Here is a 111,946-nt window from a genome sequence, read left to right as displayed (position 1 = left end):
GACCCGTTCGCCGTCCACCACCCGCGCGGCCGCCGCCGTGACGCGGGGCAACACCGACTTCGACGTGGCCGAACTGCACGCACCGTTCAGCCATCAGCAGCTGATCCTGGCCGAGGCGATCGGCCTGTCCCCCGACACCACGATCAATCCGTCCGGCGGTGCGCTCGCGGCCAACCCGATGTTCGCGGCGGGTCTCGAGCGGATCGGCAATGCCGCCACGGCCATCATGTCCGGCACCGCGAACCGGACCCTCGCCCATGCGACCAGCGGCCCAGCGCTGCAGCAGAACCTGGTCGCCGTCCTGGAATCCGAGGCATCATGAGCTTCCCCGCAGCGGTGCTCGGCACCGGTCAAACGCATCACGTGACAAAACGTGCGGACGTGTCCATGGCGGGCATGTGCCGTGAGGCGATCGATCGCGCGCTCGACGACGCGGGCCTGACCATCGACGAGATCGATGCGGTCGTGGTCGGCAAGGCGCCCGACTTCTTCGAGGGCGTCATGATGCCCGAGCTGTACCTGGCCGAAGCACTCGGCGCGATCGGCAAACCGCTGCTGCGCGTGCATACGGCGGGGTCGGTCGGCGGGTCGACCGGCATCGTCGCCACCAACCTGGTGCAGGCCGGTGTGCACGGCAAGGTGCTCGCGATCGCGTGGGAGAAGCAGTCGGAGTCGAATGCCATGTGGGCGTTGTCGATTCCGGTGCCGTTCACCATGCCGGTCGGCGCGGGCGCGGGCGGATACTTCGCCCCGCACGTGCGCTCCTACATCCGCCGCTCCAACGCGCCCATGCACATCGGCGCCCAGGTGGCGGTGAAGGACCGGCGCAACGGTGCCAAGAATCCCCTCGCGCACCTGCACCAGCCCGACATCACCCTCGAATCGGTGCTGGCCTCCCAGATGCTCTGGGACCCCATCCGATTCGACGAGACCTGCCCGTCTTCGGACGGCGCCTGCGCGGTGGTGCTCGGCAACGCCGAGGCCGCGGCCGCCGTCGAGGCACAGGGCAAGACGGTCGCCTGGGTGCACGGCACCGCGATGCGCACCGAACCGACCACCTTCTCCGGGCGCGATCAGGTGAATCCGCGGGCCGGTCGGGACGCGGCCGCCGCCCTGTGGGCCGCCGCGGGCATCACCGATCCGCTCGAGGAGATCGACGTCGCCGAGATCTACGTGCCGTTCTCCTGGTTCGAGCCGATGTGGCTGGAGAACCTCGGCTTCGCCGCCGAGGGCGACGGCTGGAAGCTCACCGACAAGGGCGAGACCGAGATCGGCGGCCGGTTGCCGGTGAACCCGTCGGGCGGAGTGCTCTCGTCCAACCCGATCGGCGCGTCGGGCCTCATCCGTTTCGCCGAGGCGGCCAAGCAGGTGATGGGCCGGGCGGGCGACTACCAGGTGGCGGGCGCGCGTAAGGCCCTCGGCCATGCCTACGGTGGCGGGTCGCAGTACTTCGCGATGTGGGTCGTGGGAAGCGAGCGCCCCGAATGAAATTCACCCTCGGTGTCGCACTGAGCCCGCTCGACCAGCTCACCGAGCTGGCCAAGACGGCCGAGGAGTGCGGGTTCACCTCGATCGGCCTGCCCGACTCGCTGTTCTACATGAAGTCCCAGAGCGCCGACTACCCGTACACCCCGGACGGGAGCCGGTTCTGGGGCCCGGAGACACCGTGGGTGGATCCGCTCATCGCCGCCGCGTCCATGTCGGCCGTGACGACGAACCTGCGGTTCTACACCAACGTGCTCAAGCTGGGCTCCCGCAATCCGCTGCTGCTGGCCCGCCAGGTCGGCTCGATCGCCAACATGTCGGGCAACCGCTTCGGCTTCGGCGTCGGAATCGGCTGGGCACCCGAGGAATTCGAGTGGTGCGGCGTGCCTTACGCCAAGCGTGGCGCCCGGGTGGACGAGATGATCGAGGTCATCAAACTCGTCCTCGACGGCGGCATGGTCGAGTACCACGGCGAGTTCTTCGACTTCGACCCGTTGCAGATGAGCCCCGCTCCCACCGAGCGGGTGCCGTTCTACATCGGCGGCCACACCGGTCCGGCCCTGCGCCGCGCGGCCCGTGTGGGCGACGGCTGGACCTCGGCGATGATGAAGTTCGACGAGCTCACCGGGACCATCGCGACCCTGCGCACGCTGCGGGCGGAATACGGCAGGGACACCGAACCCTTCGAGATCCAGGCGGTCTGCATCGATCGCCACGGCCGCAGCGGCTATCAGGACCTGGCCGACGCCGGTGTCACCGACATCATCGTGGTGCCGTGGCTCTTCGACGGCATCGGCTTCGACGGCGAACTCGCCGCCAAGCAGGACTCGCTGCGCCGCTTCGCCGAGAAGTACATCGCCGATCCGATCGTGGCGGCGTCGTGAACGCGCGCGATGCGGGATTGGCCTCGCAGGCCGCGGTCCGGGCCAAGGACCGCGCGGCCTGGATCGCGTTGTTCGCCGAGGACGGGATCGTCGAAGATCCCGTCGGCCCGTCGGGTTTCGACCCCGAGGGCGTGGGTCATCGTGGCCACGAGGCGATCGGCGCCTTCTGGGACAAGGCCATCGCCAACACCGACTCGATCGAGTTCCTGTTCGAGGACTCCTTCGCGTGCGGCAACGAGATCGCCTTCACCGGCCTGATCCGCACAACCATGGCCGGCTACCTCATCGACGCCGAGGGCGTGTTCACCTACAAGGTCGACGCCGACGGCAAGATCGCGGCCCTACGTGCCTTCTGGGAGGTCGACCGGGCGATGGCGACCAGCCGCAAGGCCTCCTGAACGCCGAAAACACAACAGCCCCGGTCCTTTCGGTCCGGGGCTGTTCTGTCTGGTGGCCTCAGTGCGAGACCGGGCATCCCTTGGTCTTGTAGTCGACCGGGAGCTCCTTGATGCCGTTGAGCCAACCCGAGCGCAGACGCTTGGGGTCGCCGATCTTGGTGATGTCGGGCAGGTGGTCGGCGATGGCGTTGAAGATCAGCTCGATCTCCAGGCGGGCCAGGTTCGCGCCGACACAGAAGTGGGCGCCGGTGCCGCCGAAGGACAGGTGCGGGTTCTCCTTGCGCATGATGTCGAACTTCTCGGGGTTCTCGAAGACGTCCTCGTCGAAGTTCGCCGAGCGGTACAGCATCACCAGGCGCTGGCCCTTCTTGATCTGCACGCCGCCGAGTTCGGTGTCCTCGAGCGCGGTGCGCTGGAAGGAGGTGACCGGGGTGGCCCAGCGGATGATCTCGTCGACCGCGCTGGCAGGGCGTTCCTTCTTGAAGAGCTCCCACTGATCGGGGTTCTCCATGAACGCGATCATGCCGTGGCTGATCGCGTTGCGGGTGGTCTCGTTGCCGGCGACCGCGAGCACGATGACGAAGAAGCCGAACTCCTCCGCGCTCAGCGACTCACCGTCGACGTCCGCCTCGATCAGGGTGGTGACCAGGTCGTCGGCCGGACAGGCCTTGCGCGCCTCGGCCATCTGGTACGAGTAGCCGAGCAGCTCCATCGACGCCGCGACGGGGTCGACATCGACATTGTCGGGGTCGTCGTAGCCGGTCATGTCGTTGGACCATTCGAAGACCTTCATCCGGTCTTCCTGCGGCACACCGATGAGTTCGGCGATCGCCTGCAGCGGCAGCTCACAGGCCACCTGGGTGACGAAGTCGCCGCCGCCCGATTCCGCCGCGGCCTTCACGATCTTCTCCGCGCGCGAGGACAGCTCGGCGCGCAGGCTGTTCACCGCGCGCGGGGTGAAGCCCTTGGCGATCAGCTTGCGCAGCTTGGTGTGTTCCGGGGCGTCCTTGTTCAGGATGACGAAGCGCTGCAGCTCGATCTGCTCGCGCTTGATGTCGTCGTTGAAGCGCGGGATCGCGGTGTTCTCGTAGGTCGAGAAGACATCGCTGCGGCGCGAGACCTCCTTGACGTCGGCGTGCTTGCTGACCACCCAGAACCCGTCGTCGTGGAAACCACCCACCTCGGGCGGCTGCGGGTTCCACCAGATCGGCGCCGACCGGCGCAGCTCAGCGAACTCCTCCGCCGGGACACGCTCGGCGTAGATGGCCGGGTCGGTGACGTCGAACCCCTCGGGCAGGTTCGGCAGGGTACCCGTGGCTTCGTTGCGCGGATCTACCACCAGATGTCTCCTTCGACAAACTGAAACACGTTCTACAATCATTCAAGCACAGGGTATGCCACGACGGAAGAACCTCGCGGTTTTGCCCCGCTTACATAAACAGAACACGTTGCAGTTCAGAGGGAGATGCAGATGGGCACACCGGTAATCGTCGAGGCAGTGCGAACCCCGATCGGCAAGCGGCGCGGGCGGCTTTCCGGCCTGCACGCGGCCGAACTGCTCGGCCTGGCCCAGCGTGGACTGCTCGACCGGGCAGATCTCGATCCACTCGAGGTGGAGCAGGTGATCGGCGGTTGCGTCACCCAGGCCGGCGAGCAGTCCAACAACGTCACCCGCGTCGCGTGGTTGCACGCGGGCCTGCCGTGGCAGACCGGCGCGACGACCATCGACGCCCAGTGCGGTTCGGCACAGCAGGCCAACCACCTCGTCGCGGGGCTGATCGCCACCGGGGCCATCGACATCGGTATGGCGTGTGGCGTGGAGGCGATGAGCCGGGTGCCGCTCGGCGCCAATGTGGGCACAGAGGCGGGACCGCGCAGGCCCGAGTCGTGGTCGATCGATCTGCCCGATCAGTTCGGCGCGGCCGAGCGAATCGCGCGGCGGCGCGGGCTCACTCGCGAAGACCTCGACCGATTCGGCCTGCGCTCACAGCAATTGGCCGCCGCCGCCTGGGCCGAAGGCCGTTTCGATCGCGAGGTGCTGCCCGTGGTCGCGCCCGTGCTCGACAGCGAGGGCGCGCCGACCGGCGAGAAGGCCGAGGTGACCCGCGACGAGGGCTTGCGCGCCAGCACGATCGAGGGCCTGGCCAAGCTCAAGCCGGTGGTCACCGACGGCCTGCACACCGCGGGTACGTCGTCGCAGATTTCCGACGGCGCGGCCGCGGTGCTTCTGATGGACGAAACCGTCGCCCGCCGAAAGGGTTTGCGACCGCGCGCACGGATCCGCACCCAGGTACTCGTCGGCGCCGAACCGGAGTTCCATCTGGACGGACCCGTGCAGGCATGCACGCGACTGCTGGAACGCTCGGGAATGGCGATCGGCGATATCGATCTTTTCGAGATCAACGAAGCATTCGCGGCGGTTGCCCTTTCGTGGGCTTCTGTACATCAGCCGGACATGGAACGGGTAAATGTCAACGGCGGTGCGATCGCAATCGGGCATCCTGTCGGTTCCACCGGTTCTCGTCTGATCACGACCGCATTACACGAGCTCGAACGCACCGGCAAGGGAACCGCGATGGTTCTCATGTGCGCCGGTGGAGCCCTCGCGACCGGCACGATCATCGAACGGCTGTAGACTGGACGTACCGAAACCGGGCGCCCAGGTTGAACATTCATCTCCAGGCGCCCGGAACGTGTCGTACGCCACACGATCCGAGGGGCGAGGGGGATGATGAGACATCAGCAATCTTTGGGCTATCATGGGTCCGAGGTGGAAGACCCCCGCGACGGGCACGAACTCCGGCACCCATCGACTCCACAAGAGTCGTTGACGTGACCCCGCAAACGCGGCCGTCGCGGGCCCTGTACGCAGGTGAGCGTCGGAATCCGCAGAGAAATCCTGAATCAGGCGTAGGTTTTCAGTTACTGAGCCGCTAATATCAATGATACGTATCCGAGATAACGACTGTTAGTACAGTGAAGGGAATTGGGCGGCTCACAATGGCTGATTTCGCGGCGCGGCTGAACAAGCTGTTCGAAACCGTGCATCCCCCGGGGCGCAAGCCGCACACCAACGCAGAGGTTGCGGCTGCGCTGACTGCCTCCGGGCATCCGATCTCCAAGCCGTATCTCTCGCAGCTGCGGTCGGGACAACGAACCAACCCGTCCGACGAGACGGTGGCCGCCCTGGCGAAGTTCTTCAAGGTCAAGCCTGACTACTTCTTCAACGACATCTACGCGGCCAAGATCGATCACGACCTGGAACTGCTTGCGCAGCTGCAGGGTTACGGGCTGCGTCGTCTGTCCAGCAGGGCATTCGACCTCTCGGAAGAATCACAGAATCTGCTCACCTCCATGGCGGAGAAGTTGCGGGCCAGCGAAGGCTTGCCCGAAATTCCTCCGGACGGAACGGAATAGGAACAACCAGGCGGATACGCGAAGAACGGGCCTGAGCCGGTGGAAACACCAGCTCAGGCCCGTTCTTGTTGTCGGTGTCAGCTCGACGCGGCGGCGTTCTGCGGTGCGCCCGCCGTCGCCACCGCCACCTCGTATCGCTTCGCCAGCGCCAGCACCCAGCCGCGTGGGCTCACGCCGGGCGGCGGTGCGATCCAGCGCGCGTCTACGAACAAGTCCCCCAACGGGTTTCGCGCCCACTCGGCCACCACGGCCGCGCGCTCGGGGACGGAGTTCGGCGGCTCACCCGCCGCCGGGATGACGATTCCGCTGCCCGAGAGCAGATACAGCGCGTCCATCACCTGGGCCACGTGATCGGAGGCCTTCAGCTGCGCCGAGGTGGCGTTCTGCTCCGGTGCGACGACCTCCGGGAACCGGCCGACCATCAGCTTGTGCAGCGGGCGGATGCGCCGCAACAGGATTCGGGCCCGCCACCACAGCTCGATGACGATCGACACCGCGCCGAGCGAGATCAGCAGGCTCGCGATCTCCCACGCCTGCCAGCCCCACGTCGGCTGACCGGGCGGGGTCGGCTCGGCACCCTGGAAGGCGCGGCCGGCGTTGGCGAAGGCCAGCACGGCCACCAATGCCGTTCCCGCCGTGTAGATCGCGATGCCGCGCCCCAGCGTGGTCCAGTCCAGATTGCGCAGACCGGTGGTGACGATGAAGACCGCGCCGAGCGCTACGACGATCCAGCCGAAGGTGAACGACCAGGCCAGCGTCAGCGCGATGGCGAGCGCGCCGATGCCGTAGACGATCATCGCGACCTGGCGCAGGTTGCGTCGCGACACGACCGGCCAGGCGGCGGACGCGACCACCGACGTGGCGGTGGTGAACAGGATCCACGCCGAATCGACGATGCCCGTGGACAGCCAGCCGCTGTGCAGGCCGCCCGGGAGCAGGTTGTCGACGGCGACGGCGATATCGGGGATGGCGACGGTCGAGGCGAGTGCGACGGCGGCGACCGCGACGACGATGGCCACGCGGGCCGTTGTCGCGGGCTTGACGAGCACGCGTCCCACTCGCGCACCCGCGGCAACCCAGACCAGCAGGGCTGTCAACCAGAGTGTCATCCGAGTGCCTCATCGAATCGAAGGACCGAGACGCCTGCGCCCCGGTTGTTGAAGACGCGCAGTCGTGTCATGAGCATGGCCGCGAAGGTCTCGGCCTCCCACTCGGCCAGGTCGTCGGCTCCGTCCTCGACGATCTGGGCGTGGGCGCGCTGACTGAGCATGTAGGCGATGAGGTCGTCGCTGACCTCGAGTGTCGTCTCGACCGCGGGCGCGCCCTCGTGGTCGAACACGATGTGGCCGAGTTCGTGGGCGAGGGTGTGGTCGCGGCTGGGCAGGGCGTCGGCGAGCACGATGATGTCGCGCTCGGGGTAGAAGCGCCGTTGGCCGCAGATGCCGGGGCCCAATTGCGCACTGGTGATCTCGATTTCGCGCTGCCGCTCGAGCGAGACCGCCGCGACCACCTCATCGAGGGTGGTCGCGTCGAAGTCGGCGGCGACCGCGCACACCGCGTCGACGGCGGCGGCGACGCGACGATAGGACCGCGAGGTGGACTGGGTCTTGCTCTTGCTCATCGAAGATCCCCTCACGACCTCGGTCCGAAGAACTCGGCACGCGCCGCGTTCACCCGCGCCTGGGCGGCGGCGGCACCTTGGAAACTCACTGCGCCCGAGCCGGTTCCGGCCAGGGCGAGCGCTATCAGACCGCCGATCACCGACAGCAGTTCGGGTTCGGGCAGGCCGTTGTTGTCGCTGGTGGGCCGGACCTCGTGGTTGGGCTTGGCGGCCTGAGCGGGCGCGGCGGCGGCAGGCGGCGCGGGTGCGGCGGCCGGGGGCGGCGGCGCATCGGCCGGGGCCGGTGCTGCCACAGCCACATTCGGCGCGGCGACACCTGGAATCGACGGCATGCCGGGTGCGGGCGGGATCGCGATCGCGGGCAGCGCGGGCGACGGCGTCGGCGGGGTCTGCAGCAGGAGCAACAGCAGCAGCGGCGAGGCCGAACCGACAGCCGCCGAACCGACGGCGGCCGAGCCGGTCGCCGCCGAACCAGCGCCCGCGGAACCGACCGCGGCGGAGCCGACGGCAGCCGAGCCGACGGCAGCCGAGCCGGTACCGGCCAGCGCCGAGCCCGTCCCCGCCGCGGCCGAACCGACGGCGGCCGAACCGGTGCCGAGCACCGCGGCCGCACCGGCCGAACCGGTGCCGAGTACGGCGGCGGCACCGGCGGAACCGGTGCCGAGGATCGCGAAGGCGCCTGCCGAGCCCGTGCCGAGCACGGCGCCAAGGCCCGCAGAGCCGGTGCCGAGGAGCACGCCGAGGCCCGCCGAACCGGTGCCGAGCACCAGCCCGGCGGCGGCCGAGCCCGCGCCGAGGACGGCGGAGCCGGAGGCCGGACCGGCCACTTCCTTGGTCGGGAGTTCGGTGGTGTCCTGGCCGGGGATGCTCAGCGGGGTCCACTCGGTCTCTTCGGCCACTTCGGCACCGGTCTGTGGTGGATCGCCCTGATTCGCCGGTGCCGGGTCGTTGCCGCTGCCCGTACCCGGCAGGGTGAGTTCGATCGGCTTGCCGTTGCCCTGGGCGGGGTCCTCGGCCGGTTCACCGCCGCTACCCCCGATGCCGGTGCTCCCGCTGCCGGACGGTTGCGCGGCGGGCGTCGGCGGCTTTTCCGGCGCGGCGAATGCGGCGACGGGGCCCAATAGGGCACAGCCGGCCAAGACACTCGCAGCGGCAAGAACGCGCAACATGCGACCAACGGCCATGCGCCTGTCATCCCCTTTAAGTAATTCCGCGCAGCATTACCCCCGGTCGCGACACATTCCGGGATCGACGAACAGTAGCCCATAGTAAACCCACGCGCAGAACCCCGCAGGAGAGCGCAAGAGCCGTCCAGCCCCCTGGACGCCTATGACAAGGCAAAACCGCAGGCCCGGCGGCTTTGCTCAGAGTCCTCTTGCGAAGTTAGCTATGCACCGTAAACCGGCTCCGGTTCGGCACCCTTCTCGATCAGCTGAGCCACCACCGGACCGAGCTCGGCCGGATCCCAGCGCGCACCGCGATCGACCGCGATGCCGTGCCGCCAGCCCTCGGCCAGCGCGACCTTGCCGCCCTCCACCTCGAACATCCGCCCGGTCACCCCGGCGGACTCGCTGCTGCCGAGCCATACCACCAGCGGCGAGATGTTCGCCGGGTCCATGGCGTCGAAGCCGGCATCGGGGGCGGCCATGGTGTCGGCGAAGACCGTTTCGGTCATCCGGGTGCGGGCCGCGGGGGCGATGGCGTTGACGGTGACGCCGTAGCGCCCGAACTCCGCCGCGGCGGTGAGCGTGAGGCCCGCGATGCCCGCCTTGGCCGCGCCGTAGTTGCCCTGGCCGACGCTGCCCTGCAGGCCGGCGCCGGAGCTGGTGTTGATGACGCGGGCGTCGACCGCGCGCCCGGCCTTGGCCTCACCGCGCCAGTACTCGGCGGCATGACGCATGGTGGCGAAATGGCCCTTGAGGTGCACGCGGATCACCGCGTCCCACTCGTCCTCGCTCAGGTTCACCAGCATGCGGTCGCGCACGAAACCGGCGTTGTTGACCAGCACGTCGAGCCCACCGAAGGTATCGACAGCCTGGCGGACGAGCCGGCGCGCGCCTTCCCAGTCGGCCACGTCGTCGTAGTTGGCGACCGCCTGCCCACCCGCGGCGACGATCTCGTCGACGACCTGCTGCGCGGGCGTCTCCGAGGTGGGTGCGCCGTCGAGCGCGGTGCCCACGTCGTTGACGACGACGCGCGCACCTGCCGCGGCGAAGGCGAGCGCGTGCGCGCGCCCGATCCCGCGACCCGCACCCGTGACGATCACCGTGCGGTCGGCGCAGATCAACTGCTGGTCCATCGAAACTCCTAGTTATCCGTGGTTCGTATTCGCGGCATCGAGAAAGGCGGGCCGCTCCCCCGCGCCGTGCACCAGCAGGCCCGCGCCGCTGACGTAGGCGGCCAGCGGGGAGGCGAGGAAGAGGGCGGCATTGCCGACGTCGGCGGGGGCGGCGAGGCGGCCGAGCGGGATGGTCGCGCCGACGGCGGCGACACCGTCGGCGTCGCCGTAGTGCAGGTGGCTCAGTTCGGTTTCCACCGGTCCGACCACCACGGAATTGAGACGGACCTTCGGCGCCCATTCCACGGCGAGGGAGGTGGTGAGGTTGTCCAGTCCGGCCTTGGCCGCACCGTAGGCGGCGGTACCGGGCGAGGGCCGGTGCCCGCTGACGCTCGAGACCATCACGATCGAACCGCCCGAATCCTGTTTCTGCATCACGGCATTCGCCTGCTGCGCGATGACGAGGGGGGCGAGCAGATTCAGCTCGATGATCTTGGTGTGGAAGCGCGGGCTCGCCGCGTCGGCCAGGGCGAAGGGCGCCCCGCCCGCGTTGTTGACGACGTGGTCGAGCCGACCGTGCGCGGCGAGGATCTCGTCGAACATGGCAGCGACCGCGCTGTCGTCGCGGACATCGCAGGAGTAGTGCTCGGTGCCGTCGATCGGGGTGTCGGCGGGCCTGCGCGCGCAGGTGAGCACTGTCGCGCCCGCCGCGAGGAAGGCGCGGGTGATGCCCGCGCCCACGCCGCGCACTCCGCCGGTCACCAGAACGATCTGGCCGGAAAGGTCGATTTCTATCGCCACCGTGTTAACCTACCAAGCAATTGCTTGCTTTGTCTCGGGTTCGCCCGGGCACGCACCGATAGGACAGTTGCCATGGGAATCGACCGGCATACCGAAACCGAGGGGGTGGAGGTCGTCACGGTCGACTATCCGCCGGTCAACGCGCTGCCGTCGGACGGCTGGTTCGCGCTCGCCGACGCCGTGCGCGCCGCCGGACGCGACCCCGGCACCCGCGTGGTCGTACTGCGCGCGGAGGGTCGCGGCTTCAACGCGGGCGTCGACATCAAGGAGATGAACGCCGACGCCGGCCACACCGCCCTGATCCGCGCGAATCACGGATGTTTCGACGCCTTCGCCGCCGTGTACGACTGCGAGGTTCCGGTGGTCACCGCCGTCAACGGGTTCTGCCTCGGCGGCGGGATCGGCCTGGTCGGCAACTCCGACGTCATCGTGGCCTCCGACGACGCCACCTTCGGCCTGCCCGAGGTGGACCGAGGTGCGCTCGGCGCCGCGACCCACCTGTCGCGACTGGTCCCCCAGCACTTGATGCGGACCATGTTCTACACCGCGGGCAAGCTCACCGCCCAGCAGCTGCACCACTACGGGTCGGTGTACAAGGTGGTGCCGCGCGCCGAACTCGACGCCGCGGCCATGGAGGTCGCGAAGAACATCGCGAACAAGGACGGCCGGGTGATCCGCGCCGCGAAGCGGGCGCTCAACGGCATCGACGTGCAGGACGTGCACCGCTCCTATCGCTACGAGCAGGGCTTCACGATGGAGCTCAACCTGGCCGGGGTGGCCGACGAGATCAGAGCGCGTTTCGACGACGACCTCGCCGCGCAGAAAAAGGGGAAGTAGGAAAAGCTATGCGCGACAAGAGAATGACCCTCGACGAGGTGGTCGGCGAGCTGCGCAGCGGCATGACGATCGGCCTCGGCGGTTGGGGATCCCGGCGTAAGCCGATGGCGCTGGTGCGTGCGCTGCTTCGCTCGGATGTCACCGACCTGACCGTGGTGACCTACGGCGGGCCGGACCTCGGCCTGCTGTGTTCGGCGGGCAAGGTGCGCAAGGCCTACTACGGCTTCGTCTCCCTCGACTCGGCACCGTTCTACGACCCGTGGTTCGCCAAGGCGCGCACCGAGGGCGCGATCACGGTGCGCGAGATGGACGAGGGCATGGTGAAGTGCGGGTTGCAGGCCGCCGCCGCCCGGTTGCCGTTCCTGCCGATCCGGGCCGGGCTCGGTTCGGCGGTGCCGGAGTTCTGGGAGGGCGAGCTGAAGACCGTCGTCTCGCCGTATCCGCACGCCGACGGCCGGACCGAAACGTTGATCGCCATGCCCGCACTGAATCTCGATGCGGCGTTCGTGCATCTGGACCTGGGCGACAAGCACGGCAATGCCGCCTACACCGGTGTCGATCCGTACTTCGACGACCTCTACTGCCTGGCGGCCGAGCGACGCTACGTCTCGGTGGACCGCCTCGTCGACACCGACGAACTGGTGAAAGCCGTTCCGTCGCAGGCGCTGATCCTCAACCGGATGATGGTCGACGGCGTCGTCGAGTCACCCGGTGGCGCGCACTTCACCTTCTCGGGCAGCTACGGACGCGACGAGAAGTTCCAGAAGCACTATGTGGCGGCCGCGCAGTCGCCGGAGTCGTGGGCCGAGTTCAGGGCGCGCTATCTCGACGTGAACGAAGACGAATACCAGTCCGCCGTCAAGGCTTTCGCGGAGGAGCAGCGATGAACGCAGTACCGGCGACCGCCCAGATCACGCGCGCGGAGGTGTGCGTCGTCGCGGCGGCGGAGATCTTCCGTGGCGCGGGCGAGATCATGGCCAGCCCGATGTCGACGATCACCACCATCGGCGCGCGACTGGCCAGGCTCACCTTCGAACCCGACCTGCTGCTGTCCGACGGTGAGGCACTGTTCTTCGCCGAGGTGCCGGCGATCGGCGCGAAAGCACCGGTGGAGGGTTGGATTCCGTTCTCCAAGGTGTTCGACGTGGTGGCCTCGGGCAGGCGGCACGTGGTGATGGGCGCCAATCAGCTCGACCGCTTCGGCAACCAGAACCTCTCGGCGTTCGGGCCGTTGCAGCAGCCGCGCAGGCAGATGTTCGGTGTGCGCGGGGCGCCCGGCAATACGATCAACCACGCCACCAGCTACTTCGTGCCCAAGCACAACACGCGGGTGTTCTGCGAGCAGGTCGATATCGTGAGCGGCGTCGGCTACGACAAGATCGATCCGGCCAACCCCGCCTTCCGCTTCCATCACCTGCACCGTGTTGTCTCCAACCTGGGCGTCTTCGATTTCGGCGGCCCCGAGCACACGATGCGCGCGCTGTCGCTGCATCCGGGTGTGACGGCCGAGGAGGTCGCCGAGAACACCTCCTTCGAGATCGCCGGGCTGGCCGACGCGGGCGAAACCCGGCTGCCCACCGAGGAGGAGCTGCGACTCATCCGGACCGTGCTCGACCCCAAGGGATTCCGCGAGAAGGAAGTGGCCGCATGAGCGCCCGCCTGCGTACCCCGCTGACCGAGCTGGTCGGCATCGAGCATCCCGTCGTGCAGACGGGGATGGGCTGGGTGGCCGGGCCGCGGCTGGTCGCCGCGACCGCGAACGCGGGCGGGCTCGGCATCCTCGCTTCGGCGACGATGACCTTCGAGGAGCTGGAAGCGGCTGTCGCCAAGACGAAGTCGCTCACCGACAAGCCGTTCGGTGTGAACATCCGCGCCGACGCCACCGACGCGCCCGAGCGCATCGAACTGCTCATCCGTGAGCAGGTGCGGGTCGCCTCGTTCGCGCTGGCTCCGAAGAAGGAACTGATCGCCCGGCTCAAAGACGCGGGCGTGGTGGTGGTTCCGTCGATCGGTGCCGCCAAGCACGCGGTGAAGGTGGCCTCCTGGGGTGCGGACGCGGTGATCGTGCAGGGCGGTGAGGGCGGCGGGCACACCGGACCGGTGGCCACCACGCTGCTGCTGCCCTCGGTGCTCGACGCCGTCGACATCCCGGTCGTCGCGGCGGGCGGCTTCTTCGACGGGCGCGGCCTCGCGGCGGCACTGTCCTACGGTGCCGCCGGAGTGGCCATGGGGACCCGGTTCCTGCTCACCCAGGAGAGCACCGTCCCCGACGCCGTGAAGCAGGAGTACCTGGCGCGCGGACTGGGCGACACCGTGGTTTCGGTGAAGGTCGACGGCATGCCGCACCGCATGCTCAACACCGAACTCGTGGAGCGCCTGGAACATTCGGGCGGCTGGCGCGGACTGTCGGCCGCCGTCGGCAACGCCGCCAAGTTCAAGAGCATGACCGGGATGAAGTGGTCGACGCTGATGCGCGACGGTCTCGCCATGCGGAAGACCAAGGACCTCAGCTGGTCGCAGGTCGTGATGGCCGCGAACTCGGCGATGCTGACCAAGGCCGGTCTCGTCGAGGGCCGTACCGATGCGGGTGTGCTGCCCGCCGGCCAGGTCACCGGAATCATCGACAGCCTGCCGACGGTGGCCGAGCTGATCGACGGCATCGTCACCGACGCGCTCACGCGCATCGCGGCCGTCGGCACGCTGGTCGACACACCGGTCACCGAGCAGAGCTGACCAAGACCCATCCCAGCGAGCCCCCCACAGCGGTGCGCCGGGATGCCGCCCGACGGGTCTGAGCCTCCCGTCGAAAGGGCGAACAGGACACCGAACCGGATGCGGTACTCACAAGGCGCGCATCCGGTTCGGTGTTCTCCCACTCAGAATTCGGAGACCGCGAACTCCCCGGTGCTCGGCAGATGCGCCAGTGGTGTGGTGCGGATGGTCGCCTCGATCCGCCCGGCGCCCGTCGCGAGTGTGAGGCCGACCTCGGGGCCCGGCTGCCCGCTCGGACCGCCTGCCACGACAGTCGCCGCCGAACCGCCCGCACCGGTGTCGAGATTGCGCCACTCGACCGTCGTCGTCACCGTGCAGCCGCTCTGATGTGAACCGGGTGTCGCGCTCCAGAACGTGCCGCGCAGCCGCATTTCCGCCTCACCGGACCTGGTGATGCCCTGGCCGGACAGTGCCGTCGCGTCGATCTGACCAGCGCAGGTCCAGCCGGTGGCGAGGGTGTAGGTGGGTTTGAACGGGGTCATTGCCGAGGCGGGGGTCGTCGCGCCGAGGAGGAGTCCTGCGGTTGCCGCCGCGACGAGCGTCGCGCGGCCGGTGTACTTCCACATCACTGCGTGCCTTTCGTCGGTGATCGCGTGCGGTTCGTATCAGCGGGGTACCACCTCCACCCGGTTGTCGTGGAAGACCGCGCCGCCACCGAAGTCGGCGTCGCGTTCGGCGATCGTGGCGTTGACGGTCGCGCCGCCGGAATCCTTGGCCCAGCGTCCCTTCGTGGTACCCGCTACGCCGGGTCTGACACGGTCGGATACCTCGGCGATCGCCTCGAAGGAACCGCGAGCGTTGACGACCGACACCGGGGCGCCGTCGGCGATTCCGCGCGCGGCGGCATCATCGGGATGGAGCGTGATGCGGGTTTCGCCTGCGCGGCGGCGCAATTCGGGGTTGGCGCCGAAGGTGGTGTTCAGGAAGTAGTGCGAGGCGGCGGAAATCAGCACGAGTCCGTCGCCGGGGTCGGCGGGTGGGGTGTAGGTCGGTAGCGGGTCGTGACCTGCGAATTGCGCTCGTGGAGAGACGAACTGGAGTTTTCCCGCGGGGACGGGTCCCGGCTGCACCTTCAAGAAGCCGTCGGCGCGCAACCGGTCCAGATCGTGGCCCTTCAGCAGCTGACGGGCCAGTTCCTCGTCCGATTCGTACAGCGCCGGTTCGGTGAGTCCGAGGCGACGGGACAGTCGGCGGAAAGTCTCTGTGGTGGAAAGGCATTCGCCCGGCGGCTCGACGGCGGGCTCGTTCCACACCAGGTACAGGTGGCCGTAGCCCGCGATCACGTCGAGGTGCTCGGGTTGCATGGTCGCGGGGAGCACGATGTCGGCGTAATCGACCGTGTCGGTGGCGAAATGCTCCAGCACCACGGTGAACAGGTCTTCGCGTGACAGGCCTTCGATCACCCGGCGCTGATCCGGATTGGAACCGACCGGATTCGCGCCGATCACGAACAGCGCCTGCACCGGCGGGTCGTCGACGTCGAGCAAGGCCTCACCGAGCCTGGTCATCGACAGGGTGCGCACCGGGTGCGGGAGCAGATCGTCGCGGACCAGGGCTGGCAGGTCGAGTTCGAAGTGCCCGCTCGTCGAATAGTGCAGGCCGCCTCCGGGAATCGCCCAGTCACCGGTGACGCCGGGCAGGCAGCCGAGCACCCGCAGCGCCATCCCGCCACCGGCGTGGCGCTGCATGCCCTGGGAGGCGCGGATCGCGGTCGGCCTGGTACCCGCGATCCGTTCACCGAGCGCGACGATCTGTTCGCACTCGAGGCCGGTGATCGCGGCCACCCGCTCCGGGGTGAACTCCATGATGCGCTCACGGAATTCGGGCCAGCCCTCGGTGTGCTCGGCGATGAACTCCGTGTCCTCGGCACCCAGCGAGACCACCACGTGCAGCAGGCCGAGCGCCAGGGCGGCATCGGTGCCGGGCAGGGGTGCGAGGTGTTCGTCGCAGCGTTCGGCGGTCTTGGTGCGCACCGGGTCGATCGCGACCAGGTAGGCGCCGCTGTCCTGCACGAACTTCCACAGGTGATGACCGGAGGTGAGCGGGTTGGTGCCCCACAGCAGGATCAGCTTCGATTTCGCGAAGTCCTCCGGGTCCATGCCGCCGGAGGTGCCGAGGGTGTAGCTCAGCCCCGCGCTGCCCGCGACCGAGCAGATGGTCGCCGCATGGTGGGAGGCGCCGAGCACGTTGAACATGCGGCGGCCGGGATACCCCTCGAGGCCCTGAAGGTAGCCGAGGCTGCCGGTGCCGTGGAACGGCCAGATCGCCTCGGCTCCGTATTCGTCGATGATGCCGGTGAGCCGGGTGGCGATCTCGTCGAGCGCCTCGTCCCAGCTGATCCGCTCGAACCGCCCGGAACCCTTGGGACCCGTCCGGCGCAACGGATACCTGAGCCGGTTCGGCGCGCCGACCTGCTCCAGGTAACGGTTCACCTTCACGCACAGCGCACCGCGCGTGACCGGGTGTTCCTTGTTGCCGCGCAGGCCGGTCGCGACGCCGTCCTCGACCGTCACCACCCACGAGCAGGCATCAGGACAGTCGAGTGGGCACGCGCCGAGCACCTTCACCGCTCCCATCGTAGGCCCGGTGCCCGACGCCCTCGGAGCAGGAGAGGCGGCGACCGGGTCGGTCCGATGGGACCGACCCGCCGCATTCACTCCGTTTCGATGGTCGGGTTGAGGATTCCGCACACCCGCCAGCCGCCGTCCTCCTCGACCAGCTTGTAGGTCGCGGTCGAAGTCGTGCTCTGGCCGAGAATGGTCATGCTCATCGCCGTGGTGAACGTCCCGGACTTGCTGCCGGAGGCGACATCCACGCTCTTCAGCGTCGTCGTGACGCTCGGTGCACCGCCGCCCGACGGTGCCTTGGTCGGCGTGGCCTGGTTCTCGTACTTAGCGATCTCGTCACGATCGGAGGCGCACACCAGGTCTTCGAGTTCGCCCTCCTTGTCGACCCAGGCCTGCGCCGCCGCGCGCGGGGTGTCGTAACCGCCACCGCCGAGAGGACCGCCACCACCGGCGAACATGTAGATCGCGCCGACCGCGATCGCGACCAGTACGACCAGACCGCCGAGGATGAGAACGATCTTGCCGCCGCCGCCCGACCGGCGCGGCGGCTGCCCGTAACCACCGGGCGCGCCGTACGGCTGTCCCTGCGGGTACGGCTGCCCCTGCGAGTAGGGCTGTCCCTGCGGGTAAGGCTGACTCTGTGGGTAGGGCTGTCCCTGCATCGGCTGACCTTGCGGGTAGGGCTGACCCGGCATCGGCTGGCCCGGATACGGCTGACCAGGCTGCATCGGCTGACCTGGCCGACCTTGATACGGGTTGGGCGGTTGTGGGTAACCCATTCGAAATTCCTGTTCCCTGTTTCCACGAGCAGTACCTGACCGGCACCGCTTCAGCACATGGCTTACCCACTGCGCCAACGTGTTATCGCGGTGGCGCCGGGAGAGCAACCGTTCAGTCTCGACGACCGGCCCATCACCCGCAAGTCCGCCGACGCACGACGGCCCGGTACCGGAGTGTCCGGTACCGGGCCGTCGTCGGCGTCGCGGCGAATTACTCGCCCGCGCCGAGCCGTTCGATGATGGTGACGTTCGCGGTGCCGCCGCCCTCACAGATGGTGAGCAGACCGTAGCGGCCGTTCACCCGCTCGAGCTCGTGCAGCAGGGTGGCGAACAGCTTCGCGCCGGTCGCGCCGAGCGGATGACCGAGGGCGATGGCACCGCCGTTGACATTGACCTTCGCCGGATCGGCGCCGATCTCCTTGATCCAGGCCAGCACCACCGGCGCGAACGCCTCGTTGATCTCGATGACATCGATGTCGTCGATGGTGAGCCCGGTCTTCGCCAGCGCCCACTGAGTGGCCGGAATGGGCGCGCTGAGCATGAAGATCGGGTCGGCGCCGCGCGCGCTGACGTGATGGATGCGCGCCCGCGGGGTGAGCCCGTACTCCTCGACGGCCCACTCCGAGGCGAGCAACGTCGCGCTCGCACCGTCGGAGATCTGGCTGGCCACGGCGGCGGTGAGCGGGCTGCCCTCGCTCAGCGGTTGCAGCGTGGCCATCTTCTCGAGGCTGGTCTCGCGCGGGCCCTGGTCGACGGCGAAGTCACCGACCGGCACGATCTCGGCCTCGAAGCGGCCCTCGGCGATGGCCGCCCGCGCCCGCTGATGGCTGCGCAGCGCCCACTGCTCCATGTCCTCGCGGCTGATGCCCCACTTCTCGGCGATCAGCTCGGCGCCACGGAACTGCGAGACCTCGCCGGTGCCGTAGCGCTGATCCCAGCCGGTGGCGCCGACGAAGGGCGAGTCGAATCCGTACTCCTTGCCCGCGAGCATGGCCGCCGAGATCGGGATCGCGCTCATGTTCTGCACACCGCCCGCGACGATCACCTCGGCGGTGCCGCTCATGATCGCCTGGGCGCCGAAATTGATGGCCTGCTGACTGGAACCGCACTGCCGGTCGACGGTGACACCGGGAACCTCCTCCGGGAAACCCGCGGTCAGCCACATCGTGCGACCGATATTGCCTGCCTGCGGGCCGATGTTGTCGACACAGCCGACGATCACGTCGTCGACGACAGCCGGGTCGATACCGGTGCGCTCGACGAGTCCGCGCAGTGCGGCGGCGCCGAGGTCGGCCGGGTGCACACCGGCCAGCGCGCCGCCACGCTTGCCGACAGCGGTCCGCACCGCATCGATCACATAGGCCTCCCGCAACGGGGTGTAGGGGCGGCGCTCGGCGGGTGCGGTCATGGGGTACTCCTAAGGCGCGTCGCTCGCGGGCACGGTGAGCCCGTCGAGCACGATGGTCAGATATTGCGAGGCAAGGTTTTTCACGGTGATGGGGCCGCCGGGGGTGTACCAGCGGACCGCGACCCACACGGTGTCGCGCAGGAAGCGGAAGGCCAGTTCCACATCGAGTTCGGGCCGGAAGCTGCCGTCGGCGACACCGGCGGCGAGCACCCGGTGCCACAGGTCGCGGAACTCGGTGTTGAAGTCACGGATGTAGCCGAAACGCTCCACGTCACGCAGGTTCTTGGCCTCGGCCTGGTAGATCGCGACGGCGGCGTGATGACGGTCGAACGCCTGGTAGGAGGCGAGGACCAGGGCCTCGAGGGTCGCCCGCGAGCTGAGCCCGGCGGCCGCGATCTCGCGATAGCGGCCGAACAGGTCGTCGAGGAAGCCGCGCAGGATCTCGTCGACCATCGATTCCTTGGAATCGAAATGGTGGTAGAGACTGCCCGAGAGAATGCCTGCCGAATCGGCGATATCGCGCACCGTGGTGGCGCGCAGGCCGCGCTCGGCGAACAGGTCGGCGGCGAGGGCGAGCAGTTCGTCGCGGCGGGTGCGTTTCGCGGTGTCGGGTGCGGTCACCCTAGACATCGTACAACCAAGCACTTGCTTGGCACGCTGCTGCCGTCATGCGCGCTGACTACTCACGGAAACCACCTCACCGGTCAGGTACGAGGTGTAGTCGCTGGCCAGCATGGCGATCGTCGCCGCGACCTCCCAGGGCTCGGCCGCGCGCCCGAAAGCCTCACGCTCACTGAGGTTGTCGAGCAGTTCGGATGAGCTGACCTTGTCCAGGAACGGATGCCGCGCGATGCTCGGCGCGACGGCATTGATGCGCACCCCGAACTCGGCGGCCTCGATCGCGCTGCACCTGGTCAGCGCCATCACCCCCGCCTTGGCCGCGGCGTAGTGCGCCTGGCCGTGCTGGGCTCGCCAGCCGAGCACGCTGGCGTTGTTGACGATCACCCCGCCGTGACCCGCGTCGCGGAAGTAGCCGAGCGCCGCGCGCGTGCAGCGGAAGGTGCCGGTGAGGGTGATGTCGAGGACCTGGTCCCACTGCTCGTCGGTCATGTCGACCACGGGGGTCTCGCCGCCGAGGCCGGCATTGTTGATCATGATGTCGATGCGACCGAGTTCGGCGGCAGCGTGGGTGAGCAGCTGATTCACCTGGGCGGTGTCGCGCACATCGCACACCACGGCACCGACGGTGCGCTCCGGGAATTCCTTGGCGAGCAGTTCGGCGGTTTCACCCAATCTCCGCTCGTGCCAATCGGATACCACCACATCGGCACCCTCGGACAGGAGCCTGCGGGCGGTGGCCGAGCCGATGCCGGTACCGGCGGCGGCGGTGACGACGCCCTTGCGGCCGGTGAGCAGACCGTGGCCGGGGATGGGCGCGGGCGGGGTGGCGAGCGGGCCGGTCACGGTCGGGCCTCGCGCGGCAGACCGAGCACCCGCTCGGCGATGATGTTGCGCTGCACTTCGTTCGAACCTCCGTAGATGGTGTCGGCGCGGCTGAACAGGTACAGCCGCTGCCAGGCGGTCATGTCGTCGTCGGGGATCACCAGACCGGCGGCACCCTGCACCGCCATGGCGAGCTCGCCGAGATCGCGATGCCAGTTGGCCCACAACAACTTCGACACCGACGCCCCGCCCGCGTCGTTCTCGTCGCTCATGGTGCGCAGCGCGTGGGCGCGCAGCACCCGCAGGCCCACCCAGGCGCGGTCGAAACGCGCGGCGATCAGCGGGTCGTCGGCGGCGCCGGTGCGGCGGGCGAGGTCTTCGATGTCGGTGAGTTCGCGGGCGAAGCGGATCTGCTGGCCGAGAGTGGAGATGCCACGCTCGAAGGTCAAGGTGCCCATGGCGATTCGCCAGCCGTCCCCGGGCGCACCGACGACCAGGTCCGCGTCGGTGCGGGCGTCGTCGAAGTACACCTCGTTGAATTCCGAAGTGCCGGTGAGCTGCTGGATCGGGCGAACGGTTATGCCCGGCTGGTTCATCGGGACGAGCAGGTAGGACAGGCCGTGATGACGGGTGGACCCGCGTTCGGTGCGGGCGATCACGAAGCACCAGTCGGCCACATGGGCCAGCGAGGTCCAGATCTTCTGGCCGTTGATCACCCACTGGTCGCCGTCGAGGCGGGCGGTCGTCGACACGGCCGCCAGGTCGGAACCCGCGCCCGGCTCGGAGTAGCCCTGACACCACAGCTCGCCGACCGAACGGACGCCGGGCAGGAAGCGCTTCTTCTGCTCCTCGGTGCCGAAGGCGAGCACGGTCGGCCCGAGCAGTTCCTCACCCACGTGCGAGACCCGCGCGGGCGCGTCGGCCTTGGCGTACTCCTCGTGGAAGATCACCTGTCTGGCGACGCTCTCGTCGCGGCCGCCGTACTCCACCGGCCAGCCGAGGCACGTCCAGCCGGCGGCGGCGAGATGACGATCCCAGGCCAGCCGTCGCTCGAAGTGCTCGTGTTCTCGGCCCGGCCCGCCGGTACCGCGCAGGTCGGCGAACTCGCCCGCGAGGTTTTCGGCAAGCCACTCCCGGATCTCCGCGCGGAACTCCGCGTCGGAGGTAACTGAATCTGCGGTCTGGATCACGCCCACCACGGTAGAGTAACCTACCAAGCACTTGCTTTGTTAGCTGCTTCGTAAAGATCAGCGAACCGCACAACGGTGAGGACCCCGTGACACCCGCTGCACAGACCATCCCGCAGGCGCTGCGCCAGACCGCCGCGGCGTATCCGCACGAGCCTGCCATCGTCGACGGCGAAACCCGCCTGACGTGGGCAGAGCTGCTCGACCAGGTGCGGATCGCGGCGCGCGCGCTCATCGCCCGCGGCATCGAACCCGGCGACCGGGTCGCCATGTGGGCACCCAATACCCATCACTGGGTAGTTGCCGCACTCGCCGCGCATTCGGCCGGTGCCGCGCTCGTGCCGCTGAACACCCGGTACGTGGCGGCCGAGGCGGCCGACGTGCTGAACCGGGTCGATGCGAAGGCGCTGTTCGTCGCCGGGCCGTTCCTCGGTCGCGACCGGGTGGCCGAACTGCTCGCCGAAGCACCGGAATCGACCATCGCGACGGTTGTCGTCATCCCGGTCGAGCCGGGCGCGGCCATCGGGACCGGCTCGCTCACCTGGGACGATTTCCTCGCCGAGGCCGAGCGGGTCACCGAGGCCGACGGCGAAGCGCGGGCGGCGCAGGTCTCCCCCGACGACATCTCCGACATCCTCTTCACCTCGGGCACCACCGGCCGCAGCAAAGGCACCCTGGTCGCCCACCGGCAGGCCCTGGATGTGGTGCGTGCCTGGTGCGCCTGCTCGACCGTGCGCGCGGGCGACCGATACCTGGTGATCCCGCCCTTCTTCCACAACTTCGGTTACAAGGCGGGCATCCTCGCGTGCCTGGTCACCGGGGCCACGATCGTGCCGCAGGCGACATTCGACGTCCCGGCCGCGCTGCGCCTCGTCGAGTCCGAGCGGATCACGGTGCTCACCGGCCCGCCGACGATCTACCAGACCATCCTCGACCACCCCGAGCGCGGCGAGCGTGACCTCTCTTCGCTGCGCGTCGCGGTGACCGGCGCGGCGACCGTGCCGGTGGTGCTGATCGAGCGGATGCGCGACGACCTCGACTTCGAGGTGGTCATTACCGCCTACGGACTGTCGGAGACCGCCGGCTTCGGCACCATGTGCGACCCCGACGACGACGCCGAGACCATCGCCAACACCTGCGGCAAGCCCATCGCCGGCTTCGAACTGCGCCTGGCCGACAACGGTGAAGTTCTGCTGCGTGGCCCCAATGTGATGCTCGGTTACCTCGACGATCCCGAGGCCACCGCCGAGGCGATCGACGCCGACGGCTGGCTGCACACCGGTGACATCGGCGTGGTGGACGACCGCGGCTACCTCAAGATCACCGACCGGCTCAAGGACATGTACATCACCGGCGGATTCAACGTCTACCCCGCCGAGATCGAGCAGACCCTCGCCCGTCTCGACGGTGTCGCCGAGTCCGCGGTGATCGGGGTGCCCGACGAGCGGATGGGCGAGGTCGGCATGGCGTTCGTCGTCCGCAAGCCGGACACGAACCTGACCGCCGACGACGTGATCGCCCATGCGAGCGCCCATCTGGCGAATTTCAAGGTGCCCCGGTTCGTCGAGTTCCGCGACCGGCTGCCCTACAGCGCGGCGGGCAAGGTGCTCAAGCGCGAGCTACGTGAGGAGAAGTCGTGAGTTCCGAAACCGAGGTCGTCACCTACGAGGTGCGCGGACCGGTGGCTGTGATCACCATGAACCGGCCCGATTTCCGCAACGCGCAGAACTCGAAGATGACCTACGCCCTCGACGCCGCGTTCGTGCGCGCGGTCGAGGATGCCGCGGTGAAGGTGATCGTGCTCGCCGGCAACGGAAAGCACTTCAGCGCCGGGCACGATATCGGCACACCGGGCCGCGACCACGACGCGCACTACGAGAACAAGGCCGCGCTGTGGTGGGACCACGTCGACCGCACCGGTGGCGACCAGCGGTTCGCCCGCGAGACCGAGGTGTATCTCGGCATGTGCAGGCGCTGGCGCGAGATCCCCAAGCCGACGATCGCGATGGTGCAGGGCGCGTGCATCGCCGGTGGGCTGATGCTGGCCTGGGTGTGCGATCTGATCGTCTGCTCCGACGACGCCTTCTTCTCCGATCCCGTTGTGCGCATGGGAATTCCGGGTGTGGAGTACTTCGCGCATCCGTGGGTGATGGGCCCGCGCGCGGCCAAGGAGTTCCTGTTCACCGGTGACCGGTTCGGGGCCGCGCAGGCCAAGGAGTGGGGCATGGTGAACCGGGTCGTGCCGCGCGCGGAGCTGGAAGCCGAGACCATCGCGCTCGCCGAGAAGATCGCCACCATGCCGCAGTTCGGGCTCGCGCTCACCAAGAAGGCGGTGAACCAGGCCGAGGATCTGATGGGGATGCGCTCGGGCATGGACTCGGTCTTCGGACTGCACCATTTCGCGCACGCGCACAATGCCGAGGTCGGCGCCGATTCGCTGGGCGGGATGAACGCCAAGACGATGAAGACCGCCGCGGCCGAACAGAACGGGTCGAAGTAGATGGATCTCGAGATCGACGAGGCAGCCACACAGTTCCAGCTCGAGGTGCGCGAATTCCTCGCCACCCATGTGCCACGCGAACCGCTGCCCTCCATGGATACCGCGGAAGGCTTCGCGGCCCATCGTGCATGGGAGGCGACGCTGGCCGAGGCGCGGCTCTCGGCGGTGTCGTGGCCGCGCGAGTACGGCGGGCGTGACGCCTCCATTCTCGAATGGGTGTTGTTCGAGCAGGAGTACTACGCGGCGGGCGCACCCGGCCGGGTGGCCCAGAACGGCATCTTCCTGCTGGCACCGACGCTGTTCGAGCACGGCACCGAGGAGCAACTGGCCCGGATCCTGCCGAGAATGGCTCGCGGCGAGGACATCTGGGCGCAGGCCTGGTCGGAGCCCGAGGCTGGTAGCGACCTCGCGGGCCTGCGCTCGACGGCCAGGCGCACCGAGGGCGGCTGGGTGCTCAACGGCCAGAAGACGTGGAGTTCCCGTGCGTCCTACGCGGATTGGGCCTTCGGCCTGTTCCGCAGCGACCCCGAGGCGCAGCGTCATCACGGGCTGACCTACGTGATGTTCCCGCTGACGGCCGAGGGCGTGAGCGTGCGGCCCATCCCCCAGCTCGACGGCGAACCCGGCTTCGCCGAGATCTTCCTCGACGACGTCTTCGTCCCCGATCACGACGTGATCGGCGCACCGAACGAGGGTTGGCGGGTGGCGATGGCCACCTCGAGCAACGAGCGTGGCCTCTCGCTGCGCAGCCCCGGCCGGTTCAGCGCCACCGCGCAACGCCTGATCGACCTGTGGCAGCAGACCTGCGACCCCGCCGATACCGCCGCCCGCAACGCCGTGGTCGACGCCTGGCTCGGAGCCGAGGCCTACCGGCTGCACACATTCGGCACGGTCACCCGCCTGCAGGACGGCGGCCAGCTCGGCGCCGAATCCTCCATCACCAAGGTCTTCTGGTCCGACCTCGACATCGCCATGCACGAAACAGGCCTCGACCTGCTCGGAGCGGCCGCCGAGCAGCGCAGCTCGTGGACCGACGGCTACCTGTTCTCCCTCGCGGGCCCGATCTACGCGGGCACCAACGAGATCCAGCGCAACATCATCGCCGAACGCCTCCTCGGCCTGCCACGGGAGAGCAAGCGATGAACGCCCGCTTCTTACTCAGGCTCGAGCAGCGCGCGGGCGAGGTACGCACGGCCAGGTCGGCGCGGCCGGGTGATGCGCGCGCCGCCCGCGCGACGACGACCGGCGAGACAGAGCGCATCGACCGCACGAAGACAGGAGATGTGCGATGAGATTCGCGCTCAGTACCGAACAGCTCGACTTCGCGGCCGAGCTGCGCAAGATCTTCGACGCGGGCCAGGTGCCCGCCGCCGTGCGCGCATGGTCGTCGGGTGACACCGCTCCCGGCCGCGCGATCCTGCGGCAGGTGGCGGACATGGGCGTGTTCGGCTTGATCGTGGACGAGGAACACGGCGGCGCCGATGCGACCGCGGTCGATCTCGTCGTGGCCCTGGTCGAGCTGGGTCGCGCGGCCGTACCCGGTCCGGTGATCGAATCGGCCGCCGTGATTCCGGCGCTGCTGCGACAGCTCCCTGATGCGGCCGAGCGCTGGCTGCCGACCGTGGCGAGTGGTGAACTGCTCGGCACGATCGCCTTCGAGCACGGCGGCCGCACCGTCGCGCTCGACGCGGATACCGCCGACCTCGTGTTGGTCGCCGGTAATGCACACGTCTCCACAGGTCGACCCGCACGTCCCGACGAGGCGCCTACGCAGGCCGCCGCAGCTGAGCGCTCCGGCGAACACGGCGCGCGCCGGTTCGAGAGTGCGGCGGTGATCGCGTCGATCGATCCCGCGCGCAAGCTGTTCGCAGCGTTGCGCGACGAGGTGCTGGCGGAGGCGGCAGAGGACGCCGTCGACTTCGCCTTCGACCTGGGTGTGCTGGCCTGCGCCGCGCAACTGCTCGGTGCCGGCCGGGCAATCCTCGATCAGACCACCGCTTATGCCAAGCAGCGCAAGCAGTTCGGCCGCGTCATCGGCGAATTCCAGGCCGTGAAGCAGCAGCTCGCGGATGTGCGGATCGCGCTGGACCTGGCGGAGCCGCTGCTGTACCGCGCCGCACTCACCCTCGACTCCGCCGACCGCGCCCGCGATGTCTCGGCAGCGCTGGTGGCCTGCGGCGATGCCGCCCACCGTGCCTCGCGGGCGGGTCTGCAGGTACACGGCGCCATCGGCTACACCGCCGAATGCGACCTGTCGCTGTGGCTCACCAGGGTCGCGGCCCTGCGCACCGCCTGGGGCACGGCCGAATTCCACCGCGCCAGGATTGCCGCCGCACTCCGCGCGACGGCAGCGAGCTGAGATGTTGTGCCCGACATGATGTCCACCCTTTCGCGCGCACAGCTCGTCTACCCCGTGTGGCGGCCGGGTTCGACGCGATCCGAGGCACGGCCCGGCTGTGCGCATTCCATCACCGACTTCGCCGAGGAATCCCATGTCATCGAATGAACTGCTCGAATTCCGCTCGTCGGTGCGGGCGCTGCTGGCCAAGCACGCGACTCCGGAAGCCCTTCGCGCGGCGATGGACAGCGACCTCGGGTTCGACCCGAAGTTGTGGCAGCTGTTGTGCGAGCAGGTGGGGGTCGCGGCCCTCGCGGTGCCTGAGCAGTGGGGCGGCGTGGGCGCGAGTCTCGTCGAATCGCTCATGGTCGTCGGCGAATTGGGCCGGGTGCTGAGCGGCGTGCCGATGCTCGGTTCGGCCGTACTCGGTGTCCAAGCCGTCCTGTTGGCCGGCGATGAGCAGGCTTGCGAGCGGCTGCTCCCCGATCTCGCCGAAGGCTCTCGCACGGCCGCGCTGTGCTGGGCGGATTCCCAAGGTTGGGATGACTACGGCGTTCGCGCGGAAGACGGATCACTCAGCGGGACAGCGCATTACGTGCTGCACGGCGCCCAAGCGGACGTCCTGCTCGTACTCACCGCCGACGGATTGTTCGAAACCTCCCCTACCGCAGCAGGTGTCACTGTGACGCCGACTCCAGGACTCGACCACACCCGCGCCTTGGCGAGCATCACCTTCACCGAAACCCCGGCGACCAGGCTCGGCGACCCGGGCACCCGGCTGCGCGACATCGCGTGGGCGGCACTGGCCGCCGAACAGGTCGGCGCGGCCCGCCGCTGCCTCGAGATGACGGTCGAATACACCAGCGCGCGCGTGCAGTTCGGCAGGCCGATCGGCAGCTTCCAGGCGCTCAAGCACCGCATGGCCGATATGTACGTGCTCGTGGAATCGGCGGAATCGGCCGCGCTGCTGGCCGCCCGATCGCTGGCGGCGGGCAGTGATTCGGCCGCCGAGGACGTGTGGGTGGCCCGCACCTACTGCACCGAGGCGTTCAGCACGGTGGCCGCCGAGACCATCCAGTTGCACGGCGGGATCGCCATCACCTGGGAACACGACGCCCACCTGTACTTCAAGCGTGCCCACGCCACCGCGGAACTGTTCGGGACCGCGCGCCGTCCGGTCGCCGCTTGACCGTGCCCTCCTGAAACCCCAGCTCCGACCCCCGGAGCTGGGGTTTCGTACGTTGTGGCCCGTTTCACGACGCACCTGCCTGATTTAGATAGTTAGCTTATGCAATAATTTTCCTGTGCAGCAGAACGAGCAGCCATCAGCAGACGACATCGTGGTCGACCTGTTGGTCACTGCCGGTCGGCTCACCCGGCTCGCCGGGGCGGTCAGCTCCGACGACCTGCCCCGCGCGATGCTGCGCGCCCTCGCCGTGCTCGAGGAGCACGACGGCCTACGGGTCAGCGAATTCGCCCGCATCGATCGATGCTCACAACCGGCGGCAACGGCGCTGCTCGGTCGGCTCGTCGCCGACGGATTCGCCACCCGCACCAAGGACCCGAGGGACTCGCGGGCAGTGCGCGTCGAACTCACCCCGGCGGGCCGGAACCGCCTCACCCGCGCCAGACGCGCCTACGCGGCCGCCTTGGCGCCCGGGCTCGCCGATTTCGACCTCGACCGGCTGATCCGGCTCGACACCGACATGAACGACCTGCTGACAGCCCTGCGCGCGGTTGCCCGCGGTCACCAGTGAAGCAACCAGGAGCGCTCATGAGCATCTCTCCGTTGACTCGCGACAACGACGCCGCGGCCACCTCCACCGGCCAGCCGAAAGCCGTCTGGGCCGTCGCCTTCGCCAGCGTCATCGCGTTCATGGGCATCGGCCTCGTCGATCCCATCCTCAAACCCATCGGCGAACAGCTGAACGCCAGCCCCTCGCAGGTCTCGCTGCTGTTCACCAGCTACATGGCCGTCACCGGCGTCGCCATGCTGGTCACCGGCGTCATCTCCAGTCGCTTCGGCGCCAAGAAGACCCTGCTGTCGGGCCTGGCGATCATCATCGTGTTCGCCGCGCTGGCGGGCATGTCGAGCACCATCGGCGAGATCATCGGCTTCCGTGCCGGGTGGGGGCTCGGCAACGCCCTGTTCATCGCGACGGCGCTGGCGACCATCGTCGGCGCGGCCACGGGCGGCGTCGCCAAGGCGATCATCCTCTACGAGGCGGCCCTCGGCATCGGCATCGCGACCGGACCGCTGCTCGGTGGGGTACTCGGTGGAATCAGCTGGCGGGGGCCGTTCTTCGGCGTGTCGGTGCTGATGGCCGTCGCCTTCGTCGCGATCGTCGTGCTGCTGCCCGAACTGCCCAAGCCCGCGACCCCCACCTCGATCAGCGCGCCGTTCAAGGCGCTGCGGCACCGCGGGCTGCTCACCGTCAGCATCACCGCGTTGCTCTACAACTTCGGCTTCTTCACTTTGCTCGCCTACACGCCGTTCCCCCTCGACATGGGCACCTACGCGATCGGTTTCATCTTCTTCGGGTGGGGCGTGATGCTCGCGGTGGCCTCGGTGTTCCTCGCCCCGAGACTGCAGGCGCGCTTCGGCACGCTGCCGATGATGGGGCTGTCCCTCGGCCTGTTCGCCGCCGACCTGGCGCTCATGGCGCTGTACGCCGAGCACAAGATCGTGCTGATCGTCGGGGTCGTGGTCGCCGGGCTGTTCCTCGGCGTGAACAACACCCTCATCACCGAGGCCGTGATGATCTCCGCGCCGGTCGAGCGGTCGACCGCGTCGGCGGCCTACAGCTTCGTCCGGTTCGCCGGCGGCGCGGCCGCGCCCTGGGTGGCGGGCAAGCTCGGCGAGCACAGCGTGTCCCTGCCGTTCTGGCTCGGCGCGGCGTGCACCGCCGCCGGGGTCACCGTCCTGTTCCTCGGGCGCGGCGCCCTGGCCCACATCGACGAGCACGACCCCGCGCCGCACAGCATCGAGGAAGCCCAGGCGCTCACCGTCGGCGACTGAGGCTTTATTCGGGAACCTCGAGCACGCCCTCGTCGACCGCCCACTCGATCGTCTTCTGCAGCGACGGACAGGTGTCCGGCCGACCGGGCCGGGCACCGTGGGAACTCAGCTCGGCGAAGACCGGACAGCGCGTGTCGGGCCGCTCGGTCCACTGCACCGAGGTCTGGTGCGCGCTGTACTTGCGCACCAGCACCTCGGTGCCGCAGGCCTGACACCGCAGCGGCGTCAGGCCTTCGTCGAGATACCGTTGCTGGTCGAGGGCGGTCTGGGCCCGCACCGCCGCCCGGCGGGCGGGCTGATCGGCGAAATCCGGTGCCTTGGCCCAGCTGGCGGCCATGTCACACGCCCGCTTCCTCGGCCTTGCGCCGCAGGTTCTCGGCGACCTCGGCCTCCCATGCCTCGTTCGCCTTGGTCGTGTCGACCTCGAACTCGAAGCGCTGGGTCATCTTCTCGGTGACATCGGCGATGTCCACGTAGAACTGGTCGTACCAGCGCCGCAGCTGGTAGACCGGGCCGTCCTCCTCGCACAGCAGCGGATTCTCGACCTTGGACTTGTGCTTCCAGATCTCCACGTCCTGCAGGAAGCCGTCGCCGAAGAACGTGGTCATCGTGTTGGCCAGCTTGGTCGCGGTCTCGTCGTCGATGCCCTTGGGCTTCTCGACGGTCAGGCCCCACTGCAGCACGAACGAGTCCTGGGTGACCGGGTAGTGGCAGTTGATCAGCACCACCTTCATCTCGTACCCGCTGTAGATGTTGATCAGCGGGTTGATCATGTAGGACGGACCGAAGTACGACGCCTCCGACTTGAGCAGCGTCTCACCGCCGTGCTTGGCCGCCATGCCGATATCCGGGCGGCCCTTGGTCTCCAGGAACTGGGTAGCCACATGGCCTTCGAAGACGTTCTTGAAGTACGTCGGGAAGGCGTAGTGGATGTAGAAGAAGTGCGCCATGTCCACGACGTTGTCGATGATCTCGCGGCAGTTCGCACCCTCGATCAGCAGCGAGTTCCACGTCCAGTCGGTCCAGCCGCTGTCGTGGGTTTCGCTCGGATTGCCGTCCGCGTCGGTGTACACGCCCTCGATGTGGGGGATCGTGACCTCGGGCGGCGGTTCGTTGCCCTCGTGGTCGTGCCAGACGAACAGCTGACCGTTGCGTTCCAGCGTCGTCCACTTGCGTGTGCGCGCCAGCGGCGGCACCCGGCGGCCGTAGGGGATCGCGGTGCACTTGCCGCTCGCCCCCCAGCGCCAGTCGTGGAACGGGCAGGCGATGTCGTCGCCCTTCACCGAGCCCATGCTCAGGTCGCCGCCCATATGCCTGCAGTAGGCGTCGAGCACACGGAGCTGGTCGGACGTATCGGCCCAGATCACGAGTTTGGTTCCGAAGATCTCGACCGCGTGCGGTTTACCGTCGCGGAACGTCTTCGCGAGACCGACGCAGTGCCAGCCGCGCGCGAACCTGGTCGGCGTGGTACCGACATCGAGTTCTCTCACCTTGGGGTTGACTGCCATCCCGAACCCTCCTTCTTCACTAGAACACGTTACAAAATACGGCCGGTTCACGCTAGCTGTCCGCGTTATTCCCTTCTCGACAGGAATGGGAACCTGTTCTAGTCTCAGAGACGAACGAGAACAGTTTGTCGATTCCGACAGGGCAGGAACGGGCTGGCGAAATGACGCAAGAAGTGACCGAACGGGTCGAGGCGCTGCTGCCGACGCTGCGCGAACGCGCGCAGGAGGCCGAAGACCTGCGCCGCATACCCGACGAATCCATGAAGGCACTGCAGGAGACCGGGTTCTTCCGGCTGCTGCAGCCCAAGCAGTGGGGCGGGCATGCCGCCGACCCGGTGGTCTTCTACGACTCCGTGCGCCGCATCGCCAGTGCCTGCGGGTCGACGGGCTGGGTGGCGGGCATCATCGGCGTGCACAACTGGCACCTCGCACTGTTCGACCAGGCCGCACAGGAAGAGGTGTGGGGTGAGGACACCGACGTGCGGATCTCCTCGTCGTACGCCCCCATGGGCATGGGCCAGGCGGTCGACGGCGGGTACATCGTGCGCGGGTCGTGGGCGTGGTCCTCGGGCTCCGATCACGCGACCTGGGCAGTGCTCGGCGGACCCGTCATCAAGAACGGCAAGCCGGTCGACTTCGGCAGCTTCCTGATTCCGCGCTCGGAGTACCGCATCGACGACGTGTGGAATGTGGTCGGCCTGCGCGGCACCGGTTCCAACACCGTTGTGGTGGAGGACGTCTTCGTGCCGACGCACCGCTTCCTCAGCTTCCGCGCGATGAGCGAGGGCCGCTCGCCGGGCCTGGCGCAGAATCCCGATCCGGTGTACAAGATGCCGTGGGGCACAATCCATCCCACCACCATCTCCACCCCGATCGTCGGCATGGGTTACGGCGCCTACGAGGCACACGTCGAGCATCAGGGCAAGCGTGTGCGCGCGGCCTACGCGGGTGAGAACGCCAAGGACGACCCGTTCGCCAAGGTGCGCGTCGCCGAGGCCGCCAGCGATATCGATGCCGCCTGGCGTCAGCTCTCGGGCAATGTGGCCGAGGAGTACGCGCTGCTGGTCGCGGGCGAGGAAGTGCCGTTCGACCTGCGTGTGCGGGCCAGGCGCGACCAGGTGCGTGCCACCGGCCGGGTGATCGCCTCGATCGACAAGCTCTTCGAGTCCTCCGGCGCCACCGCGCTGGCCAACGGCACTCCGCTGCAGCGCTTCTGGCGTGACGCGCATGCCGGACGAGTACACGCGGCCAACGATCCCGAGCGCGCCTACGTGATGTACGGCACGCACGAGTTCGGGCTGCCCGTCACCGACGCCATGGTGTAGCCGATGACCCAGACCGCTGAGATCACCTACGCATCGACCTCACGCTTCGCGCAGGTCACCCCCTCGTTGAAGTTGCACTATCACGAAGCGGGCGTCGGCAACGGTCCGACTATCGTGCTGTTGCACGGTGGCGGACCCGGCGCCTCGGCGTGGTCGAACTTCGCCCGCAACATTCCGGTGCTGGCCGAGAACTTCCATGTGATCGCCTTGGACCAGCCGGGATTCGGCAAGTCCGACAAGCCGGTGGATCATCCGCAGTACTTCGTGCACGCGTCCACCGCGTTGCTCGCGCTGCTCGATCATCTCGAGATCACCGATCGTGTTCACCTGCTCGGCAATTCGCTCGGCGGCGGCACCTCGGTGCGGTTCGCGCTCGACAACCCCACGCGCGCGGGCAAACTCGTGCTGATGGGTCCGGGCGGGTTGAGCACCAACCTGTTCGCGCCCGACCCCACCGAGGGCGTCAAGCTGCTCTCGGCGTTCAGCTACGCGCCGACCAGGGAGAACCTCGAGAAGTTCCTGCGGATCATGGTCTTCGACCAGTCGCTGGTCACCGAGGAGCTCATCGACGAACGCTTCGCCCAGGCGAGCACCCCCGAATCGCTGGCGGCCATGCGCGCGATGGGCAAGTCCTTCGCGAGCGCCGACTTCGAGAAGGGCATGCTCTGGCGCGACGCCTACAAACTGCGTCAGCCGGTGCTGTTGATCTGGGGCCGTGAGGATCGGGTGAACCCGCTCGACGGCGCGCTCGTAGCAACCAAGGTGATTCCCCGGGTGCAGCTGCACGTGTTCGGCGGTTGCGGCCACTGGGCGCAGCTGGAGAAGTTCGACGAGTTCAACCGGCTCACACTCGATTTCCTCGGGAGCAAGTGATGAGTATTCGCGCACTGGGCTACATGCGCATCGAGGCCACCGACATGGCGGCCTGGCGCGAGTACGGTCTCAAGGTGCTCGGCATGATGGAGGGCACCGGGCTGAACCCCGATGCCCTCTACCTGCGCATGGACGATTTCGCCGCGCGACTGGTGATCGTCCCCGGCGAGCAGGACCGGCTGCTGGTCTCGGGCTGGGAGGTCACCGACGCGCGTGGCCTGCAGCAGTTGCGGGAGACCCTGGACAAGGCCGGGGTCGACTACACCGAGGGGACCAAGGAAGAACTGGGCGAGCGCCGCGTCGAGGGCATGATCCGGTTCCAGGACCCGTCCGGGAACACCCTCGAGGCGTTCTACGGGGCGCAGTACCTGGGTCGCCGTTTCGTGAGCCCCTACGGCCACAAGTTCGTCACCGCCGAACAGGGCCTCGGCCACGTGGTGCTGACCTGCACCGACGATGCCGCGGCGCAAGCCTTCTACCAGGATGTGCTCGGCTTCCGCCTGCGCGATTCCATGCGGCTGCCACCGCAGATGGTCGGGCGACCCGCCGACGGCGACCCCGCCTGGCTGCGTTTCTACGGCTGCAACCCGCGCCACCACGCGCTGGCGTTCCTGCCGCTGCCGAATCCCACCGGCATCGTGCACCTGATGGTCGAGGTGGAGAACTCCGACGACGTCGGCCTCTGCCTGGACCGCGCCCTGCGCAAGAAGGTGAAGATGTCGGCCACCCTCGGCAGGCACATCAACGACAAGATGCTGTCGTTCTACATGAAGACGCCGGGCGGATTCGACATCGAATTCGGTTGTGAGGGACTGGAAGTCGACGACGACAACTGGACGGCCCGCGAATCCACCGCGGTCAGCCTCTGGGGTCACGACTTCACCGTCGGATTCAAGCAGCAATAGGGAATGGCGGCGAGGGACATGACCGAACAGACACCGGCGATCGACGGCCGGCAATTCCGTAATGTGCTGGGACAGTTCTGCACCGGCATCACCGTGATCACCGCGCTCGACCCCGACGGTGCGCCGATCGGGTTCGCCTGTCAGTCCTTCGCCGCCCTCTCCCTCGATCCGCCGCTCGTGCTGTTCTGCCCCACCAAGGGGTCGCGCTCGTGGGCGGCGATCGAGGCGGCGGGCAAGTTCTGTGTGAACGTGCTCGCCGAGGAACAGCAGCCGACGTGCGCCCGCTTCGGCTCCCGCGAACCGGACAAGTTCGCCGGAGTCCCGTGGCACACCTCGGATCTGGGTGTGCCCGTGCTCGACGGTTCATTGGCGACTATCGAATGCACCGTCGACTCGGTGGTCGACGGTGGTGACCACTACATCGTCATCGGGTGCGTGCAGGCCCTGACGGAATCGGAGTCGACGACCAACGGCCGCCCGCTGCTGTTCTACCGTGGGCAGTACACCGGCATCGAACCGGACAAGACCACCCCCGCCCCCTGGCGCGCCGACCTGGACCACTTCCTCACCACCACCAGCCTCGACACCTGGTTGTAGGTGGCGCCTGTGCTCGAGTGAACACGCGTCGCCGCCGTGTACGAGCGGCGACGCCCGGTTGTGGGCTCAGCCGCGATCAGGGCCGACGACGACGCCTTGTCGTCGGCTTCGGGCACAGCCCAGCTTGTCGTCGTGACAGTCATCGTGGCCGGGTCGAGCGTGCCGACGCAGTGCGTCGCGGGCTCAGCGCGCCGCGATGAGGGCTGTCAGCAGGGCGGACGACAGCGCCGCGGCGTTGCTGTCGGGGGTTGCCCAGCTTCGGGTGGTGATCGTCATCGCCGCGGGGTCCGGTGCGCCGAGGCAGTGGGTCGCGAAGGCGGCGAAGAACTGGTCCGGGTCGATCAGCGTTTCGGGTGCGTGTACCCCTGGACGTGGGTTCGCGGCCAGCAGCAGCGCGCCGACAGCCAACGGGACGCCGGTGTTGTCGGCCATCGACAGGCCGGGGACCTGACTCAGCGCAGTGGCGACCCTTGCGGGCGAGCCGTCTCGTTCCCCCTCGGCGATGGCGAACAGCGGCGGCAGTCCACCGGCCGCGACGAGAGTTGCCGGGTCGGCCGGGAGCAGGCGTTCGAGGCAGGCGGCCAAGAGCGCCGCGCGATCGACGGTCAGCAGGCGGCGGTTCATCGCCCAGCGCAGTGCCAGTAGCGCGGCCGAGGTCGAACGATCGGCGACAACCACCGAGGTCGAGTCTTTGACACCGGGGAAAGCCAGCGGCAACGTGATCGCCTCCGGATGACCGAAGCTGCGGCCCTCACCGGCGCCGAGTCCCGGGTATTCGAGCCGAAACCGTTCCAGCGCAGGGCGTTCGACGCGCGCACCCGCCCTGGTCACCGGGATGTTCCCGCTGATCTGGCGCATGCCGTGCACGACGGCGGCGGTCGCCGCGGCGCTTTCCTCGGTGTGGGCCGAGTGGATGTTCCAACCCGTCACCAGGGAGTCGACCCGATCGAGCTCGGCGCCCGCCCGGACCGCGAGCAGGTTCGCCACGCCCGGACTCGCGCCCATGCCGAGCAGCGCCGTCACTCCGGCCGCTTTCGCCTCGGCGTCGAGTTCGAGCATGTCGGCGGTGGGTTGGGGGTCGTCGCAGATGTCGATGTAGTCGCAACCCGCGGCGATGGCGGCGGTCAGGATCGGCGGGCCGAAGCGGAAGTATGGACCCACGGTGTTCACCACGAGGTCCGCCTCGCGCAATGCCGCGGCGAGTGACGGACCGTCGGTGACATCGAGCGCTCGTGCTTCGGCACCGAGTTCCCCCGCGACCTTGCGCGCCGCCCGTTCGTCACGATCGGCGACCGTCAACGCGGTGACCCTGTCGTCGCCGCGCAGGACGCGCGCCGCGACGCGCCCCATTTCCCCTGCCCCACCCAGTGCCAGAACTCGCATCACTGCCTCCCCTTCGAATATATTGACTGTCATGACAGTAAATAAAATCGGCCGCCCCAGCAAGGCCCCCGAGCGGATCGCGCAGATCCTGCGGGCGGCGCGCTCGGTGGTAGCCGCCGACGGGTTCGCGAATACGACGCTGTCACGGGTCGCGACGGCGGCAGGTGTGCAACGCACCCTGGTGCTGCACTACTTCGGTAGCCGCGACGGTCTCATGCAGGCGTTCATCACCGACGCCGTCGCCGAGTACGGCGACAACCTGCTGCGCCTCGGCGCCGACGCGCCCGTCGAGGAACGGGTGGCGCGCATGTTCGAGCCCGGCGCCTACGCCGATCGCGACGATCTGGTGGTGTGGTGCGAACTGGTCGCACTGGCGGCTCGGGAACCCGTTGTGCGACAACGTCTCACGAACCTCTGGACGAACCGATGGCTGCCCGGCCTCGAACAACAACTCAGTGCCGCCTACCCGGCCGCATCACCGGATCGGGTTGCCGTCACCGCGTACGCCCTGGCCTGCCTGTTCGAGGCTCACTGGGCGTTCCACCTCCAAGGTGTGAACGAACCCCACCGCACCGAGCAGGCCAAACAGAGCGCCCACACTCTGCTGTCCGCCCTCGCCGCCACATAGGACCCGCCACAGCGCCTGCTGTCCGGCATCCGGTGCGCTCGTTACCCGGGTGCCGATACTGTCTGCGGCGCCAGTGGCAACCCACGGCCTTCGTTGCCGCGCGGAAGGTGGCGACCCTGGTCGTAAAACTGCTCATTCGGTGAGCATTTTGGCGAGCAAGATGGTTCCCATGAACGCGAGCATCGAATTCATCACCTGCGCCGACGCCACCGAATGGGAGGCGTGGCTGGCCGCGAACCACGCTTCGGCGGACGAGGTGTGGGTGCGGATCGCGAAGAAGGGCGCGCCGGAGCCCTCGGTGACGATCACCGAGACGCTCGACGGCGCGCTCTGCTACGGCTGGATCGACAGCCACCGGCGTTCCCTCGACGCGCATCACTACCTGCAGCGATACTCGCCGCGACGGGCCCACAGCCCGTGGTCGCAGGTCAATGTCGCCAAGGCCGAGGCATTGATCGCGGCCGGCCGGATGCGGCCCGCCGGCTACGCGGCGATCGAGGAGGCCGTCGCCGACGGGCGCTGGGCCGGAGCCTACGAACGGCAGAGCACCGCCGAAACCCCCGCGGAGCTGGCTGCGGCACTCGCCGAATCACCCCGTGCGGCATCGGCTTACGCGGCGCTCAGCCGTTCGGATCGGTATCGGCTCTTCCTCCCGATCCTCAAGGCCACCACGCCGCAAGAGCGGGCGGCCCGCGTCGCCCAAGCCCTCACCGCACTCTGACTCGCGACCGCTCTCAGCGTGGTCTTCAGAGCTCTTTCACCAGGATCGCGCGGGTGTAGAGGAGCGAGAATCCTCGGCCTTGCGCGTTCTGCTGCGACTTGGAACCGGGCGCGGTGGTGACTGTCGCCAGATCACAACCGGCATTCGCCGCATCGTTGAGACGTGTTATGAGCAGGGCGGTTTGGACGCCTCGTCGTCGATGCGACGGAAGAGTGGCCGCGCCCGCGAGGGCCGCGATCCCACCGTCGGTGCGCAGGCTCGCTCCACCGGCCGCTACCCCGTCACGGTAGGCGAGGTAGCGACGGGTCTCGTTGGCCGAAGCCATATCTCGCATCACCGAGGCAATCGCCTCGCGCGGGAATTCCTCGTGGTTCGGACCTTCGTCGGGATGGGCGAACCCGTCGACCACCACATCGAGCCACGCACCGAGATCCTCCCCGGCATCGAGCCGCACCTCCACGCCGTCCGGCACGGCGAACTCGTCGCCGTCCAACCGCATCCCGAGCACATTCTCGAAAGACATCAACCGATACCCCCGCCCCGTCAGCTCCTCCCCGATCCCCGCCTCACCCAACTGCGACAACTCCACCTGCACCGGACACCCGACCCGCGCATAAGCCGCCTCGATCGCCTCCCACTCCCCCACCGAAGGCACCCCACCGAACCCGACCCCCACCACCTTGTTCAACGGCGACCCCTCCCCCGCGAAACAGGCCGCCCCGCCCCCGATCTCCCGGACGAATCCCTCGACTCCCCGCCCTATCCCGACCCGAGCGGCCCCCACGATCGCCGCGGTCTCCACCCGCTCGATCCGTGCCGCCAAGTCCCCGCCGCAGAACAATGCCCGACCGTTTTCACTCATCCCCCACTTATATCCCCCTTGTCCAGCGAGTTTCCGGCCCCTGAACCAAGATCACCACGCTCAGGTGGCGGCGACTTCTCGGTCGATGCCGCCACCAGAGCGTGGTGATCAGGTGGTGACGCGTCTCGGGGCAGACAGCGAAACGGCGTGACCGAAAGGGTCACGCCGTTTCGGGATAGGGGGTGGTCAGGACGAAGCGGCTTCGCGTTGGAGTTCGAGGGCGATGTCGATGAGCTGGTCTTCCTGGCCGCCGACGAGTTTGCGCTTGCCCGCGCGGACGAGCATTTCGGCGGCGGAGACGTTGTAGCGCTCGGCTTGGCGTTCGGCGTGGCGGAGGAAGCTGGAGTAGACGCCCGCGTAGCCCATCATCAGGGCCTGGCGGTCCAGGAGGCATTCGGTGGGCATGGCGGGCCGGACGACGTCTTCGGCGGCGTCGGTGACGGCGAAGAAGTCGACGCCGGTCTTGATGCCGAGTTTGTCGCAGACCCCGATGAACGCTTCGACGGGGAGGTTGCCCGCGCCCGCGCCGAAACGGCGGGCCGAGCCGTCGATCTGGGTGGCTCCGGCGCGCACCGCGTAGACGGAGTTGGCGACGGCCAGGCCGAGGTTCTCGTGGCCGTGGAAACCGACCTGGGCATCGTCACCGAGCTCGGCGACCAGGGCGGACACGCGGTCCGAAACCTGTTCGAGCACAAGGGCACCGGCTGAGTCGACGACATACACGCACTGGCAACCGGCGTCGGCCATGATGCGCGCCTGCTTCGCCAGCTTCTCCGGGGTGGTGGAGTGTGCCATCATCAGGAACCCGACGGTTTCGAGGCCGAGTTCGCGGGCGAGACCGAAATGCTGGATGGAGACATCGGCTTCGGTGCAGTGCGTCGCGATGCGGCAGATCGAGGCGCCGTTGTCCTGGGAGATCTTGATGTCTTCCTTGACGCCGACACCGGGCAGCATGAGGAACGCGATCTTGGCCTGCTTGGCCGTTTCGGCCGCGGCTTTGATGAGTTCTTGTTCGGGGGTCTTGGAGAACCCGTAGTTGAACGAGGACCCACCGAGCCCGTCACCGTGGGTGACCTCGATGACCGGGACACCCGAACCATCCAGGGCGGCAACGATATTGCGTACCTCGTCCACCGTGAACTGGTGGCGTTTGTGGTGCGACCCGTCACGCAGCGAGGTATCGGTGACGCGGACATCGAGTTCGCCCGAGAAGGGCTTCAGGATTGTGCTCATTGCGGAAACTCCTTACACCCGAGCCGAGATGATCTGATCGGCCAGCACGTCACCGACGCGGGTCGCGGCGGCGGTCATGATGTCGAGGTTGCCCGCGTACGGAGGCAGGAAGTCGCCCGCACCTTCGACCTCGACGAAGATCGACACCTTCGCCATGCCGCCGGACACCACCGACGGGTCGTCGAACTGGGGTTCGTTGAGCAACCGGTAGCCGGGCACGTACTCCTGGATGGACTTCTCCATCCGCAGGATGCTGTCGGCGATGGCGTCGCGGTCGGCGTCTTCGGGAATCGAGCAGAAGATGGTGTCGCGCATGATCATCGGCGGCTCGGCCGGGTTCAGGATGATGATGGCCTTGCCACGCTGGGCGCCACCGATCGTTTCGACACCCTTGGAGGTGGTCTTGGTGAACTCGTCGATATTGGCGCGGGTACCGGGCCCGGCCGACACCGACGCCACCGACGCCACGATCTCGGCGTACTGCACCGGCACCACCCGCGAAACGGCCGCGACCATGGGGATGGTCGCCTGCCCACCACAGGTGATCATGTTGACGTTCGGCGCGTCCCGCAGCGAATCCAGGTTCACCGGCGGAATCACGGCCGGGCCGACAGCGGCGGGAGTGAGGTCGACGGCGCGGATGCCCGCGGCCTCGTACTTCGGCGCGTACGCACGGTGCACGTAGGCGGAGGTGGCCTCGAACACCAGATCGGGTTTCTCGTCGAGGGCGAGCAGCCAGTCCGCGCCCTCGGCGGAGGTTTCCAGGCCGAGCCCACTCGCGCGCTTCAACCCCTCGGAGTCCGGGTCGATGCCGATCATCCAGCGCGGCTCGATCTTGTCCGAACGCAACAGCTTGTACAGCAGATCGGTGCTGATATTGCCGGACCCCACGATCGCGGCGGTGACTTTACTTGTCACGAAATACTCCTAGGTTCAGCTGAAACGCAGACGGACAGAACCGAGTCCGGTGAATTCGGCGAGGAAGTCGTCGCCGGGTCGGGCGTCGATCGCGCGCGTGCAGGAGCCGGGCAGCACGATGTCTCCGGCTTTGAGCCGCACTCCGAAGGTCGCGACCTTGCGCGCCAACCAGGCCACCGCGATCACCGGATCACCGAGCACCGCGTCACTGCGGCCCTCGGCGACGACCTCACCGTTGCGCGTGAGGACCGCGTCGATGGCCTTGATGTCGATATCCGAAGGGGCGACCCGCTGTTTACCGAGGACGAACCCGGCCGAGGATGCGTTGTCGGAGATCGTGTCGACCAACCCGATCTTCCAGTCGTTGATCCGCGAATCGATCAACTCGATCGCCGGCGCGTAGGCGACGGTCGCGGCCAGCACGTCGGCTTCGGTGCAGTCCTCGCCGGGCAGGTCCTTGCCCAGGACGAATCCGACCTCGACCTCGACGCGGGGCAGCAGGTACTGGGAGGTGTCGACGGGGACGTCTTCGAAGACTTCCATCTCGGCGAGCAGGTGCCCGTAGTCGGGTTCGTCGACGCCCATCATCTGCTGCATCGCCTTCGACGACAGCCCTACCTTGTGCCCGACGACCTGGGCGCCGTCGCGCAGTCTGCGCTGGATGTTGAGCAACTGGATCTCGTAGGCGTCGACCACGTCGATGCCGGGGTACCGGTCGACCAGCGGCGGCACGGCCACCCGATCGTGTTCGGCGCGCGCCAATTCATCGGCGAGTTCACTCCGCTGCGCGTCGGACAGCACGGGTACCTCCTGGTAAATCTGCTCGGCCGGACAGGCAAACTGTAACCGGTTTCGGAGCCGAATATCTGCTCTTCTTCCAGACAACATAGCGCAACCGCGTACTGATTCTATAACGTGTTCTACATGAGTGATCGGGAATACGATGTGGTGGTCGTCGGGAGTGGCGCCGCTGGAATGACCGCCGCCCTCACCGCGGCGCACCACGGGCTGAGCGTGGTGGTGCTGGAGAAGGCGGCGCACTACGGCGGGTCGACCGCCCGGTCCGGGGGCGGGGTGTGGATTCCGGGGAACAAGGCGCTGCTGGCCTCGGGTCGTCCGGACGATCGCGAGGAGGCGCGCACCTACCTGCACAGCATCATCGGCGACGCGGTGCCCGCCGAGAAGATCGACACCTACCTCGATCGCGGCGCCGAGGCGTTCGACTTCGTGCTCGACCACACGCCGCTGAAAATGAAGTGGGTCCCCGGCTACTCCGACTACTACCCCGAGGCGCCGGGCGGGCTCGGCCAGGGGCGTTCCTGCGAACCCAAACCGTTCAACGGCAAAAAGCTCGGCGCGGAACTGGCCAATCTCGAACCGCCCTATGCCAAGGCGCCGCTGAACGTGGTCGTCATGCAGACCGACTTCGTGCGGATCAACCTGATCCGTCGCCACCCCAAGGGGCTGATGCGGGTGCTGCGCGTCGGCGCGCGCACCTACCTGGCCAAGTTCACCGGCAAGCACCTGCTCGGGATGGGTCAGTCGCTCGCCGCCGCCATGCGCAAGGGCCTGCTCGACGCGAACGTGCCGGTGCTGCTCAACACCCCGCTCACCGACCTGGTGGAGACCGACGGACGGATCACCGGCGTCAAAGCCACCGTCGACGGCGAATCGGTCACCTTCACCGCGCGCTACGGCGTGATCCTCGGCAGCGGCGGTTTCGAACGCAACGCCGACATGCGCGCCAAGTACCAGCGACAACCGATAACCACTGAGTGGACAACCGGTGCCGCGGCCAACACCGGCGATGGCATCGTCGCGGGTATGGCGGCAGGAGCGACGGTCGGGTTCATGGAGGACGCCTGGTGGGGTCCGACGATCTTCAAGGGCGGCAAGCCCTGGTTCGCGCTGGCCGAACGCAACCTGCCCGGCACCATCATGGTCAACGACCGCGGCGTGCGCTTCGGCAACGAGTCGGCCCCGTATGTGGAGGCCGTGCACACCATGTACGGCGGCGAGTACGGCCAGGGCCCTGGTCCCGGCGAGAACGTGCCCGCCTGGCTGGTGTTCGACCAGCGCTACCGCAACCGCTACATCTTCGCGGGTCTGCAACCGGGACAGCGTTTTCCGAAGCGCTGGATGGAGAACGACAACATCGTCAAGGCCGACACGATCGCCGAACTCGCCGCCCGCATCGGAGTCCCCGCCGACGCGCTCGCCGGCACCGTCGAGCGGTTCAACGGCTTCGTCGCCAAGGGCAAGGACGAGGACTTCGGTCGCGGCGACAGCCACTACGACCGCTACTACGGCGACCCGACCGTGAAGCCCAACCCATGCCTGGCCGAGATCTCGCAGGGCCCGTTCTACGCCGCGAAGATCGTGCCCGGTGACCTGGGCACCAAGGGCGGCCTCGTCACCGATACCGCCGGACGCGTGCTGCGGGAAGACGATTCGGTGATCGACGGCCTCTACGCCGCGGGCAACTGCAGCTCCCCGGTGATGGGACACACCTATGCGGGCCCCGGCGCGACCATCGGCCCCGCGATCACCTTCGCCTACCTGTCCGTGCTCGACATCGTCGCCAAGAAGTCCGAGGAAGTGAAATAGTGCCCATCGATCCACAGGTCGCGCTCGGCGCGGCACTGCCGAGTCGCGAATTCAGCTGGACCCCCACGGATGTGCAGCTCTACCACCTGGGTCTCGGCGCGGGCGCGCGCTGCACCGACCCGGTCGAGCTGCGTTATCTCGACGACAGCGAACCGCAGGTGCTGCCCACCTTCGCCACCGTCGCCCCGACCCTCGGCGAGACCGCCGCGCCGCGCGTGAGTTTCCCGGGTGTCGAGATCGACCTGGCGAAGGTGGTGCACGGCCATCAGGAAGTGTTGGTGCACAAGCCGATTCCCGCGTCGGGCAAGGCCGTGTCCGTCGGCCGGATCTCCGAGGTCTGGGACAAGGGCAGCAATGCGGTGATCGTGCAGGAGCACACCGTCACCGGCGCCGACGGGGAGCCGCTGTGGACGGCGCGCTCGTCGATCTTCGCCAAGGGCGAGGGCGGTTTCGGTGGCGAACGCGGACCGAGCACCAAAGCCGAGCTGCCCGATCGCGCCCCCGACGCGGAACTCACCACCGCCACCCTGCCGCAGCAGGCCCTGCTCTACCGCCTCTGCGGTGACCGCAACCCACTGCACTCCGATCCCGAATTCGCGAAGGCGGCCGGTTTTCCCGCGCCGATCCTGCACGGGCTGTGCACCTACGGCGTGGTCTGCAAATCGCTCACCGATGTCCTGCTCGACGGCGACGCCACCCGCGTCGCGGGCTTCCGTGCGAAGTTCACCGGCGTGCTCTACCCCGGCGAAACCCTACGCACCAAGGTCTGGCGGGAGGCCGACACGCTCGTCGCGGTGGTCACGGCCGTCGATCGCGACGACGCGCCCGTCCTCGGCGACGTCACCCTGCGCATCGCCTGAACTGAACACCTGATCACCACGCTCTGGTGGCGGCATCGGCCGAGCGGCCGCCGCCACCAGGGCGTGGTGATCTCGGTCAGGATGGGGGGAGGGTGGTGTGGGGAGATTGGGGGGTGAGTGTGGTGGTGAGGAAGGCGTAGATGGTGACTATGAGGATGGGGGCGGCCAACGGGGCCCAGGCCAGGTGGACGGGGACCAGGGCCGCGGTGGTCGCGGCGATGGTGAACAGGACTGCGCCGCCTACCGAGGGGATGGTGGTGGGGACTACGCCTTCGGGAGCGTGCAGGACCGCGGCGTTGAGAAGGTAGGTCGTTGCTACCAGACCTGTTGCCGCGGAGGCGATTACACCTACGTCGGCGAAGGCGAGGGCGGCGACCGCGGTGAGGACCGCGGCAACCGAGGCGGGGCGCCACCACCAGCTCGCGATGACGAAAGCCAGGGCCGGTACGCCGAGGATCGGATTGATCAGGGCGACCGAGGCGACGAGCAGCAGGCCGGCCAGCAGGGCGAGGAATCTGGTCATCGGCGCACCCGCACTGTTCGGCGGTGTTCGGGGAGCAGGCGCATGGCCTGGTCGAGGCGGGTGCCGTCGGGCCAGGCGATGATGTCGACGCCGACGGTGCCCATGTCGCGATACATCGAGGCCCGCTCGAGCTGCCACATCTTGGCCATGGTCGGGTCGAGGCCATCGGCGAAGGGGGTACCGCGCAGCACGTCGACGGCGACCACCACGTGACCGCGTTTGCGCAGATCGATGAGGGCGAGCGCGAATTGGGTGTCGAGCAGGGTGGAGAAGGCGACGATGATGGCGCCGATCGGCACCGCGGCGTGCGGGGCGAGGGTGCCGGTGTGCTCGACATGTTCGTCACCGACACCGAGCACGGTGTCGACGATCCGGTAGAACTGCCTGCGCCCGATATCGGGACGCAACCAGCGCGGCGACTCACCGAGGCACACCACGGCGGTGCGGTCACCGGCCTGCAGCGTGGACTGCACTACCTGGGCGGCGCCGCGCACCGACAGTTCCAGCGAATCGCTGGCGGGGCCGGGTGCCTGCTGGGAGGTGTCGACGAGGACGACCACGTCGGCCGAGCGGTTGGTGAACCGCTCGGTGACATAGAGCCTGCCGCGACGCGCGCTCACCGGCCAGTTCACGGTGCGCAGCTGGTCGCCGGGGGCGTAGGCGCGGATGTCGGCGTATTCGACACCCGGCCCGTGCTTGCGGGTGAGGTGGGTGCCGATGCGATCGGGCAGTTCGGTGCGCGGCATGCGCATCCGCTGCGGATCGGCGATCGGGTAGACGTAGAGATTCGCCGCGGGCAGCTCGGCGGTGGCGACGGCGAGCCCGGCGGGGCTCAGTGCGGTCACCGCGGCCTGCACCGGGTAGCGCCCCCAGCGGGTGGCCGAGAGTGCCAGCCGCATCCCGGCCGGTGCGCCACCGGAATCGTGGGATTCCTCCACCTCGAGGTCGAGACCGGTGAGCGGAACCGGGGCCATCCGCAGCAGCGCGTGCCCGCTCTCGACGAACGCCGCGGCGACGGCGGTGACGACCTCGCCCTCGAAACAGCGGACGGTGCCGCTGCCGTCGACCTGGATTCTGGTCGGGTTCTGCTGCCACGGTGCGGTGGCGAGCACCCCGAGCATCGGCGCGGCGAAGACGACGAGCTGCCACTGCCCGCGCAGCACCGCGACGACCAGCGCCGCCGCGGCGCAGCCGGCGAGGATGAACACCAAGGGCGCCGGGCGCCACCTCAGGTCGACCTCGACGGTCTTCGATTCGTCGCGGTGCTTCATGTGCTCGTAGCGCGGGGAACCGGTAGCCTGCGCAGCAATTCGGCGATGACGTCCTCGCCGCGGATGCGCCGCACCCACATCTCCGGGCGCAGCGTGATGCGGTGCGCCATGGCAGGCACGGCGAGCGCCTTCACGTCCTCGGGGATCACGTAGTCGCGGCCGAGCAGCAGGGCCCGCGCGCGCGACATCTGCACCAGGTCGAGTTCGGCGCGCGGGCTGGCGCCGACCTCCACCTGCGGGTGGCTGCGGGTGGCGGAGGCAAGTGCGACAACGTAATTCACCACGTCGGGGTGCACGGTGACGAACTCGACCGACTGACGCATCTCCATCAGCCCCTGCGCGTCCACCACCTGGCCAACCTGCGGTGGGGTGGAACCACGTTCGAGCCTGCGCCGGATCATCTGGGTCTCGTCCTGCTCGGACAGGTACCCCAGGCGCAGCTGGATGGCGAACCGGTCGAGCTGGGCCTCTGGCAGCGGGTAGGTGCCCTCGTACTCGATCGGGTTGTCGGTGGCGAGCACGATGAAAGGCTGTGGGAGCAGGTAGGTTTCGCCGTCGATACTCACCTGCCCCTCGGCCATCGCCTCGAGCAGCGCCGCCTGGGTCTTGGGCGGGGTGCGGTTGATCTCGTCGGCGAGAAGCACATTGGTGAACACCGGTCCGCGCCGGAAGTTGAACCGCCCGGACGACATGTCGTAGATCGTCGATCCCAGCAGGTCGGCGGGCAGTAAATCCGGCGTGAACTGCACGCGGGTGAAATCCAGGCCGAGCGCGGCCGCGAAGGAACGCGCGATCAGCGTTTTGCCGAGGCCCGGCAGATCCTCGATGAGGACATGGCCTCCGGACAGCACGGCGATCATGATGAGTTGCATCTCATCGCGCTTGCCGACCACGACCCGGCCCAGCTCACGCAGTACTGCGTCGGAGCGCTGGACGGTCACGTTCAACGGCATTGTCATCGGTGGCCTCTAACCCCTCACATCGACTGCAATCGGCGCAGGATCTCGTCCAGCGCCGCCCTACCCGGTGCGCGACCCGTCTGGTCGCGCAACGACGAATTCGCCGGGTCCACCCAGCGCCACAGTTCGGGACCGAACTGCAGCTGACCGGCCGCCTCGATGGCTCTGCGGTTCTTGGATACCCGCATACCGGTGGACAATTCGAACTCTTTGGCCAGCAGCGGGCGCAGGTGCCGGTCCCAGTCGGCGCGGGTGCCGTCGGCGCGGGCGACGAGCATCTCGGCGCGGGCATGCCAGCGGCCGAGCATCTCGGCGGGGCCGTTGTCGATGTACTCGGTGAGCGGCTCCTCGCGCCGCACCCGGTAGCGCAGCGACCACACCAGCACACCGAGTGCGACAGCGACCGGTAAGGCGACGGCGAGCGGAAGCAGATCGCGGTCGAGCCGCAACAGCACGACCTCGAGCACCAGCACCGCGATCACCGCCGTCACGACCACGGTCGTCCGGTTGGACTTGATCTCTTCCCCGGGATTCACGCGACCTCCACGCGACGGGCCGCCCGACGTGGGCCGGTCATGCGGGCACCACCCGTCGCTGCAGGTCGGAGAGCACGATGCGCAGCAGTTGTTCGGCGCGCATGCGCTGCCATTCGAGCATCGAGTGGGGACTGAACCTGGCCTCTTCGAAGAGCGCGACGAGTTCGCGGGCGGAGGCGTCGTGCAGCACGCCGCTCTCGAAGGCTCTGGCCAGCACCTCCATCGGGGTGTCGGAGGCCTTCGGGCGGGCGATGCTGTCGGTGGACAGGCCGCGTTCCATGGCCACATAGCAGGCGATGATCGCGGTGCGCGGGTCCTGACCCGGCGCGTTCATGGCGGCCAGGCCCATCTCGGCGGCCCTGGTGAGCGAGTCGACATCGCTCGCGGACGGTGCGGCCGGCTCGTCGGCGACGGCTTGCTCGGGGGCGCGTCGGGCGGCGACCGCGACGGCGGCGAGCCCGGCCAGCGCGACCGCGATCAGGGTGATGGCCAGCCCCGCCGCGATCAGCAGGGCGGTACCGGTGAGTTCGGTGGGGCCCGCGGTGGGGTCGGGGGCGGGCGCGTCGGTGGGGGTCGGCACCGGGCCCGAGCCCTCGGACAGGGTCTCGGCGGCCGGGCGCACCGGCCGGGCGCCGGGCAGCAGGAACAGGGCGGTGACGCCCGCGGCGAACATCAGGGCGACGGTGGCGATGAGCATCGGCAGGAGCACCGCGAGCCTGCGCCACTGGATTCTCGGCAGCACGATGTCCTCGTGTTGCGGCTTGGCGAGCGGGAGGCGATGCTGGCTGGCGACGACGCCGGCCACCAGGATGACGATCGATACCAGCAGCAGCACCGGCATCACCGCGACGAGCAGCGGCGACGGGGCGCCCGATGACTCGTCTGATCCGGCGCCGGGGAGACTGCCCTGCAACGCGAAAGTCGCGCAGGCCACCAGTGCGATCACGACGATCGCCCGCGTAATGGGCTGATTCACCCCGATCACAGCTGTACCACCAAACCCCAGAGACTGCACAAATCAGCCACATAGTTACATGCCGGGCGGTTCGCTCGGGAGGAAATCGGCTCTTTTGGATTTCCTCCTATTCATTGTCCCCCTCGAGGCAAGGGGCACGCTACGCAGTGCGAACGGTGTGAGATCCGGTTAGTGAGAGTTCACCGAGCCGACTGGTGGTGCGCGCGAGATCCGGCACGAGGGGCGCCCCGGTGGTCAGCTCGGTGACGGGTTCGGCCGCGTGGATCGTGCACGGCAGGTCGGCGTCGTAGAGGATGTCGACCAGATTCACCAGTCGCATCGCCCAGTCGGGTGGCACCGTTCGCAGCGGCGGTACCGCGACCAGGGTCCAGCGGCGGAAACGTGTGGTCAGGCGCAGGTAGTCGGCGGCGCTGGTCGCGGCACCGCACAGGTGCTCGAAGGCGAAGGTCACCGCGTCGCCGTCGACGGATTCCGCGCGCACGGTTCGCCCGTCGGCCAGGTCGAGCACCACGCCGGGACCGGCGGTGCGCTCCATCGACACCACGTACCGGCCGGCACAGAATCCGTGGTCGGCACGGGTGCCGAGGGTGCGGTAGTCCAGCGGACCGTCGAGGGTCACGACCTCGAGGTGGGCGAGGATGCGCTCGATGGTCGGCACGAACCGGTCGTGGAACAGCGGGTTCGGCAGCAGACCCGCGGGCGGGTAGTTCGAGGTGACCACCAGGGTGCGACGTTCGGCGAACAGGGTGTCGAGCAGCCGGGCCACGAGCATGGCATCGCCGATGTCGTGCACGTGGAACTCGTCGAAACACACCAGATCCGCGTCACCCAGCAAACGTTCTATCGCATTTTCGATCGAACCCAGTTGGTGTACCGCGGTGTGCAAGGCGGCAAAAAAATTGTGGAAATGAAAGCGGCGCTTGCGAATCGGATCGGCCGAAGCGAAGAATCGATCCATCACCATTGTCTTGCCGCGCCCGGGCCTGCCGTGCAGATACACCCCGCGCGCCCGTTTACGCACCCGCCCGTTCCGATCGAGCAACTCCCCGAGCCGCCGCGCCGCCGCCGTCTGCCCGGAATCGAGAACCACCGTCACACCGACCTCCTCGTCCCACCCAGTTGTAGTGGGGCGAGGAAGCCGGGCAACAGACATGGTGATGTGCTCAACAGGTGCGCTGAGTCACCCCGGCGCGAAATCTCAGGCGGTGAGCACCAATCCGGAGGTCGGGACGCCGGTGCCCGCGGTGACGACGATGCGTTCCAGGTCGTCGACCTGGTTCACCGAAGTGCCACGGATCTGGCGGACCGCTTCGGCGATGCCGTTCATGCCGTGGATGTAGGCCTCGCCGAGCTGGCCGCCGTGGGTGTTTAGGGGTAGGCGGCCGCCGAGTTCGATGGCGCCGTCGGCGATGAAGTCCTTGGCTTCGCCGCGACCACAGAAACCCAGTTCCTCGAGTTGCATGAGGACGAAGGGGGTGAAGTGGTCGTAGAGGATGGCGGCCTGCATGTCGGTGGCCGTGAAACCGCTGTGCGCCCAGAGCTGTTCGCCGACCAGGCCCATTTCGGGCAGGCCCGTCATGGCGTCGCGGTAGTAGCTGGTCATCACGTACTGGTCGGGGCCGCTGCCTTGGGCGGCCGCTGCGATGACGGCAGGACGCTGCGGCAGGTCACGGGCGCGTTCGACGCTGGTGACGACGATGGCGACACCGCCGTCGGATTCCTGACAGCAGTCGAGCAGATGCAGGGGTTCGGCGATCCAGCGCGAATCCTGGTGTTGCTCCAGCGTGATCGGCTTGCCGTAGAAGAAGGCGTTCGGGTTCACCGCGGCGTGCTTGCGATCGGCGACGGCCACCTTCCCGAAGTCGGCGCTGGTCGCACCGGTGACGTGCATGTACCGGCGCGCGACCATCGCCACCTGCGCGGCGGGTGTCCCGAGGCCCTGGGGATAGGCCCAGCCCGCGTCGATCCCCGAGGACGTCGGTGCGGCGGCGAGCGCGGGCGAGAACTGGCCGAAGCGGGCGCCGGAGCGCTCGTTGAAGGCGCGGTAGGCGACCACCACGTCGGCCACACCGGTGGCCACCGCCATCGCCGCCTGCTGCACGGTGGCACACGCCGCGCCGCCGCCGTATCCGATGTGGCTGAAGAACTTCAGGTTCGGGATGCCGACTGCCCTGGCCACAGCGGCCTGGGTGTTGGTGTCCATGGTGAAGGTGGTCAGACCGTCGACATCGGCGGGGCTGAGACCCGCGTCGGCCAGGGCAGCGGTGACCGCCTCCGCGGCCAACCGCAGTTCGCTGCGGCCGGAGTCCTTGGAGAAGTCGGTGGCACCGATACCGACGACGGCCGCGCGGCCGGACAGCGTGCTCATTTCGGCTCCAGATCGGGGACGGCGATGACCGAGGTCGCGATGATGTGCTCACCGAGGCTGTCGCGGCCACGGACGTCGATGGTGATCAGGGTGTCGTCGATGTCGGTGACGGTGCCCGAAAGGGTCAGCGTGTCACCGGCATACAACGGAACCCCGAGACGCAGCGCGATCGACTTCACCCGGGCGCGCGGTCCGGCCCAGTCGGTGACGAAACGCTGCACCAGGCCGGTGTCGGTGAGGATGTTGACGAAGATGTCGTCGGAACCGCGCTGCACGGCCTTGTCGCGGTCGTGGTGCACGTCCTGGAAGTCCCTGGTGGCCAGGGCGGTACTGATCACGAAGGTGGGATCGGCATGGATCACCAACTCCGGCAGGGTGGTTCCCACCGCGAGAGCGGCGGGATCGATGGTGGTTGTCACGAGCGGGTCCTTTCCGGACGGGCAGAGCGAGTCGACTCGGCGCACCCCGCGCACTGTTCCGCGATGGTTGGGCGGATCACGCGCGAGGAGGTGCCGCGCTCACCGCTCGGCCTGCCAATACGGCAGCACGGTGCCGTCGGCCAGCTTTTCGAAGGCCGCGCGCACCGGCAGGTCGATGGCGACCTCGGCCGGGTCGATGCCGCGCAGTTCACCGAGCATCCGCACGCCTTCGTCGAGTTCGACCAGCGCGACCACGAACGGTAGCTCCCGGCCGGGCACCTTCGGCGCGTGGTGCACGACGAAGCTGAACACCGTGCCGGTGCCAGCGGCGACGACGTAATCGGTCGGCTCGGCCTTGTCCTGCCACAGCGCCGGAATCGGCGGGTGCCGCAGCGTGCCGTCGGGCAGACGCTGGATGCGCAGTTCACCGGCTTGCGTTCCAGCCCAGAAGAACTCGGTGTCGCGGGAGATCACCGGACCCACCCGCTCGGCGGGCGCGACCTCGACCGCGTCCGTCGAGGTGGCGGCGGCATCGGCAGGCGAGTGGGCGGCCGGTGCGTACTTGAGGATCCGGAACAGCATCTCGGTGACCACCTCGTCACCGACCGTCCAGGTGGTGGTGAAGGTGAGGAACCAGCCGTCGCCGAGGCCGGTTCGCTTGGGCCCCTTGAACTCCGAGAGACGGCTGGTGACCGTCACTTCCTCACCCCGACGCAGGTACCGGTGGTAGGTCTGCTCGCAGTTGGTGCCGACGACGGAGGTGTAGCCCGCCGCGTCGAGCAGTTCGTTGACGCGGCCGATGGGATCGTCGGCGGCGCGCTCGCCGTGCAGACCGGTCATCGTCCAGACCTGCGCCATGGCGGGCGGGGCGACGATGCCGGGGTGGCCGGCGGCCTTGGCGGCGGCCTCGTCGACATAGATCGGGTTGGTGTCGCCGATGGCCTCCACCCAGTTGTGGATCATCGGCTGGTTCACCGGGTCGCGGCCGACGCGGGGAGCGCTCTCCCCCGCCGCGACCAGCGCGGTCAGGCCCGCCTGGATATCCTCGGGCACAGCAGTTTCCGGCACACGCCGCTCCTGGTTCATCGGGGCACGCGCGGCAGTTCCAGGCCGGCCGAGGCCACCAGTTCGCGCATGATCTCGTTGACGCCGCCACCGAAGGTGACGACGAGGTTCTGTTTGGTCCGCCGGTCGAGCCAGGCCAGCAGCTCGGCCGTGTCGGGATCGGCGGGGTCGCCGTAGCGGCCGACGACCTCCTCCACCAGCCGACCGGCCTCCTGCAACGCCTCGGTGGAGAACACCTTGGTCGCCGAGGCATCGGCGATGACGGTGTTCTGCGCGGCGGCGGGGTCGGCGGCGGCGACCTGCCAGTTCAGCAATTCGTTGAGCCGCACCATGGTTCGCACCCTGGCGAGCACGCGGCGCACATCCGGCCGGGTGAGCAGTTCGCGCGCCGCCGACCAGTCACGCAGGCGGTCGTAGAGCTGTTCGATCTTGCCCGACGGGCCGAGGCTCACCCGCTCGTGGTTGAGCTGGGTGGTGATCAGCCGCCAGCCCCGGTTCTCCTCGCCGACCAGCATGTCGGCGGGCACCCGCACGTCGTCGAAGTAGGTGGCGTTGGTGTGGTGGGCGCCGTCGCAGGTGATGATCGGCGTCCACGAATAGCCGGGGTCCTTGGTATCGACGATGAGGATCGTGATGCCGCGGTGGCGGGATTCGACCGTGCCGGTGCGGCAGGCCAGCCACACGTAGTCGGCCTCGTGGGCGCCGGTGGTGAAGATCTTCTGTCCGTTGACGATCCAGTCGCCGTCGCTGTCACGCACTGCGGTGGTGCGCAGCGCGGCCAGGTCGGTGCCCGCCGACGGCTCGGAGTAGCCGATGGCGAAATGGATGTCGCCGGAAAGGATTCCGGGCAGGAACTTCTTCTTCTGCGCATCGGTGCCGTACTTCTGCAGCGTCGGGCCGACGGTCAGCAAGGTCACCAGCGGCAACGGCACATCGGCGCGCACCGCCTCGTTGAAGAAGATCTGCTGTTCCATCGGGCCGAAACCCTGCCCACCGAACTCCTTCGGCCAGCCGACACCGAGCCAGCCGTCGCGGCCCATCCGGCGAACCACCTCGCGGTAGGCGTCGCCGTGCCGATTGATCGCCATCTCGGCGTGTTCTTCGGGCGTGACGAGATCGGCGAAATAGGAACGCAATTCCTCGCGCAACCGCCGCTGCTCGGCGGTCAGATCGATGAACATCTGGCTCCCAGGAGGTCGAGCCGCAGATCCGCGCCGCCGAGCAGCCGCGCGAGATCCTTGGCCTGTGAGTAATAGCGGTGCATCGGGTGGGTGATGTCGACACCGAGCCCCCCGTGCAGGTGATGGCACTGCTGCATGGCGCGCGGCACCTCGGCCGCCGCCCAGTACGCGAGCACGGCGAGGTCTTCGTCGATGCGGTCCTGATGCTCGGGCGAGGCGTCGTTCTGCGCCAGTGCCCAGCACGCCGACTCGGCGGCCACGTGCAGGGTGCGCGACACCACGTACAGGTCGGCGATCTGCTGGGCGACCGCCTGGAACTCCGCCAGCGGCCTGCCGAACTGCTCCCTGGTCCGCACGTGTTCGGCGGTCAGGGTGACAGCGCCCTTGAGCAGGCCGTCGGCCACCGCGCCGAGGCAGGCGACGGCATAGCGGTGCAGGCCGGGCAATGCGTCGGGCAGGAGCTGGTCGGCGGGGATCTCCACCTCGTCGAGGACGAGCGAGGCCTCGGGAACGCCCGCCGAACCGGTCACCGGGATCACCTCGAGGCCCGGGGCGACCCCGTCGATCAGGGCGACCCCGGCATCGGTCGGCACCAGAATCCAGCGCGCCTGTTCGGCGTAGAGCACGCCGGTCTTGCGGCCCGTGACGCGCACGGTGTCACCGTCGCGCACGGCTTTTGTCGTCGGTGCGGTGGTGAACGGCGCGCCCGGCTCGTTGAGCGCGGCCGTGAGCACGGTGCCCTTGCCGATCTCGGCGAGCACACGTTCGCCCAGGTGATCGGGTAGCACCGGCAACAGCGGAAGCACACCGAACCCGAAGGTCGGCAGTGCCGGAACCGCCGCCGCATCGGTGGCCAGTTCCATCAGCAGGGCCGCCACCTCGGGCAAGCCCATTCCGTCACCGCCGAACCGCTCGGGCACGGGGACCGCGAGCAGGCCCGAATCGATGAGACTCGGCCACAATTCCATGTCGCGGGCGGGCTCACGTTCGAGCAGGCTCACGACAACCTCGGCTACGGCATCGGCACTTTCGTCGCGGGTGAAATCCACGGCGTCCTCCTTCGAGCTAACTGTCCGCATCGCGCGGCATGCCGAGAATCCGTTCGGCCGCCACGGTCAACAGGATCTGCTCGGTACCGCCCGCGATGGAGAGACAGCGTGTGAGCAAGAATTCTTTCAGAACGTCGCTATCCAGGGAACCTTCCCGGCCGGAAAGTTCCAGTGCATATTCCGCGAGCTCCTGCCGGTACCGGACGCCGACGAGTTTGCGGACGGCCGCCTGGGCGCCCGCATCGGCTCCGGCCACGGTGGCCGCCGCGATCCGCTGATCCAGCAAAGTTCCAGCAATCGAGGTGGTGATCAGGGCGCCGAAATGATCCTCGCGCAGTTCTGTTCCCCAACCACCGGGCGGGAAACCGGCGAGCAGCGCTTCCAGCGCACCACCGATCCCGCCGCCGCCCATGGCGACCCGCTCGGCCGACAGGGTGGCGCGGGCGATCTTCCAGCCGTTGTTCAGCGCGCCGACCAGGCAGTTGTCGGGCACGAACACGTCGTCGAGGAACACCTCGCTGAACTTCTCCTCGCCGGTGATCTGCACCAGTGGGCGCACCTGCACGCCCGCGGCGCGCATGTCGACGAGGAAATAGCTGATACCGCGGTGCTTGGGCGCGGACGGATCGGTGCGGGCCAGGCAGATGCCCCAGTTCGCGGTGGATCCGAGCGAGGTCCACACCTTCTGACCGCGCAGCACCCAGCCGCCCTCGACCCGCTCGGCGGACGTACGAAGGGCGGCCAGGTCGGACCCGGCGCCCGGCTCGCTGAACAGCTGACACCAGATCACCTCGCCGTGCAGGGTCGGCCAGACGAAGCGCTCGATCTGCTCCTCGGTACCGAAGCGAAGCAGGGTGGGCACCGCCCAGCCCGCGACCGCGAGGTCGGGGGTTTCCACCTCGGCACGGCGCAGCTGTTCGGCGATCTGTAGGCAGGTCATCGGATCCGCGCCTCGCCCATAGGGTTTCGGCCAGTGCGGCATGATCAGGCCCGCATCCGCCAGTGCGCGCGGGCGTTCGGCCGCCGGGAGCGCGGCGATGGTGGCGATCTCGGCCGACAACGCGGTGTCGCCCTCGGCATCACCGAGGACGCGCTCGGCGCCGGTGGTCCTGCGCTGCCCGTCGCGGGTGAGTTCGGTGACCCGGGCCCGCCAGCGCGCCGAACCGCCGAGCAGCTGCCGCAGCGAACTGGCCCGGCGCAGGTAGAAGTGCGCGTCGTGTTCCCAGGTGAAGCCGATGCCGCCGAGCACCTGGATGGCGTCCTTGGCGGTGTCGACAGCCGCGTCGAGCGCGCAGGCCGCGGCGACGGCGGCCGCGATCGGCAGTTCCTTGCCACCGGCGTCGAAGGCGTCGGCGGCATCGGCGGCGACCGCGCGGATCAGTTCGGTGCGGCACAGCATCCAGGCGCACAGGTGCTTGATCGCCTGGAAGCTGCCGATCGGCTTGCCGAACTGCTCGCGCACCTTGGCGTAGTCGACGGCCGTGCGCAGGCACCAGCCGGCCAGCCCGGCCAGTTCGGCGGCCGCGAGGGTGACGAACAGATCGGTGACGTCGAACGACGGCGCGAAACCCCGTGCCGCGGTGGCACTCTCAGCGGTCACCCGGGCCAGCGGCACCGTCGGATCACCGCCGGACAGCGGCGTGATCGTCGCGTCGGTGAGCACGAACCAGCGGATGCCGTCGGCGGTCTCGGCAGGCACGAGCACCTGCGTGTCCGCATCGGCTCCGTAGACGAATTCCCAAGTGCCGCTGACCTTCCAGCCTTCGGCATCCGAACCCGTCGCCGCACCCGACGACACATCGGGCAGCGCGACGCCACAGGGCGTCCCGTCGGCCGCGCCGGTGACCAGACCCGCCAGCGCGGTGGCGAGCACCGGACCGTTCACCAGGTCGTCGGCCGTCTGTTCCAGCAGCACGGCGAGGTCGGCGACGGTGCCGCCGAGTCCACCGTGATCGTCGTCGAGCGCTACCTGGAACAACCCGAACTCGGCAAGTGCGGGCCAGCACTCGCGCCAGCTACCGCCCGCCCGCATTGTTGCAATCGGCGCCGCCGAGCTCGCCCAGCTCCGCAGGGAGGCCGCGGCGGCTTTATGCTCGTCAGTGGTGGCGATGGTCACAAGAAAAACCGCCCTTCCGGCGTGGCTCCCACTCCTAGAACATGTTCTAATATCCGGGGTGGGTGTAAGTCAAGAGACCTTCACCGGCAACCATGTTCTCCTGCCGTACTCAGCGAAAGGGTTTCCACGATGGACAGTCCCGCACCAACGCCCACCGTGACAACGCTGTCCGAAGAGGAGCTGAGTTCCACCGCGCAGCGTGAACGCCGCAAGCGCATCCTCGACGCCACCCTCGCGCTCGCCTCCAAGGGCGGCTACGACGCGGTGCAGATGCGCGCGGTCGCCGAACGCGCCGACGTGGCCGTCGGCACCCTCTACCGCTACTTCCCGTCCAAGGTCCACCTGCTGGTGTCCGCTCTGGCAAGGGAATTCGAGCAGTTCGAGAGCAAGCGCAAGCCGCTGGCGGGTGACGGCCCGTCCGAGCGCATGCACGGCCTGCTCACCCAGATCACCCGGATGATGCAGCGCGACCCGCTGCTCACCGAAGCCATGACGCGTGCCTTCATGTTCGCCGACGCCTCCGCCGCCGCCGAAGTGGACCGCGTGGGCAAGGTGATGGACCGGGTGTTCGCCCGCGCCATCGCCGACGGCGAACCGACCGAGCGTCAGCTCGCCATCGCCCGCGTGATCTCCGATGTGTGGCTGTCGAATCTGGTGGCCTGGCTCACCAGGCGCGCCTCTGCGACCGACGTCACCGAGCGCCTCGAGCTCACCGTCGATCTGTTGCTGGGCGATCGCGGATAATCCCTGCTTACCCGTCGGTACGGCCGGACGAGGACCGACGGGATTAGCCGCGAGGTCGCGGACTACCCGGACGACACTCGTGCGCACAACCCGCCGCGCCGCTCGCGCGCGAGAATTGACCCAGTATTGTTTTTGGCGCCCCCTGATCCACCCCTCCCATCACTAGGTTGGATGCGTGAGCGCACAGGAACTGCCCTTGGATGTCCGCCGTGCACTGGCGTCGGTCGCACGAGTGCCACGGCTATTGGTCGCCTCGGACTACGACGGGACAATCGCCCCGATCGTGTCCGACCCGTCGAAAGCGTTTCCCCAACGGGAATCGGTGAGTGCGCTACGCGCGCTCGCGGGGCTGACCAATACGACGGCAGCGGTGATCTCCGGCCGAGCTCTGCGCGACCTCGCCGCGCTGTCGCGGCTCCCCGTCGAGGTGCAACTGATCGGTAGTCACGGCTCCGAGTTCGATGTCGGCTTCGTGCACGCCATCGACAACGACGCCAAGCAACTGCTCTCCGAGATCCACGCCGCCTTCGCCGAGATCGCCGCCGACAACCCTGGCGTCACCGTGGAGATGAAACCGGCCAGCGCCGCACTGCACGTGCGCAACGCCAGCCCCGAAATCGGCAGGCGCGCACTGAATGCCGCGCGGCAGGGCCCGGCGTGCTGGGTGGGCGTGCAGGTCACCGAGGGCAAGGCGGTGATCGAACTCGCGGTGATCCCCACCGACAAGGGCACCGCGCTCGACACCATCCGGCACCAGGAAAGTGCCTCGGCCGCAGTGTTCTTCGGCGACGACGTCACCGACGAGAAGGCCTTCCGCGTGCTGTCGGGCCCCGACGTCGGCATCAAGGTCGGCGAGGGCGAGAGCCTGGCCAAGCTGCGCGTCGACTCCACCGAGGACGTGGCGCGCGCGCTGGCCTTCCTCGTCGAGGAGCGGCGTACCTGGCTCGCCGGTGCCAGCGCACCGCGTATCGAGCGGCTGAGCATGCTCGCCAGCCCGCGCTCGGTCGCCCTGCTCACCCCCGATGCCACCGTCACCTGGTTCTGCCATCCCGAACCCGATTCGGCGGCGGTGTTCGCGCACCTGCTCGGCGGGTCGGCGGCCGGTCACTTCTCGGTGGCACCGGAGCGGCCGAGCCTGCCGCTGTCGCAGCGCTATGTCGACGGCACCATGACCGTCGAAACCCGGTGGGCCAGTTTGCAAGTGGCCGACTACCTGCCGCACGACGTGACCCCCAACCGCACCGACCTGACCCGCGTCATCACCGGCACCGCCAAGGCCGTCGTGCACTTCGCGCCGCGGCCGGAGTTCGGGCAGGTGCCGGTCCGAATCGAGGCCGTGCACAACGGGCTTCGGGTGAGCGGCACCAACGATCCGATGGTGCTCCGCTCCCCCGGCGTGCAGTGGGAGATCACCTCCGACGGCATCAGCGAGCAGGCGCGCGCCGTGGTCGACCCGGCCGTGGCGCCGGTCGTCCTCGAATTGCGCTGCGGTACTGCCGATCTCGCGCCGTCGATGACGCCGGAGTCGCAGCGTCGCCAGCTGGCCGAGCGGTACTGGACCGAGTGGGCGAGCCGCCTGCAGCTGCCGCCGCTCAAGCCCGATCTGATGAAGCGTTCGGCGTTGACCCTGCGCGGACTCGTGCACCGCCCGTCCGGATCGATCCTCGCCGCCGCGACCACCTCGCTGCCCGAGGACATCGGCGGCGTGCGCAACTGGGACTACCGCTACTGCTGGCTGCGCGACGCCTCGCTCACCGCGCAGGCACTGGTGACGCTCGGCTCGCTCACCGAGGCCGAGGAATTCCTGGACTGGGTGCACAAGGTGCTCGCCACCCTGCCGGGCCCGGAGCGGTTGCACCCGCTGTACACGATCTACGGCGAGACACTGCCGCCCGAGGCCGTCATCGACCTGCTGCCCGGATACGCCGGTTCGCGGCCGGTGCGCGTGGGCAACGCGGCCAATATGCAGGTGCAGCTCGATGTGTTCGGCCCGATCGTCGACCTCATCACCACCCTTGCGCAGGAACGGGAACGCCAAGGTGCCACCGACGCGGCCAAGGCTCTGCCCGACGCCGACTGGGAACTGGTGCACGCCATGGTCTCCGCGGTGCAGCGGCGCTGGACCGAACCCGACCACGGCATCTGGGAGATCCGCGGCAACCCGCGGCACCACGTGTACTCGAAGGTGATGGGCTGGCTCACCGTCGACCGCGCGCTCACCCTCGCTCAGCGTTTCGATCGCGCCATCGATCCCGAATGGGTGACCCTGCGCGACACGATCGCCGAAGAGGTGAAGGCCAAGGGCTGGAACGAGGAGGTGCAGTCCTACACCGCGGCCTACGACGGCACCGATCTGGACGCGGCCACCCTGCACATCGGCCTCAGCGGCCTGATCGACCCCGCCGACCCGCGTTTCGCGGCGACTGTCGTGGCCACCGAGGCCGAATTGCGCAGCGGCGCGACGGTTTACCGCTACCACCACGACGACGGGCTGCCCGGCGGTGAAGGCGGTTTCCACCTGTGCGCCGCCTGGCTGGTCGAGGCGTACCTGCTGATCGGTCGCCGTTCCGACGCCGAGGCGTTGTTCACGCAGCTCGTCGCCGCGGCCGGCCCGACCGGTCTGCTCAGCGAGGAATACGACCCCGTCGCCGAGCGCTCCCTCGGCAATCACCCGCAGGCCTACAGCCACCTCGGCCTGCTGCGCTGCGCTCAGCTCCTGAGCCAGCAGTCGCGCCTGCCTGTCACGTCGGGCCAGATCTAAGCGCGGGAAGTTCCGGCAGACGGCCGGCGTTCTCCCTATGGGGGAACGTCGGCCGTTGTCGGTAGGCGGCCGGGTTCACGAGCCAGCATCATCCCTGCTAATCTAAAACGGTAACGATTTCCATTATGATCTGACGCACAACCATGTGTGGTCGGGTCGTGGTTTGCCCCAGGAGTCCCGCGTGAACAGTCGAATCGCCCGTGCGTGTGCCGGTCTCACGGCGGCAGTGGCGGTCGCCGCCGTCCTGACGGCCTGCGGCGGTGGCTCCGAGGAATCCGGCACTCCATCGATCGTGGCGTCCACCGATGTGTGGGGCTCGGTCGCTAGCGCGGTCGCCGGACCGGACGCCCAGGTCAGCGCCATCATCACCGATCCGGCCGCCGACCCGCATTCGTTCGAGACCTCCGCGACCGATACCGCGAAGATCAGCGATGCCGAGCTCGTGGTGTTCAACGGCGGCCACTACGACGAGTTCATCGAGCAAGCCATCTCCGGCAAGGACAAGCGGACCGTCGAGGCGTTCGAGGAGCGCACCGACAAGAGCGACGAGAACGAACACGTCTGGTACGACGTCACCACCGTCGCCGCCGTCGCCGACCGCATCGCCGCCGAACTCGGCGAGATCGACGCGCCGCACAAGGACGCCTACACCGAGCGTGCCGTCGCCTTCAAGAACCAGCTGATGGGCATCAGCACCATCACCGGCGCCATCGCGGCGCAGACGCCGAACGCGGCCGTCGCCCAGTCCGAGCCGCTGGCGCACTACCTGCTGCTGGCCGCCAAGGCCCAGGACAAGACTCCGCACGAATTCCAGGAAGCGATCGAGCAGGAGACCGACCCGTCCCCGGCCGCCGTCGCCGCCACCCGCGACCTCATCACCGGCAAGCAGGTCAAGGCCCTGATCTACAACACCCAGACCCAGGACAAGGTCACCCAGGACCTGCGCGCGGCCGCACAGGCAGCCGGTGTGACGGTGGTCGAGGTGACCGAGACACTGCCCGAGGGCGTCGACTACGTGCAGTGGCAGACGGCCAATGCCAAGGCGCTGGCCGCGGCTCTGCGCTGACGCTCGAACCCGATCGAGGACCTCATGACCGACGCAACCGCCCTGTCGGCGCCCGGCACGACCGGCGCGTCTGCCGCAGGCGTGGCAGACGCGCAGGCGGATCCGGCGATCCGGTTGCGCTCGGCCACGATGTCGTTCGGCGAACGCACTCTGTGGAGCGACCTCGATCTCGAGGTCTCGCCCGGTGAGTTCATCGCGGTGCTCGGCCCGAACGGGTCCGGTAAGACCTCGCTGTTACGAGTGCTGCTCGGCACGCTCGGGCTCACCGCGGGCAGCGCGGAGATCGCCGGGCGGCGAGCCGGGGTGGGCAATCCGGGTATCGGGTACATCCCGCAGCAGAAGACGATCGACGCCGGGGTGCTGTTGCGCGGCGTGGATCTGGTCGGGCTCGGCGTGGACGGACACCGCTGGGGGCTCGGGTGGCGCAAGCGCCGGGAGCGGGCCGAGCAGGTCGAGGCCGCCATCGCCGCGGTCGGCGCGCAGAAGTTCGCGCATGCCCCGCTCGAGTCGCTGTCGGGTGGCGAGCAGCAGCGATTGCGGGTTGCCCAGGCGCTCGTCGGTGATCCCTCGGTACTGCTGTGCGACGAACCCCTGCTCAGCCTCGACCTGGCCAACCAGCGCCTCGTGGCCGAACTGATCGACAAGCGCCGCCGCGAACACGACACCGCCGTGCTGTTCGTGACCCACGAACTCAATCCGATCCTGCCGCTGGTCGACCGGGTGCTGTACCTGGTCGACGGCGAGTTCCGGATCGGCACACCCGACGAGGTGATGACCTCGCAGACCCTCTCGGAGCTCTACGGGACCGAGGTGGAGGTACTGCGGGTGCGCGGGCGGCTCGTGGTCGTCGGCACCGGTGACGATATGGACGCCCTGGCCTGATGGACAAGCTCACCAAAGTTCTCCAGTCGATGTTCGACATCGGCACCACCGCGAACCTGCTCGGCTACGACTTCGTGCAGCAGGCGCTGCTCGCCGCCGCCCTGCTCGGCCTGCTCGCCGGGCTGATCGGGCCGCTCATCGTGGCCAGGCAGATGTCGTTCGCGGTGCACGGGACGAGTGAACTGTCGCTCACCGGTGCGGCGGCGGCGCTGCTCGTCGGTGTGGGTGTCGGGTTCGGCGCGATCGCCGGTTCGGTGGTCGCAGCCGTGTTGTTCGGCTGGTTGGGTTCGCGTGCGCGCGAACGTGATTCGGTGATCGCGGTGGTGCTCTCGTTCGGGCTCGGCCTGTCGGTGCTGTTCCTGTGGCTGTCCCCCGACCGCGCCGGATCGAAGTTCTCGCTGCTCACCGGGCAGGTCGCCAGCGTCGGCTACGACGGGCTCGCCCTGCTGCTCACCTGCACCGCCGCCGTGCTGGCCGTGCTCGCCGTGGTGTATCGGCCGCTGCTGTTCGCCAGCGCCGATCCCGAGGTCGCCGTGGCGCGCGGGGTGCCGGTGCGGGCGCTGTCGGTGGTGTTCGCGGTGCTGCTGGGCATCACCGCCGCGTTCGGCGTGCAGATCGTCGGCGCGCTGCTGGTGCTCGCCCTGCTCATCACCCCGGCCGCCGCTGCCGCGCAGGTGACGTCGAGCCCCCTGCGCGCCACCGTCCTCTCGGTGATCTTCGCCGAGGTCGCCGCCGTCGGCGGGCTGCTGCTGTCGCTGGCGCCCGGCGTGCCGGTGTCGACCTTCGTCACCGGTATCTCGTTCACCATCTACCTGGTGTGCCGGGTCGTCGGACACCGGCAGCGCAAGCTCGCGCCCGTGCGCTGAAATCGCCACGGGCCGCGCACGGCAGCGCGATGATTCATCCATGATCGATTTCTCGGTGCCGGAGGATCTGGCCGCCCTGCGCGATCGGGTGCGCGCGTTCGTCGTCGACCGGATCGTGCCGTACGAACGCGATCCGCGGCTCACCGCGCACGGACCCACCGACGAGTTGCGGGCCGAACTGGTCGAGCTGGCACGGGCCGAGAAGCTGCTCACCGTGCAGGCGCCCGTCGAGTACGGCGGGCTCGGGCTCGGCCATGTGGAGCAGGCGCTGGTGTACGAGGCGGCCGGGTGGTCGACGCTCGGGCCGGTCGCGATGAACTGCGCGGCGCCCGACGAGGGCAACATGTACCTGCTCGGCAAGATCGCCGACCCCGAACAGATCGACCAGCATCTGATGCCGATGATCCGCGGGGAACGGCGGTCGGTGTTCGCCATGACCGAACCGGGTGGGGCGGGTTCGGACCCCGGGCAACTCAGCACGCGGGCGGTGTTCGACGGCGAGAACTTCGTGATCGACGGGCAGAAATGGCTCATCACAGGTGCCGACGGCGCCGCGACCTGGATCATCATGGCCGACCTGGCCGAGAACCCGCACCTGCCCGCCGGGCCGACGCTGTTCCTCACCGAGGCCGACACGCCGGGCATCGTCATCGAGCGGATCATGAACACGATGGACCGCAACTACGTGGGCGGGCACGCGGTGGTCCGGTTCGAGAATCTGACGCTGCCGCCGAGCGCGGTGCTCGGCCGCACCGGCCAAGCCCTGCGCTACGCCCAGTTGCGCCTGGCCCCCGCCCGGCTCACGCACTGCATGCGCTGGCTCGGCGCCGCCGAACGCGCGCAGAGCATCGCCCTCGACCACGCGCGCACCCGCACGGCCTTCGGCAAACCCATCGGGCAGCACGAGGGGGTGTCGTTCATGTTGGCGGACAACGAGATCGCGCTGCACCAGTGCAGGCTGACCATCTGGCACACCTGCTGGCTGATGGACCAGGGGCAGCAGGCCAGGCACGAATCGTCGATGGCCAAGTCGTATGTCTCCGAGGAACTGTTCAAGGTCACCGACCGGTGTGTGCAGGTGCTCGGCGGGATCGGGATCAGCGACGAGACCGTGGTGGAAATGCTGTTCCGCGACATGCGCGCCTTCCGGCTCTACGACGGGCCGACCGAGGTCCACAAATACGCGATCGGCAGACATCTGGTCGGCCGCTAGTACCATTCGATCCCATGAGTTCGGAACTGCTGGTCGATGTCCGCGCGGGCGTCGCGGTACTCACGCTCAACCGTCCTGCCCAGCGCAACGCCGTCACGGCGACCATGACGGCCGAACTCGGGGCGGCCCTTCGCCGCTGCGACACCGACGACGCCATCCGCGCCGTCGTCATCACCGGCACCCCACCCGCCTTCTGCGCCGGTGCCGACCTGTCGGCCGGTGCAGGCGGGGCGAGCGCGACGCTCGACCCGTCACCGTGGCAGGTGCGCAAACCGGTGATCGCCGCCGTGAACGGGCACGCCGTCGGCATCGGGCTCGCGCTCGCCTTGCAGTGCGATCTGCGCTATTTCGCCGACGACGCCGTGTACGGGCTGAGCCAGGTCCGGCGCGGTGTGCTCGCCGACGGCTACGCGCACTGGACCGTGCCCCGCCTGGCCGGGCTCGCCAACGCTGCCGACATCATGCTCACCGGCCGCACCTTCGACGGCGACGAAGCCAAGTCGATGGGGTTGGCCAATGCCAGCCTGCCCGCCGCCGAGGTGCTGCCGACCGCGCTTGCCGTCGCCGAGGACATCGCCGGTGGCTCCGCGCCGCTGCCCGTGGCCCTCACCAAGCGGCTCATCTGGGAAAGCCTCGGCATGACCCCCGCCGTGGTCGGACAGCTCGAATCCGAGCTCAACGCGCACGTGGCCAAGAGCGTCGACGGCGGCGAGGCGATGGCGGCCTTCAAGGAACGCCGTCAGCCGAACTGGTCGGGCAGCGTCAACGACGAGTGGCCCGCCTGGGACGCCCCCGGCGAACGCCCGAGCCTCGACTAGCTCAGAAGTTCCCGTTGCAGGACCCGGCCAGGTACAGCAGCGCGAAACAGATCATCAGAATCGTGCCGATGATCCCGCCGATGTACCCGATCAGCACCTGATGACGCCCACTGAGCCCACCGTAGGAAGCGTCGATCTCGTTGAGTGCCCGCTTCCCGAGCGTCCACGCGACCGGCCCGAAGATCCCGCAGCAGAACGGGCTGAGCAGCCCGAGCACGAGAATCATGTTCGCCTGCGGGTGCTCGACCGTCGGGCCGATCGGTTGATTAGGGATCGCCACCCCGTGAATTCTACGGCGTGCGACCACGATTCAGCGTCAGCAAACCACAACTAGGCCGCCGACGTGGCGTGCAGACGCCGAACTCAGCCCAGTCGACGCTGCCGGGCGATATCAGCCAACACCACACCAGCAGCCACGGAAGCGTTCAACGACTCGACCGGCCCCGCCATCGGGATGCTCAGGATCGAGTCGCAGGTCTCGCGGACCAGGCGCGACAGACCCTTGCCCTCGGAGCCGACGACGACCACCGTCGGCACGCTGCCGTCGAAATCGTCGAGCGTCGTGTCGCCGCCCGCGTCGAGGCCGACGATCTGGATGCCCTGCGCAGCCCAGTCCTTCAGCGTGCGGGTCAGGTTGGTCGCGCGGGCGACGGGCAGGCGTGCCGCCGCGCCCGCACTCGTCCGCCACGCCACCGCGGTGACGGCCGCGCTGCGACGCTGTGGGATCACCACACCCTGACCGCCGAACGCGGCGACCGAGCGGATGACCGCGCCGAGGTTGCGCGGGTCGGTGATGTTGTCGAGGGCGACGAGCAGTGCGGGCTCGGCGGTCGACTTCACCCGGTCCATCAGGTCGTCTGGGTGGGCGTACCGGTACGGCGGCACCTGCAGTGCCACACCCTGGTGCAATCCGTTGGCGCTCAACCGGTCCAGGTCGGTGCGTGGCACCTCGAGGATGGAGATGCCGAGGTCGGCGGCGCGCTGCACGCTCTCGGTGAGGCGGTCGTCGTTCTCGGTGCCGACCGCCACGTAGAGCGCGGTCGCGGGCACATCCGCGCGCAGGCACTCGAGCACCGGGTTGCGGCCGAGTACCAGCTCGGGACCGTCGTCGGACTTGCGACCGGCGCGCGGCACACCGGACTTGCCGGTCGGACGACCCTGTGCCGCTTTGGCTTTGGCCGCGGCGGCCGCGCGCTTGGCGGCGGGATGCTTGGTGCGTTCGACCGCGGGCGGGGTCGCGCCGCGCCCTTCGAGGCCGCGACGGCGCCTGCCGCCGGAACCGACGACAGCACCCTTCTTGGTGCCGCCCTTCCTGATCGCTCCGCGTCGCTGTGAATTGCCTGCCATCAGTTCGCCTTTCCGCTAGCTGCGCCCAGCGACCATTCCGGCCCCTGCGGGGTATCGGTGACTTCGATACCCGCCGCGATGAGCCGATCCCGTGCGGCATCGGCTTCTGCCCAGTTCTTGTCGGCCCGCGCGCTCGCCCGGCGATCCAGCTCCGAGCGGACCAGCACGTCGAGCGCGTCGAGCGCCGCCGAATTGTCGGCGGGGGTGTACCAGTGTTCGTCGAACGGGTCGACGCCGAGGATGCCGAGCATCGCCCGCACCTGCCCGGCCAGTTCGGCTGCCGTGTCGAGCGCGCCCGATTCCATGGCGCGATTGCCCTCGTGCACCACGTGGTGGATCTCGGCGAGCGCCTTGGGAATCGCCAGATCGTCGTCGAGCGCGGCGGCGAACGCGTCGGTCCATTTGCCGACCGGCACCGCACCGGCCCGATCGTGCACCCGCCGCACGAAAGCCTCGATGCGCTGATAGGAAGCGACAGCGTCGTCGAGTGCCTTGTCGGAGTATTCGAGCATCGAACGGTAATGCGCGCTGCCGAGATAGAAACGCAATTCCACCGGCCGCACCCGGGTGAGCACATTCGGCACCGAGAGCACATTGCCGAGCGACTTCGACATTTTCTCCCCGCCCATCGTCACCCAGCCGTTGTGCAGCCAGTAACGCGCGAAACCGTCGCCTGCCGCCTTCGACTGGGCGATCTCGTTCTCGTGATGCGGGAAGATCAAATCCATTCCGCCGCAATGAATATCGAATTCCGGGCCGAGATAGAACTCGGCCATCGCGGAGCATTCCAGGTGCCAGCCGGGGCGACCGGGACCCCACGGCGAAGGCCAGCTGGGCTCGCCCGGTTTGGCGGCCTTCCACAGGGTGAAATCGCGGGGGTCGCGTTTGCCTCGGGTGGGAGTTTCGCCCTGGTGCACGTCGTCGAGTTTGTGGCCGGAGAGTTCACCGTAATTCGGCCAGCTCACCACATCGAAATACACATCGCCCTCGGCGGCGTAGGCGTGCCCGCGCTCGATCAGCCGCTCCATCAGGGCGACCATCTGGGTGATGTGCCCGGTGGCGCGCGGTTCGGCCGACGGCGGCAGCACGCCGAGGGTTTCGTAGGCGGAATCGAACGCGCGCTCGTGCGTGGCCGCCCATTCCCACCACGGCCTGCCCGCCTCGGCGGCTTTGTTCAGGATCTTGTCGTCGATATCGGTGACATTGCGGATGAACCGCACGTCGTAGTCGTGTGCCAGCAGCCAGCGGCGCAGCACGTCGAACGCGACGCCGCTGCGCACATGCCCGATATGGGGCTGACCCTGCACGGTGGCACCACACAGATACACCGAGGCACGGCCGGGGACCAGCGGGGTGAATTCCCGCATGGTCCGCGTGTCGGTGTCAAAAAGGCGCAAGGTCACGGCATTCGATCCTAGTCGGTGGGATGAGAGTGGGGTTGACCGGCCGGTTCGTGGCTCGCCGCGATTCCGGGCGGCGACGGTGGGGCGGTCGGGTGGGGTGGCCCGTCAGGGCTGCGAACACTCCAGCAGACAGGTCGCGATGGCGGCGACACCCTCACCGCGCCCGGTCAATCCGAGCCCGTCGGTGGTGGTCCCGGATACCGAAACCGGTGCGTCGAGTAATTCGCCGAGTACTTTTTGCGCTTCGGCGCGGCGCGGGCCGATCTTCGGGCGATTGCCGATGACCTGCACGGCGGCATTGACGACGGAATAGCCGTCGTCGGCGAGGAGTCTGCGGACTTCGGTGAGCATGGCGGCGCCGGTGACTCCGGCCCATTCGGGGCGGCCGACGCCGAAGACGGCGCCCACGTCGCCCAGGCCGGCGGCGGAGAGCAGTGCGTCGCACAGGGCGTGCACCGCGACATCACCGTCGGAGTGGCCCGCGCAGCCGTCGGCGTCGGGAAACAGCAGACCGGCCATCCAGCAAGGACGACCGGGTTCGATGGGGTGTACGTCGCTCCCGATGCCGACTCTCATCCAGCGACCTCGGTCCGGACGGCGGAGTGACCGAGCTGTGCGGAGCCGCCGACCGAGAGGACGGCTTCGGCGAGGGTCAGGTCGAGTGGCGTGGTGATCTTGAAGGCCAGCGGGTCGCCCGCGACGGTGTGCACGGCGACGCCGAGGCGTTCGACCAGGCCCGCGTCGTCGGTCGCGCCGACGTCGGTGGCGTAGGCGCGGCGCAGCAGCTCGGCGTCGAAGCCCTGGGGAGTCTGGATGGCGCGCAGGCGGGCGCGGTCGGGTGTGCCGGTGACGACGCCCGCGTCGTCGACCGATTTCACGGTGTCGACGACGGGCAGGGCGGGCACGACGGCCGGGCTGCCTGCCTGTAGTTCGGTGGCGACGCGCGCGATGAGCTCGGGCGGGGTGAGCGCACGGGCGGCGTCGTGCACGAGGTAGTACCCGGCGTCGGGTGCGGCCGCGATGCCCGCGCGCACCGAATCCGTGCGCTCGGCGCCGCCGACGACGACCTGCACCGGCACAGGGGGCATCGAACCGCCGGTCAGCGAAGTGGTGGACAGCAAGGCGGACGCGGCGTCGACCATTTCGGCGGGCACGACCACGACCACCCGGTGCACAGCACCGGACGCGATCAGCCCATCGACGGCCAGCCGGACCATAGGTATACCGCCGACCGGGACGAACGCCTTCGGGGTGGGTTCACCCAGGCGCACGCCACGACCGGCGGCAGGAACCAGTGCTACGACAGGTCGCACACTACGAGGCCGCGGCGAGGACCTCGTCGAGCAGCGATTCGGCCTTGCCGTCGTCGGTGCCCTCGGCGAGCGCAAGCTCACCGACGAGGATCTGACGCGCCTTGGCCAGCATCCGCTTCTCACCGGCGGACAGGCCGCGATCCTGCTCACGACGCCACAGGTCGCGGACGACCTCGGCCACCTTGTTCACGTCGCCGGAGGCGAGCTTCTCGAGGTTGGCCTTGTAACGGCGGGACCAGTTGGTCGGCTCCTCCGTGTGTGGCGCGCGTAGCACCTGGAAGACGCGGTCGAGACCTTCCTGGCCGACGACGTCGCGCACGCCGACGTATTCGGCGTTTTCTGCGGGAACGCGAACGGTCAGGTCGCCTTGCGCGACCTTCAGGACCAGATACTCTTTCTGCACACCCTTGATGGTGCGGGTCTCGATTGCTTCGATCAGCGCCGCTCCGTGGTGGGGGTAAACGACGGTGTCTCCGACCTTAAAAATCATGTGTCCCGTGCCCCTTTCGATGTTCACAGTTTAACATGCGACTCGGTAACGGCGCGATCAACTGTGCAGGTCAGGGCCACAACGAGGACATCCCAGGGGTTGACAATCAAGAATTGTTGTGCATTGTGTTGCGCCAGAACAGGTTAACCACCAGCACAACGACCGGTATTCGCACTTCGGCCGTCGGGCATCGACGTGGCAACCACGTCCGGGACACCGAACTGTTACTTCCGGACCCGCGCGTCGCGAGCCCCGACGCCACGCGCGCGAAGCGAACTACTACGCTGCCTAGTTACTACCCTCCGGTCCCGTGTGGAACGGAGTGAGCCCGGTCGACATGGAGGACAAACCGTGACTGCCCTGAAAGCTGTGACCGCCCCGTCGGCGCGACGTCGCATGGTGACGGTTGCCGCGCTCGCCGCTGCCGCGGGCATCGCCCTGACCGGCTGCAGTGCCGGCCAGCACACCCAGACCTCGTCGCAGGCCGCCGCGATCAACGGCAACCACGCCGATGTCGGCGACATCTCCCTGCGCAACGTGCACATCGTGTACCCCGAGGCGGCGTCGGAGCACCAGAAGGGCGGCAAGGCCGTCCTCGCCCTGTCGATCATCAACGGCAGCGAGACCGTCACCGACGAGCTCACCAGCGTGAGCACCGACCTCGGCCCGATCAAGATCACCGGCCCGGCCGGCGGCAAGTTCGAGCTGCAGCCGCAGGAGACCGTGCTGGTCGGCCCGCCGAGCGTCACCGCCGCGGCCGAGACCGGCGATCACCACGGCACCACCACGGCCGCGCCCACCACCACCGCGGCGCCGACCACGGCACCGGGTGGCGGTAACTCGAGCGCCAGCGATGCCGCCGCCGAGCAGGCGAGCATCGAGATCACCGGCCTCACGGAGAACATCACCCCCGGCCTCACCTACACGGTCACCTTCAACTTCAAGGACGCGGGCACCGTGCAGGTGGCCGTTCCGGTCGACGCCGCCACGTCCGAGCGCGTCGAGAACGAGAAGTCCGGCCCGGCGCCCGAGGGCGCGGGCGGCGGTCACTGAGACCAGTTGTCGAGAAAAGCCGTCGCGAACTGTCGCGGCGGCTTTTCTTGTTGTCGGACCCGGTCCGTAGGGTGCGCGTGTGGCCAAGACCAAAGCTGTTTTCCGTTGCACCTCGTGTTCGCACGAGGTGTCGAAATGGGTTGGCAAATGTCCTGATTGCGGTGCGTGGGGCACCGTGAACGAGGTGGCGGTCTCGGCCTCCGCGGCGGCGCCGGGGCGCAGGGCCATGCTGCCGAGCACGGCGGCGGCGCCGCTGTCGCAGATCGACGCGAAGGTCACCCAGGCCAGGTCGACGGGGGTGAGCGAGCTCGACCGGGTGCTCGGCGGTGGGGTGGTGCCGGGATCGGTGGTGCTGCTGTCGGGTGAACCGGGCGTCGGCAAGTCGACCCTGCTGCTCGAGGTCGCGTTCCGGTGGGCCGCCCAGCGCGACGAGACCGCGCTGTATGTGACGGCGGAGGAGTCGGCCGGTCAGGTGCGCCTGCGTGCCGACCGGACCGGCGCCGTGCACGACCGGGTGTATCTCGCGGCCGAATCGGATCTGTCGATCGTGCTCGGGCACGTGGAGCAGGTGCGTCCGACGCTGCTGGTCGTCGACTCGGTGCAGACGATGCTCGCCCCCGAGGTCGACGGCGTGATCGGCGGTGTCACCCAGGTACGCGCGGTGACGGCGGCGCTCACCTCGCTTGCCAAGGCGAGCGGGATCGCCGTGCTGCTGGTCGGACACGTCACCAAGGACGGCAATGTGGCCGGTCCGCGCACGCTCGAGCACCTGGTGGACGTGGTGCTGCAGTTCGAGGGCGACAAGAACTCCTCACTGCGCATGGTGCGCGGCATCAAGAACCGCTTCGGCAGCGCCGACGAAGTTGGCTGTTTCGAACTGCACGAGGACGGCATCGCCTGCGTCGACGATCCGTCCGGCTTGTTCCTGCACCACCGCACCGATGCCGTCCCAGGCACAGCGGTGACGGTCGCGATGGACGGCAAACGTCCGCTGGTCGCGGAGGTGCAGGGGCTCACGGTGAAGACCGAGATCCCCCAGCCGCGTCGCGCGGTGAGCGGCCTGGACTACAACCGGGTTGCCATGGTGCTCGCGGTGCTACAGAGCCGTGGACGGGTGTTCCTCGGCAAACACGACGTGTACGCGGCGACCGTCGGCGGCATGCGCCTGGTCGAGCCGACCGCCGACCTCGCCATCGCCCTGGCCATCGCCAGCGCCGAGGCCGATATCGCCCTGCCCGCGGGCTGGGTCATCCTCGGTGAGGTCGGCCTGGCGGGCGAGGTCCGCAAGATCACCGGGCTCGGTCGGCGCCTGGCCGAGGCCGAGCGATTGGGCTTCACCACCGCCCTGGTACCGCCGGGTTCGGAGAAGGCCAAGGTCGGTTCGATGCGCATCCACGAGGTCGGCGACCTGCGTTCGGCGCTGCGTTTGGCCGAACTCCGCAAATCCCGGGCACCCCGCGAGACGGTGGCCGTGGAATAACTCCGGCAAACCGCGCTTTCCGGTCGAATTCGGCATTTCAGCCGTAACAGCGGTTGACACGGCCGCTCGTCCTGCGAATTCTGCAAATCAGCCATCTTGGACATGTGATTTACAGCGCATCCGCATAATGCCCGGTCGGACGGTATTCAGTCGGCCAGGTTGAACGGTTCGGCCGCGCTGCGGATGGAACCGAGTTGTGCGACAACCATGTACGCGCCCGCCGGGACCGGCAAGCGCTCCCCCGCGCATTGCGGCTGGGAGGTCGTACCGAACCAGGTGCCCTTGTACGACAGCTGTTCGCCCGCCTTCAGGGTCTTCACCTCCGGCGGCCCGTCCGGGGTGCAGTCGTTGCTCGCCCACAGCCTGCGCTGCCCGTCGAGGGTGTAGACGAGGAACTGCGGGCCCGCGCCGAGATCGCGCGAGCACGCGGCCGTGGAGATGTTGGTGATGACGGTGCCGAAGCCCGGCTGGTCACCCACCCGGTAGGTCGGCTGGTTGACCGTCACCTTCAGCGCCAGCGACTGATCGCTACACGGCTGGGCCGCGGGCTCGGGCGCGGCGGATGTGGTCGATGACGCCGCCGCCGACGTGCTGGTCACCGAGCTGGTTGCCGCCGCGCTACTGGTCGCACTGCTGACCTGGGACGTGCTCGCGACCGTCGTCGAGGACGCGGCCGCGCCCGAACCGGACGAATCACCACCGCGCGCCACCATCGTGACCAGCCAGACCACGATCGCGAGCGCGACGATGATGACGCCGATCGCGAGCGCGCGACGACGCCAGTAGATCTCCGGTGGCAGCGGTCCATTCGGTTCCAGCACGCTTCAAAGGTAAGCGCAGCGCGCGAGGGCGCGCTCGATGACCTCGGCGTGTCGGGCGCGTACCGCCCGATTCAGACCGTCTCGCCGATATTGCCGACCACCCGGCGCAGGTGCGCGCGACCGTCCGACAACTGGTAGGTGACGCTCGCGATGGCGCACTGACCTGTGGCGACGCGCTGGGAGACGATCATCGAGCGTTCCATGAGCAGCTTGCTGGTCTCCACCACGTGCCGGGCCTCGAGTTCGTCGACCGTCGTGAGCCCTTCGCGGCGGCCGAGCAGGATCGAGGGGGTCACCTTCTCGACCACGCTGCGGATGAAGCCGCCGGGGACGGCGCCGCCGTCGAGCGCGTCGATCGTGGCCTTCACCGCGCCGCAGCTGTCGTGGCCGAGGACCACGATCAGCGGCACATTGAGCACCTCGACGCCGTATTCGATCGAGCCGAGCACCGAGGAGTCGACGACGTGACCCGCGGTACGCACCACGAACATGTCGCCGAGGCCCTGGTCGAAGATCAGTTCGGCGGCTACGCGTGAATCGCCGCAGCCGAAGAGGATGGCGTGCGGTCGCTGTCCGTTCACGAGCTTGGCCCGGTCTGCGGCGCCCTGGCTAGGATGCAGCAGAGTGTCGTTGACGAAGCGCTCGTTACCCTCGCGCAGCGACTTCCAGGCACTTATCGGATTAGAACCAGGCATACCGACCATTGTGCACACGCTATCGGTTACCAGCGAGTCTGCGCTGTTACGCCTCGGCAAAGTCGGCCTGGCAGAGATGGAACGGAAACAGTGAGTATCGACGCCGAGGTCCTGCTGGATTGGTTCACCGAGCGGGCGCGCGACCTGCCGTGGCGGCGGCCGGAGGCGACCGCCTGGCACATCCTGATGAGCGAGATCATGCTGCAGCAGACACCCGTGGTCCGGGTGGAGCCGATCTGGCGGGAGTGGGTGGCGCGCTGGCCGGTGCCCTCGGCGATGGCGGCGTCGTCACAGGCCGAGGTGCTGCGGGCGTGGGGCAAGCTCGGTTATCCGCGCCGGGCACTGCGGTTGCACGAGTGCGCGCGGGTGCTGGCCGCCGAGCACGGTGACGTGGTTCCGGCCGATGTCGATGTCCTGCTGAGCCTGCCGGGTATCGGCGCCTACACCGCGCGCGCGGTGGCGTGTTTCGCGTACGGGCAGCGAGTTCCGGTGGTGGACACCAACGTTCGCCGCGTGGTGGCGCGAGCGGTGCACGGCCGTGAACCCGGTAATCCGTCCTCGCGCGATCTCGCCGAAACCGAGGCGCTGCTGCCCACCTCGGTGCCACGGGCCGCGAAGTTCTCCGCGGCGCTGATGGAACTGGGTGCGCTGGTCTGCACGGCCCGCAACCCCGACTGCGGCAACTGCCCGCTGCCGCGCTGCGCCTGGGTCGACGCGGGCAGGCCGGCGGCCGAGGTGGTGCGCAAGGTGCAGAAGTACGAGGGCACCGATCGACAGGCGCGTGGCAGGCTGCTCGACGTGTTGCGTGATGCGTCGGGGCCGGTCGAGCGGGTGCGGCTGGACATGGCCTGGACGCGCGACCCGGGTCAGCGCGCCCGCGCCCTGGATTCCCTGCTGGTCGACGGCCTCGTCGAGCAGACCGAGGACGGCCTGTTCGCCCTGGCCGGCGAGGGAGCCTGACCTCCGGTCCCGCGGCGGAGCTGTTCGACCAGGCGCAGGCGTGCCGCTCGTAACCGTGCCAGAAACCGTTCGACCAGCCGCGGGCGTGCCGATCGGAACCGTGCCGGAATCGTTCGACAAACCCGACACTCAGAACCGCGCCAGAAACCGTTCGACGTGCGCGCGATATTCCTCGGGCCGCTCATCGTGAATCAGGTGCCCGGCCCCGAGGACTCGCACGTACTCCGCGTCCGGATGCACCTCGGCCATCGTCCGCATCTGCCCCGCCGGGGTGATGGTGTGCTCGCCTTCGACGAGCAAGGCGGGCACGCGCAGCGACTTCCATTCGTCCCAGAAGTCGCGCGTTCCCCATTCCTCGGAGATCGCGCGGAAGGTGTCGACCTCGCCGTGCAGCCGGTAGCCGCCCGACTCGGTGAACGCCCGCAGGAAGTACCGCCCGGCCACCGGCCCGAAATAGTCGAGCACGGCCTGCTCGTCGGGGAAGGGTTGCGGCCAGGAGTGGATGAGTTCGGCCCAGTGCGCGGCGGTACGGCCGGTGAAATCCGGGGCGATGTCCTCGACGACGATCGCGCGGACCCGCTCGGGATGGGTCGCCGCGAACACCCACCCGTGCAGCGCACCCATCGAGTGCCCGATCACGATCATCGGTTCGGTGATCGCCGCCGTGTGCGCGGCCAGGTCGGCGACGAACGCCTCGGTGGTGAGATCCGCAGGCGGAACACGGCCGTGACCTGCGGCATCGAAGGTGTATATATGCCCCGACTCACGCAACCACGGCACCTGATCCGACCAGGTGCGCGCACTTCCCATCAGCCCGTGCAACAGCAGAATCGGCACCCCGACCCCACCTTCGTCGTACAACACCCAGCCGATTGTGCCAGCTCGAGCATCGCTTTCAGCCACCTTGATCTGGACTGACCGGCCTGGCGTCGACCGCCATAGACTGAGCTCATGGCTGTTGTGAAGATCAATGCGATCGAGATTCCCGAGGGCGCGGGCCCGGAGCTGGAGAAGCGGTTCGCCGCGCGTGCCCACGCGGTGGAGAACTCCCCCGGGTTCCTCGGCTTCCAGTTGCTGCGCCCGGTGGCCGGTGACAACCGGTACTTCGTGGTGACGCAGTGGGATTCGGAGGAGTCGTTCGCCGCGTGGCGCGACGGCCCGGCCCGCGCGGCGCACGCCGGTCACGGTGCCGACGGCGAGCGACCCAAGCCGGTGTCGACCGGTGCGTCGCTGCTCGAATTCGAGGTCGTGCTGGACGTGCCCGCGAAGTCCTGATCGGGGCGTTTCCCCTGGATGTATTGACGCGCGCTGGCAGCGGCTGTCACAGTTCGAGGGAAATTACGCGAGGGTGCGCGGTAATCCGGTGAGATTCCGGAGCGGTCGCGCCACTGTATTCCGTGCCGGATTCCGGTGCGGACAGCCAGACATCGGCACCCTCGCCTATCGCTTCGATCGCGGGACGCGCATCCCGGAGGAGGACCCGAATGGCTGTCGCACATTCACCCAGCCGGTCTACCGGCCTCGACACCCTGGCAACCGTGCTGGTCACGGCCGGTGTCGTTCTTCTTGCACTGCTCACGCTGTACCTGGTCGGTTTCGATCAGGGGGCCGTCTCGCGGAGCGGGATGTTCCTGCACGAGCTGATGCACGACGGACGTCACCTGCTCGGTGTCCCGTGCCACTGACCGGATCCTTCAAAACCCTGCTGTTACGTGGTCTGCTGGCCGGTCTGATCGCCGGTCTGCTGGCCGCGACAGTGGGCTATTTCGTCGGCGAACCCCATATCGAGGCGGCGATCGCCATCGAGGAGGCCGGGTCCGGCGGGCATTCGCACGGGGCGGTCGAGGACCAGGCGCACGACGAAGAACCGCTGGTCAGCCGGTCGGGGCAGCAGGCGGGTCAGTTCCTCGCGCTCGCCCTGGCCGGGATGGCGTTCGGAGCGATCTTCGCCGCGGTGGTGAATGTGGCTCGCCGTTTCACCACGCTGAGCGGGCCCCGATTGTCGCTGACCGCAGCGGGTCTCGCGTGGGTGGCGATCGCCGCGGTGCCGTTCTTCAAATACCCGGCCAATCCACCGGCGGTCGGCGACCCGGAAACCATCGATCAGCGCACCTGGCTGTGGGTGGCCGTCGTCGTGCTCGGCCTGCTCGCGGTCGCGGCGGCCGTCGCGGCCTATCGCGCGCTTGCCGGGCAGCTCGACTCGTTCCGGCTCGTTGCCGCGGTAGCCGCGTTCGTGCTGGTCACCACGGTCGGTTACGTGCTGCTGCCGGGCGTGAACGAGGTGTCCGACGATTTCCCGGCGACGCTGCTGTGGCAGTTCCGGGTGGCGTCGCTGGCCGAAACCGCCACCCTGTGGGCTGCTTTGGGACTGGCGTTCGCCGCGCTCACCGAATGGTCAAGCGCGCGTAGCACTCCGGTAGCACGCGAGGTCGCTACCTCGGGGTGATCCTCGTGAGTACCGCGAGAGGGCAGTGTCGGCATCATGACCGACACTGCCTTCTCTGTTTCCGTCGCCCGCCCGGGCGCGGTGCGCGTGGCCTTCGCCGGGCTGGTCACCGCGCTGGCCGCCGGGGTCGCCGAGGGACTGCTGCGTGCCGTGCGCGGTGGGACCGAATTCGGCGCCACCGCAACGGGTCTGCTCCCCCGGCTGGCCATCTACCTGGTGGTGCTCGGGGTCGCGATGCACATGGCCAACGGCAGCCGGGTATCGCGCGCCCTGCTCACCGTCGGTATCGGGATGATCGGGTTGGTCTCGCTCATCATCGAACCGCTGGCGGTGCTGCTGTCCACCGACGACTTCGGCGCCCTGTTCGGTGGGCTCGCGCCCGATTCGGCTGTCCTCGTCGCCTGCCGGGCGGTGCACATCCTCGCGGTGGTGATCGCGATTCCGGCGATGTACACCCCGGCGGCGCACCGCTGGTTCACCCAGCGGTGAGTGTTCAGATGAGTTCGGCGTCCAGTTCCACCTCGGCGACACCGGCGAGCGCCTTGCTCACCGGGCAGCCGTTCTTGGCCGCGGTCGCCGCGGTGTAGAAGCCCTCGGCGTCGATCCCCGAGGCGACGGCGCGCACGGTCAGCTTGATCTTGCTGATCCGGAAACCGCCCGCCGGGTCGGGGCCGAGGGTCACGTCGGCGGTGACGTCGAGGCTCTCCGGCGTGCCGCCGACGTTGGCGATCTCGGCCGAGAGCGCCATCGAGTAGCACGACGAATGCGCGGCCGCGACGAGCTCTTCGGGGCTGGTGCCCTCGGCGTTGTCGGCCGCGCGGCGGGGGAAGGTCACGTCGTACTTGCCGACGCCGGAGCTGACCAGCTCGACCTGCCCGGAGCCGTCCTGCAGCCCGCCTGCCCAGAGTGTGCGTGCGCTACGAGTCGCCATCACGTTCCTTTCGTTAGCCGGAGTGTGTGTTCGATACCGAACCTACGTGAGCTCAGACCGGGATACTCGTCACTTCGTCGAGGCGTTCCAGCTTCTCCGGCCACACCTGCTGATGCAGGTCACGGATGGCGGCGGTGGGGAAACCGGAGTGCCGCAGCCGCAACCTGATGCCGCGTGGTTGTTTCAGGAACTCGGCGGCGACCACGGTCTCCACCCCTTCGGTCGCGGCGGTGACCCAGGTGAACTCGATGCGGCGGTTCGCTTCGAGCGTGAGGATGCGGCCGTAGTGCGGGTTGCGTTTCTCGTCCGAGCCGGTGTCGAAATAGAGGGGCTCGTTCACGGCGGGTCGCATCAGCACCGATCCGGGGACGGCCAGCCACAGGTCGAGGCCTTGGGTCCAAGCCGCGTACAGCAGGCTCGGCTGGGCCTTCATGACTCGCTCGACGGTGAGCTCGTGGGGCCGAGTGGACAGGTCCGGGGGGCGAACTGGCTGGTCCATCAGCCGACCCTACCGGTCAACTGCCCACCGAGCCCGCATCGGGTGTGCCGCAGCGTCACTCGGGGTTGGTGACGCGCGCGAGCACGATGCCACCGAGAATCAGCGTCAGGGCGAAGACCCGGCCCGCGCTGAGCGGGTCCTTGTGCACGAGCACGCCGAGACCGATCGCCCCGAGTGCGCCGATCCCGGTGAACACCGCGTACGCCGTGCCGACCGGAAGGGTCTGCATGGCGCGCGAGAGCAGGTAGACCGCCAGCGAGCCGAGCGCGATGCACAGCAGGGTCGGGCCGAGTCTGGTGAAGTTCTCGGTGGGTTTGATGGTCTGCGACCAGGCGATTTCGACCAGGCCGGCCACGCCGAGCAGTACCCAGTTCATCGCGTGTAATCCTTTGCGAGCAGGCGCACTTCGGCGATGGCGGTGTCGAGCGAGGCCTCGTGCTCGGTACGCAGGTGGGCGAGGTTGGGGTCCGAGACCGCGTTGGCCAGTTCGGCATTGACGAAAACGGTGTCGGTGACGGCGTAATGGCCCGCGAAGAAGTCGCGCAGGTAGCGCTCCTGATAGTCGAAGGCGGCCTTCGGCGCGCCGGGCGAGTAGGCGCCGCCGCGTGCGGAGACGACGACGAAGCGCCTGTGGCCCAGCGACATACGCGGGAAGGTCACCTGATCGAGCCAGGCCTTGAGTGTGGCGGGGATCGAGTAGTTGTACATCGGGGTGCCGATGAGGATCACGTCGGCGGCAAGCAACTGCGCGAGCAGGGGTTCGACGGTGCGCCACGCGGCGCGGGCGGCGGGGGTGACGGCGAGGTCCGGCAGGCGATCGAGGTCCGTGCTGCCCGCCGCGAGGACGGCATCGCACAGCTCGGTCCAGCCCTCGTCGATGAACGGTGCGGGGTCGGTGGCGAGGTCGCGGTAGGTGTAGTCGCCCTCGGGGGCTGCCGCACGCCAGGCCCGCACGAATTCCGCGCCGAGCGTGCGGCTGAGGGAATTGGTCCTGGCGCTGGCGTCGAGGTGCAGCAGGTGGGTCATGGTCCAACCTTTCGATAACCGGACGTTGTGTCCGCTTACGCCAACGGTAGAACACAAGTGGACATCTTGTCCACATTTACGTTTCTCGGTTAGAGTCGATCCCATGGAGCCTCGATCCGACCTGCTCACCGGCACGGCACCACCACCCGAACGCACCGACGCCGCCCGCAACCGCGCCAAAGTGCTCGCCGCGGCGGCCGACCTCTTCGCCACCCGCGACCCGCGCACCGTCACCATGGACGACATCGCCAAGGCCGCGGGCGTCGGCCGGGGCACCCTCTACCGCCGCTACCCCGACCGCAACGCCATCGCCGTCGCCCTGCTCGACGAACACGAACGCGCCATCCAGGAACAGCTCCTCCGCGGCGAACCCCCACTCGGCCCCGGCGCTCCCCCCGCCGAGCGGCTCGCCGCGTTCTATGCCGCCATGATCGAATTGCTCAGCGCCCATGCCCATCTGGTACTCGGCGCCGAGACCGGCGGGGCCCGCTTCGCCACCGGTGCCTACGGTTTCTGGGCGCTGCACGTCCGGGCCCTGCTCGTCGAAGCCGGTATCCCCCAGCCTGATTCGCTGATCGATACCGTCCTGGCCCCCGTGGCGGCCGAGGTCTACCTTCAGCAGCGCGAACGCGGCCTGTCCCCGGAGCAGATCACCGCAGGTCTGTCGGTCCTCGCTCACCGGCTGCTCGGCGCCGGGTAGGCGCGATGTGTCGGTGGCTACGGCTACCGTCGCGCGGGTGAGGACACTTCCTACCGACGCCGAAATCGACCGGTTCTGGGCCATGATCGAATCCGCCTGGGGTGCCTGCGGCGAGCCACGAACCGAGGAGCGACTCGACGAGTTCCTCGCCGAATTACGTGTGCTCAGTGCTGGTTTCACCAGCGAGGAGCTCACCGCGCTGGACCGCGTGGTCGAGCGCGCGCTCTACGACATCGACCGTGCCGATATCCACGCGGTGGTCGGTGGCTCCGACGACGGGTTCCTTTATCGCCGCGGCTTCATCGTCGCGCTGGGTCACGAGTACTACCGCGCGGCTGTGGCCGATCCGGGGGCCGTGCGATCCCACGGCGAATGTGGGCAGATGGGCTATTTCTTCGCCCACCTGCACAACGACCGGTTCGGGACCTTCCCCGACCGGAATTCGGGAATCTCCAGGGAGACGGCGTCGAATCCGGCCGGGTGGTCGTGAATCGGGGTCAGGTGAGGTCGCGGCGGGCGGTGAGCCAGATGGTTCCCGTCGCGAAGATCGTCACGTAGGCCGCGAGGACGGCGAGGGAATCGCCGCGGGTCAGGATGTCGAGGACACCCGGTGTAGCCGGGCCGTCCACCGTGCGCATCGCCCCTGCCAGTGAACCCGCGGCGGTGCCGGGGAGGAGGTCGGTGACCGCTTCGATGGGGCCGAATATCCCCGAGACCCCGCGCAGCAGGTTCTCGACGACGAGAACCCAGATCAGGCCGAGCCCGACAGCGAGAGCGGGGCCGCGGGCCACGGCGCCGATGAAGGCGCCTGCTGCGGTCCACATACTCAGAATGGCTGTGCCGGTAAGGATTCCGAGAAGGGATCGGTCGAGTGCCGGCAGCGTGACCGGCTGACCTTCCGTCACCGCGATGAGCGATGCGACACCGAGGTCGACGACGAACGCGGCACACACCAGGACTACCACTGTCACCAGCAGACTCAGCAGCAGCCCACCGACCGCATCGACCCGGCCCGGCCCCTGGGTGAACACGGTCTTCCACGTCCCCCAGCCGTACCCACTGCCCACCGCCAGCGCACCGAGAACAAGCATCAGCGCACCGCCGAACATGGCCATACCCTGGGTGAATATTTCGGGCACGGCGGCCGGCACGAGCTGGCCGAGCAGCACGTCGCGCGGCAAGCCGTCGGCCATGGAACCGCTCTCCCCGGAGCGGTAGGCCAGGTAGTTGAGCAGGTAGGCGAAGGTCAGATTCAGCAGGATCCATGTGCCGAGCACGATCCAGAAGGCGGGCCAGCGCCGAAGACGCAGACCCTCCGCCCTGATACTGGCCGTGAGATCTCTTGTGGTGCTGGTCATTTCGCGACCTCCGTCAGCTCGAAGAAGACTTCTTCCAGGGATTTCTCATCGACGCGCAGTTCGAGCAGGTCCGCACCCGCCTGCACGACAGCTCGCGCCACAGCAGGCGCCATCGCGGCCGTGGTCTCTATCCGGATGCCCTCGGCGCTCGCCCGCACCGGCGCGTCGGACAGCGTTCGGACCGCCTCGACGGCTACGTCCGCCGGTTCGGCGCGGACGAGCAGCGATGCGGTGCCGCGCAATTCGGCGACCGTCGATTCGGCGAGCAGACGTCCACCGGAGATCACCCCGACCCGGTGGCAGATTTCCTGCACCTCGGCGAGCTGGTGACTCGACAGCAGCACGGTGTGGCCGTCTGCCGCGAGATCGACGATGAGCGAACGCATTTCGGCCAGTCCGGCCGGGTCGAGACCGTTGGTCGGCTCGTCGAGGACGAGCAGATCGGGATCGCCGAGCAGGGCCGCGCCGACACCGAGGCGCTGCTTCATGCCGAGGGAATAGGTGCGGAAGCGGTCGTCGGCGCGGGTGGTGAGGTCGACGCGGGCCAGCGCCTGAGTGACCTCGCGGTCGCCGAGTCCGCGATAGCGGGCGAGAACGCGCAGGTTGTCGCGACCCGACAGGTACGGGTAGAAACCCGGGCCCTCGATCAGCACCCCGACCCGGCGCAGCACCTCCGGGTCGCCGGGGGCGCTGCCGTGGACCGTCGCGGTGCCCGCGCTCGGCCGGACGAGGCCGGTCAGCATGCGCAGGGTCGTCGTCTTGCCCGCGCCGTTGGGGCCGAGGAAACCGTAGATCTCCCCGGTCCTGACCCGCATACTCACCGCGTCGACCGCGAGGTGTTCGCCATAGCGTTTGGTCAGCCCGGTGGTGACCACGATTGATTCGTTCATGCGAAAGACGATCCGCGCCGAAGGGGTGCCCGCACATCCGTCGCGCGGCTCGATCGGACCTACGTCGCGCGATGTACGCGGGGCCGCGGGAAAAATACGCGCGTAGGCCGACGCTTCTGCCCGGGTGACGCAATAGGGTTGCGTGGGTGGGAGCGAAGTGGGAGCGTGACGCGGCCGTCCGGGACTGGGGGCTGGCGGTGGTGGTCGCGATAGTGCAGCTGGCAGGCAGTTCCGGGGCGAACGCGCAGCAGACCGGGGTGCGTTCGCTCGACGCGTTCGCGTACCTGTTGCTGCTGGCCGGGCCGATCGCGCTCGGCTTCCGTCGGTTGCTCCCCGAGCCGGTGCTGGTGGTGGCCCTGCTCGCCGCCGTGTCCTACGTGCTGCGCGACTACGGGTACGGGCCGATCTTCCTTTCCCTCATCATCGCGTTCCTCACGGCTGCAGTACACGGATCACGCTGGCGCACTTACCCGTTGGTCGTCGTGGGCTATCTGACGATGGTGTGGCCGCTGCCCGCCCTGCTCGGCCGCGATGTCGACGCCTGGCAGGTTTTCGGCCTGCTGGCCTGGCTGGGTGTGCTGGTTGGGATCGCCGAGGGAATCCGTCAGCGGCGCACGGTGGTGCTCGCGCGCCGGGAGCGGGCCGAGGCGGCGCAACGCGACGAACAGGCACAGCAGGCGCGGGCCGCGTCGGAGGAACGGCTCGCCATCGCCCGCGAGTTGCATGATGTACTGGCACACAGCCTTTCGCTGATCAATGTGCAGTCCTCGGTGGCGCTGGAACTGTTCGACCGCAAACCACAGCAGGCCGCCGCCGCGCTGGCCACGATCAAGACCACCTCAAAAGAAGCACTGACCGAGGTGCACACACTGCTGCACGCGATCCGCAGCGGCGCACCCGTCGCCCCCGAGTACCCCGAAACCTCTGCGGCCGAGCCGGTCCCGGCACCCGCTCCGCGCGCACCTGCACCGACGCTCGACGACCTCGACACCCTGTTGCAACGAACCAGGGCGACCGGTCTGCCCGTCGATACCAAGGTCATCGGCACCCCCAAGAAGCTGCCGAGCGTGATCGACGTGGCCGCCGCCAGGATCATCCAGGAATCGCTGACCAATGTGGTGCGCCACGCGCCGGGGTCCACGGCGATGATCACCCTGCGCTACACGCCCGAAACGGTCGACATCACCGTCGACAACACCCGCCCCACTGAGGCCGCGGTGCGCAGCGGGATCGGCGGAAACGGGATCATCGGCATGCGGGAACGGGCCCATGCGCTCGGTGGCGCGCTCACCGCCGGACCTCGGCCCTCCGGTGGGTTCCGGGTGGCGGCCCGGTTGCCCGCGCGACCGGCGGGTGCCGAGGTGGTCGCGAACGGGGACAAGGCATCAGGGACACAGGGATGAGTGCGCCCGATCCACGGCCGGTTCGGTTGCTCGTAGCCGACGATCAGGCCCTCGTACGCGGTGGATTCGTCGCGCTGCTCGATGCCCAGGACGACATCGAGGTGGTCGGCGAGGCCGAGAACGGCGAACAAGCCGTGCGGATGACGCGCGCCCTGACTCCCGACGTGGTGCTGATGGACATCCGCATGCCCGTCCTCGACGGGCTGGCCGCCACCCGCATGATCGCCGACGACGCGCGGCTCGCCGACGTGCGCGTCGTCGTGCTCACCACCTTCGAAATCGACGAATACGTCTTCGAGGCGATCCGCGCCGGTGCCGCGGGTTTCCTGGTGAAACACACCGAACCCGCCGACCTGCTCCGCGCCGTCCGGGTCGTCGCCGCGGGCGACGCCCTCCTTTCCCCCAGCGTCACCCGCCGCCTGCTCACCGAATTCGCCACCCACGCCAAACAACCACCCCCACCCGCCTTCGCCGATCTCACCGACCGCGAACGCGAGGTCCTCACCCTGGTAGCCGAGGGCCTCACCAACGCCGAAATCGCCGCCCGCCTCTACCTCAGCCCCGCCACCGCCCGCACCCACGTGAGCCGCATCCTCACCAAACTCGCCGCCCGCGACCGCACCCAACTAGTAGTCCTCGCCTACGAATCCGGCCTCGTCCGCCCCGGCTGGCAGTAGACCTACACTGCTGGATTATAGGATTCATCCTATATAAGATGAATCCTATGCACCTGTACCTGGTGGAACTCGAGCCTGAGGTTGCCCAGTGGCTCCGCTCACTGACTACCCGCGAGTTCGCCCAGGTAGACGTGTATGTGGGCATGCTTGCCGAGCGGGCGACCACATTGGGTGAACCCTGGTCGCGCAACCTCGGGGGCGGGGTACGCGAACTTCGCTTCCACCTCCATCCCCGGGAAATGCGCATCACTTACTGGCTCGCTCCGGGTCGTCGCATCGTGCTGCTGACAGTTTTCCGCAAGACTCGTATGCGGGAGACCGATGAGGTCGCACGAGCCAAGGCCTTGCGCAAAGTGTGTGAATCGGAACACGGCTTTGCCCACACAGATTTCGACAGGAGGTAACCCATGACCGAGCACCCTTCCATGGACGATATGCGCCGCGAGCGATTGACCGGTCCCGGCTTCGACGCACGTGAGTACCAGGCCGGACGGGCGGAGGCGATCCTGGCGATCGAGCTGGCCGAAGCCATCCGAGAACGACGCATCGAGCTCGGGCTGACGCAGACGCAGCTGGCTGAACGTGCCGGGCTGCGGCAGCCTGAAGTCTCACGCCTGGAATCCGGTGGAGGGACACCCACAATCGGCATGCTCGAACGGCTGGCACATGCGCTCGAGGTGCGGTTTGTCGCTCGATTCGAGAAAGTCGACGCGGCGTAAGGTCAGGTGTCCTTGCCCGCTCGGCGGCGTTCGTCCTCGGAGAAGTGGGCGCGACGGGCCATTCCGGCGGGGGCGGCCTGGGCTCGGACCGAGTAGGCCGAGAGGGCGTCGAAGGCGCCGCGGACGCCGCCTGCGACGGGGGCGTAGGTGATGGAGGAGCCGGGGTCGAAGCCGAGGTTGGAGCCTACTTCGACGGCGTCCATGTTGGCGCCGAGGAAGACGAAGGTCCAGTTGTAGACCTCCTGCTGCTGGGTGATGAGGGATTTGACCGCCGCGTGCGTCCATTCGCGGCTGGAGTTCTCGTGGCCGTCGGTGAGGACGACGACGATCACCGTGCCGGGCCGCTCGTGCTCGGGGCGGGCCGCGAGTTCCTCGCCGACGCTGGTGACGAGTTTGCCGACGGCGTCGTACAGCGCGGTCCCACCACGCGGCAGCAGATTCGGCGCGGGCACCTGATCCAGCGGCACATTCGAATAGACCACCTCGTAGGCGGTGTCGAACTGCGCCAAGGTCACCTCGATCCGCTTCGGCACCTCCCGCTGCTGCTCAAAATACGCGGCCAACCCACCTTCGGTATCGGCCTTGATCGTCTGCATCGAACCGGACCGGTCGAGCAGAACAGCGATGAGCGTGCGATCGGAATCAGTCATGTGCGTGAACACCCCCGTGTCGTATGGACTGGCCCAACCCACGGTACGCCGCGAATTCACCTCCCGGAGACCATGAAAAGCGGCCCGAAAGGTATCTCCAAGTTCGCATTCCTACCTTCGCCCCCATGGGCCCAGTTCTCGCATTCCACCGAATTTCCGACGCCGACGCCGCCCGCATCACCGCCGATGCCGAAGCCGCCCTCGACCTGATCGACCACCTCGACCGCCCCGGCGAACCGACCGGCGACATCGACAAGGCCTGGGACGGCCTGCGGTACCTACTCGAGGCCGCGAACATCGACCTCGACCTCTTCGGCGACCTCGACCCCTGGGCCGGCGACGGCGCAACCAAGATATGGACAGCCGCCGAGATCACCACCGCCGCCCACACCCTCACAGCCACGCCCTACAGCGCCCTCGACCGACATTTCGACCCGGCAGCCATGGACGCCGACGACGTCTACCCCGAAATCTGGGACACCGATTTCTGCCGAGAATTCCTCCGCGAAAACTACGAAGCCCTCCGCACATTCTTCATCTTCGCCGCCGAACAGAATTCCCAAGCCGTTGCGCTATTCCAATGATGCCCCCGCCGGCGGTCAGTAGATCGCACTCCAATAGGCCTCGACTGTAAGGCCGACGATATAGCGGGGGTTCTGCGGGTCGTCGGTCACCGTTACCACCTTCTTGGACAGGTCGAGCTTCATACCGTCGTCGTTGCGGTATTGCTGGCTGTTGGCGGTATAGGTGAAAAAGCTCGCCTCGAACGGCTGGGTTCGCAGGGTCGGCGCCGCGGCGCGCAGGATTCGGGATGCGTCGCCGCGCTCGCACACCGCGAACTTCTCCTCGGAGCCTTTCAGCGCACCGATCAACAACACCGGCCGCTCACCGTCACCGCACCGCGCCCCCGGATCGAGCCACCCCTGCTTGTCGGCCGCCATCGGCAATACCCCATCGACAACCGGCGCTTTCGACGACGGCACCGGAGCCGAAAGCACCGGCGTCGCCGTTTCGGAAGCATCCGCGCCACAACCGGACACCACGACGCTGACAGCGATCAATCCGACGTTGCGCGCATTTACCCACCTGAACACATCGGCAAACCTACGCCATCACGACGAAAAGCCTTAGAAATCAACCGGATTCAGCCAGTCGACCCAGTCGCCGAGGATCCGATCTCGCGAGCCCGCGAAAGGAGATGGCAAGACAACTCCAAGCCGTCGTTCCCAACTTCGCAATGGGTTCACTGGGATCACAAGGAGGAGTTGACGTGGGTGCAGTTATGTCGTTCAGCAGGGTGAGTACGGCCGAGCTGGAAATGGCGATGCGGCACAAGGACATCGCGGAGGAGTTCCTTGCCGGATATGAGCCCTCCGCCGATGATCCGAGCGGCTACCTCGACAAAGCATGGGGCGGGTTGAACTACCTGCTGGAGGCCGCGGGGACCGGTGTCGACCTGTTCTTCACGCCTACCCCTCTACCGATCGGCGAGTACAACGGCTGGACGGCACAGGAGGTGGCGCGCACCGCGGAGATACTCTCGAAGACTCCGTTCAGCAAGCTGGCCGAGCACTACAACGGAGTGCGCATGGTCGAGGCTCAGGTCTATCCCAACCTCTGGGGCGATACCCGAAACGACGGCCTCGGCTATCTCCGGGAGTACTACACCAAGCTGGTCGCCGTATTTCAGCACGCGGCCGAGCACGACGCCGGGCTCCTGCAGCACTTCGGCTGAATCCGGCAACGAAAAAGCCCACCTTCTGGGTTCAGAAGGTGGGCTTTTCGTTCAGCTGGTTACTCGCCGGAGGCGGCGTTGTCGGGGGCGGTGCCCTCGGCTGCTCCGGTGAGGACGACCTCGGGCTTGTCGTCGCCCGTGGGGGCCTTGGTCAGCTTCGTCTTGCCGGTGAAGGTGAACTTGGCGTCTTCGCCCTGGCCTTCGCCGTCCCAGTTCTCCACGTCGACCGTGATGGTCTGGCCCGCACCGATCTCGCCGAAGAGGATCTTCTCCGACAGCTGGTCCTCGATCTCGCGCTGGATCGTGCGACGCAGCGGACGGGCACCGAGGACCGGGTCGAAACCGCGCTTAGCGAGCAGGCTCTTGGCCTGGTCGGTCAGCTCGATCGCCATGTCCTTGTTCTTCAGCGCCTTGGCGACACGGTTGATCATCAGGTCCACCATCTGCACGATCTGCTCGCTGGTGAGCTGGTGGAAGACGATCACGTCGTCGATGCGGTTGAGGAACTCGGGGCGGAAGTGCTTCTTCAGCTCGTCGTTGACCTTGAGCTTCATCCGCTCGTAGTTCGAGCCCTCGGCGTTGGACTGGGTGAAGCCCAGGCCGACGGCCTTCGAGATGTCGGAGGTGCCCAGGTTCGAGGTGAAGATCAGCACGGTGTTCTTGAAGTCGACCGTACGACCCTGACCGTCGGTGAGACGGCCGTCCTCGAGCACCTGCAGGAGGGTGTTGTAGATCTCCTGGTGCGCCTTCTCGATCTCGTCGAACAAGACCACCGAGAACGGCTTGCGCCGCACCTTCTCGGTGAGCTGGCCGCCCTCCTCGTAGCCCACGTACCCGGGAGGGGCACCGAACAGGCGCGAGGCGGTGAAGCGGTCGTGGAACTCGCCCATGTCGATCTGGATGAGCGCGTCGTCGTCGCCGAACAGGAAGTTCGCCAGCGCCTTGGACAGCTCGGTCTTACCGACACCGGACGGACCGGCGAAGATGAACGAACCGGACGGACGCTTCGGATCCTTCAGGCCGGCGCGAGTGCGGCGGATCGCCTTGGAGACGGCCTTGACGGCATCCTCCTGGCCGATGATCCGCTTGTGCAGCTCGTCCTCCATGCGGAGCAGACGGGTGGTCTCCTCCTCGGTGAGCTTGAAGACGGGGATACCGGTCCAGTTGGCCAGCACCTCCGCGATCTGCTCGTCGTCGACCTCGGCCACGACGTCCAGGTCGCCCGAACGCCACTGCTTCTCCCGCTCGGCGCGCTTGGCGACTAGCTGCTTCTCCTTGTCGCGCAGGCGCGCGGCCTTCTCGAAGTCCTGCGCGTCGATCGCGCTTTCCTTCTCGCGACGGGCATCGGCGATCTTGTCGTCGAACTCGCGCAGGTCCGGCGGCGCGGTCATCCGGCGGATGCGCATGCGCGCGCCCGCCTCGTCGATGAGGTCGATCGCCTTGTCCGGCAGGAACCGGTCGTTGATGTAGCGATCGGCCAGCGTCGCGGCGGCCACGAGAGCGCCATCGGTGATGGAGACCCGGTGGTGCGCCTCGTAGCGGTCGCGCAGACCCTTGAGGATGTTGATGGTGTGCTCGACGGTCGGCTCGCCCACCTGCACCGGCTGGAAACGGCGTTCCAGGGCGGCGTCCTTCTCGATGTACTTGCGGTACTCGTCGAGGGTGGTCGCACCGATGGTCTGCAGCTCGCCACGGGCCAGCTTCGGCTTCAGGATCGAGGCCGCGTCGATGGCGCCTTCGGCAGCACCCGCGCCGACGAGCGTGTGCAGCTCGTCGATGAACAGGATGATGTCGCCGCGGGTGTTGATCTCCTTGAGCACCTTCTTGAGGCGCTCTTCGAAGTCACCGCGGTAGCGGCTGCCCGCGACAAGGGAACCCAGGTCGAGGGTGTAGAGCTGCTTGTCCTTGAGGGTCTCGGGGACCTCGCCGTTGACGATGGCCTGGGCCAGACCCTCGACGACGGCGGTCTTACCGACACCGGGCTCGCCGATCAGCACCGGGTTGTTCTTGGTGCGGCGGCTCAGCACCTGCATGACGCGCTCGATTTCCTTCGAGCGGCCGATGACGGGGTCGAGCTTGCCTTCCAGTGCCGCCTGCGTGAGGTTGCGACCGAACTGGTCGAGCACCAGCGAGGTGGACGGCGTACCCGCCTCACCGCGCGAGCCGGTGCCCTCGACGGGCTCCTTGCCCTGGTACCCGGACAGCAGCTGGATGACCTGCTGACGGACCCGGTTCAGGTCGGCGCCCAGCTTGACGAGCACCTGGGCCGCGACGCCCTCACCCTCGCGGATGAGGCCGAGCAGGATGTGCTCGGTGCCGATGTAGTTGTGACCGAGCTGCAGCGCCTCGCGCAGACTCAGTTCCAGCACCTTTTTCGCACGCGGGGTGAAGGGGATGTGACCGGACGGCGCCTGCTGGCCCTGCCCGATGATCTCCTCGACCTGGCTGCGCACACCCTCCAGCGAGATGCCAAGGGACTCCAGCGACTTCGCCGCCACGCCCTCGCCCTCGTGGATCAACCCAAGCAGGATGTGCTCGGTGCCGATGTAGTTGTGGTTGAGCATCCGGGCCTCTTCTTGGGCCAGGACAACGACACGCCTCGCGCGGTCGGTGAACCTCTCGAACATCGCTCCCTCACTCTCCTGCTCCGACATTCTGGCAACAGACGCCGCTGTGTGCTCGGTACAACCTTGGGCGCCGGAGGCGACAACTGTCGCCGTCAGCCTGCCATGAAGCCCGGGGGTTGCGGCCCCCGCCATCCACTCTAGTTGGCAGGGGATTCCGCCGTCGCCGCTCCACCCTATTGGGGACCGGTGACAACTTGGTCATTCACTCACAACGCGCACGTCGCGGCATTCGTTTCCGTTCCAGTTTTGCCTACAGCGAAATCCCGCCTCAGCCGGTGAACGGGGGCACGAACTCGCACGGCACGGGCGCCTGCCTGGCCGGATCGAGGGCGTTGAGGACGTGACCCGCGGCACGCGGACTGCCCGCGATGGCCATGTGCTCGGACCAGTCCTGCGCGCAACCGTCCTGCACGACGACCGAGGTGGCGTTGGGACCGGGCACCAGGCCGGAGGTGTGCGGCACGACGAGCTCGTCGAGGACCGTGACGATATTGACGTAGGTGACGCGCGGGTCGTACACCCCGTCGGCATTGAGCGCGGTCATGAACGGCGAACCGCTGAACATCTGCGCGCACGCCTGGCACAGCGAGCCGGTGGCGGCGTCGAAGACCGGTCCCGCGCCGAGCGCCCGGCTGAAGTGGGCGATATCGCCCGCGCCGAAGGCGTTGGTGCCGAGCCAGGGCGGCGCGATCCCGACCAGCGTGCCGACCTTCTCGCCGCCGCCGAGCCGCTTGAGGTAGTAGTTGCCGACGATATTGCCCTGCGAGTGGGCGACGAGGTCGACCCGTTCGGCGCCGGTGCGCGCGAGGACACCGTCGATGAAGGCCGACACCTCCGCCGCACTCTGCTCGATGGGACGCATCCCGCCGATGGCCGAGACGGGCCAGGGCAGCGCGTACGCGCCGTAGGTGAGGGTGAACACGCAATAGCCCTCGTTGGCCAGCAGCGGGGCGTACACGCCCCAGTTCGTCTGCGCTCCACCGCCGGTGCCGTGCAGCAGGACGACCGGATTCGGATGTTCCGGTGTGGGAACACAATTCGGGTCGTTCGCCCCGGGCAGCGCACCGCCCGGATTTGTCAGCTCGGGCGGGATGCCCGCGAAGAAGTTGTAGTCGACGGGGTAGGGGTCGGCGGCCGCACCGCCTGCCCCCACGAGACCCAGCAGCATCGCGACGGCGAGAACGAGCATCGACTTACTTCGCATGGAACCACCCCTGACTGGAACGTGTTCCAGTCATCATGGAACACATTCCAGCCTTCGCGTGGCACTACGGTGCGATTCAGCGCACCAGTGCGTGCGAAACGGTCTGCGCCGAGACCGGGGCAGCGGCGTTCGACTTGCCCTGCTGCACGCCCGCGGCGAACAGCGCACCGCACAGCACCAGGAACGCCGCCGTGTGCAGCACCGCCCGCAGGATGTTCCAGCGCACCCACGCCGCCTCGAAATCGGCGCGCACCGAAACGGTGTCCGCCAGCGTCGCCGGGTCGCCCGCCGCGGCCAGGGCGTCGTTGAGCGGCACGTTCTGCCCGGCGGTGACCGCGAACGCGATCACATTGAGCAGCAACGCGATTCCGATCCAGATCAGCGTGGCGCGGTGATCGCCGCCCAGGTGCAGCGCGGCCGCGAGTGCGGTGAAGCCGACCGTCCCGAGGAAGCCGAACATGAACCACGGGTTGATGATCACCACGTTGATCTTCTGCATGACCTCGATCAGCGTGCGGTCCCCGGTGCGCGCCAGGGCGGGCATCACCGAGATCGCGTAGGCGTAGAACACGCCGGCGACAAGGCCGGTGCTGAGCATCGCGAGAACCAGCGAGGACAAACGAATGGCCGACATGGGAACCAACTCCTGACTCGAATCCGGAGTCGCGCTCCGGTGACAGGAACAAGTCAACCGCGTCCCTACCGCCACCGACATGGTTCAGGCGCTCAGCCACCTGCGTCAGGCGCTCGACCGTCGGCCGCGGAGGTCACAACTCGTGGTCGGAGATCATTCCGCTCTGCATCGCGAGGGCGGCGAGCCGGGTGCGCTTCTGGTTCTGCGGCAGATTCTCCACCCCGAACTTCGCGAACAGGGCACGCAGGTGGGTTTTGATCGCGTCGATCGACAGGAAGAGTTCCTCGGCGATCTGCTGGTTCGACGCGGGTGTCGCGAATCCGGTGCCGTGCTTGTACGGACGGCACAGGGCGATCAGCACCGCGCGCTGGGTTTCGGTCAGCGAACGCATGGTGGGGATGGAACCGGAGGCGGTATGTGTGGCGTCGTCGACGACGCCACCGAAATCGAAGAAATGCACCAGCGTGGTGCCGACGCGAATACGGTCACCCGGGCTCAGCCTGCGCCTGCCGACCAACCGCTCACCGTTGACGAACGTCCCGTTGCGCGACAGCCCGTCGTCGATGATCGTCCAGTGCGCACCGAGGTGTTCGACCGCAGCATGCAACCGCGACACCTCGGCATCCCAGCCGAGCACGAGATCGGCCTGAACGTTGCGCCCGATGGTGATCCGCTGCTGCGCGGGGTCCAGCGGCAATTCATGCTGGCGCCCGGTGTTGTCGGTGTACCGAAGAAAGGAGCTCACCGCACATCTCCCAAGACTCGAAACACCTTGCGCACAACCATCAGTCTATCTTTCCAGGCCACATTCCCACCCACCCGAGGAGGGCAGAAGAAGCGGTCCCCGAACCACCCGAGGAGGCTCGAACACGAAGCGGTACACCCGCCCGCATTCCCGACCCCGCACATCCCGACCTCGAGGAGGGATCGCCGCGAAGCGGCGGTTCGCGGCCGTCCCGACGATCAGGTGCCGTGGCGTAGGCGACGAAGGAGCAAGCCACGGTGCCTGATCGTCGGGACCGGCGGGGCCGCGAACTCGAGCGCGCCAGCGCTCCAAAAATTCAGCTCTTGCCGACCTCTTTGTTGTAGGCCTCGGTGATGTCGGCCGAGATACGGCCGCGCGCGGAGACCTTGTGGCCCTTACGACGGGCCCATTCACGAATTGCGGCGCTCTGCTCGCGGTCCATGGAAACGCGGCTCTTGCCCTGCGGCGCCGGCGTACCGGCGGCCTTGGTCCGGCGACGGCCACTCACGCGACGCGCGTTGGCGACCCACTCGTCCAGGCCTTCGCGCAGGCGCGCCGCATTTGCCTCCGACAGATCGATCTCGTACGACACCCCATCGATAGCGAACTCGATGGTTTCGTCCGCGATGGACTCACCGTCGACATCGTCGATCAGGCTAACGGTGACCTTCTTTGCCATGAGATGAACGTCCTCTCGAAATCGTCAAGCCTGCCTCCAGGCCGAATACCCGAGGCAAGAATACCCCGAAATGCGAAATTTCCAACACGAGGCCTTCGCCCCGCGAATTCACAGGTCAGCGACTACTCGGGCGCACAATGGGGAACAGGATCGTTTCCCGGATTCCCAAACCCGTGAGTGCCATCAACAAGCGATCGATTCCCATACCCGTTCCGGTGGTCGGCGGCATGCCGTGTTCCATCGCGGTGAGGAAGTCTTCGTCGAGCACCATCGCCTCGTCATCGCCCGCCGCGCCGAGGCGCGCCTGGTCGACGAACCGTTCCCGCTGGATGACGGGATCGACCAACTCCGAATAGCCCGTGGCCAACTCGAAGCCGCGAACATAGAGATCCCACTTCTCCGTAACGCCGTCCTTGCTGCGATGCTGACGGGTCAGCGGTGAGGTCTCCACGGGGAAGTCGCGAACGAAAGTCGGCGCGTAGAGCTTGTCGCCGTAGACGTGTTCCCAGAGTTCTTCGACCAGTTTCCCGTGCCCGTAGCCCTTGCCCGACGGAATTTCCAGACCGACCCGTTCGGCGAGTGCCAGCAATTCCTCGACAGTCGTTTCCGGAGTGACCTCCACACCGATCGACTCCGACAGCGACGGATACATCTCGACCGTCGTCCACTCGCCACTCAGATCATATTCAGTACCGTCGGCAAGAGTCACCACGAGGGTGCCGAATGCCTCTTGTGCGACTTCCTGGACCAATTCCCGGATCATCGTCGCCGAGTCGTCGTAGGTGCCGTAGGCCTCATACGTTTCCAGCATCGCGAACTCGGGCGAATGGGTGGAGTCGGCGCCTTCGTTGCGGAAGTTCCGGTTGATCTCGAAGACCTTCTCCAGGCCGCCGACCACGCAGCGCTTGAGGAACAGTTCCGGCGCGATACGCAGGAACAGGTCCATGTCGAGGGCATTGGAATGGGTGACGAACGGGCGCGCGGCGGCACCGCCGTGGATGGTCTGCAGCATCGGGGTCTCGACCTCGAGGAAGCCGCGGCGCTCGAGCGCCGTACGCAGCGCGCGGACCACGTTCACGCGGGTACGGGCCATTTCCCTGGCCTCGGGGCGCACGATCAGGTCGACGTAGCGCTGACGGACGCGCGATTCCTCGTTCATTTCCTTGTGCGCCACCGGCAGCGGGCGAAGCGACTTGGCCGCCATCGACCACGAGTCGGCCATCACGCTCAATTCGCCCGTGCGCGAGGAGATGACCTCACCGTGCACGAACACGAAATCGCCGAGGTCGACATCGGACTTCCAGGCGGCGAGCGCGTCGGCGCCGACACCATTGAGGCTGATCATCGCCTGCAGTTTCGTTCCGTCGCCCTCCTGCAGGGTGGCGAAGCACAACTTGCCGGTATTGCGGACGAAAATGACGCGGCCGGCGACACCGACCTGCAGACCGGTTTGCGTATCGGGTTCGAGATCCGGGTAGGCGGAACGGATTTCGGCCAGCGTGTGCGTGCGCGGCACGACCACCGGATAGGCGTCACCACCGCCGGCGAGCAGCCGTTCACGCTTGTCCCGGCGAATCCGCATCTGCTCGGGGACATCGCTGTCCACGGCGGAACTGACGGCGCGGCCGGTCTCGGCGGAGTTAGGGGTGCTCACATTCGATAACAGTAGCGTGCACCGGAAAGGACCAGTGCGCCGCCCGTTACAACGAAGCCAGCGACTCCACTTCCCGGGCGAAGTGCGGCACCCCGACGCCCACGGTGAGCATGCCCGCCGACTTCAGCGCCTGATAACCGCCGATCAGATCGGTCGCGCGGTGCAATCCGAGTTCCTGAAGCGAGGCCGCGGCCAAACTGGACGTATAGCCCTCCGAGCAGAAAATGATCCACTCCACATCGTGGTCGCGCGCGAGCGACAACCGCGCCGACGACGTGGGGTCCAGCCGCCATTCCAGCACATTGCGCTCGATCACCAGCGCACCCGGCAGCGAGCCCTCCCGAACACGCTGCGCGGCCGGGCGGATGTCGACCAGAATGGCGCCTCGGGCCAGCGCGGCGGGGACGTCGTAGACATACAGCCTGCGCAGCTTGGCGCGCGCGTTGTCGAGCATCTGGTCAATCGACAAACGGCTCATCACAGATCACCTTCGGGCTGGTCGGTGAGGACGGTTTGGGTGCGTCGCAGGGTGCCGTGGCCGGTCACCTCGTAATAGGACATGGCGGTCAGCGGCGGCGAATACGCGTGCACGCTGAGGGTGGGATCGAGCGGGCCCGCCGTCGCGTCGGCGGCGCGGACCACATCGTGGACCCAACCGATCGGAAACGACGCCTGATCGCCCGCGGCGAGGGTGCGCTCGCGTAACTCGGTGCCATTCCAGCGGAATTCCGACAGTGCGCCGCTGAGCACGGTGAGCGCGCCGAGCGAACCGGCGTGGTCGTGCAATTCGGTGGATTTCCCCGGCGTCCAGCTGATGAGCCAGACATCGACCTCGTCGTCGGCGATCAGGCGGGTGGCCCAGCGCTGTTCGGTCGGCCAGAGCCCGTCGGCGGGCAGCAGATGGTCGTAGCGACCGGCCAGGACATCCTCGGCGCCCTCGTCGGTGAGACGCAGCAGGTCGGCGGGGCGCAGCCGGGTGGGCAGGGCCGAGGCGACCGCGCGGTCGAGCGGTGGGGTCGCGGAGTATTCGTCACGGGCCGACGGCAGGGAAAGAACAGAGGAACGCATGAGCGCATCTCCAAGGAGTGAGAATCGGTCGAGGGGAAAACGTCAGCCTCGAACGGTCGAGGCAGGTCAGCCTCGACAACACTCCTGGGTGCTCACACGGAAAGACACGGGAGCGAGCTTAGCAGGCTCCCGCGTGGACGGGCCAATGACCTGAATCACTTCTTGTTGCGCTCGTAGACGTGGCGCAGACCGGTGAGGGTGAGATGCGGTTCGTGCTGGTCGATCGTTTCCGATTCCGGCACGATCAGCGGCGCGCCCGTCCCGGTGGCGACCACGGTGACATCGGTACCGGCGAACGCGTCGAATTCGTCGCGAATGCGGTCGATCAATCCGTCGACCAGACCGGCGAAACCGAAAACCGCACCGGATTGAATGCACTCCATCGTGTTCTTGCCGAGCACCGAGCGCGGCCTGGCCAGTTCGACGCGGCGCAACGCACTGCGTTCGACCAGTGCCTCCGTCGACACCTCGACGCCCGGCGCGATCACGCCACCGAGGAACTCGCCCTTGGCCGAGACCAGGTCGACACACGTGGCGGTGCCGAAGTCGACGACGATCGCCGGGCCGCCGAACCGGCGGAACGCGGCGAGGCAGTTGACGATGCGGTCGGCGCCGACCTCCTTGGGATTGTCGACCAGCAGCGGAATGCCGGTCCGCACACCGGGTTCCACGACCACATTCGGCACATGCGACCAATAGCGGGCGAGCATGATGCGCAGTTCCCGCAGCACCGGCGGCACCGTCGACAACGCCGAGACACCGACCACCTGGTCGAGGTCGGCACCGACAAGACCGCGCACCTGCATCGCGAACTCGTCGGCGGTGAGCAGCGGATTGGTGTGAATGCGCCAGTGCCGCACCAGTTTCGAGTGCTCGCCGAGACCGGAGAACAGGCCGAGTTCGATGGCGGTGTTGCGGACGTCGATCGTCAGCAGCATGTCCGACCCCCGCCGCGATCAGGCGATCGACAGGGAACGCGGCGAGGTGAGCCCGGAACCCTCGGGCGCGTGCGCGGGATCGGCGCCGAGCTCCACGGGCCGGTTACGGTCGTCGACGAAGACCACCTTCGGCGCGTACTCGCGCAGCTCGGCCTCGTCGAGCTGGCCGTAGGCGATGAGGATGACCAGGTCGCCGGGGTGCACGAGATGTGCCGCGGCGCCGTTGATCCCGATCACACCCGAACCGCGTTCGCCCGCGATCACATAGGTTTCGAGGCGAGCGCCGTTGTCGATGTCGACGATGCACACCTGCTCACCCTCGAGCAGGCCCGCCGCGTCGAGCAGATCCTGGTCGACGGTCACCGAACCCACGTAGTGCAGGTCGGCGTGGGTCACGGTGGCACGGTGGATCTTCGAGGTCATCATGGTGCGCAGCATCGGCTTCGCCTTTCTCAGTGCGCCTGCGGAGCAGGCAGGGAGTTCGCGTCGGGGTGCCCGTCGAGCTGGGCGCCGAGAACAAGGGGTGCGTTGTCGATCAGGCGAGTGCTGCCGACCTTGGCCGCGACGAGCAGGCGGGCGTTGCCCGATTCCGGGGCGGGGCCGAGGAGCGAGTCGCGCAGTTCGAGGTAGTCGACCTCGACACCGTCGGCCGAGTCGAGGACGGTGCGGGCGGCCGCGAGGACACCCTCGGGGCCGAGGCCAGCGGCGTGCCTGCCCGCGGCCAGGGCGGCCGACAGGGCGAGCGCCGATTCCCGTTGCGCCGCATCGAGATAGCGGTTGCGCGAGGACAGGGCGAGACCGTCGGGTTCGCGGACCGTCGGGTAGGCGACGATCTTCACGTCGAAGTTCAGGTCGCGGACCATCTGGCGGATCAAGGTGAGCTGCTGGTAGTCCTTCTCCCCGAAATACGCCTCCGAGGCGTGGGTGAGCTGCAGCAGTTTCGCGACGACGGTGAGCATGCCCGCGAAATGCGTCGGCCTGCTGCCGCCTTCGAGCTCGGCGCCGAGCGGGCCCGGATGCACGGTGGTGCGCGGTCCGTCGGGGTACATCTCGTTGGCCGACGGCGCGAACACCAGATCGACGCCCTCGGCCGCGAGCAGTGCGAGGTCGGCGTCGAGGGTGCGCGGGTAGGCGTCGAGATCCTCGCCCGCACCGAACTGCAGCGGGTTGACGAAGATCGACACGATCACGATCTGATTGGTGAGCCGCGCCTGCCGAACCAGCTGCAGGTGGCCCTCGTGCAGCGCGCCCATGGTCGGTACGAATCCGATGCTGCGGCCTGCCCCGCGCAACGCCTTGGCCACCGTGGACAGCACCTCGGGGCTGTGGTGCACGGTGAGCGCGCCGGGCTTGAACGCGCCGGTCGCCCGGGCGCCGCCCTGGTGGTGATGCACTTCTCGGGGTTCCATCAGTGGCCTTTCTCGGCGAGCAGCTCCAGCAGAGCGGGATTGGTCCTGGCGAGTTCGGCCGTGCGCAACGACATGGCGCGATACGACGCGGCCAGGCGTTCGTCGAACGACTCGACGGCATTCAGGTGTGCGGCGACCGCGTCCACGTCGCCCCGGGCGACCGGGCCGGTGAGCGCGGCCTGACCACGGCGCAGCGCGTTGTCGAGCGCGGCGGAGACCAGCGGGCCGATGAGGCGTTCGGGCAGGCCGCCCGGTTGTTCGTCGACCACCGGCTGACCGAGCAGGCCCGGGCCCGACATCGCTTCGCGCAGTGCCGAAACCGCGTCGACGATGAGCGTGACCAGGTGATTGCTGCCGTGCGCGAGGGCCGCGTGATAGAGCGTGCGCTGGTCCTCCTCGATCCGCACCGGCTCGCCGCCCATCTCGATCACCAGCGCCTGGGCGATGGCGTAACCGATGTCGTCGGCGGCGGTGATACCGAAACAGGCATTCGCGAGGCGGGCGATGTCCTCGTCGTGACCGGTGAAGGTCATCGCCGGATGAATCGCCAGGCCCAAGGCGCCCTGCTCGGTGAGCGGGGCGAGCACACCGACACCGTTGGCACCGGAGGTGTGCGCGACGATCGTGCCCGCCCGAACCACACCGGCCGAGGCCAGACCACGGACCAACCCGGCCAGCTCGGCATCGGGCACCGCGAGCAGCAACAACTCGCTGCGCTGCGCCACCTGCTCCACCGGCAGGATCTGCGAATCGGGCAGCCGGGTGCGTGCCCGGTGCACGGAGGCATCGGAAATCGCGGCGACACCGAACACCACATGCCCGGCTCGCTCGAGCGCCACACCGAGCGCCGAACCCACCCGTCCCGCCGAGACGATTCCCACCGTCAGCCGTGCGGGCGCTGGATCGACACCTGAGTTCGCGCCATCAGAATCGACACTTCTCGAGGTCAACATTGTCCTCTCGATTGCGTTCCAGTCCCGCTGTGCGGGTACCAGACGTACCGGTCGAGAATAACGGGCCCTACGCCCGCCCCGCCACGCCCCCCGTCGTGATCTAGCACACCCGCCTCTCCGGGAATTCAGGCCGGACTCAGGGGGAGGTGACGTGCGTCGACGGCCAGACCATGTGCGCGGTTGCGGTTGCCCGTCCCCGGTGAGTTACCCATGTCCTCACTGACCCGCCTCCCCGAGAATTCAGGCCAGGCTTATGCGCGGAGAGACTTGCGTCGGCGGCCAGACCATGTGCGCGGTTGCGGTTGCCCGTCCCCGGTGAGTTACCCATGTCCTCACCGAAGTGGGCGGGTGCGTGGCGGATTCAGCGGTGTGGTTCGGGTGGGTGGCCCGCTGGACGGTGATCTTGGTGCGGCTATGTGCGGGTGGACTCCGATTGGAGGTTGGCCATGATGTCGGCTACCGAGAGGCGGGTGCCTTCGGATTCGGCGCGACGGCGGCGGCGGGAGCTGGTGCCGACGGTGGGGGTGGCCGGGGCGGGGTTGGGGGCCGGGGCCGGGCCGGAGTTCGGGGGGGCTTCGAAGGCGGGTTCGGTGGTGGTGGCCGTGGCCGGCTGTTCGGTCGCGGGCTCTGGGGTGAGGGAGCCGGTGGGGGCCGGGGTGGCCGTCGGGTCGGTGGCCGGGGTGGCCGTCGGGTCGGTGGCCGGGGTCGACGACTGGTCCGTGCCGTTCGACGTGGGGGCCGAGGGCTCGGGGTCGAGGGGGCGGCCGTCGTTGTCGACCTTGCGGGTGTGGGGGGCCGACAGGCGCGGGGGCGGGGTTTTGGTCGACGACGACTTGGCCGGCTCGGGCTCGGGGGTCGACTGCTGGGACTCGGCGTATTCGTCGAGCTGCACGGCGGAGGTCTCGGCGGTGACCGGATCGTCGTAGGGGTCGGCGAAATTGGCCGACACCGGCTGCATGAAAACTGGCTTCAGGGCGCTGGGCGGTTGCTGCCAGGGGCCGAACCAGGCGGCAGCGGCAGCCTCGTGGCTATCGTCGATCTCGGGCTCCGCCTCGTCGAAGGCGTCGAAATCGGCGTAGGCCGATCCGCCGCTCGGCAGGGCGTCGATGCGGACCGCGTCGGCCTGCAGGGCAGGCTGGTCATCGGGCAGGGCACCCTCGAACAGCACCTGCAGGTTCTGGCGAAGCAACGTGAGTTCCGCACGCAGGGCCGCGATCTCCGAGGCGTCGGCACCCACTTCGGCGCGCACCCGTGCCTCGACACCCATCTCGTATTCGCGGCGGGCGTTGATCTCCCGCTCGAGCTGCAACTCGTACACCGTCTGCAGATCGCGCACCTTGGCCTTGTCGACGGCCGCGTCCTTGCGATAACGAGTGGCCGCGAGGGCGCCGATCACGGCCGCCCACAGCGCCGCTACCAGGCCGATCCGGACGAATTGCACATTGTCGCTGAAGACGAGGAAAACACTGGCTGTCAGGCCGAGGAGGAGAAGGGCGCCGATGAAGAGCTTTCCCGCGTCGTCCCGCCGTCGACGGGGCGTGGTGCTACGGGAGGGTGAAACCATGGTGGCCAGGGTAGCCGGAAACAGCTGGTCGGCACACCGACAACGGGGGTGATTCCATTCGCAAGTTGCTAGGTGGTTGCCGGTTCGTCCGGTGGTTCGTCGGGCGCGCGGCAGCAGTACTCGAGCCACAAAGCCGCAGCAACCAGGGCGGAACCGGCGAGCAGACCGACCACCGCGCCCGGTGAATCCGACGCCGCCGCCGTCACCGTGCCGCTCTGTGGGAAGACCCACAGCAGGAAGCCGAGCCACACGCCCGCCGCCAGCGAACCGACCTGCAACGACGCCTTGGCCAGCGCGGCCGCTCGCGCCACATTGATCGGGTGCAGTTCACCCGGTCCGTCGCCGATGCGCTGCTCGGCGATCCGGTTCTTGACGACGAACCCGAGCGCCGCCTCGATCCCGGCCACCGGCAGCAGCGAGGCGCCGGCGAGCACCGAGATGGACGGGAACGTCGAATAGGCGAAGCGGGTCGCGGTCCAGGCGATGGCCGCGGCCAGCACGACATTCAGGGCGAGGTCGAGCAGCCGGGTCGGTTTCAGCACGGGCGGGCGCCTTCGCGCAGGACCAGGTCGGTGCGGATCACACCCGCGCGTTCGGCGGGGTCGATTGCGGCGAGCAGGTCGGCGACGGGCACCTGGGCGCCGTCGACGTGCAGACGGGCATCGGGCTCGACGTCCAGCCACGGAACCAGCACGAACGCCCGGTGGTGCGCCTCGGGGTGGGGCAGGATCAGCGCCGGATCGCTGTCGCGCACAACGGCTTCACCGCGGTCGACGCACTGCACGATGTCGACGTCGAGTGTCCTGGCGCCCCAGCGCACCTCACGCACCCGGCCCGCCGCCTGCTCGAGCCGCTGCCCGAAACGCAACCAGTCGTAGTCGTCGAACGACGGATCCTCGGCCACCACAACGGCATTCAGGTAGTCGTCCTGCTCCACCCCGCCCCACGGCGCCGTGGTGTACACCGGTGACACCGCGCGGGTGCGCTCCCCCAGCGCGTCGAGCACGCTGCGCAGATTGGCGAGCCGGTCGCCCAGATTGGCGCCGATCGAGAGCACCGCACGGGTCATCGGCGCGGCTCCGGCACCGCGGTGCGGTAGCGGGTGGCGACCACGCGCACGTCGGTGAAGGTGTGCGGGATCGGTGCCGACGGCTTGTGCAGCACCGCTTCGACCGCTTCGATCCGCGGGTCGGTCATCACGTCGTCGGCGATCTCGGAGACGACCGTTTCGATGAGATCGCGCGGCGGACCAGCGACGATGCGCACGGCGCGTTCGGCGAGCGCGCCGTAGTCGACCGTGTCGGCCAGATCGTCGGAGGCCGCGGCGGCCGCGAAATCGACCCACACGGTGAGGTCGACGACGAACTCCTGACCGTCGCGGCGCTCGAAATCGAACACGCCGTGCCTGCCGAACACGGTGAGCCCGCGCAGTTCTATGCGCGAGGACGCGGGCCGATCGGCGGGCGGGGGCAGCAGCGGTGAGTTCATCGGGCGGCTCCTCGGGCGGCGGTGGCGCGCTGCCACGCATCGACAACGGTGACGGCGTCCAGCGAAGCGCGCACGTCGTGGACGCGCACGCCCCAGGCGCCGTGGGTCGCGGCCAGCGCCGACACGGTCGCGGTGGCGACCTCTCGTCCGTCGGGCGGCCGCGGGCCGGCTTCGTCGGCGAGCAGGGCGCCGAGGAAACGTTTGCGTGACGCGCCGATCAGGATGGGCAGGCCGTCGGCGACCAGCTCCGGAAGGGCACCGAGCAGGGCCCAGTTGTGGTCGGCGTTCTTGGCGAAACCCAGGCCCGGATCGAGGATCAGCCGGTCGGCGGCGATGCCCGCGGCCACGGCCAGGTCCACCTGGGTGCGCAGTTCGGCGCGCACCTCGGCGACCACGTCGTCGTAGTGGTCGGCCGGGCCGGTGTGGCGGTAGTCGGCGCCGGCGCGCCAGTGCATGAGGATCCACGGCACGCCCGCGTCGGCGACGACCCGGACCATGTCCGGGTCGGCTCGCCCACCGGACACGTCGTTGACGACGGCGACACCGGCGGCCAGCGCCGCCTCGGCCACCTCGGCGCGCATGGTGTCGACGCTGGTCGGCACCCCTGCTGCGACCAAACCGCGGATCACCGGCGCCACGCGCGCGGCCTCGGTCGCCGGGTCGACGCGGTCGGCGCCCGGCCTGGTGGACTCACCACCCACATCCACGATGTCGGCGCCCGCCTCGTACAGGGCGACACCGTGCGCGATCGCGAGTTCGGGATCGAGATAGCGACCGCCGTCGGAGAACGAATCGGCGGTCACGTTCACCACGCCCATGACCACACATGAGCGGCCGCCCCGCGCGGTCACGAGGGGCTGGTTCATTTGCGCAGGATCAGGTCCAGCGCCTCGGATCGCGAGGCGGCATTGGTCTGTAGGAGGCCACGCACCGCCGAGGTGGTGGTGCTCGCGCCGGGCTTGCGGATACCGCGCATCGCCATGCACAGGTGTTCGGCCTCGATCACCACGATCGCGCCGCGCGGGTCGAGCCTGCGCATCACCGCGTCGGCGACCTGGCTGGTGAGGCGTTCCTGCACCTGGGGGCGTTTGGCGTAGAGGTCGACCACGCGGGCCAGCTTCGACAGGCCCGTCACCCGGCCGTGCGGGCCGGGGATGTAGCCGACGTGCGCGACGCCGTGGAACGACACCAGGTGATGCTCACAGGTGGAGAACATGGGGATGTCACGCACGAGCACGAGTTCCTGGTGGCCCTCGTCGAAGGTGGTGGCCAGCACCTCGTCGGGCTCGGTGTAGAGGCCGGCGAACATCTCGCGGTAGGCGCGCGCCACGCGGGCCGGAGTGTCGAGCAGGCCGGGTCGGTCGGGATCCTCGCCGACCGCGAGCAGCAGTTCGCGCACCGCGTTCTCGGCGCGCTGCTGGTCGAACGGGCGGCCTGTCGCCAGCGCCGTCAGCTCGGCCGGGCTCGTCTCGCCGAGCTCACCGGCCGGGTCGAACCCCGAACCGTTCCCGGCCGGCTCAGCGACTTTCCTATTGGCCGACAACTTCTCCACACCTCCGGGTCAATCCGGTACCGCTACCGGGTCTGTCCGGCTGCGGGCGGTCACCAGAGCCGGAACGTCCCGACTCGGACGGTAACCAGAGCCGAAACGATCCGGCTCGAACATCCCAGCGTAGTTGGCGCGGGGCCGACCGCAGCAGCTCGGCCTGGTGTCCGCGGTCCCGCATCCGCGACACGTGACCTTGCGCGCGGCACACCATGCCTGCCGGGAGCGGCACACATGGCCGGAAAGCCTCGACAGGCACCACGCGCGGGACGCGGCGCCGCACCCGTCTCGCTCGCCGCGCGCACGATCGGCAACGCTTGCGCACGATCGGCGACGCGTGCGCCCGATCGGTGCGCCGCCTGGTCTAGTTCCAGGCGGGCCGACCGGGCGAGCGCGACGGGGGTCCGTCAACGGCCGTTCGGGCCGTTCCATTCGTTGTTGTCCGGCTCCGCGTCGCGCGCAGGTGGCTGCTGCGGCGGTGCGGTCGGCTGCTCGCCCCACGGCTGGAACTCGCTGCCGTGGCGCGGCTGATGCTGGGGGGCCTGCTGCTGGGGCGGCTGTGACCAACCACCCTGGCCCTGCGGCTGCTGCTGTTCCTCGCGCGGCGGCCAGCCGGGCGCCGACCAACCGGCCGGGGCGCCGTAGTCCGGACGCGAACCGTGCGTGCCGGTCGGACGCGGGAAGGCCTGGGTGGGTGCGTTGGGCAGCGGGTATCCGGCGGCGGGCGGGGCGGGCTGACCGTAGGGCTGCTGGCCCGGGTAGCCGTTGGGCTGCTGCGGCGGTGCGCCGTTGGGCACCGGAACCGGTGCGGGCTGCACCGGCGGCCAGGGCTCGCCACGCTCGAGCGCCAGCTCACCCGGGGTCTTCACCGGCGGCTTGTCCGAGGGCAGGCGCTCACCGAAATCGTTGAAAGCGGTGATGCGCGGACGCTTCTCGACACCGGCGAGGACCTCCTCGAGGTCCTTGCGGTGCAGGGTTTCGCGTTCCAGCAGGGCGGTGGCCAGCGCGTCGAGCTGCTCGCGGTACTCGCTCAGGATCGACCACGCCTCGGTGTGCGCGGCCTCGATCAGGTTGCGCACCTCCTCGTCGATCTCGCGGGCGACCTCGTGCGAGTAGTCGGCCTGCACGCCCATCGAGCGGCCGAGGAACGGGTCGCCCTGCTCCTGGCCGTAGCGCACCGCGCCGAGGCGGGCGCTCATGCCGTACTCGGTGACCATGCCGCGCGCGATCTTGGTTGCCTGGTCGATATCCGAGGACGCACCGGTGGTCGGCTCGTGGAACACCAGTTCCTCGGCCGCGCGGCCACCCATCGCGAAGACCAGTCGCGAGATCATCTCCGAGCGGGTCATCAGGCCCTTGTCGTCCTCGGGCACCGTCATGGCGTGACCGCCGGTGCGGCCGCGCGCCAGGATGGTGACCTTGTAGACCGGCTCGATATCGGGCATCGCCCACGCGGCGAGCGTGTGCCCGCCCTCGTGGTAGGCGGTGATCTTCTTCTCGTGTTCGCTGATGATGCGGCTCTTGCGACGCGGACCGCCGATCACGCGGTCGACCGACTCCTCGAGCGATTCGCCGGTGATGACCGACCCGTTTTCGCGGGCGGTGAGCAGCGCGGCCTCGTTGATGACGTTGGCCAGATCGGCGCCGGACATACCGACGGTGCGCTTGGCCAGACCCTCAAGGTCGGCGTCCTGAGCGATCGGCTTGCCCGCGGAGTGCACCCGAAGGATGGCGCGACGACCGGCCAGGTCGGGGTTGCCGACCGGGATCTGCCGGTCGAAACGACCGGGGCGAAGCAGCGCGGGATCGAGGATGTCGGGGCGGTTGGTCGCCGCGATCAGGATGATGTTGGACCGGTCGCCGAAGCCGTCCATCTCGACCAGCAGCTGGTTGAGGGTCTGCTCACGTTCGTCGTGACCGCCGCCGAGGCCCGCGCCGCGCTGGCGGCCGACCGCGTCGATCTCGTCGACGAAGATGATGCAGGGACTGTTCTGCTTGGCCTGCTCGAACAGGTCGCGCACACGCGAGGCGCCGACGCCGACGAACATCTCGACGAAGTCCGAACCGGAGATGGTGAAGAACGGCACTCCGGCCTCACCCGCGACCGCGCGGGCCAGCAGCGTCTTACCGGTTCCGGGCGGGCCGTAGAGCAGGACGCCCTTCGGGATCTTCGCGCCGAGCGCCTGGTAGCGGGCCGGATTCTGCAGGAAGTCCTTGATCTCGTACAGCTCTTCGACGGCCTCGTCGGCACCGGCCACGTCCTTGAACGTGGTCTTGGGCATGTCCTTGGACAGCAGCTTGGCCTTGGACTTACCGAAGCCCATCATGCCGCCGCGACCACCGCCCTGCATGCGCGACATCACGAAGATGAACAGGCCGACCAGCAGCACCATCGGCACGATGAACAGCAGCAGCTGCGACAGCCAGCTCTCCTGCTTGACCACCGTGTCGTAGGGCGCGCCCGACTTCTGGACCGCGTCGAGGATCTTGGCGGAGGTCTCGCCGCCGCCGGGGTACTTGGCGACGATCTTGGCGTTGTTGTTGGTCGCGTCGTTGCCGTTGTTCAGTTCGACGCGGAGCTGCTGCTCCTTGTCGTCGATCTGGACGTTCTTGACGTTTTCCTTGTTCTCCAGCTGACTGAGCGCCACGGAGGTGTCGACACTCTCCCAGCCGCGCGTGTCATCGCCGAGATAGCTGAACAGCCAGATCATGAGCATGATGCCCGAGATGATCGCCAAGGTGCGAAACACTGTCTTGCGGTTCATAGAGCGTCGGCCGGACGGCCCAGTCCTTTCCGGTTATTTCTCCGGGGTGTGCCTAGCGAAGCTGTCGAGATCGGCGGGATTCGGATGCGGACATGCCACGTTACCGCGTACGGTCTAGTCGATACATCGCGCAGTTCGGCTGCTGGTGCAGCTGCACTGGTAAACGGCCGGGGAACGGGAGAGGTTCCCGAGTACCCCGTCCGGGTTGTTGCAAGTGGCCACAATCATGTCATGCCCGTCTTATCGTGGGCGAGGACACAACTACAGCGCAGGGGGTACGGACATCGTCGAGCTACGAACACCCACAGCGATTCTGCGCCACGGCGAGGGGCGGCTCACCGTCCTGCGGCCGGGTACCGACGGCGAACGGGTACTCGACGTTCCCATCGCCGACCTGCTCAAAGTCCGGTTGAACCGCCGCGCCGACGACGCGGTGGTGATCGAGATCTACCTGCGTTATCCCACCGCCGTGCTCACCGGCGTGCCCGCCGACCGCACCCCGCTGCCGGTGCTGATCGCCGAACACGACGTGCCGACCGCGCTCGGCATCGTCGACCGGATCAACGACCAGATCATGGCCACCCAGCGCATCGATATCGCCGCGCCCGATCTCACTCCGCCCGCTCCCGAGTGGGGCAAGTCCGGGCCGGTCCGTGCCGATGTGGACCGCGCCGTGCGCCGGATGGCGCCGCGCAAGGACGCCCGCTCGGCGATCAACGCGCTGCACCGGTACGTCACCTCCGACGAATACGTGCTCGAGACCGCGATCGCCATCGCCTCGCCGCCCGCGGGCTCGGGGGCCGGGCTGCTCGCGGCGACGACCGACCGGCTGTTGTTCATCGGCATCGGCGGCGATCGTTATGCCCACGAACTGCCTGTTCCCGCGATTCTGGGCGCCAGGACCGTCGAGAGTCATGCGGCGCCCGGTGAGGTCGACACCAGGCACGGCGGCTCGGGGATGGATGTCAGCGACGGCAATCGCACCCTGCATTTCGCGGGTGTCGATCGGGCCGACATCGAACGCGTGACCTGTGCGGTGAACTTCGCCGTGCGCAGGCAGGCGGCCGACGGCGCGCCCGGGCCGGCCGATCCCGGCGTCACCCAGCTCTACAGCGAATGGGAACTGCTGGTGGAGCGGCATTCGCTCGGCATGGTCGACGACACCCAGTTCCAGCGCTACGGCCGCGGGATCCTACGCAGCCTGTAGCTCGGTCAGCTGGGTTCTTCGGCCGGCGCCTCGGTCTTGGGTTCGGACTCGTTGAGTTCGATGCGCCGCCAGGGGCTGGTCGGGCGGGTCCACAGCCGCAGCAGTTCCATCCGCCGGTCGACGCCGCCGTTCTTGAGTTCGGCGAGATCCTCGGTGGCCTGCCAATACGTCCAGCCCGCTAGATAGGCGTCGCCGAACTGACGCCAGTTGCGGTAGCGGCGCTGGGCGGGCGGCAATGCCCGCATGACGTACTCCCACGCCACGTCGGCCTCGAGGTACCCGGCCGTGAACGCCATCCGCGCCACCGCGACCACGCGCGCCAGGTCCCAGGCGTGGATGTCGTTGGGCAGTGGGCGGGCCAGGTGCTCGGTGAAACCGATCTTGATGGCCTGGGCCCAGATGTCGTAGTCGCGGACCAGCGCCTCCGGGTTGTCCATCCCGCGGAACGATCCGACCTGGCGTAGGAAGGCGCGGTGCCGGTCGGCGCGTTCGCCGAAGCGATCGCGTTCACTGGCATTGACGGACGCCATCACCAGCGGATGCACCAGCGCGTACAGGGGCGCGTGCATGCCTTCGAGGAGCTGTTCCATCGAAGCGCGCGCCTCGTTGCCGTCGGTGATTCCCCATGCGCCGGTGAGCGTGTCGATGGCGAGTTCACGCCGGTCACCGAGGGGGTGTTCGCGTTCGGGACCCAGCAGCATGGCGTCGTGGAAGGCGTCCCAGCGGGTCGAATAGAAGGCACCCAGTGCCAGGGCGCGCAGCTCGTCGTCACTGACGCCCGCCCCCGACCAGTGGTCTTCCTCGCGCTCGTCGAGTTCCGGGTAGGGAAAAGTGGTCAGCGCTGGTACTCCCCGAGCAGGCATGCGGCCGAGTCTAGTGGTCTTCTTGTCCTGCAGTGATGTGCCCCACAGGTCTATTGTTCTGTCATGTGTAGAAATATCACCGTCTTGCGTGGTCTGGAGCCTGCCGCCACCGAGCAGGAGATCTACGCTGCCGCCTTGCAATATGTGCGCAAAGTCGGCGGCATCTCCGGGCTGAGCAGCACCACCAAACCAGCGGTCGACAAGGCCGTCGCCGCCATCGCCGCGGCCACGACCACCCTGCTCGCCGAACTCCCCGACCGCCGCGTGCCACCGCCGACGGAACCGCCGTTGCGCCGGATCGCGGCACGCGATGCCGAGGTGTCAGAGACCGGCTAGACGAGGACGATTCGCGCGCGCACCGGGGAACCGGTGCGCCGATAACCCGTGACGTACGGGCACGACCGTGCCAGGCTGGTTGTGATTCACACAACGCAGTGGGGAGCACAACCGTGACACACATCGACCAGGTGATCGACGTCCGCAATCCGGCAACGGGCGAATCCGTGGGAACGGTGCCCGTCACCGACCCGGACGACGTCGCGGCCGCCGTCCGCGAACTGCGCCTCTACCAGCCCGAATGGGAGGCCATCGGGCCGAACGGGCGCAAGGAGTGGCTGCTGAAGCTGCAGGACTGGTTGATCGACAACACCGAACACCTGGCCGACGTGCTGCAGTCCGAGACCGCCAAACCGCGCGTCGACGCACTGATCGACCCGGCCTTCGCCGTCGATCTGGCCGGCTATTACGCGCGCCGGGCCGCCAAGTTCCTCGGCGACGATCACCCGTCGCCGCACAGCCCCCTGGCCAGGGTCAAGGCCCTCACCGTCACCTACCGGCCGTATCAGGTGGTCGGAGTCATCACGCCGTGGAACTTCCCGCTCGCGATGCCCGCGATCGACGTGTTCCCCGCGCTGGCCGCCGGTGCCGCCGTGATTCTCAAGCCGTCCGAGGTGACGCCGCTGTCCGCGGTCGAGCTGGCGCGCGGCTGGGCCGAGATCGGCGCGCCGCCCGTGTTCAAGGTGGTGACCGGCGCGGGCGCGACCGGAGCGGCCGTGGTCGACAACACCGACTACGTCCAGTTCACCGGTTCCACCGCGACCGGCCGCAAGATCGCGCAGGCCTGCGCCGACCGGATGGTGCCTTACAGCCTCGAGCTCGGCGGTAAGGACCCGGCGATCGTCCTGGCCGACGCCGACCTGGACCGCGCGGCGCACGGCATCGCCTTCGGCGGCATGTTCAACGCCGGTCAGGTGTGTATTTCGGTGGAGCGGGTGTATGTCGAGGCACCGGTCTACGACGAATTCGTCGAGAAGCTGACGGCGGCCGTCGCCGCGCTGCGCCAAGGCGCCGACGACCGTGAGTCCCGCAACGACGTCGGCGCACTGGCCAACGAGAACCAGCTGCGCATCGTGGAACGTCACGTGAACGAGGCCGTCGCGGCGGGCGCACGGGTGACCACCGGCGGTAAACCGACAGGCGTCGGCACCTTCTTCGAGCCGACAGTGCTTGTGGACGTTGATCATTCGATGTCGTGTGTCGCCGAGGAGACCTTCGGTCCGACCCTTCCGGTGATGAAGGTGGCCGACGAGGACGAGGCGGTGCGGCTCGCCAACGATTCGATCTACGGCCTGTCGGCGTCGGTGTGGACGGGCGACAAAACGCGTGGCGAACGCGTGGCGCGGCGGCTGAACGCGGGCGCGGTGAACATCAACGACGTGTTCGCCAACCTGTTCAATTTCGCCATGCCGATGGGCGGCTGGGGAAAGTCGGGCGTCGGCGCGCGCTGGGGTGGCGCGGCCGGGATTCGCAAGTACTGCCGTGCCCAGGCGATCACGGCGCCGAAGCTGCCGACCATGACCAAGGAATTGTTCTGGTTCCCCTACGACATGAACAAACTCGTCGTGGCGGTGGCGGCGATGCGCTTGGCCGGTGCGCGTGGGCTGCGGCGTGTGGACCTGGCCAAGGTGTGGCGACTCAAGGGCGGCAAGTAGGTTCCACAAACCTGATTGTGATCAATGTCACTAATTTGTCGGTTCTGCGTGGTCAGCGGGCCGCCGCAAGGCCCCGCGACAGCGCGCGAAGCGCCGATCCCGCTGTGAAAAGCAACGCATTTGCCCTGGTCAAACGCCCAGGTGAGGCAATGAGGCCGCTCACATCGATCGTCGGCGAAATTCGATCGGACTCGGTGGTGCGATGCACCATGCCAGGCCATATGCTGTGAGATACCGACCTGGTGACTGTTTTGACCCGCTTTCGCGAACTTCTCTGCCCGTTTTGGCTAGATTTTCCCGACCGATTCTGATAGCAAGGTGCTATGGACCCGCATTTGCGCGATCTGCGGTATTTCGTCGCCGTCGCTGAGGAACTGCATTTCACCAACGCCGCTCAGCGGCTGCATATCGCCCAGCCGACGCTTTCCCGCCAGATCCGCCAGCTCGAACGCCAGCTCGACGTGGTCCTGTTCGACCGCAATCAGCGCAGCGTCGCCCTCACCGTCGCCGGTAAGGAACTGCTCGAGGGCGCCCGCAAGATCCTCGAGCTGTGGGAGGTGACCAACGTGTCCCTCCAGGAAGCAGGCGAGGTGCTGCGCGTCGGCATCCAGTCCGCGCTCGGTCGCGGCCTGCTCAACGATCTGGAAAGCGCGAGCGGACACCGCCTGGCGCTGCACGCGGCGTCCTGGAACGACCCGTCGAGCGGGCTCGCGGGCCGCCAGGCCGACCTGGCCCTGGTGTGGCTGCCGCTGCCCGACCCCAACCGCTACCGCTGGCAGGTGCTGCGCACCGAGCCGCGGTGGGTGCTGCTGCCGGAGAACCACGCGCTGGCCGAGCGCGACACCATCGACTTCGCCGATCTGCTCGACGAGCCGTTCGTCGCCCTGCCGACCGAAGCCGGTGCGGTGCGCGACTTCTGGCTCGGCAACGACGCGCGCGGTGGTCGCGCGGCCAAGATCGGCGCCGAAGCCGCCACCCCCGAGGACAAGCTCGAGGCCGTGAGCCTCGGCCTCGGTGTGTGCCTGCTGGCCGAGAACAATGTGCCGAT

121 protein-coding genes (2 of these 121 cut by a window edge) are annotated in these 111,946 nt (G+C 68.2%); 52 read left to right on the top strand and 69 right to left on the bottom strand.

The genetic code is table 11. The annotated features are described in order from the left end of the window. The 4 genes in view from NCO8_RS16705 to NCO8_RS16690 are tightly spaced (each overlapping or abutting the next) and all read left to right on the top strand, a layout consistent with a single transcriptional unit that may run on beyond the window. Positions 1-322, top strand: partial view of a thiolase family protein gene (locus NCO8_RS16705; protein ID WP_067640855.1) — the final stretch only. 692 nt of this gene lie to the left of the window's left edge; 322 of the gene's 1,014 nt are visible here — the last part of the coding sequence; its start codon lies beyond the left edge, outside the window; it ends in the stop codon at positions 320-322. Further along, a complete protein-coding gene (locus tag NCO8_RS16700; RefSeq protein WP_067640686.1) occupies positions 319-1,488 on the top strand; it encodes a thiolase family protein in 1,170 nt (389 codons plus the stop codon). The genes NCO8_RS16705 and NCO8_RS16700 overlap by 4 nt, the downstream gene beginning before the upstream one ends. Next, positions 1,485-2,369, top strand: coding sequence for a TIGR03619 family F420-dependent LLM class oxidoreductase (locus NCO8_RS16695; RefSeq protein WP_067640684.1), 885 nt, complete (start codon positions 1,485-1,487; stop codon positions 2,367-2,369). Before NCO8_RS16700 ends, NCO8_RS16695 begins: the two co-directional genes overlap by 4 nt. Continuing rightward, positions 2,366-2,767 carry a nuclear transport factor 2 family protein gene (locus NCO8_RS16690; RefSeq protein WP_067492266.1) on the top strand — a complete coding sequence of 134 codons (402 nt, stop codon included), beginning with the start codon at positions 2,366-2,368 and terminating at the stop codon, positions 2,765-2,767. The genes NCO8_RS16695 and NCO8_RS16690 overlap by 4 nt, the downstream gene beginning before the upstream one ends. A gap of 58 nt (positions 2,768-2,825) precedes the next feature. Here the strand turns inward: NCO8_RS16690 and NCO8_RS16685 are convergent, their stop codons facing one another. Then, a complete protein-coding gene (locus NCO8_RS16685) occupies positions 2,826-4,106 on the bottom strand; it encodes a cytochrome P450 (protein ID WP_174550339.1) in 1,281 nt (426 codons plus the stop codon). Between the two features lie 132 nt (positions 4,107-4,238). Between NCO8_RS16685 and NCO8_RS16680 the strand changes: the two genes are divergently transcribed. Continuing rightward, entirely contained in the window at positions 4,239-5,402 is a 1,164-nt protein-coding gene (locus NCO8_RS16680; protein WP_067640851.1) for a steroid 3-ketoacyl-CoA thiolase, read from the top strand. Between the two features lie 365 nt (positions 5,403-5,767). Next, entirely contained in the window at positions 5,768-6,184 is a 417-nt protein-coding gene (locus tag NCO8_RS16675; RefSeq protein WP_019044759.1) for a helix-turn-helix domain-containing protein, read from the top strand. A gap of 77 nt (positions 6,185-6,261) precedes the next feature. On the opposite strand, the gene NCO8_RS16670 is transcribed toward NCO8_RS16675, so the two are convergent. The 5 genes from NCO8_RS16670 to NCO8_RS16650 all read right to left on the bottom strand — a co-directional run bounded on the left by NCO8_RS16670 (position 6,262) and on the right by NCO8_RS16650 (position 10,884). Continuing rightward, positions 6,262-7,293 carry a hypothetical protein gene (locus NCO8_RS16670; protein WP_067492265.1) on the bottom strand — a complete coding sequence of 344 codons (1,032 nt, stop codon included), beginning with the start codon at positions 7,291-7,293 and terminating at the stop codon, positions 6,262-6,264. Next, a complete protein-coding gene (locus tag NCO8_RS16665; RefSeq protein WP_067640682.1) occupies positions 7,290-7,805 on the bottom strand; it encodes a M78 family metallopeptidase domain-containing protein in 516 nt (171 codons plus the stop codon). Before NCO8_RS16665 ends, NCO8_RS16670 begins: the two co-directional genes overlap by 4 nt. Positions 7,806-7,816: 11 nt before the next feature. Beyond that, positions 7,817-8,989, bottom strand: a complete 1,173-nt coding sequence (locus NCO8_RS31385) for a hypothetical protein (protein WP_157104945.1) — start codon at positions 8,987-8,989, stop codon at positions 7,817-7,819. 203 nt (positions 8,990-9,192) lie between these two features. Further along, positions 9,193-10,104 carry an SDR family oxidoreductase gene (locus NCO8_RS16655; RefSeq protein ID WP_067640677.1) on the bottom strand — a complete coding sequence of 304 codons (912 nt, stop codon included), beginning with the start codon at positions 10,102-10,104 and terminating at the stop codon, positions 9,193-9,195. A 12-nt stretch (positions 10,105-10,116) separates the two neighbouring features. Then, positions 10,117-10,884, bottom strand: coding sequence for an SDR family oxidoreductase (locus tag NCO8_RS16650; RefSeq protein ID WP_376739944.1), 768 nt, complete (start codon positions 10,882-10,884; stop codon positions 10,117-10,119). Positions 10,885-10,956: 72 nt separating this feature from the next. Here NCO8_RS16650 and NCO8_RS16645 point away from each other — a divergent pair, with 72 nt between their 5' ends. From NCO8_RS16645 to NCO8_RS16630, 4 genes are read left to right on the top strand one after another with little or no spacing between them, the layout of a single operon-like run. Continuing rightward, entirely contained in the window at positions 10,957-11,721 is a 765-nt protein-coding gene (locus NCO8_RS16645; protein ID WP_067495505.1) for an enoyl-CoA hydratase family protein, read from the top strand. An 8-nt stretch (positions 11,722-11,729) separates the two neighbouring features. Beyond that, positions 11,730-12,608: a CoA transferase subunit A gene (locus tag NCO8_RS16640; protein ID WP_067640676.1), complete on the top strand. Its 879-nt coding sequence runs from the start codon at positions 11,730-11,732 to the stop codon at positions 12,606-12,608. Next, positions 12,605-13,372 (top strand): CoA-transferase subunit beta, encoded by a 768-nt coding sequence (locus tag NCO8_RS16635; protein ID WP_067640674.1) that lies wholly within the window; start codon positions 12,605-12,607, stop codon positions 13,370-13,372. The genes NCO8_RS16640 and NCO8_RS16635 overlap by 4 nt, the downstream gene beginning before the upstream one ends. Further along, entirely contained in the window at positions 13,369-14,454 is a 1,086-nt protein-coding gene (locus NCO8_RS16630) for an NAD(P)H-dependent flavin oxidoreductase (RefSeq protein ID WP_067640673.1), read from the top strand. The genes NCO8_RS16635 and NCO8_RS16630 overlap by 4 nt, the downstream gene beginning before the upstream one ends. A gap of 143 nt (positions 14,455-14,597) precedes the next feature. On the opposite strand, the gene NCO8_RS16625 is transcribed toward NCO8_RS16630, so the two are convergent. From NCO8_RS16625 to NCO8_RS16595, 7 genes are all read right to left on the bottom strand, one after another. Then, complete coding sequence (locus NCO8_RS16625; protein ID WP_067640670.1) at positions 14,598-15,059, bottom strand: hypothetical protein; 462 nt, start codon at positions 15,057-15,059, stop codon at positions 14,598-14,600. A 39-nt stretch (positions 15,060-15,098) separates the two neighbouring features. Then, positions 15,099-17,069 (bottom strand): molybdopterin-containing oxidoreductase family protein, encoded by a 1,971-nt coding sequence (locus NCO8_RS16620; protein ID WP_067640666.1) that lies wholly within the window; start codon positions 17,067-17,069, stop codon positions 15,099-15,101. Positions 17,070-17,146: 77 nt separating this feature from the next. Beyond that, entirely contained in the window at positions 17,147-17,839 is a 693-nt protein-coding gene (locus tag NCO8_RS16615) for an Rv0361 family membrane protein (protein ID WP_157104944.1), read from the bottom strand. Between the two features lie 211 nt (positions 17,840-18,050). Continuing rightward, positions 18,051-19,211: an acetyl-CoA C-acetyltransferase gene (locus tag NCO8_RS16610; RefSeq protein WP_067640847.1), complete on the bottom strand. Its 1,161-nt coding sequence runs from the start codon at positions 19,209-19,211 to the stop codon at positions 18,051-18,053. 45 nt (positions 19,212-19,256) lie between these two features. Beyond that, positions 19,257-19,868: a TetR/AcrR family transcriptional regulator gene (locus NCO8_RS16605; RefSeq protein ID WP_084457240.1), complete on the bottom strand. Its 612-nt coding sequence runs from the start codon at positions 19,866-19,868 to the stop codon at positions 19,257-19,259. Positions 19,869-19,913: 45 nt separating this feature from the next. Then, entirely contained in the window at positions 19,914-20,711 is a 798-nt protein-coding gene (locus NCO8_RS16600) for an SDR family oxidoreductase (protein WP_067640661.1), read from the bottom strand. Beyond that, complete coding sequence (locus NCO8_RS16595; RefSeq protein WP_067640659.1) at positions 20,708-21,886, bottom strand: acyl-CoA dehydrogenase family protein; 1,179 nt, start codon at positions 21,884-21,886, stop codon at positions 20,708-20,710. Before NCO8_RS16595 ends, NCO8_RS16600 begins: the two co-directional genes overlap by 4 nt. Before the next feature lie 80 nt (positions 21,887-21,966). Between NCO8_RS16595 and NCO8_RS16590 the strand changes: the two genes are divergently transcribed. The 7 genes from NCO8_RS16590 to NCO8_RS16560 all read left to right on the top strand — a co-directional run bounded on the left by NCO8_RS16590 (position 21,967) and on the right by NCO8_RS16560 (position 29,734). Next, positions 21,967-23,517, top strand: a complete 1,551-nt coding sequence (locus tag NCO8_RS16590) for a FadD3 family acyl-CoA ligase (protein WP_067640658.1) — start codon at positions 21,967-21,969, stop codon at positions 23,515-23,517. Beyond that, a complete protein-coding gene (locus tag NCO8_RS16585) occupies positions 23,514-24,377 on the top strand; it encodes an enoyl-CoA hydratase (RefSeq protein WP_067640657.1) in 864 nt (287 codons plus the stop codon). The genes NCO8_RS16590 and NCO8_RS16585 overlap by 4 nt, the downstream gene beginning before the upstream one ends. Then, positions 24,378-25,520 carry an acyl-CoA dehydrogenase family protein gene (locus NCO8_RS16580; RefSeq protein ID WP_067495539.1) on the top strand — a complete coding sequence of 381 codons (1,143 nt, stop codon included), beginning with the start codon at positions 24,378-24,380 and terminating at the stop codon, positions 25,518-25,520. It abuts the gene before it with no gap. Between the two features lie 145 nt (positions 25,521-25,665). Further along, on the top strand, positions 25,666-26,736 hold the full coding sequence (locus NCO8_RS16575; RefSeq protein WP_067640656.1) for an acyl-CoA dehydrogenase family protein: 1,071 nt from the start codon (positions 25,666-25,668) through the stop codon (positions 26,734-26,736). 133 nt (positions 26,737-26,869) lie between these two features. Then, positions 26,870-27,904 (top strand): acyl-CoA dehydrogenase family protein, encoded by a 1,035-nt coding sequence (locus NCO8_RS16570; protein ID WP_067640654.1) that lies wholly within the window; start codon positions 26,870-26,872, stop codon positions 27,902-27,904. Positions 27,905-28,019: 115 nt separating this feature from the next. Beyond that, the gene (locus tag NCO8_RS16565; protein ID WP_067640653.1) at positions 28,020-28,472 is read left to right on the top strand and encodes a MarR family winged helix-turn-helix transcriptional regulator; all 453 of its coding nucleotides are present in this window, start codon (positions 28,020-28,022) and stop codon (positions 28,470-28,472) included. A gap of 17 nt (positions 28,473-28,489) precedes the next feature. Further along, positions 28,490-29,734 carry an MFS transporter gene (locus tag NCO8_RS16560; protein ID WP_067640651.1) on the top strand — a complete coding sequence of 415 codons (1,245 nt, stop codon included), beginning with the start codon at positions 28,490-28,492 and terminating at the stop codon, positions 29,732-29,734. Positions 29,735-29,738: 4 nt separating this feature from the next. On the opposite strand, the gene NCO8_RS16555 is transcribed toward NCO8_RS16560, so the two are convergent. Beyond that, on the bottom strand, positions 29,739-30,071 hold the full coding sequence (locus NCO8_RS16555) for a hypothetical protein (RefSeq protein WP_067495569.1): 333 nt from the start codon (positions 30,069-30,071) through the stop codon (positions 29,739-29,741). A gap of 1 nt (position 30,072) precedes the next feature. Further along, on the bottom strand, positions 30,073-31,242 hold the full coding sequence (locus NCO8_RS16550) for a 3-ketosteroid-9-alpha-monooxygenase, oxygenase component (RefSeq protein WP_067640650.1): 1,170 nt from the start codon (positions 31,240-31,242) through the stop codon (positions 30,073-30,075). A gap of 161 nt (positions 31,243-31,403) precedes the next feature. Between NCO8_RS16550 and hsaA the strand changes: the two genes are divergently transcribed. From hsaA to hsaB, 4 genes are read left to right on the top strand one after another with little or no spacing between them, the layout of a single operon-like run. Next, positions 31,404-32,567, top strand: coding sequence for a 3-hydroxy-9,10-secoandrosta-1,3,5(10)-triene-9,17-dione monooxygenase oxygenase subunit (hsaA, locus tag NCO8_RS16545; protein ID WP_067495573.1), 1,164 nt, complete (start codon positions 31,404-31,406; stop codon positions 32,565-32,567). Positions 32,568-32,570: 3 nt separating this feature from the next. Continuing rightward, positions 32,571-33,440 carry a 4,5:9,10-diseco-3-hydroxy-5,9,17-trioxoandrosta-1(10),2-diene-4-oate hydrolase gene (gene hsaD, locus NCO8_RS16540; protein WP_067640648.1) on the top strand — a complete coding sequence of 290 codons (870 nt, stop codon included), beginning with the start codon at positions 32,571-32,573 and terminating at the stop codon, positions 33,438-33,440. Then, on the top strand, positions 33,437-34,345 hold the full coding sequence (hsaC, locus tag NCO8_RS16535) for an iron-dependent extradiol dioxygenase HsaC (protein ID WP_157102172.1): 909 nt from the start codon (positions 33,437-33,439) through the stop codon (positions 34,343-34,345). Before hsaD ends, hsaC begins: the two co-directional genes overlap by 4 nt. 18 nt (positions 34,346-34,363) lie before the next feature. Then, positions 34,364-34,942: a 3-hydroxy-9,10-secoandrosta-1,3,5(10)-triene-9,17-dione monooxygenase reductase subunit gene (gene hsaB / locus NCO8_RS16530; protein WP_157104943.1), complete on the top strand. Its 579-nt coding sequence runs from the start codon at positions 34,364-34,366 to the stop codon at positions 34,940-34,942. A gap of 183 nt (positions 34,943-35,125) precedes the next feature. On the opposite strand, the gene NCO8_RS16525 is transcribed toward hsaB, so the two are convergent. Beyond that, complete coding sequence (locus tag NCO8_RS16525) at positions 35,126-36,325, bottom strand: saccharopine dehydrogenase family protein (protein WP_067640644.1); 1,200 nt, start codon at positions 36,323-36,325, stop codon at positions 35,126-35,128. Positions 36,326-36,356: 31 nt separating this feature from the next. On the opposite strand from NCO8_RS16525, the gene NCO8_RS16520 reads away from it, so the two are divergent. Beyond that, on the top strand, positions 36,357-36,953 hold the full coding sequence (locus NCO8_RS16520; RefSeq protein ID WP_067640642.1) for a TetR/AcrR family transcriptional regulator: 597 nt from the start codon (positions 36,357-36,359) through the stop codon (positions 36,951-36,953). A gap of 169 nt (positions 36,954-37,122) precedes the next feature. After that, the gene (locus NCO8_RS16515; protein ID WP_067640640.1) at positions 37,123-37,674 is read left to right on the top strand and encodes a YdeI/OmpD-associated family protein; all 552 of its coding nucleotides are present in this window, start codon (positions 37,123-37,125) and stop codon (positions 37,672-37,674) included. Between the two features lie 25 nt (positions 37,675-37,699). On the opposite strand, the gene NCO8_RS16510 is transcribed toward NCO8_RS16515, so the two are convergent. From NCO8_RS16510 to NCO8_RS16495, 4 genes are all read right to left on the bottom strand, one after another. Beyond that, entirely contained in the window at positions 37,700-38,536 is an 837-nt protein-coding gene (locus NCO8_RS16510; protein WP_067640638.1) for a GNAT family N-acetyltransferase, read from the bottom strand. A 186-nt stretch (positions 38,537-38,722) separates the two neighbouring features. After that, complete coding sequence (gene dmpG, locus NCO8_RS16505; protein ID WP_067640636.1) at positions 38,723-39,769, bottom strand: 4-hydroxy-2-oxovalerate aldolase; 1,047 nt, start codon at positions 39,767-39,769, stop codon at positions 38,723-38,725. Positions 39,770-39,781: 12 nt separating this feature from the next. Beyond that, positions 39,782-40,687: an acetaldehyde dehydrogenase (acetylating) gene (locus NCO8_RS16500; protein ID WP_067495595.1), complete on the bottom strand. Its 906-nt coding sequence runs from the start codon at positions 40,685-40,687 to the stop codon at positions 39,782-39,784. Positions 40,688-40,702: 15 nt separating this feature from the next. Then, entirely contained in the window at positions 40,703-41,488 is a 786-nt protein-coding gene (locus tag NCO8_RS16495; protein ID WP_067640635.1) for a 2-keto-4-pentenoate hydratase, read from the bottom strand. A 123-nt stretch (positions 41,489-41,611) separates the two neighbouring features. Here NCO8_RS16495 and kstD point away from each other — a divergent pair, with 123 nt between their 5' ends. Both kstD and chsH3 read left to right on the top strand, forming a co-directional pair. Beyond that, positions 41,612-43,294 (top strand): 3-oxosteroid 1-dehydrogenase, encoded by a 1,683-nt coding sequence (gene kstD, locus NCO8_RS16490; protein WP_067640845.1) that lies wholly within the window; start codon positions 41,612-41,614, stop codon positions 43,292-43,294. Further along, the gene (gene chsH3, locus NCO8_RS16485; protein ID WP_067640634.1) at positions 43,294-44,154 is read left to right on the top strand and encodes an enoyl-CoA hydratase ChsH3; all 861 of its coding nucleotides are present in this window, start codon (positions 43,294-43,296) and stop codon (positions 44,152-44,154) included. Before kstD ends, chsH3 begins: the two co-directional genes overlap by 1 nt. A 76-nt stretch (positions 44,155-44,230) precedes the next feature. Here chsH3 and NCO8_RS16480 read toward each other — a convergent pair whose 3' ends face one another. The 12 genes from NCO8_RS16480 to NCO8_RS16425 form a co-directional block, all read right to left on the bottom strand. After that, complete coding sequence (locus NCO8_RS16480) at positions 44,231-44,677, bottom strand: hypothetical protein (protein WP_067640633.1); 447 nt, start codon at positions 44,675-44,677, stop codon at positions 44,231-44,233. Next, positions 44,674-45,948, bottom strand: coding sequence for a DUF58 domain-containing protein (locus NCO8_RS16475; RefSeq protein WP_067495606.1), 1,275 nt, complete (start codon positions 45,946-45,948; stop codon positions 44,674-44,676). Before NCO8_RS16475 ends, NCO8_RS16480 begins: the two co-directional genes overlap by 4 nt. Next, on the bottom strand, positions 45,945-46,907 hold the full coding sequence (locus NCO8_RS16470) for an AAA family ATPase (RefSeq protein WP_067495609.1): 963 nt from the start codon (positions 46,905-46,907) through the stop codon (positions 45,945-45,947). Before NCO8_RS16470 ends, NCO8_RS16475 begins: the two co-directional genes overlap by 4 nt. Positions 46,908-46,924: 17 nt before the next feature. After that, a complete protein-coding gene (locus tag NCO8_RS16465) occupies positions 46,925-47,443 on the bottom strand; it encodes a hypothetical protein (RefSeq protein WP_243749832.1) in 519 nt (172 codons plus the stop codon). 37 nt (positions 47,444-47,480) lie between these two features. Continuing rightward, complete coding sequence (locus NCO8_RS16460; protein ID WP_067640843.1) at positions 47,481-48,419, bottom strand: DUF4129 domain-containing protein; 939 nt, start codon at positions 48,417-48,419, stop codon at positions 47,481-47,483. Positions 48,420-48,558: 139 nt separating this feature from the next. Continuing rightward, entirely contained in the window at positions 48,559-49,515 is a 957-nt protein-coding gene (gene zapE / locus NCO8_RS16455; RefSeq protein ID WP_067640631.1) for a cell division protein ZapE, read from the bottom strand. 102 nt (positions 49,516-49,617) lie between these two features. Continuing rightward, positions 49,618-50,787 (bottom strand): lipid-transfer protein, encoded by a 1,170-nt coding sequence (locus tag NCO8_RS16450; protein ID WP_067640629.1) that lies wholly within the window; start codon positions 50,785-50,787, stop codon positions 49,618-49,620. Beyond that, a complete protein-coding gene (locus tag NCO8_RS16445; protein ID WP_067640627.1) occupies positions 50,784-51,206 on the bottom strand; it encodes a MaoC family dehydratase in 423 nt (140 codons plus the stop codon). Before NCO8_RS16445 ends, NCO8_RS16450 begins: the two co-directional genes overlap by 4 nt. 99 nt (positions 51,207-51,305) lie before the next feature. Continuing rightward, complete coding sequence (locus NCO8_RS16440) at positions 51,306-52,274, bottom strand: bifunctional MaoC family dehydratase N-terminal/OB-fold nucleic acid binding domain-containing protein (protein ID WP_067640841.1); 969 nt, start codon at positions 52,272-52,274, stop codon at positions 51,306-51,308. Positions 52,275-52,288: 14 nt separating this feature from the next. After that, on the bottom strand, positions 52,289-53,452 hold the full coding sequence (locus tag NCO8_RS16435) for an acyl-CoA dehydrogenase family protein (RefSeq protein WP_067640625.1): 1,164 nt from the start codon (positions 53,450-53,452) through the stop codon (positions 52,289-52,291). Further along, entirely contained in the window at positions 53,437-54,501 is a 1,065-nt protein-coding gene (locus NCO8_RS16430; protein WP_067640623.1) for an acyl-CoA dehydrogenase family protein, read from the bottom strand. Before NCO8_RS16430 ends, NCO8_RS16435 begins: the two co-directional genes overlap by 16 nt. A 16-nt stretch (positions 54,502-54,517) precedes the next feature. After that, positions 54,518-56,617, bottom strand: a complete 2,100-nt coding sequence (locus NCO8_RS16425) for an acyl-CoA dehydrogenase family protein (RefSeq protein WP_067640621.1) — start codon at positions 56,615-56,617, stop codon at positions 54,518-54,520. A 129-nt stretch (positions 56,618-56,746) separates the two neighbouring features. Between NCO8_RS16425 and kstR the strand changes: the two genes are divergently transcribed. The 7 genes from kstR (at position 56,747) to NCO8_RS16390 (ending at position 64,967) form a co-directional block, all read left to right on the top strand. After that, positions 56,747-57,361 carry a cholesterol catabolism transcriptional regulator KstR gene (kstR, locus tag NCO8_RS16420; protein ID WP_067495630.1) on the top strand — a complete coding sequence of 205 codons (615 nt, stop codon included), beginning with the start codon at positions 56,747-56,749 and terminating at the stop codon, positions 57,359-57,361. Between the two features lie 175 nt (positions 57,362-57,536). Next, positions 57,537-60,122: a trehalose-phosphatase gene (gene otsB, locus NCO8_RS16415; protein ID WP_067640619.1), complete on the top strand. Its 2,586-nt coding sequence runs from the start codon at positions 57,537-57,539 to the stop codon at positions 60,120-60,122. A gap of 181 nt (positions 60,123-60,303) precedes the next feature. Then, a complete protein-coding gene (locus tag NCO8_RS16410) occupies positions 60,304-61,188 on the top strand; it encodes a metal ABC transporter solute-binding protein, Zn/Mn family (protein ID WP_067640839.1) in 885 nt (294 codons plus the stop codon). Positions 61,189-61,317: 129 nt separating this feature from the next. Beyond that, a complete protein-coding gene (locus tag NCO8_RS16405) occupies positions 61,318-62,070 on the top strand; it encodes a metal ABC transporter ATP-binding protein (RefSeq protein ID WP_067640838.1) in 753 nt (250 codons plus the stop codon). Further along, positions 62,070-62,936 carry a metal ABC transporter permease gene (locus tag NCO8_RS16400; RefSeq protein WP_084457235.1) on the top strand — a complete coding sequence of 289 codons (867 nt, stop codon included), beginning with the start codon at positions 62,070-62,072 and terminating at the stop codon, positions 62,934-62,936. The genes NCO8_RS16405 and NCO8_RS16400 overlap by 1 nt, the downstream gene beginning before the upstream one ends. A 40-nt stretch (positions 62,937-62,976) precedes the next feature. Further along, the gene (locus tag NCO8_RS16395; RefSeq protein ID WP_067640615.1) at positions 62,977-64,149 is read left to right on the top strand and encodes an acyl-CoA dehydrogenase family protein; all 1,173 of its coding nucleotides are present in this window, start codon (positions 62,977-62,979) and stop codon (positions 64,147-64,149) included. A 14-nt stretch (positions 64,150-64,163) separates the two neighbouring features. Continuing rightward, entirely contained in the window at positions 64,164-64,967 is an 804-nt protein-coding gene (locus tag NCO8_RS16390) for an enoyl-CoA hydratase/isomerase family protein (RefSeq protein ID WP_067640613.1), read from the top strand. 1 nt (position 64,968) lies between these two features. Here the strand turns inward: NCO8_RS16390 and NCO8_RS16385 are convergent, their stop codons facing one another. From NCO8_RS16385 to carD, 6 genes are all read right to left on the bottom strand, one after another. Beyond that, entirely contained in the window at positions 64,969-65,247 is a 279-nt protein-coding gene (locus NCO8_RS16385; protein WP_067495645.1) for a hypothetical protein, read from the bottom strand. A gap of 83 nt (positions 65,248-65,330) precedes the next feature. Next, positions 65,331-66,314 carry a 23S rRNA (guanosine(2251)-2'-O)-methyltransferase RlmB gene (gene rlmB / locus NCO8_RS16380; RefSeq protein ID WP_067495648.1) on the bottom strand — a complete coding sequence of 328 codons (984 nt, stop codon included), beginning with the start codon at positions 66,312-66,314 and terminating at the stop codon, positions 65,331-65,333. Further along, on the bottom strand, positions 66,314-67,717 hold the full coding sequence (cysS, locus tag NCO8_RS16375; protein WP_067495651.1) for a cysteine--tRNA ligase: 1,404 nt from the start codon (positions 67,715-67,717) through the stop codon (positions 66,314-66,316). Before cysS ends, rlmB begins: the two co-directional genes overlap by 1 nt. A gap of 105 nt (positions 67,718-67,822) precedes the next feature. After that, positions 67,823-68,293 carry a 2-C-methyl-D-erythritol 2,4-cyclodiphosphate synthase gene (gene ispF, locus NCO8_RS16370; RefSeq protein ID WP_067640611.1) on the bottom strand — a complete coding sequence of 157 codons (471 nt, stop codon included), beginning with the start codon at positions 68,291-68,293 and terminating at the stop codon, positions 67,823-67,825. Continuing rightward, positions 68,290-69,030: a 2-C-methyl-D-erythritol 4-phosphate cytidylyltransferase gene (gene ispD, locus NCO8_RS16365; protein WP_084457234.1), complete on the bottom strand. Its 741-nt coding sequence runs from the start codon at positions 69,028-69,030 to the stop codon at positions 68,290-68,292. The genes ispF and ispD overlap by 4 nt, the downstream gene beginning before the upstream one ends. A 1-nt stretch (position 69,031) precedes the next feature. Beyond that, entirely contained in the window at positions 69,032-69,520 is a 489-nt protein-coding gene (gene carD, locus NCO8_RS16360) for an RNA polymerase-binding transcription factor CarD (protein WP_019044685.1), read from the bottom strand. A 351-nt stretch (positions 69,521-69,871) separates the two neighbouring features. Between carD and NCO8_RS16355 the strand changes: the two genes are divergently transcribed. Continuing rightward, on the top strand, positions 69,872-70,573 hold the full coding sequence (locus NCO8_RS16355) for a copper chaperone PCu(A)C domain-containing protein (protein ID WP_245655392.1): 702 nt from the start codon (positions 69,872-69,874) through the stop codon (positions 70,571-70,573). A gap of 79 nt (positions 70,574-70,652) precedes the next feature. After that, positions 70,653-72,053 (top strand): DNA repair protein RadA, encoded by a 1,401-nt coding sequence (gene radA / locus NCO8_RS16350; protein WP_084457233.1) that lies wholly within the window; start codon positions 70,653-70,655, stop codon positions 72,051-72,053. A gap of 146 nt (positions 72,054-72,199) precedes the next feature. Here the strand turns inward: radA and NCO8_RS16345 are convergent, their stop codons facing one another. Beyond that, positions 72,200-72,874, bottom strand: coding sequence for a hypothetical protein (locus NCO8_RS16345; RefSeq protein WP_067640604.1), 675 nt, complete (start codon positions 72,872-72,874; stop codon positions 72,200-72,202). A 71-nt stretch (positions 72,875-72,945) separates the two neighbouring features. Continuing rightward, positions 72,946-73,569, bottom strand: a complete 624-nt coding sequence (locus NCO8_RS16340; RefSeq protein WP_067640836.1) for a carbonic anhydrase — start codon at positions 73,567-73,569, stop codon at positions 72,946-72,948. A gap of 90 nt (positions 73,570-73,659) precedes the next feature. Between NCO8_RS16340 and NCO8_RS16335 the strand changes: the two genes are divergently transcribed. Further along, positions 73,660-74,529 (top strand): iron-sulfur binding domain-containing protein, encoded by an 870-nt coding sequence (locus NCO8_RS16335; protein WP_067640602.1) that lies wholly within the window; start codon positions 73,660-73,662, stop codon positions 74,527-74,529. 129 nt (positions 74,530-74,658) lie between these two features. On the opposite strand, the gene NCO8_RS16330 is transcribed toward NCO8_RS16335, so the two are convergent. After that, entirely contained in the window at positions 74,659-75,393 is a 735-nt protein-coding gene (locus tag NCO8_RS16330; protein WP_067640600.1) for an alpha/beta fold hydrolase, read from the bottom strand. 87 nt (positions 75,394-75,480) lie between these two features. Between NCO8_RS16330 and NCO8_RS16325 the strand changes: the two genes are divergently transcribed. The 4 genes from NCO8_RS16325 to NCO8_RS16310 all read left to right on the top strand — a co-directional run bounded on the left by NCO8_RS16325 (position 75,481) and on the right by NCO8_RS16310 (position 77,464). Continuing rightward, the gene (locus NCO8_RS16325) at positions 75,481-75,804 is read left to right on the top strand and encodes an antibiotic biosynthesis monooxygenase family protein (protein WP_067495664.1); all 324 of its coding nucleotides are present in this window, start codon (positions 75,481-75,483) and stop codon (positions 75,802-75,804) included. 209 nt (positions 75,805-76,013) lie between these two features. Then, complete coding sequence (locus tag NCO8_RS16320; RefSeq protein WP_067640598.1) at positions 76,014-76,214, top strand: CbtB domain-containing protein; 201 nt, start codon at positions 76,014-76,016, stop codon at positions 76,212-76,214. Further along, positions 76,205-76,975: a CbtA family protein gene (locus NCO8_RS16315; protein WP_067640596.1), complete on the top strand. Its 771-nt coding sequence runs from the start codon at positions 76,205-76,207 to the stop codon at positions 76,973-76,975. Before NCO8_RS16320 ends, NCO8_RS16315 begins: the two co-directional genes overlap by 10 nt. Before the next feature lie 36 nt (positions 76,976-77,011). Beyond that, positions 77,012-77,464, top strand: coding sequence for a hypothetical protein (locus NCO8_RS16310; protein ID WP_067495672.1), 453 nt, complete (start codon positions 77,012-77,014; stop codon positions 77,462-77,464). Between the two features lie 4 nt (positions 77,465-77,468). On the opposite strand, the gene NCO8_RS16305 is transcribed toward NCO8_RS16310, so the two are convergent. The 4 genes from NCO8_RS16305 to NCO8_RS16290 are packed head-to-tail and all read right to left on the bottom strand — an operon-like array spanning position 77,469 to position 79,431. Further along, complete coding sequence (locus NCO8_RS16305; protein ID WP_067640593.1) at positions 77,469-77,906, bottom strand: OsmC family peroxiredoxin; 438 nt, start codon at positions 77,904-77,906, stop codon at positions 77,469-77,471. A 52-nt stretch (positions 77,907-77,958) separates the two neighbouring features. Then, positions 77,959-78,405 carry an SRPBCC family protein gene (locus NCO8_RS16300; RefSeq protein WP_067640591.1) on the bottom strand — a complete coding sequence of 149 codons (447 nt, stop codon included), beginning with the start codon at positions 78,403-78,405 and terminating at the stop codon, positions 77,959-77,961. Between the two features lie 55 nt (positions 78,406-78,460). Further along, the gene (locus tag NCO8_RS16295) at positions 78,461-78,781 is read right to left on the bottom strand and encodes a DMT family transporter (protein WP_067640589.1); all 321 of its coding nucleotides are present in this window, start codon (positions 78,779-78,781) and stop codon (positions 78,461-78,463) included. Then, positions 78,778-79,431 carry an FMN-dependent NADH-azoreductase gene (locus tag NCO8_RS16290; protein WP_067640587.1) on the bottom strand — a complete coding sequence of 218 codons (654 nt, stop codon included), beginning with the start codon at positions 79,429-79,431 and terminating at the stop codon, positions 78,778-78,780. The genes NCO8_RS16295 and NCO8_RS16290 overlap by 4 nt, the downstream gene beginning before the upstream one ends. Positions 79,432-79,534: 103 nt before the next feature. On the opposite strand from NCO8_RS16290, the gene NCO8_RS16285 reads away from it, so the two are divergent. After that, positions 79,535-80,131, top strand: coding sequence for a TetR/AcrR family transcriptional regulator (locus NCO8_RS16285; protein ID WP_067640585.1), 597 nt, complete (start codon positions 79,535-79,537; stop codon positions 80,129-80,131). A 37-nt stretch (positions 80,132-80,168) separates the two neighbouring features. Then, positions 80,169-80,621: a DUF4240 domain-containing protein gene (locus NCO8_RS16280; protein ID WP_067640583.1), complete on the top strand. Its 453-nt coding sequence runs from the start codon at positions 80,169-80,171 to the stop codon at positions 80,619-80,621. Between the two features lie 7 nt (positions 80,622-80,628). Here NCO8_RS16280 and NCO8_RS16275 read toward each other — a convergent pair whose 3' ends face one another. Together NCO8_RS16275 and NCO8_RS16270 are read right to left on the bottom strand one after the other, a co-directional pair. Continuing rightward, positions 80,629-81,489, bottom strand: coding sequence for an ABC transporter permease subunit (locus NCO8_RS16275; protein WP_067640581.1), 861 nt, complete (start codon positions 81,487-81,489; stop codon positions 80,629-80,631). Next, the gene (locus tag NCO8_RS16270) at positions 81,486-82,379 is read right to left on the bottom strand and encodes an ABC transporter ATP-binding protein (protein WP_067640579.1); all 894 of its coding nucleotides are present in this window, start codon (positions 82,377-82,379) and stop codon (positions 81,486-81,488) included. Before NCO8_RS16270 ends, NCO8_RS16275 begins: the two co-directional genes overlap by 4 nt. Positions 82,380-82,525: 146 nt before the next feature. Between NCO8_RS16270 and NCO8_RS16265 the strand changes: the two genes are divergently transcribed. Genes NCO8_RS16265 through NCO8_RS16250 form a run of 4 tightly spaced genes read left to right on the top strand, consistent with a single transcriptional unit; the run spans position 82,526 to position 85,178 of the window. Next, on the top strand, positions 82,526-83,782 hold the full coding sequence (locus NCO8_RS16265; RefSeq protein ID WP_067640577.1) for a sensor histidine kinase: 1,257 nt from the start codon (positions 82,526-82,528) through the stop codon (positions 83,780-83,782). Next, entirely contained in the window at positions 83,779-84,459 is a 681-nt protein-coding gene (locus NCO8_RS16260; RefSeq protein ID WP_067640575.1) for a response regulator, read from the top strand. Before NCO8_RS16265 ends, NCO8_RS16260 begins: the two co-directional genes overlap by 4 nt. 47 nt (positions 84,460-84,506) lie before the next feature. After that, entirely contained in the window at positions 84,507-84,863 is a 357-nt protein-coding gene (locus tag NCO8_RS16255) for a type II toxin-antitoxin system RelE/ParE family toxin (RefSeq protein WP_067640573.1), read from the top strand. A 3-nt stretch (positions 84,864-84,866) separates the two neighbouring features. Continuing rightward, the gene (locus NCO8_RS16250) at positions 84,867-85,178 is read left to right on the top strand and encodes a helix-turn-helix domain-containing protein (RefSeq protein ID WP_067640571.1); all 312 of its coding nucleotides are present in this window, start codon (positions 84,867-84,869) and stop codon (positions 85,176-85,178) included. Between the two features lie 2 nt (positions 85,179-85,180). Here NCO8_RS16250 and NCO8_RS16245 read toward each other — a convergent pair whose 3' ends face one another. Continuing rightward, positions 85,181-85,828 (bottom strand): vWA domain-containing protein, encoded by a 648-nt coding sequence (locus NCO8_RS16245; RefSeq protein ID WP_084457230.1) that lies wholly within the window; start codon positions 85,826-85,828, stop codon positions 85,181-85,183. Between the two features lie 125 nt (positions 85,829-85,953). On the opposite strand from NCO8_RS16245, the gene NCO8_RS16240 reads away from it, so the two are divergent. Further along, the gene (locus NCO8_RS16240; protein WP_067640569.1) at positions 85,954-86,412 is read left to right on the top strand and encodes a DUF1877 family protein; all 459 of its coding nucleotides are present in this window, start codon (positions 85,954-85,956) and stop codon (positions 86,410-86,412) included. Positions 86,413-86,427: 15 nt separating this feature from the next. Here NCO8_RS16240 and NCO8_RS16235 read toward each other — a convergent pair whose 3' ends face one another. Then, the gene (locus tag NCO8_RS16235; protein WP_067640566.1) at positions 86,428-86,769 is read right to left on the bottom strand and encodes a hypothetical protein; all 342 of its coding nucleotides are present in this window, start codon (positions 86,767-86,769) and stop codon (positions 86,428-86,430) included. Between NCO8_RS16235 and NCO8_RS31380 the strand changes: the two genes are divergently transcribed. Together NCO8_RS31380 and NCO8_RS16230 are read left to right on the top strand one after the other, a co-directional pair. Then, complete coding sequence (locus NCO8_RS31380) at positions 86,756-86,959, top strand: hypothetical protein (protein ID WP_157104942.1); 204 nt, start codon at positions 86,756-86,758, stop codon at positions 86,957-86,959. The genes NCO8_RS16235 and NCO8_RS31380 overlap by 14 nt on opposite strands. A gap of 139 nt (positions 86,960-87,098) precedes the next feature. Further along, positions 87,099-87,563: a YfbM family protein gene (locus NCO8_RS16230; protein WP_167353293.1), complete on the top strand. Its 465-nt coding sequence runs from the start codon at positions 87,099-87,101 to the stop codon at positions 87,561-87,563. A gap of 59 nt (positions 87,564-87,622) precedes the next feature. Here NCO8_RS16230 and NCO8_RS16225 read toward each other — a convergent pair whose 3' ends face one another. From NCO8_RS16225 to ftsH, 19 genes are all read right to left on the bottom strand, one after another. Next, positions 87,623-90,190, bottom strand: a complete 2,568-nt coding sequence (locus NCO8_RS16225) for an ATP-dependent Clp protease ATP-binding subunit (protein WP_067640563.1) — start codon at positions 90,188-90,190, stop codon at positions 87,623-87,625. 268 nt (positions 90,191-90,458) lie between these two features. Beyond that, positions 90,459-91,394, bottom strand: coding sequence for an esterase/lipase family protein (locus NCO8_RS16220; RefSeq protein ID WP_067640561.1), 936 nt, complete (start codon positions 91,392-91,394; stop codon positions 90,459-90,461). Between the two features lie 76 nt (positions 91,395-91,470). Beyond that, positions 91,471-92,028 (bottom strand): anthrone oxygenase family protein, encoded by a 558-nt coding sequence (locus NCO8_RS16215; RefSeq protein ID WP_067640559.1) that lies wholly within the window; start codon positions 92,026-92,028, stop codon positions 91,471-91,473. 133 nt (positions 92,029-92,161) lie between these two features. Next, positions 92,162-92,773 (bottom strand): FHA domain-containing protein, encoded by a 612-nt coding sequence (locus NCO8_RS16210; RefSeq protein WP_067495714.1) that lies wholly within the window; start codon positions 92,771-92,773, stop codon positions 92,162-92,164. A 316-nt stretch (positions 92,774-93,089) separates the two neighbouring features. Then, positions 93,090-93,452, bottom strand: a complete 363-nt coding sequence (locus NCO8_RS16205; RefSeq protein ID WP_067495754.1) for a histone-like nucleoid-structuring protein Lsr2 — start codon at positions 93,450-93,452, stop codon at positions 93,090-93,092. Positions 93,453-93,567: 115 nt separating this feature from the next. Beyond that, positions 93,568-95,034, bottom strand: a complete 1,467-nt coding sequence (gene lysS / locus NCO8_RS16200; protein WP_067640833.1) for a lysine--tRNA ligase — start codon at positions 95,032-95,034, stop codon at positions 93,568-93,570. Positions 95,035-95,152: 118 nt separating this feature from the next. Further along, the gene (locus NCO8_RS16195) at positions 95,153-95,584 is read right to left on the bottom strand and encodes a rhodanese-like domain-containing protein (protein WP_174550337.1); all 432 of its coding nucleotides are present in this window, start codon (positions 95,582-95,584) and stop codon (positions 95,153-95,155) included. After that, a complete protein-coding gene (locus NCO8_RS16190; RefSeq protein ID WP_067640557.1) occupies positions 95,584-96,174 on the bottom strand; it encodes a cysteine dioxygenase in 591 nt (196 codons plus the stop codon). Before NCO8_RS16190 ends, NCO8_RS16195 begins: the two co-directional genes overlap by 1 nt. 155 nt (positions 96,175-96,329) lie before the next feature. Further along, entirely contained in the window at positions 96,330-97,112 is a 783-nt protein-coding gene (locus tag NCO8_RS16185) for a type III pantothenate kinase (RefSeq protein WP_067640555.1), read from the bottom strand. Between the two features lie 18 nt (positions 97,113-97,130). Continuing rightward, entirely contained in the window at positions 97,131-97,550 is a 420-nt protein-coding gene (gene panD / locus NCO8_RS16180; RefSeq protein ID WP_067640553.1) for an aspartate 1-decarboxylase, read from the bottom strand. 14 nt (positions 97,551-97,564) lie between these two features. Then, entirely contained in the window at positions 97,565-98,521 is a 957-nt protein-coding gene (gene panC / locus NCO8_RS16175; RefSeq protein WP_067640551.1) for a pantoate--beta-alanine ligase, read from the bottom strand. Continuing rightward, positions 98,521-99,474 carry a Rossmann-like and DUF2520 domain-containing protein gene (locus tag NCO8_RS16170; RefSeq protein WP_067640549.1) on the bottom strand — a complete coding sequence of 318 codons (954 nt, stop codon included), beginning with the start codon at positions 99,472-99,474 and terminating at the stop codon, positions 98,521-98,523. Before NCO8_RS16170 ends, panC begins: the two co-directional genes overlap by 1 nt. 412 nt (positions 99,475-99,886) lie before the next feature. Continuing rightward, on the bottom strand, positions 99,887-101,038 hold the full coding sequence (locus tag NCO8_RS32785; RefSeq protein ID WP_067640547.1) for a DUF6779 domain-containing protein: 1,152 nt from the start codon (positions 101,036-101,038) through the stop codon (positions 99,887-99,889). A 68-nt stretch (positions 101,039-101,106) separates the two neighbouring features. Then, positions 101,107-101,580, bottom strand: coding sequence for a DUF3180 domain-containing protein (locus NCO8_RS16160; protein WP_067640545.1), 474 nt, complete (start codon positions 101,578-101,580; stop codon positions 101,107-101,109). Further along, positions 101,574-102,107 (bottom strand): 2-amino-4-hydroxy-6-hydroxymethyldihydropteridine diphosphokinase, encoded by a 534-nt coding sequence (folK, locus tag NCO8_RS16155; protein ID WP_067640543.1) that lies wholly within the window; start codon positions 102,105-102,107, stop codon positions 101,574-101,576. Before folK ends, NCO8_RS16160 begins: the two co-directional genes overlap by 7 nt. Next, positions 102,104-102,526 (bottom strand): dihydroneopterin aldolase, encoded by a 423-nt coding sequence (folB, locus tag NCO8_RS16150; protein WP_067495891.1) that lies wholly within the window; start codon positions 102,524-102,526, stop codon positions 102,104-102,106. Before folB ends, folK begins: the two co-directional genes overlap by 4 nt. Continuing rightward, entirely contained in the window at positions 102,523-103,392 is an 870-nt protein-coding gene (folP, locus tag NCO8_RS16145) for a dihydropteroate synthase (RefSeq protein ID WP_067640541.1), read from the bottom strand. Before folP ends, folB begins: the two co-directional genes overlap by 4 nt. Then, positions 103,389-103,979, bottom strand: a complete 591-nt coding sequence (folE, locus tag NCO8_RS16140) for a GTP cyclohydrolase I FolE (RefSeq protein WP_067495894.1) — start codon at positions 103,977-103,979, stop codon at positions 103,389-103,391. Before folE ends, folP begins: the two co-directional genes overlap by 4 nt. A gap of 500 nt (positions 103,980-104,479) precedes the next feature. Continuing rightward, a complete protein-coding gene (gene ftsH / locus NCO8_RS16135; RefSeq protein ID WP_067640539.1) occupies positions 104,480-106,837 on the bottom strand; it encodes an ATP-dependent zinc metalloprotease FtsH in 2,358 nt (785 codons plus the stop codon). 226 nt (positions 106,838-107,063) lie between these two features. Here ftsH and NCO8_RS16130 point away from each other — a divergent pair, with 226 nt between their 5' ends. Beyond that, on the top strand, positions 107,064-108,044 hold the full coding sequence (locus NCO8_RS16130; RefSeq protein WP_245655391.1) for a hypothetical protein: 981 nt from the start codon (positions 107,064-107,066) through the stop codon (positions 108,042-108,044). Positions 108,045-108,049: 5 nt separating this feature from the next. Here the strand turns inward: NCO8_RS16130 and NCO8_RS16125 are convergent, their stop codons facing one another. Continuing rightward, the gene (locus NCO8_RS16125; protein ID WP_067495788.1) at positions 108,050-108,907 is read right to left on the bottom strand and encodes a DUF1266 domain-containing protein; all 858 of its coding nucleotides are present in this window, start codon (positions 108,905-108,907) and stop codon (positions 108,050-108,052) included. Between the two features lie 63 nt (positions 108,908-108,970). Here NCO8_RS16125 and NCO8_RS16120 point away from each other — a divergent pair, with 63 nt between their 5' ends. The 3 genes from NCO8_RS16120 to NCO8_RS16110 all read left to right on the top strand — a co-directional run. Further along, positions 108,971-109,243 (top strand): DUF2277 domain-containing protein, encoded by a 273-nt coding sequence (locus tag NCO8_RS16120; RefSeq protein WP_067495790.1) that lies wholly within the window; start codon positions 108,971-108,973, stop codon positions 109,241-109,243. A gap of 113 nt (positions 109,244-109,356) precedes the next feature. Then, positions 109,357-110,898: an aldehyde dehydrogenase family protein gene (locus NCO8_RS16115; protein ID WP_245655390.1), complete on the top strand. Its 1,542-nt coding sequence runs from the start codon at positions 109,357-109,359 to the stop codon at positions 110,896-110,898. A gap of 323 nt (positions 110,899-111,221) precedes the next feature. Continuing rightward, positions 111,222-111,946, top strand: the 5' portion of a protein-coding gene (locus NCO8_RS16110; RefSeq protein ID WP_067495793.1) for a LysR family transcriptional regulator. Its footprint extends 172 nt past the window's final position; only the first 725 of its 897 coding nucleotides appear in the window; its start codon is at positions 111,222-111,224; its stop codon lies beyond the right edge, outside the window.

This window comes from Nocardia coubleae NBRC 108252 (assembly GCF_001612805.1).
Classification (GTDB): Bacteria; Actinomycetota; Actinomycetes; order Mycobacteriales; family Mycobacteriaceae; genus Nocardia; species Nocardia coubleae.
The sequence above is the reverse complement of the archived record's forward strand: the minus strand, read 5'-3'. Positions and strand labels throughout refer to the sequence as shown.

Coding starts and splice junctions, on each gene's coding strand:
- NCO8_RS16575 (WP_067640656.1), top strand. CDS start 25,666: ATGAGATTCGCGCTCAGTACCGAACAGCTCGACTTCGCGGCCGAGCTG.
- NCO8_RS16245 (WP_084457230.1), bottom strand. CDS start 85,828: ATGACTGATTCCGATCGCACGCTCATCGCTGTTCTGCTCGACCGGTCC.
- NCO8_RS16235 (WP_067640566.1), bottom strand. CDS start 86,769: ATGGCGGCCGACAAGCAGGGGTGGCTCGATCCGGGGGCGCGGTGCGGT.
- folP (WP_067640541.1), bottom strand. CDS start 103,392: ATGAACCAGCCCCTCGTGACCGCGCGGGGCGGCCGCTCATGTGTGGTC.
- NCO8_RS16205 (WP_067495754.1), bottom strand. CDS start 93,452: ATGGCAAAGAAGGTCACCGTTAGCCTGATCGACGATGTCGACGGTGAG.
- hsaD (WP_067640648.1), top strand. CDS start 32,571: ATGACCCAGACCGCTGAGATCACCTACGCATCGACCTCACGCTTCGCG.
- NCO8_RS16215 (WP_067640559.1), bottom strand. CDS start 92,028: ATGTCGGCCATTCGTTTGTCCTCGCTGGTTCTCGCGATGCTCAGCACC.
- hsaA (WP_067495573.1), top strand. CDS start 31,404: ATGACGCAAGAAGTGACCGAACGGGTCGAGGCGCTGCTGCCGACGCTG.
- NCO8_RS16305 (WP_067640593.1), bottom strand. CDS start 77,906: ATGGCGACTCGTAGCGCACGCACACTCTGGGCAGGCGGGCTGCAGGAC.
- NCO8_RS16680 (WP_067640851.1), top strand. CDS start 4,239: ATGGGCACACCGGTAATCGTCGAGGCAGTGCGAACCCCGATCGGCAAG.
- NCO8_RS16185 (WP_067640555.1), bottom strand. CDS start 97,112: ATGCTGCTGACGATCGACGTCCGCAACACCGCCATCGAACTCGGCCTG.
- NCO8_RS16620 (WP_067640666.1), bottom strand. CDS start 17,069: ATGGGAGCGGTGAAGGTGCTCGGCGCGTGCCCACTCGACTGTCCTGAT.
- NCO8_RS16130 (WP_245655391.1), top strand. CDS start 107,064: ATGTCATGCCCGTCTTATCGTGGGCGAGGACACAACTACAGCGCAGGG.
- NCO8_RS16390 (WP_067640613.1), top strand. CDS start 64,164: ATGAGTTCGGAACTGCTGGTCGATGTCCGCGCGGGCGTCGCGGTACTC.
- folK (WP_067640543.1), bottom strand. CDS start 102,107: ATGACCCGTGCGGTGCTCTCGATCGGCGCCAATCTGGGCGACCGGCTC.
- NCO8_RS16670 (WP_067492265.1), bottom strand. CDS start 7,293: ATGACACTCTGGTTGACAGCCCTGCTGGTCTGGGTTGCCGCGGGTGCG.
- NCO8_RS16295 (WP_067640589.1), bottom strand. CDS start 78,781: ATGAACTGGGTACTGCTCGGCGTGGCCGGCCTGGTCGAAATCGCCTGG.
- carD (WP_019044685.1), bottom strand. CDS start 69,520: ATGATTTTTAAGGTCGGAGACACCGTCGTTTACCCCCACCACGGAGCG.
- NCO8_RS16700 (WP_067640686.1), top strand. CDS start 319: ATGAGCTTCCCCGCAGCGGTGCTCGGCACCGGTCAAACGCATCACGTG.
- NCO8_RS16195 (WP_174550337.1), bottom strand. CDS start 95,584: ATGAGCCGTTTGTCGATTGACCAGATGCTCGACAACGCGCGCGCCAAG.
- panD (WP_067640553.1), bottom strand. CDS start 97,550: ATGCTGCGCACCATGATGACCTCGAAGATCCACCGTGCCACCGTGACC.
- NCO8_RS16125 (WP_067495788.1), bottom strand. CDS start 108,907: ATGCCTGCTCGGGGAGTACCAGCGCTGACCACTTTTCCCTACCCGGAA.
- NCO8_RS16675 (WP_019044759.1), top strand. CDS start 5,768: ATGGCTGATTTCGCGGCGCGGCTGAACAAGCTGTTCGAAACCGTGCAT.
- NCO8_RS16520 (WP_067640642.1), top strand. CDS start 36,357: ATGACAGTAAATAAAATCGGCCGCCCCAGCAAGGCCCCCGAGCGGATC.
- panC (WP_067640551.1), bottom strand. CDS start 98,521: ATGGAACCCCGAGAAGTGCATCACCACCAGGGCGGCGCCCGGGCGACC.
- NCO8_RS16290 (WP_067640587.1), bottom strand. CDS start 79,431: ATGACCCACCTGCTGCACCTCGACGCCAGCGCCAGGACCAATTCCCTC.
- NCO8_RS16225 (WP_067640563.1), bottom strand. CDS start 90,190: ATGTTCGAGAGGTTCACCGACCGCGCGAGGCGTGTCGTTGTCCTGGCC.
- NCO8_RS16510 (WP_067640638.1), bottom strand. CDS start 38,536: ATGAGTGAAAACGGTCGGGCATTGTTCTGCGGCGGGGACTTGGCGGCA.
- NCO8_RS16515 (WP_067640640.1), top strand. CDS start 37,123: ATGAACGCGAGCATCGAATTCATCACCTGCGCCGACGCCACCGAATGG.
- NCO8_RS16625 (WP_067640670.1), bottom strand. CDS start 15,059: ATGTGGAAGTACACCGGCCGCGCGACGCTCGTCGCGGCGGCAACCGCA.
- NCO8_RS16310 (WP_067495672.1), top strand. CDS start 77,012: ATGACCGACACTGCCTTCTCTGTTTCCGTCGCCCGCCCGGGCGCGGTG.
- NCO8_RS16325 (WP_067495664.1), top strand. CDS start 75,481: ATGGCTGTTGTGAAGATCAATGCGATCGAGATTCCCGAGGGCGCGGGC.
- NCO8_RS16555 (WP_067495569.1), bottom strand. CDS start 30,071: ATGGCCGCCAGCTGGGCCAAGGCACCGGATTTCGCCGATCAGCCCGCC.
- NCO8_RS16655 (WP_067640677.1), bottom strand. CDS start 10,104: ATGGACCAGCAGTTGATCTGCGCCGACCGCACGGTGATCGTCACGGGT.
- NCO8_RS16550 (WP_067640650.1), bottom strand. CDS start 31,242: ATGGCAGTCAACCCCAAGGTGAGAGAACTCGATGTCGGTACCACGCCG.
- NCO8_RS16695 (WP_067640684.1), top strand. CDS start 1,485: ATGAAATTCACCCTCGGTGTCGCACTGAGCCCGCTCGACCAGCTCACC.
- kstD (WP_067640845.1), top strand. CDS start 41,612: ATGAGTGATCGGGAATACGATGTGGTGGTCGTCGGGAGTGGCGCCGCT.
- dmpG (WP_067640636.1), bottom strand. CDS start 39,769: ATGAGCACAATCCTGAAGCCCTTCTCGGGCGAACTCGATGTCCGCGTC.
- ispF (WP_067640611.1), bottom strand. CDS start 68,293: ATGAGAGTCGGCATCGGGAGCGACGTACACCCCATCGAACCCGGTCGT.
- NCO8_RS16240 (WP_067640569.1), top strand. CDS start 85,954: ATGGGCCCAGTTCTCGCATTCCACCGAATTTCCGACGCCGACGCCGCC.
- NCO8_RS16615 (WP_157104944.1), bottom strand. CDS start 17,839: ATGGGTTACCCACAACCGCCCAACCCGTATCAAGGTCGGCCAGGTCAG.
- NCO8_RS32785 (WP_067640547.1), bottom strand. CDS start 101,038: ATGGTTTCACCCTCCCGTAGCACCACGCCCCGTCGACGGCGGGACGAC.
- NCO8_RS16220 (WP_067640561.1), bottom strand. CDS start 91,394: ATGCGAAGTAAGTCGATGCTCGTTCTCGCCGTCGCGATGCTGCTGGGT.
- NCO8_RS16190 (WP_067640557.1), bottom strand. CDS start 96,174: ATGCGTTCCTCTGTTCTTTCCCTGCCGTCGGCCCGTGACGAATACTCC.
- NCO8_RS16570 (WP_067640654.1), top strand. CDS start 26,870: ATGTCATCGAATGAACTGCTCGAATTCCGCTCGTCGGTGCGGGCGCTG.
- NCO8_RS16405 (WP_067640838.1), top strand. CDS start 61,318: ATGTCGTTCGGCGAACGCACTCTGTGGAGCGACCTCGATCTCGAGGTC.
- NCO8_RS16275 (WP_067640581.1), bottom strand. CDS start 81,489: ATGACCAGCACCACAAGAGATCTCACGGCCAGTATCAGGGCGGAGGGT.
- rlmB (WP_067495648.1), bottom strand. CDS start 66,314: ATGGCAGGCAATTCACAGCGACGCGGAGCGATCAGGAAGGGCGGCACC.
- NCO8_RS16635 (WP_067640674.1), top strand. CDS start 12,605: ATGAACGCAGTACCGGCGACCGCCCAGATCACGCGCGCGGAGGTGTGC.
- NCO8_RS16320 (WP_067640598.1), top strand. CDS start 76,014: ATGGCTGTCGCACATTCACCCAGCCGGTCTACCGGCCTCGACACCCTG.
- NCO8_RS16340 (WP_067640836.1), bottom strand. CDS start 73,569: ATGCCTGGTTCTAATCCGATAAGTGCCTGGAAGTCGCTGCGCGAGGGT.
- ftsH (WP_067640539.1), bottom strand. CDS start 106,837: ATGAACCGCAAGACAGTGTTTCGCACCTTGGCGATCATCTCGGGCATC.
- NCO8_RS16120 (WP_067495790.1), top strand. CDS start 108,971: ATGTGTAGAAATATCACCGTCTTGCGTGGTCTGGAGCCTGCCGCCACC.
- NCO8_RS16480 (WP_067640633.1), bottom strand. CDS start 44,677: ATGACCAGATTCCTCGCCCTGCTGGCCGGCCTGCTGCTCGTCGCCTCG.
- NCO8_RS16270 (WP_067640579.1), bottom strand. CDS start 82,379: ATGAACGAATCAATCGTGGTCACCACCGGGCTGACCAAACGCTATGGC.
- folB (WP_067495891.1), bottom strand. CDS start 102,526: ATGAACTCACCGCTGCTGCCCCCGCCCGCCGATCGGCCCGCGTCCTCG.
- NCO8_RS16640 (WP_067640676.1), top strand. CDS start 11,730: ATGCGCGACAAGAGAATGACCCTCGACGAGGTGGTCGGCGAGCTGCGC.
- NCO8_RS16450 (WP_067640629.1), bottom strand. CDS start 50,787: ATGAGCACGCTGTCCGGCCGCGCGGCCGTCGTCGGTATCGGTGCCACC.
- NCO8_RS16645 (WP_067495505.1), top strand. CDS start 10,957: ATGGGAATCGACCGGCATACCGAAACCGAGGGGGTGGAGGTCGTCACG.
- NCO8_RS16435 (WP_067640625.1), bottom strand. CDS start 53,452: ATGTTCATCGATCTGACCGCCGAGCAGCGGCGGTTGCGCGAGGAATTG.
- NCO8_RS16255 (WP_067640573.1), top strand. CDS start 84,507: ATGCACCTGTACCTGGTGGAACTCGAGCCTGAGGTTGCCCAGTGGCTC.
- lysS (WP_067640833.1), bottom strand. CDS start 95,034: ATGCGGATTCGCCGGGACAAGCGTGAACGGCTGCTCGCCGGCGGTGGT.
- NCO8_RS16475 (WP_067495606.1), bottom strand. CDS start 45,948: ATGAAGCACCGCGACGAATCGAAGACCGTCGAGGTCGACCTGAGGTGG.
- NCO8_RS16580 (WP_067495539.1), top strand. CDS start 24,378: ATGGATCTCGAGATCGACGAGGCAGCCACACAGTTCCAGCTCGAGGTG.
- kstR (WP_067495630.1), top strand. CDS start 56,747: ATGGACAGTCCCGCACCAACGCCCACCGTGACAACGCTGTCCGAAGAG.
- NCO8_RS16170 (WP_067640549.1), bottom strand. CDS start 99,474: ATGTTGACCTCGAGAAGTGTCGATTCTGATGGCGCGAACTCAGGTGTC.
- hsaB (WP_157104943.1), top strand. CDS start 34,364: ATGACCGAACAGACACCGGCGATCGACGGCCGGCAATTCCGTAATGTG.
- NCO8_RS16395 (WP_067640615.1), top strand. CDS start 62,977: ATGATCGATTTCTCGGTGCCGGAGGATCTGGCCGCCCTGCGCGATCGG.
- NCO8_RS16300 (WP_067640591.1), bottom strand. CDS start 78,405: ATGGACCAGCCAGTTCGCCCCCCGGACCTGTCCACTCGGCCCCACGAG.
- NCO8_RS16400 (WP_084457235.1), top strand. CDS start 62,070: ATGGACAAGCTCACCAAAGTTCTCCAGTCGATGTTCGACATCGGCACC.
- NCO8_RS16560 (WP_067640651.1), top strand. CDS start 28,490: ATGAGCATCTCTCCGTTGACTCGCGACAACGACGCCGCGGCCACCTCC.
- NCO8_RS31385 (WP_157104945.1), bottom strand. CDS start 8,989: ATGGCCGTTGGTCGCATGTTGCGCGTTCTTGCCGCTGCGAGTGTCTTG.
- NCO8_RS16470 (WP_067495609.1), bottom strand. CDS start 46,907: ATGACAATGCCGTTGAACGTGACCGTCCAGCGCTCCGACGCAGTACTG.
- NCO8_RS16250 (WP_067640571.1), top strand. CDS start 84,867: ATGACCGAGCACCCTTCCATGGACGATATGCGCCGCGAGCGATTGACC.
- NCO8_RS16665 (WP_067640682.1), bottom strand. CDS start 7,805: ATGAGCAAGAGCAAGACCCAGTCCACCTCGCGGTCCTATCGTCGCGTC.
- NCO8_RS16285 (WP_067640585.1), top strand. CDS start 79,535: ATGGAGCCTCGATCCGACCTGCTCACCGGCACGGCACCACCACCCGAA.
- NCO8_RS16260 (WP_067640575.1), top strand. CDS start 83,779: ATGAGTGCGCCCGATCCACGGCCGGTTCGGTTGCTCGTAGCCGACGAT.
- NCO8_RS16630 (WP_067640673.1), top strand. CDS start 13,369: ATGAGCGCCCGCCTGCGTACCCCGCTGACCGAGCTGGTCGGCATCGAG.
- NCO8_RS16525 (WP_067640644.1), bottom strand. CDS start 36,325: ATGCGAGTTCTGGCACTGGGTGGGGCAGGGGAAATGGGGCGCGTCGCG.